The sequence below is a fragment of the Nocardioides sp. GCM10027114 genome, assembly GCF_042659625.1.
In the GTDB taxonomy this organism is placed as follows: Bacteria; Actinomycetota; Actinomycetes; order Propionibacteriales; family Nocardioidaceae; genus Nocardioides.
The window spans coordinates 153,942-264,685 of the sequence record NZ_JBHSSS010000019.1; the positions used below are offsets into that span (position 1 = coordinate 153,942).

Consider the following 110,744-nt stretch of genomic DNA (forward strand, 5'->3'; position numbering starts at 1 on the left):
CCGGCTGCCGCGGCACGGCGGCCGCGCCACCACGGTGGTGGTGACGATCGATCTCGACCAGCTCCGCGCCCGGCTCGGTGCGGCCGGGCTCGGGACCGGCGACCTCGTGTCCGCGGCCGAGGCGATGCGGCTGGCCTGCACCGCGGACCTGGTGCCGATGGTGCTCGGCGGCAGGGGCGAGGTCCTCCACCAGGGCCGCGCGAAGCGGCTGTTCACCGACGCCCAGCGGCTCGCGATGGCGGTGCGGGACAAGACCTGTCGCGCGGCCGGCTGCACCATCCCCGCGACCTGGTCCGAGGCGCACCACAAGCACGAGTGGGCCCTGGGCGGACGGACCGACCTCGACGACGGGGTCAGCCTCTGCTCGTGGCACCACCACCGCGCCCACGACCCGGCGTACACGGTCGAGTTCCACGCCTCCGGCGAGGTCCGGTTCCACCGACGCAGATAGGCCGACGTGGGGGGCCTAGGGTGCGGCCATGTCCTCGATCCCGCCTGCGTCCACCCACGACCCGGCCACGTTCACCTCTCCGCTTCGCGAGCAGCTGCTGGCGTTCGTCGACGAGCACCGCGCGATGCTCCGCGCCTGCCTCGACGACCTGACCGAGGACGAGGCACGTCGGCGACTGGTGCCGTCGAGGACGACGCTGCTGGGCCTGGTGAAGCACGCGACGTTCGTCGAGCAGGTGTGGTTCGACGAGGCGGTCACCGGTCGCAGCCGCGAGGAGATCGGCTGTGCCGCGGGACCGGACGAGTCGTTCGAGCTGCTGCAGGAGGACACCATCGAGACCGTCCGCGCCGCCTACGACGCGGTGTGCGCCCGATCCCGCGAGGCGACGGCCACCCTGGACCTCGACGACGTCGTCGAGGGCAACCGGCGCGGCCCGCTGCCGATGCGCTGGGTCCTGCTCCACGTGCTCCGCGAGCTCGCCCAGCACTGCGGCCACGCCGACATCCTGCGCGAGCAGGTCCTCGCCGGCCGTCAGCAGGAGACCGCTAGTCGCTGAGCAGAGCCGCGAGCGTCCCGCCGAGCTCGTACGCCGCCGCGCGCTGCTCGTCACCGACGTCGCCGAGGACCTCCAGCACCTCGGCGGCCTGGGTCCACGGCAGCGCCCCGATGATCGACTGCACCGAGCGGACCGCGCCGGTCGTGTCGTAGCGACCGTGCACCCACAGCCCGTACGGCTTCTTCCCGCCGGAGCCGGCTGCGGCGGAGCCGTCGTCGGACAGCGCTCCGCCGGCCTCGAGGAAGATCGAGTCGAAGAAGTGCTTCAGCGCGCCGGACATGTAGCCGAAGTTCGCCGGCGTCCCGAACAGGTAGCCGTCCGCCGCCAGCACGTCGTCCGCCGACGCCTCGAGCGCGGGTCGGGCGACCACCTCGACGCCGGTGATCTCGTCGTCGTGGGCGCCCGCCACGACCGCCTCCGTCAGGGAGCGCACGGTCTCGGTGGGTGAGTGGTGGACGATCAGCAGCCGGGCCATGGCAGGGACGCTAGCGCCCCGCAGCGCTCCGGCTCAGGCGAGCAGCGCGAGCAGCACCGCCATCATCGAGGCGAAGGAGCCGGCGGCCAGACCGGCGACCGGGACCCGGTCCCAGACGCCGTACCGCAGCCGGTGCTCCACCGCCAGACCGGCAGCGCCGGCCCCCACGACCAGGGGCACGCCCCACGCCCAGGTGGGCAGGGTCGCCACCGCGACGATGGCGAGCGCGGGCGCGCTGCGGGCCAGCCGTTCCTCGGAGCCGATGCACGCCCACAGCGCTGTTGCGCACACTGCAGCGAGGGCCAACAGCGCCAGGGCGGCGTACCACGGCTGGTAGCCGGGTCCCGCCAGCATCACGACGGCGTGCACGAGCAGGCCTACGGGTGCGAAGACGAGGAAACGGGCTGCGCCCACCACGGGTGCGCTGATGGTGGCGGCGTGGGTCATCGGACACCTCCGGACACGGTTCGACTGCTGTTCGGACCCCCGGCGGGTGGTCCCCGACCCCCCCCGCCTCAGTCACCGTATGGGCGGCCCCGGCGCGCCACAGGAGGTCAGGATCGCCTCCCCAAGATTGGGCATGCCATGACGAGGGGCTGAGCGAGGGGCTCAGCGAGGGGCTCAGCGGGGAGCCAGACTCCGGGTCGCGGGTCCCTCGAGCACCTCGCCGTCGGGCGCGAAGCGCGACCCGTGGAGCGGGCAGTCCCAGCTGCGCTCGACGTCGTTCCACCTCACCACGCCGCCGAGGTGGGGGCACACGGCCGAGACCCGCGACTCCACGCCGCCGACACGGCAGGTCGCGGTGGCCGGGCCGAACCGGTCCTGTCGTACGACGCCCGTGCCCTCCTCGATCTCCGCGCCCTCCCCGCCGCCGCGGCCGGGTCGGAGGAGGGGGCGCAGCCAGCCTTGCGCCAGCTCCAGCCCCACCTCGGTGTTGTTGCGGACGGAGTCGAGCAGCCCCGTCGCCTCGTGCCAGCGCCAGGGCTCCAGGGGCTTCGCCCACTCCATGTGGCCGCCGAGCATGCGTCCGGTCAGGGCCAGCGCGGCGGCCGGCCCGTTGGTCAGGCCCCACTTCGAGTAGCCGCCGGCGACGAGGACCGACTCCTGGCCGGGCAGCACCGGACCGACGAACGGCAGGCCGTGGTGGGTGACGTAGTCCTGGGCCGACCAGGCGTGCGTCTCCTCCGCGTCCGGGAAGTGCTCCAGCGTCCAGTCGCGCAGCGCGTCGAGCCGCTCCGCCTCCGACCCCGACGCACCGGTCCGGTGGCCGTGGCCGCCGACGAGCAGCAGCGCGCCGCCCTCCGTCGGGGCGTCCCGCAGCGACCGCGTGGGCTGGTCGGCGGAGAGGAACATGCCGGCCACGGTCGGCCCCGGGGTCCGGTAGGCAAGGCCGTACGAGCGGTGCGACCGAGCACGGGCGAAGAACCCGCCGCGGTCCAGCACGGGCAGGTTGGTGGCAACGACCACGCGGCCGGCGGACAGGTCGCCCACCGGCGTCACCACCCGCACCGGGTCCCGGTCCGTGACCCGCTGCACCCGGGCGCCCGCCACGATCTCGGCGCCGTGTCGCACCGCCTCCGCGGCCAGGGCGGAGAGGAGCTCCGTGGGGTCGAGCTGGAGCTGGTCGGCGAGGTGGACCGCGCCCCGCGTCGCGAAGGGCAGGGGCGGCTCATCGACCCAGGTCGCCGGCAGCCCGGCCGCGAGGGCCACCTCGAGCTCGCGCCGGGCGGCCCGCTCGCCGTGCTCGCTGGTCGCGAACGTGTAGGCGGCGCGGCGCTGGAACGGCACCTCGTGGTCCTCGCAGAACCGGGCGAGCCAGGCCTGACCCTCGAGGTTCGCGGTGACGTAGTCCCGGACCACGCCGGCCGGGTGGCGGCGTGCGACGCGGGACAGGTGGGTCCCCTGCAACACGCTGACCTTGGCGGTGCTGCGGCCCGTCGTGCCGGCGCCGACGTGCCGCGCCTCGAGCACGACCACCGAGCAGCCGGCCCGTGCCAGCAGCAGTGCCGTCGTCAGGCCGGTCACGCCTGCGCCGACGACCGCGACGTCGAACTGCCGCCCGGCGACGGATGCCATCGGGGAGGTCATCTCGGACGTCGGGGAGGGGGCCACGGTCGTGCCGAGGTCCGCCCACGGGGGTGTCGTCGTCATGCCCGGGACGTGCCCTCCCCGCGCAGGAACATGCCAACCCGGTCGTGCAGAGTTGAATGACCTGCTCGAATGGACCGGCTGCTCGCGGGGTACTGCAGGACATGCTGCTGCCCAAGCCCCGAGGGGCGTTCAGCCAGTCCCTCTTCTCCTCGCTGCGCGACCGGACCGGCCAGGCGGAGCGCGACCTGCCGGCGCTCGACCTGCCCGAGCCGGAGCACCACGACGATGCGGCCATCGCGCTGTGGGCGCTGCACGAGCTGGCCTACCGCGGCTTCGACGACGTCGACGACGCCCTCGAGTGGGACCCGGGCGTGCTCGCCGTGCGGCGTCGGCTCGAGGCGGACCTGGAGCGCCGGCTGCGTTCGCGCTTCGACGCCTACGGCGGCCGGGCGACGATTCCGGGCCGGGTGGGGTCGGACCTCGCCGAGGCGCTGTTCGCCTTCGTCGAGGCGCACGACGGCGCCTCCCTCGCGCGGCACGTCCACCGCGAGGCGAGCGAGGAGCAGGTGCTCGACCTGCTGCGCTGGCGGTCGGTCTACCACCTCAAGGAGGCGGACCCGACGACCTGGGTGGTGCCGCGATTGCCCACGGCGGCTAAGGCGGCCCTGGTGGAGCTGCAGTACGACGAGTACGGCGTCGGCGACCCCGACCGGCTGCACGCGGAGCTCTTCGCCCGCGGGCTGGAGGCATGCGGCCTGCGCTCCGAGTACGGCGGCTACGTGGACGAGGTCCCGGCCGAGCTCCTCGAGCAGAACAACGCGCTCTCGATGATCGGACTGCACCGGCGGCTGCGCGGCGCGGCGCTCGGCCACCTGGCGGCGTTCGAGGCGACCAGCTCGCTGCCGTCGCGACGGATGGCACAGGGCCTCGAGCGGCTGGGCCTCGCCCGGGAGATGGTCGACTACTACACCGAGCACGTCGAGGCCGACGCTGTGCACGAGCAGCTCGCGGTCCGCGCGATCCTCGTGCCGCTGCTCGAGGCGGAGCCGCACCTGCTGGAGGACGTCTTCCTCGGCGTCTTCACGTGCCTCGACCTCGAGGACCGCACCGCCCGGCGGGTGCTGGACCTGTGGGGGGTGGCGGCGTGAGCACCCAGGACGCGAACGGTCGGGGATGCCGTCCGGACATCGTGATCTGCCCGGAGGGACCGCTGCTGGTGCGCGGGGACGCCGTCGTCGAGGACGCGGACGGGGTGCGCCACCGGACCACCCGCCCCGTCACGGCGGTGTGCCGGTGCGGCAAGTCGGCCGTGCAGCCTTGGTGTGACGGCACCCACAAGCTGCTGCCGAAGCAGGCCCGGCCCTAGCCGACCGACCCGCAGCCGCACCGACCCCCGGTCAGGCCGGCCGGTCGAGCCGCAGCAGCACGCCTCGCTCCTCGACCCGCACCTCGCCGGGCACCAGGTCTCCCCGGACCGGGTCGGCGGCGAGCAGCTCCGCCTGCCGCTCGGTGCCGAGCTGGACCACCGTCGAGCCGCCCGGCCGCAGGTGGCGCGCCGCCAAGGCGACGCAGGCCCGCGCCACATCCAGACCGTCGTCGCCGCCGTCGATCGCGGTCAGCGGGTCCTCGGGGTAGCGGCCGGTCTCGTCGGTGGGCACCCACGGCGGGTCGGCGACCACGACCGCGAACCGCTCGTCGTCGGCGAGCGCCTCCTCGAGCCGGGCGTGCCGGACCTCGACGAGCTCGCCGAGCCCTGCGGCCGCCGCGTTGAGCCGTGTCAGCTCGACGGCGGCCGGCTCGGCGTCGACGCACACCAGCGAGCGGACCGGCCCCGGCTCGCGGACGGCGAGGGCCAGCATCAGCAGTCCGATGTGACCGGCGCCGGAGCACAGTTCGAGCACCGGCCCGTCGGGCGCGGTGCGCAGGAGCTCCGCCCCCCAGCGCGACTGCGCGGCCGTCCACGGTCGCGGCAGCAGCACCCGGTCGTCGTACCGGATCTGCAGCGGGCCGAAGTCCATCGACCGGAGCCCGGCGGGGTCCTGGAGGGTGTCAGGCAGGGGAGTCTCGGTCACGGAGGTCCTCTCGGAGCGGGTCAGCGGGGGAGTTGCGACAGCAGCCGCCGGGTGCGGTCGTGGAGCAGTGCCGCCCGTGCGGCGTTGTACCCGCAGGCGCCGTGCACCCCGCCGCCGGGGTGGGCGGACGCCGACGCGAGGTAGAGCCCGGCGATTCCGGTCTCCGCGCGGCCGAGCCCGGGCACGGGGCGGAAGACGAGCTGCTGGTGGAGCTGGGAGGAGCCGCCGCCGACTGCGCCGCCGACGAGGTTGGCGTTGCGCTCCTCGAGCTCGCGCGGGCCGAGCACCCGCCGGGCCAGCACCCTGCTGCCGAAGCCGGGTGCCCGCTCCTCGATCCGCTGCTGGACGCGGTCCGCGAACCGCTCGCGGTCATCGGCGTCCCACGTCCCACGCACGACGCCGGCGCCCTGCCCGGGCGTGCCGCCGGCGGCGTCGCCCCGGGTGCGCTGTGGCACGTGCGTGTAGGCCCACATCGACTCCGTGCCGGCGGGGGAGCGGGTGGGGTCGGCCGTCGTCATCTGCCCGGCGAGCAGGAACGGCCGCGCCGGCACCAGGCCGCTCGCGACCTGGGACAGCGCCTCTGTCATCTGCTCGACCGAGTCGGCGACGTGGACGGTGCCGGGCGCGTGGGGAGGCTCGTCCGCCCAGGGGACCGGCCCGGACAGGGCCCAGTCGACCTTGACGGTGCCGGGGTCCATCTCGAAGTCGCGCATCCCGCGCGCCACCCGGGCGGGGAGGTCGTCGGGTGCGACCAGTCCGCCGAACAGTCGCGGCGCCGCGACGTCGGCCAGCACCGCTCGGCGTACGCCGATCCGCTCGCCGTCGGCGAGGCGCACGCCGGTGGCGCGACCGCGCTCGACCTCGACGGCCACCACCTCGGCGTCGCACCGGATCTCGCCGCCGGCCGCGGTGAACCGCCGGGCCATCGCCTCGCTGAGCCGACCCGCGCCCCCCTCGGGGACCGGGAAGCCCGCGGTCTGGCCGACGAGCGTGAGGAGCAGTGCCACCACTCCGGACCCGGGCGCGTCGAGGGGGATGTCGCCGTGGCCGCCGTTGCCGGCGATGAGGATCCGCGGGGCGACGCCCCCGAACCGGGTGCGGCCGAGGTCGAGCGCGGGGGTGAGCAGGGTGCGGGCGAGCTCCAGCGCCCCGAGCCCGCGCAACCGCGCGAGGAGCCCTGCCCCGGCGCGAACCGGCGGGAAGGGCGAGAACAGGGCGGACACCACCGACTGGCCGACCCGGTCCCACTCCGAGCACAGCCGCAGCCAGGCCTCGCCGTCGCCGGCATGGGTGTCGTCCATGCGCCCCGCGGTGACCTCCCGGTCGCGGTGCAGCAGCGCCCAGCCGCCCTCGGGCAGCGGGTGGCCCAGGACCGCCGGGGCGTGGCGCCACCGCAGTCCGTGGTCCTCGAGTCCCAGCCATCGGATCGCCGGCGAGACGGCGGACAGAGGGTAGAACGCGCTGAAGGTGTCGTGCTCGAAGTCGGGGTGCACGTCGCGCGCGCTGCGCACGGCACCGCCGACGTCCGGCTGCGCCTCCAGCACCAGCACCGACCAGCCCCGGTCGGCGAGCAGGTTGGCGCCGACCAGGCCGTTGGGTCCGGCGCCGACCACGACCGCGTCGTACGTCACGGCCGGCTCCCTCCGTCGGGCCTCACGTGCGCCGCTCGGCGAGGAGTGCGAGCCGGGTGAGGGCTTCCTCGTTGCGCCAGCGAAGGCCGAGGTCGCGCACCGGCTTCGGCACCAGCGTGCCGGGTCCCTCGACGGCGTCCTCCTCGATCGTCACCTCCGTGGCCGACCCGACGGCCTCGAGTCGCAGCACGACCTCGGCCGCCCCGGACGGCCACGCGTGGGCGCGCAGCCGCAGCAGTGCGGGCGGACGAGACTCGAGGACCTCGGTCTCGTCGTCGAGGAGCGCCGGCCAGGCGCCGACCGAGTGGTGCAGCCGGGCGCCCTCGCCGGGCCAGTGGTCGTCCACCTCCCGCATCCGTGAGGCGCCCACGACCCACAGCGGGTAGAGCCAGCCGTCGGAGAGCACGTCCCAGACGCGTTCGGGGGTGGTGTCGACCAGGCGCGTCGTCGTGCTCATGGGTCCTGTCTACCCGAGGGGGCGTGGCGGAAACGGGTGCCGAGCCCGCGGACGGGCCGCCTGTCATCTGGACGAGCGCTGTCCTTCCCGGGTCCAGCGGTTAGGCTGTCCCCGTCATGACGCGACTCGAAGGGCTCCTTCGCTGCCGCAGCGAGGTCTGACCGCCGGACCCCTCGCTGCGGAGTGCGTGCTGTCCGACCGGCACCCAGCAGCTTCCCGATCGAGGACCCCATGACCCTCCAGAACTCCGGCTTCACGAACACCCAGCGCCCCAGTGGCATGCCCGTCCACCGCTACCGCGCCTTCCCACCGGTCGACATCCCCGACCGCACCTGGCCGGACAACCCGATCACCCGTGCCCCCCGGTGGCTCTCCACCGACCTGCGCGACGGCAACCAGGCGCTCATCGACCCGATGTCGCCGGCCCGCAAGATGATGATGTTCGACCTCCTCGTGAAGATGGGCTACAAGGAGATCGAGGTCGGCTTCCCGTCGGCGAGCGAGACCGACTTCAACTTCGTCCGCCAGCTCATCGAGCAGGACAAGGTCCCCGAGGACGTCACCATCTCGGTGCTCACGCAGGCCCGCGAGGACCTGATCGAGCGCACCGTGCAGAGCCTCGTCGGCGTCCACCACGCCAACATCCACCTCTACAACGCCCTGGCGCCGCTGTTCCGCCGCGTGGTGTTCCACGCCGGCCGCGACGAGGTCAAGGACATCGCCGTGCGCGGCACCCAGCTGGTGATGAAGCACGCCGAGAACATCCTCGACAAGACCGTGATCGGCTACGAGTACAGCCCCGAGATCTTCACCGGCACCGAGCTGCCCTTCTCGGTCGAGGTGTGCGAGGCGGTCTCGGACGTCTGGCAGCCCGACGACGGCCGCGAGATCATCCTCAACCTGCCGGCGACCGTCGAGATGGCGACGCCCAACGTGTACGCCGACCAGATCGAGTGGTTCTCCCGCCAGCTCACCCGGCGTGAGCACACCACGATCAGCCTGCACCCCCACAACGACCGCGGCACCGCCGTCGCCGCCACCGAGCTGGCGATGATGGCCGGTGCCGACCGGGTCGAGGGCTGCCTCTTCGGGCACGGCGAGCGGACCGGCAACGTCTGCCTTGTCACGCTCGGCATGAACCTCTTCAGCCAGGGCATCGACCCGCAGATCGACTTCTCCGACATCGACGAGATCCGCCGCACCGTCGAGTTCTGCACCCAGCTGCCCGTGCACCCGCGCCACCCGTACGCCGGCGACCTCGTCTACACGGCGTTCTCCGGCAGCCACCAGGACGCCATCAAGAAGGGCCTCGAGGACCTCGACCGCCAGGCCGCCGAGCAGGGCGTCCCGGTCGAGGAGGTCGCGTGGGAGGCGCCGTACCTGCCGATCGACCCGAAGGACGTCGGCCGCACCTACGAGGCGGTCATCCGGGTCAACAGCCAGTCGGGCAAGGGCGGCGTGGCCTACATCCTCAAGGCCGAGCACAAGCTCGACCTGCCGCGCCGCGCGCAGATCGAGTTCAGCCGGGTGATCCAGGAGCGGACCGACACCGAGGGCGGCGAGCTCGCCCCCACGGAGATCTGGAGCATGTTCGCCGGGGAGTACCTCGACCGCGAGACGCCGCTACGGCTGAACTCCGTGCACACCTCGTCGGCCGCCGGCGAGCGCGACCAGCTCACTGTCAACGTGTACGTCGACGGCGAGGCGCAAACGCTCTCCGGCGAGGGCAACGGCCCGATCGAGGCGTTCGTCAACGCGATCAACGCACTGCCGCAGGACTTCGACGTCCGGGTGCTCGACTACCACGAGCACGCGCTGTCGTCGGGCGGCGACGCCATCGCGGCGGCGTACGTCGAGTGCGCGGTCGGCGGTCAGGTGCTGTGGGGCGTCGGGCTCGACCCGAACATCGTCACGGCCTCGCTGAAGGCGGTCATCTCCGCGGTGAACCGGGCCTGACCAGGCGCCGGCGCGACCTCCGACACTTGGTGGCGCGGCTACCGTCGGCAGCATGCTGAGCGGACTCGTCGACACCGTCCTGGACCGGACCGTCGCGCCGGGGTACTCCCGCGTCGGCCTGGCCGTGCGCCGCCGCCTGCCCGACTGGCCGGCGGACCCGCCCCGGGACGCGCTCGTCGGCCGGCACGTGCTGGTCACGGGGGCGACCTCGGGCCTGGGGGAGGCGACGGCGTCGGGCGTGCTCACGCACGGCGGCCACGCCCACCTCGTGGTCCGCGACCTCGAGAAGGCCGGCCGCGTCCGCGACGAGCTGCTGGCCGAGCATCCCGATGCCGAGGTCACGGTCTGGCGGTGCGACCTCGGCGACCTCGAGGACGTGCGCCGGCTGGCGCGCGAGCTGCGCGACTCGGGGCTGCGGTTCCACTCGGTGGTGCACAACGCGGGCGTCATGCCGCCGGAGCGCACCGAGTCGCCGCAGGGCCACGAGCTGACCATGGCCGTGCACGTGCTCGGGCCGGTGCTGCTGACCGACCTGCTGCAGCCGGTGCTGGAGACCGGTGCGCGCGTCGTGCTGGTGACCTCCGGTGGGATGTACGCCCAGCCGCTGCGCGACGACGACCCGCAGTACCTCCGCGGCGAGTACTCCCCGACGACCGCCTACGCCCGCAGCAAGCGGGCCCAGGTCGAGCTGCTCGGCCTGCTCCAGGAGCGGTGGACCGGGGTCGACGTGCACGCCACCCACCCCGGCTGGGCCGACACCCCCGGCGTGCGCGACTCGCTGCCCGGCTTCCGGAGGATCACCGGACCGATCCTGCGCGACGCGGAGGGCGGCGCGGACACGACGGTCTGGCTCGTGGCGGTGCAGCCCGGGCCGCCCGGCGGCGGGCTCTGGCACGACCGTCGCCGCCGCCCCGCGAGCCTGCTGCCCCGGACCCGCCCCAGCGAGGAGCAGCGTCGCCGCACCCTCGAGTGGGTGCTGGCCCAGACCGATCTCGGCTAGAGAAGCCGGCGCAGCGCCTCGGTCGCGCCGCGCAGGTAGGCCGCCACCACCTCGCGCTGCTCGGGGGCGAGGCCGGCGTCGACCTCGTGCAGCCCCTGGAACATGGGGGACAGGTGACCGATCACCTCGGCCGCGCCCGACGGCGTGATCGTGACCGCCGTGCGCCGGCGGTCCGACGGGTGCGGGGTGCGCACGACGTGGCCGCGCTCGGTGAGCCGGTCGACGATGCCCGACGACGCGGCGGTGGTGACCCCGAGCCGGCGCGCGATCTCGGCGGGGCCGAGCGGCTCCCCGAAGAGCATCTCCAGCGTCGACATCTCCGAGTGGCTCAGCGCCGCCCGCCGCGCCACCGCGGGCCGGACCCGCGCGGCCACGTCGAGCAGCTCGCGCAGCGCGGTCAGCGTCCCGGTCTGCAGCCCGCCCTCGGGCAGGCCGGAGTGCTCCTCGGCCCGCCCGTGGCTCTCTGCACTGGGACCTCGGTGGCCGGGGCCGGTCCGGACCGGTTTGGGTGCGGGGATATCGTTCACTTGGTTAGCAATCTGGTGAGCAACCCGATAAGTAACTTGGTGAGGTAAGTCTAGATGAGCACCCCTCGAGCCCTCCGATCGCGAGGAGAGTCGCGCGGCCGGGACCCGTTCCGCCTGACACCGGCCCGCGCCGTGGCCGCCAGCCTCCTGGGCCTGCTGCTCGCCGGCATGCTGATCGGGGCCCTCGGCGAGGCCGAGCTGCGGCCGGACCCGACCGCGAACGCGCCGGCCGGGGCCGACAGCACCCGGGTGGTCGAGCTGCAGTCGCAGTTCGACGCAGGCGAGGACCCCACCGCCGTCGTGCTCTACACGGCCGACTCCGGGGAGCTGACGGGGGAGCAGCTCGACGCGCTGCAGCGCACCTTCGCGAACGTCACCGGCAGCCCCGTCCCGCTGCAGCCGAGCGAGGACGGCACAGCCGCGCTGGGCGTCACGCCGGTCGAGGGCGACGGCGCCCTCGCGGTCGCCGACTCGGTGCGGCAGCTCCGCGCGGACCTCGACGACGCCGTCCCCGACGGGGTCACCGCCCAGGTGACGGGCCCGGCGGCGATCCAGGCCGACCTCTCGGCCGTCTTCGAGGGCGCCGACACCCGGCTGCTGCTGGCCACCGCCACCGTCGTGGCGATCCTGCTCATCGTCACCTACCGCAGCCCCGTCCTCTGGCTCGTGCCGCTGGTCGTCGTCGGCGTCGCCGACCGGCTCGCCGCGGTGCTCGCCACCCAGGTGCTCGCCGTCGTGGAGGTCCCGTGGGACGAGTCCACTGTCGGCATCCTCTCCGTGCTGGTCTTCGGCGCCGGCACCGACTACGCCCTGCTGCTCATCTCCCGCTACCGCGACGAGCTCCGCCGTCACGACGACCGGTACGCCGCGATGCGGCTGGCCCGCCGTCGTACCGCCGAGGCCGTGCTCTCCAGCTCCGCGACCGTGGTCGTCGGCGTGCTGACGCTGCTGCTCGCCTCCTTCCCGGCCACCCGGGGGCTCGGCGTCGCCTGCGCCGTGGGCATCGTGGTCGCGGCCGTGATGGTGCTGGCCGTGCTGCCGCCGGCGCTGGTGCTGTTCGGCCGCTGGGTGTTCTGGCCGGTCGTGCCGCGGGTCGGCCAGCCGACCCTGGCCGAGTCCCGTTCCCTGTGGGCGCGCGTCGGCCGCGTGGTCGCCGCCGCGCCCGTCGCGCTGATGGTGTCCTCGCTCCTCCTCCTGGGCGCGCTGGCTGCCGGGCTCACCCAGGTCCAGGCGGGGCTCTCCACGTCCGAGCAGTTCCTCGAGGAGCCCGAGGCCATCCGGGCCGCGGACCGGCTCGCCGAGAGCTTCCCCGCCGGTGCCGCCGAGCCGACGGTCGTCGTCACCGCCGCCGACCCGCAGCAGGTGACCTCCGCGGTCGACGAGCTGCCCGGGGCGGCCGCCCGCGAGGTCGAGGAAGGGGCCGGGGGGTGGAGCCGGTTCACCGTGGTCCTGGACGCCAGGCCCGGCAGCGACGAGGCAGAGGAGTCCGTCCGCGACCTGCGGGAGGCGCTCGCCGGCTTCGACGAGACCTACGTCGGCGGCGCGGAGGCGGAGGCGCTCGACGAGGCCGACGCCGCGGCCCGCGACCGCCTCGTCGTCATCCCGCTGGTGCTCGCCCTCGTGCTCGTCGTGCTGATGGTGCTGCTGCGCTCGGTGGTCGCGCCGATCGTCCTGGTGGCGACCGTGGTCGCCACCTTCCTCGCCGCCCTGGGCGTCTCGTGGTGGTTGTTCAGCGGCCTGCTCGGCTTCGAGGCGATCGACGTGGGGATGCCGCTGCTGGCCTTCCTCTTCCTGGTCGCCCTGGGCGTCGACTACAACATCTTCCTCGTCACCCGCGCGGCCGAGGAGGCACGGGACCACGGCACCCGCACCGGGATGCTGCGCTCGCTGGCGGCGACGGGCGGCGTGATCACCAGCGCCGGCGTCCTGCTCGCGGCAGTCTTCGCCGTGCTCGGCGTGCTGCCGCTGGTGGTGCTGGCCCAGCTCGGCGTCGTCATCTGCATCGGCGTCCTGCTCGACACGCTGCTGGTCCGCACCGTGCTCGTGCCGGCCATCGCGGTCCGGCTCGGCGACCGGTTCTGGTGGCCCCGGCGGCTGGGTCCGGCCGAGGACGGCACGGACGGGTCGGCTGCCCCCGGGGGCGGCACGGACGTCACGTCGTCGACAGGGGCAGCCGCACGGTGAAGGTGGTCCCCGCGAGGTGGGCGGAGTCGACGTCGATCCGCCCACCGTGGGAGCTGACGATGCCGTTGACGATCGACAGGCCGAGCCCGGTGCCCTGGATGGCGCGGGCCTGGGCGGTCGAGGAGCGGAAGAACTTCTGGAACAGGCCCGCCTGCTCCTCCCGGGGGATGCCGATCCCGGTGTCCTCGACCACGAGCCAGGCCTCGCCGTCCCGCCGGCTGAGCCGGCAGCCCACCCGGCCGCCGTCCTCGGTGAACTTCACCGCGTTGCTGAGCAGGTTCAGGGTGGCCCTCTCGAGCTGGGCCCGGTCGCCCAGCACCCGCACCTCCTCGCCCGGGAGCACGAAGCTGACGTGGAGGTCGCGTCCGTTGACGAAGGGGCGCATCGACTCCTCCGTCTGCCGGAGGAGGGCGGTGAGGTCGACCGGGTCGCGTCCCCACCCGGCCGCGCCCGAGTCGATGCCGCCGAGCAGCAGCAGGTCGTTGCACAGGTTGATGAGCCGGTCGCCGTTGCGGGCGATGGTCTCCAGCATCGGTTGCGCCCGGTCGGGGTCGGCGATCATGCCCTCGCGCAGCATCTCGGTGTAGCCCACGATGCTGGTCACCGGCGTGCGCAGCTCGTGGCTCACCGTCGAGACGAACTCGTTCTTGGCAGCGTCCAGCGACTTGAGCCGCTCCACGGCGTGGCGCTCCTTCTCCAGCGCCGCGATTAGCATCTCCTGGCTGTGCCGCTGCTCGGTGACGTCGCGGCCCACGCAGAGGTAGCCGCGACGGGCGACGGTCGCGTCGGTGGTGACGCTGAGCGTCATCGAGATGGTGTGGCGGCTGCCGTCCGAGCCGATCCAGGTCCAGTCGCGTGGCCGGCTCTCGCCCTGTCCGCCGATGTCCGCGGTGAGTGCCTCGAACGTGCCGCGACGGGAGCCGGTGGCGCGCGCCGCGAGCTCGGCGGGGTCGAGCAGCTCCACGAACGGGCGTCCCACCACCGCGGCGGCCTCGTAGCCGAGCATCCGTTGCGCGCCCGAGTTGAAGAGCGTGATCCGGCCGTCGGCGTCGATCCCGATCAGGGCGGTCGTGATCGCCGCCTGGAGCAGGTGGGAGACCATCCCGGCCGCGTTGCGCTCGGCGGTGACGTCGATGCCCGTCATGACGACGTACGCCGGCCGGTCCTCGTCGTCGCGCACGATGCGGTTGTTCCACACCACCCGGAGCCGGCCGCCGTCCTTGCGGGCCACGTCCGCCTCACGGGTCTGCGGGACCCCGCGGCCGTCGGGCTCGGCCCAGTAGCCGGCGACGACCTCGCGCCGCTCCGGCGTGATGATGTGGGCCCACAGCGGTTCTCCGAGGAGCTCCTCGGGGTCGAACCCGGTGAGGACGCGGGTGGCCTCGTTGACGCGGACGAGGGTGCCGGCCAGGTCGCTGACGAGGATGATGCAGGCCGTGGTGTCCAGGGTGGCGCTCGTGAGCCGCTCGGCCGCCTCGATCCGCTGCCGCGCACGGTGCTCCACGGTGACGTCGAGCATCTGGGCCGCGAACCGGGGCCGCGTGCCGCCCGCCAGCTTCGACACCACGACCTCGACCTGGGTGGTGGGGTCGGCGGCGAGCGCGCGGCGTCCCCGCCAGCCGTCGAGCCCGCCCTCGAGGATGTCCTGCATCGCCCGGCGCACCTCGGAGGGGCGGTCGAGCAACCGGTCGAGGTAGCGGCCGACGACGGGCCCGCCGCTGTGGAGGAGCCTGACGGCCGTGTCGTTGGCGTCGACGATCTCGAGCCGGTCGCCGCGCGGCTCGAGCAGCAGCATCGCGTTGAGCGAGTCGGTGAAGTTGCGTCGGAAGAGCTCCTCGCGCTCGACGACGTCGCGCAGCAGCTGGGCCCGCTGCTCGAGCACCAGCGCCAGCGGCAGCAGCATCAGCGCTGCGGTGATCATCCAGATCTGCACCATGGTCCCGGCGGCGCTGGCGGAGACCGTGCCGCCGCCGACGCGAAGGGCGAACGGGCCGTGGCCGAGCGTGGTGAACGTCGTGCACAGGGCGCTGACGAGGACCAGCTGCCACGCCACGGTGCGGGCGTCGAAGCGCAACGCTGCCCAGACCAGCACCGCCATCGGTACGAAGGCGAGCGAGAGCTCCTGCGTGGGGGCGAAGACACCGAGCGTGACCGCCACGAGCAGCAGGGACTGGCCCAGCACCTCGATCGCCCGCGGGCGGACGAGACGCCCCGCCGTCAGGGCGAGGGGCACGATGACCAGCGTCGAGGCGAGGTGGGAGGGGAGCACGGTGCGGGTGGTGAGCCACCAGGGCGTGCCGGCGAGCAGCGCGAGGCCCGGCGCTGCCACGAGGGTGAACGCGGTGGCGCCGACAAGGGCGGCGCGGGCGAGGTGCAGGAAGTCGTCGAGGGTGCGCAGCACCGCCGTGCGTGAGCCGCGCGCGGTGAGCACGCTCGCGGCGAGGAGTGCCTCGGCGGCGTTGGCGAGGCAGAACATCAGCGCGACCGGGAGGTCCCGGCCCCCGGTCAGGTTGGCCGCGAACGTGGCCAGGGCGACGCCGGCGGTCAGCGCCGGCCAGTGGCGTCGGGGGCCGAGGGCGACCAGCGCGACCGCGAGGCCGGCCGCCGGCCACCACAGCGCGACGCCGCCCTCGAGCCGCAGGTGCACCGCGGCCACGGACACGACGTAGACGGCCACGAGGGTGGCGGTCGCGGCCAGGAGGCCGCGGCGTGGCTGTCCCGAGACGGTCATGGGCGAGATTCTCGTGCAACGAGGGCGCCGTCGCGCCCGGAATCGCCGGAGCGTGTCCGGACCGGGTCCAAGGTCCCGCCTGACGGAGCAGGAGCCGCTACTGTGCCCGCATGCTGGTCTCGGAGCGCATCGGTCAGTTCTTCCTGGAGGAGCACGGGTCGCGCGACCGGCTCGAGTACACCGAGTACGGCAGCGGCGACGCATGGGTCGTGCTGCTGCACGGACAGCTCATGCCACGCCGGATGCAGCAGCCGCTCGCCCGCGCGCTGGCCGCCGAGGGCCTGCACGTCGTCACCCTCGACCTGCTCGGCCACGGCCGCTCCGACCGCCCTGCGGACCCGCGTGTCTACTCGATGACGGCCTTCGGCGAGCAGGTGATCGCCCTGCTCGACCACCTCGGCGCCGACCAGGCCGTCGTGGGCGGCACGTCGCTCGGCGCCAACGTGTCGCTGGAGGTGGCGGCGCTGGCACCCGACCGGGTGCGCGGCATCGTCGCCGAGATGCCGGTGCTCGACAACGCCGTGGAGGCCGGCATCCTCGCGTTCGCCCCGCTGATGTTCACCGCCCGGTTCCTGCCGGCCGCGGTCTCGGCGATCCGCGCCGTGACGAGGCCGGTGCCGCGCGGGCTGGTGCCCTTCTGGGTCGGGATCGCGCTCGACACGCTCGACCAGCGGCCCGAGGCGATGGCCGCGGTGGTCCACGGACTCTTCTTCGGCCGCGTGGCGCCCTCGTCCCGGCACCGTCGACAGATCACCGCGCCGGCCCTCGTGGTCGGCCACGCCCGCGACCCGATCCACCCCGCCGCCGACGCGGCCATGCTGGCCGACGAGCTGCCGAACGCGACGTTCGTGCAGGCGCGCAGCATCCTGGAGTGGCGGAGCCACCCGGAGCGGCTCAACCAAGCGGCGATCGACTTCGCGCTGGGGTGCTGGGAGGACCGGCCGCGCCGGCGCCGCTCCGGCCGGGCGGGCAGGTCGGGCCACGACCGGCGTTCCGGCGCCTGAGCGCGCCGCCCGGAGGCGGTATCCCCGCCCGCCGGTGGCAGGGGCGACAATGGAGGGGTGCCGCTCTACCGCGACGAGGCGATCGTGCTGCGCACCCACAAGCTGGGTGAGGCAGACCGGATCATCACCCTGCTGACCCGCCACCACGGGCGGGTCCGTGCCGTCGCGCGCGGCGTGCGCCGTACCACCTCGCGGTGGGGCTCCCGGCTCGAGCCCTTCACCCACGTCGACCTGCAGCTCGCCGAGGGTCGCAACCTCGACACCATCACGCAGGCGGAGACCCTGACGCCGTTCTCCGGCGAGATCGGCCTCGACTACGACCGCTACACCGCGGGGACCGTGATGCTCGAGACGGCCGACCGGCTGGTCCCGGAGGAGCGGCAGCCGGCGCTCCAGCAGTTCCTCCTGCTCGTCGGCGGCCTGCGGGTGATGGCGTCCGGGCAGCGCGGCCCGCACCAGGTGCTCGACTCCTTCCTGCTGCGCTCGCTCGCCGTCGCCGGCTACGCCCCGTCGTTCGACCACTGCGTGCGCTGCGGCCTCGAGGGCCCCCACCGGTGGTTCAGCCCGGCGGCGGGTGGCGTGCTGTGCGCGACCTGCCGGGTGCCCGGGGCGGCCAACCCGTCACCCGAGGCGCTCGTCGCGCTCGGCGCCCTGCTCGCCGGCGACTGGCCGACGGTCGAGGTGACCGAGCCGCGCCACCTCCGCGAGGCCAGCGGCGTGGTGGCGGCCTACCTCGCCTGGCACCTCGAGCGCGGGCTGCGTTCGCTCGAGCACCTCGAGCGCTGATTCCTCAGGCGGACCCGTAGCGGCGGTCGCGCCGGGCGTACGTCTCGATCGCCCGCCACAGGTCGCGGCGGTCGACGTCGGGCCACAGCACGTCGCTGAAGACGAGCTCGGAGTACGCCGCCTGCCACAGCATGAAGTTGGACAGCCGCTGCTCGCCCGACGTCCGCCACACGAGGTCGGCGTCGGCGAGCTCGGGCACGTAGAGGTGGCGCGCGAACACCTTCTCGTCGACCTTGTCCGCCTTCAGCCGTCCCGCGGCGACCTGCTGCGCGATGGCGCGGGCGGTGTCGGCGATCTCCGCGCGACCGCCGTAGTTGACGCACATCGTCAGCGTGAGGACGTCGTTGTCGCGGGTGAGCTCCTCGGCGACCTGCAGCTCCCGGATCACCGACTTCCACAGCCGGGGTGTCCGCCCGGCCCAGCGGACGCGGACGCCGAGCTCGTGCATCTCGTCGCGGCGGCGGCGGATGACGTCGCGGTTGAAGCCCATGAGGAACTTCACCTCGTCGGGGGACCGCGACCAGTTCTCCGTCGAGAAGGCGTAGGCGGAGATCGCCTTCACCCCGATCTCGATGGCGCCCTCGACGACGTCGAACAGCGAGTGCTCGCCCTGCTCGTGGCCTGCCGTCCGGGGCAGGCCGCGCTCGGCGGCCCAGCGGCCGTTGCCGTCCATGACGACGGCGACGTGCCGGGGCACGAGCTCGCGCGGGACCGGCGGCGGAGTGGCTCCGGATGCATGGGGCGTGGGGGGCCGCACCGTTCGCTTCACAGCGGGCAGGATACGGGGCGTCGGTCCCCGGGCTCTGCCATGCTGGGCGCGGGGGACAACACAGGGGGACGCCGATGGGCACCAGGGACGCTCGCGCGCGCAGCATCTCGGCGGGCCGGATGCTGCTGCTCGGGGACGAGCTCCACCCGGGGGTGCCGCAGACGGCGTTCCTGGCGCTGTACGTCGTCGACACGGCGCTGCGGAGCTCCGGGATCGCGGGGCTGACCGGTCCCGCGGTGTGGTCGGGGCGCGGCGTCGGTGCGGTGCTCGTCGTCGCGCTGACAGCCGCTGCGTGGCTGCTCCCGTGGCGGCTGCTGCCGCCGTGGGCGGTCGGCGCGCTGCCCGTTCTCGACCTCGCGGCGATCGGCCTCGTCCGGCTGGACCAGGTCGGCGCCGCGTCCACCGCGCTGCTGGCGGCGGTGCCGGCGGTGTGGCTCGGCCGCCACGCCGGGCGTGGCGGCGCTGCGGTCGTCGGACTGACCACGTTTCTCCTCGTGGGTCTGCCGCCGGTCCTGCTGCTCGGGAGCGACGGGGAGCTGCTCGCGCGGATGGTGCTGCTGCCGGTGGTCGCCGCGTGGGCCGCGCTCGTGGTCGCGGTGGGGCTGGAGCGGGCGGGGATGGCGTTCGCGGAGATGGAGCGCCAGCGCGAGGAGCTCGGGCGCGCGATGGTCTCGGCCGACCACCACCGGCGCATCGCGGCCGCGATCCTCGACACCGTCGACGTGGGGCTGGTGCTGCTCGACGGGGACGGCGCCTACCAGACCATGAACCGCCGCCACCTCGACTTCATGCACCTCGCCTACCCCGACGGCCACGCCGGCCGCGCCGGACAGCTCGGGCTGGTCTTCGGCCCCGACGGGACCACGCGGCTGACTCGCGAGGAGATGCCCACGTGGCGCGCCAGCCGCGGCGAGGAGTTCGACGACTGCCGGATCTGGGTCGGGGAGGACCCGGCCACGCGCCGCGCCCTCTCGGTCTCGGCACGGGCCGTCCACGACCAGGCGGGCGCCTTCGCGGGAGCGGCGCTCGCCTACAAGGACGTCACCGACTTCATGCTCGCGCTGCGCAGCAAGGACGACTTCGTGGCGGCGGTCTCCCACGAGCTCCGCACCCCGTTGACGTCGGTCGTGGGGTACGTCGACCTGCTGCGGGAGGAGGGCTGGACCTCGGACGCTCCCGCCCAGCTCGACGTCGTCGCGCGCAACGCCGACCGGCTCGCCCGGCTGGTCTCGGACCTGCTGGAGTCGGCCAAGCTCGAGCAGGGTCCGATGCCGGTGTCCCGCGAGCCCGCGGACCTCGCCGTGGTCGTGCGTGAACGACTCGCCGCCGTCGCGCCGTCCGTGGCCGCCGCCGGGCTCGAGCTCGACGTGGACGTGCCCGACAGCCTGCCGGCCTCGGTCGACGTCCGCCGGATGGGTCAGGTCGTCGACAACCTGCTCTCGAACGCCGTGAAGTACACCCCGACGGGCGGGCGGGTGACCCTGACGCTCACCGAGACGGCAGAGGGGGCCGAGCTGGCCGTCGCCGACACCGGCATCGGCATCAGCGCCCTCGACCTCGAGCAGCTCTTCACGCGCTTCTACCGAGCCCGCGAGGCGGAGCGGCGGGCGATCCAGGGGATCGGGCTGGGACTCAGCATCGTCCGCGCGATCGTCGACGGGCACGGCGGGCGGATCGAGGTGGAGAGCGAGCCGGGGCGCGGCAGCGTCTTCCGGGTGGTGCTCCCCGCCCCGGAGCAGGCCCCGGAGCACGCGCCGCAGCTGCGGCTGGTCTGACCGGGCGCTGCTGGAGCCGGTCTTCAACCCTCGCGGCAAGCGCGGACCCAAGCACGGCGCGGGCCTGCGGAAGGGAATACCATCGCTGTTCTCACCTGTGGCGCGGCGGATTCGGGAGGGCTGGTACGGGTGGCTGAGCAGGTCCCTGTCGTGGGCAACATCTTGACGCTCATCGAGCGCCGTGACTGGGTACGCCTCGAGCGCTTCCTGGCTCCCGACGTGCACTGGACGACCGGCATCGAAGAGGAGCTGCGCGGTGCCGAAGAAGTGATTGCCACCCTCCGGGACGACCCGGTTCCCGGCCCCCCGGCGTTTCACGAAGTCGACGGCGACGGACGGCTCACACGCTGGATCGACAAGGTGGGCTGAGGGGCGTGCGGCGTCGGGGGGGACGGCCTCGTCAGCGGCAGGCGGGGCAGGTCCCGAAGATCTCCAGGGTGTGGCTGACGTCCTCGAAGCCGTGCTCGGCGGCGATCGTGTTCGTCCAGCGCTCCACGGCCGGGCCCTCGACCTCGACGGTCGACCCGCACGAGCGGCAGACGAGGTGGTGGTGGTGCGACGTCGAGCAGCGGCGGTAGGCCGCCTCGCCCTCCTCGGTGCGCAGCACGTCGATCTCGCCGGCCTCGGCCAGCCGCTGGAGGGTGCGGTAGACGGTGGCGAGGCCGACCCGCTCGCCCTGCCGGCCGAGCAGCTCGTGGATCTCCTGGGCAGAGCGGAAGTCGTCGAAGGTGCCGAGCACCTCCGCCACGGCCCGACGCTGGCGGGTCGGCCGGGCGCCCGCGAGGGCGGGTGCCGTCGCGTCGGTCGGTCGGTCGCTGCTCGTCATGTCGTCCTCGTCGCTCCTGGTGCCGCTGGGGGCCGCTGGTGGGCGGTCTCGGGTGAGGCTAGTGCTCGTCGTAGTGCTGGTCGTGGGGCGCGTGCCGGTGGCCGTCGTGCACGTAGTCCACGTGGTCGCCGTGAGGCACCGCGAGGTGGCCGCAGTCGGGACCGTGCTGGTGCGGGTGGTCACCGGTCGGATCGTGGCCCACCGGCTCGACCTCGGGGAAGGGTGCCCGCAGCCGGGCGCGGCGGCGCAGCGCGGCGCCGACGGGCCAGGCCACCACGAAGCCGACCAGCGCGAGCACCACGATCGTCGGACCGGGCGCCACGCGCCACTGGTACGACGCGAAGGCCGACAGCACCAGCCCACCGACCGACGCGGCGAGCCCCAGCGCCATCGCGAGACCGAGGGTGGTGCGGAAGCTCCGGGTCAGCTGCTGGGCGGTCGCGACGGGCACCACCATCAGTGCCGAGACCAGCAGCAGGCCGACGGTGCGCATCGCCACCGTGACGGTCACCGCCGCGAGGACGGCCACCAGCACGTTGTAGGCGCGGACCCGCAGCCCCGCGACCCGGGCGAACTCCTGGTCGTGGGCGACCGCGAACAGCTGGGGCATGAGGCCGACGGCCACCACCAGCACGATCGCCGCGAGGCCCATCGTGAACCACACGTCCGCCGGGGAGATCGTCGTGATCGACCCGAACAGGTAGGCGTGCAGCTGGCTGGCGCTCTGGTCGGCCAGGCCCGTGATCAGCACGCCGCCCGCGATGCCGCCGTAGAACAGCAGCGCCAGTGCGACGTCGCCGTTGGCGTGGCCGCGCTCGCGGATGACCTCGATCGTCACCGCGCCCAGCACGGCGACGACGACCGCGGTCCAGGTCGGGGAGGCACCGGTCAGCAGGCCCACGGCGACGCCGGTCACCGCGACGTGGCCGATGCCGTCGCCCATCAGCGCCATCCGCCGCTGCACGAGGTAGGTGCCCACCGCAGGGGCGGCGAGCCCCGTGAAGACGGCGGCCAGCAGGGCCCGCACCATGAAGGGGGCGGTCAGGATGTCCACGGGCGCTCCTCCCGTTCTGCGGGGGCGTCGAGGGGCGAGGCGACGTGTGGCGTGAAGGGGTGCTGCACCGACCGGCGGTGGTGCGCGTGGTCGCCGTCCAGCCCGGACCCGTGGACCTCGTCCTCGGCCAGCGGGGGACCGTCGTACGCCACCCGGCCGTCGCGCATGACGACGGCGCGGTCGACCAGGGCAGCGAGCGGCCCCAGCTCGTGGGCCACCAGCACCACGGTGGCCCCGCGCTGCTTCAGCACCGCGAGGGCGTCAGCGAGGGCCCGCTGGTTGGGGAGGTCCACCCCGGCCGTGGGCTCGTCGAGGAGGAACAGCTCGGCGTCACCGGCCAGCGCGCGGGCGATCAGCACCCGCTGCTGCTGGCCGCCTGACAGCGTCTCCACGGCGTCCCGTGCCCGGTCGGCGAGGCCCACCAGGTCGAGTGCGTCCTGGACGGCCGCCCGGTCGGCACGGCGGAGCGGCCGGAGCAGCTTGCGCCGGGTGAGCCGGCCTGCCGCCACGACCTCCCACACCGAGGCAGGGACACCGCTCACGGCGCTGGCCCGCTGCGGGACGAAGCCGATGCGGTGCCAGTCGCGGAAGTCGCCGACGGGGGTGTCGAACAGCTTCGCGGAGCCCTCGCTCAGCTCGCGCAGGCCGGTGAGCGCACGGACCAGGGTCGACTTGCCGGAGCCGTTGGCACCCATCAGCGCGACGAACTCGCCGGCCGGCACGGCCAGCGAGACGTGGCGCAGGACGGGGCGCCCCCCGATCGCGACGCCCGCGTCCCGGAGCTCGACGATGCTCAACAGCCGTTCGCCTCCCGGATCAGCTCGAGGTTGGCGCGCATGAGGGAAAGGTAGTCGTCGCCCTGGGTCTCCGTGGTCAGTCCCTCGACCGGGTCGAGGACCTCGACGTCGATGCCCAGGTCGCCGGCGAGGGCCTCGGCCGCCTGCGGGCTGTCGAGCCGCTCGGCGAACACCGTCGTGATGCCCTCGTCGCGGATGAGGCGCTGGAGCCGGGCAAGGTCCGCCGGGGTGGGCTCGGCGTCGGGGGAGAGACCGACAATGGGCTCGAGGTGCAGGCCGTACTCCGCGAGGTAGCCGAAGGCGTCGTGGTTAACGACCACCGTGTCGCGCTCGCAGGAGGCCAGCCCGTCGGCGTACTCGGTGTGGAGCGCCTCGAGGTCGGCGCGCAGCGCCGCAGCGTTCTGCGCGAACTCCTCGGCGTGGTCGGGGTCGAGGTCGGCGAGCCGGTCCGCCACCGCGTCGGCGACGTCCGCCATGCGCAGCGGGTCGAGCCAGAAGTGCGGGTCGGTGTCGCCGTGCTCGTGCTCGTGCTCCTCGTCGTCGGCGTGGTCCGCGTGCTCCTCGTCCGCGTGGCCCTCCTCGGAGTGGTCGGTCGCGGGACGCAGGTCGACGACGTCGGTCACGTCGAGGACGTCGCCCTCGACGTTCTGCTCGACCGCGTCGTCCACGGCGGGCTGGAAGCCCTGCTGGTGGATCACGAGGCCGGCGCCGGCGAGGCGGGCGGTCTCCTCGACGGTGAGCTCGAGGTCGTGCGGCTCGCCGCCCACGGCGGTCAGGTTGCTGACCGGCACGTGCTCGCCCGCCACCCGCTCGGCGACGAAGGCCAGCGGGTAGAACGCCGCGACCACGCCGCCCTCGGTCTCCCCGGCATCGCCGGTCAGCGCGCCGCAACCGGTCGCGACGAGGGGGAGGGTCAGGGCGAGCGCGGCCATGCGGCGGCCAGGGGTGGAGCGGAATAGCATGAGAACGATTCTCAGTCCAGTGAGAATGGTTGTCAAAATCTCAACCGCGACGGGCGAGGGGTGGGCGGCGCGGCGGGGTCTAGGCTCCACGGGTGCTCGTCGTCACCCGCTTCCGTGTCCCCGAGGCCGACGCCCCCGTCTTCCGCGCCGACGCCGAGCGCGCCCTTGCCGCGCTCGCAGCCCGCCCCGGGTACCTCGCCGGCCAGCTCGGTCGCAACGTCGACGACCCCGAGCTGTGGGCGCTCGTCACCACCTGGGAGCACGTCGGTGCCTACCGCCGTGCGCTGTCGTCGTACGACGTGAAGCTGCACGCCGTGCCGCTGCTCGGCCGCGCGCTCGACGAGCCCAGCGCCTACGAGCCCGCCGACCCGGGAGCCGACCTCAACGTGGCCGGCAGCCGCTCGTTAGGCTGAGGCACCGCACGCACACCACCACGGACGGTCCCCGACGGGACCCCGTCCTGCCCGCGTGGTCGACCACCACGAACCGACCGGCAGCCAGCCGGCCATTCCCAAGGAGCTCCAGTGGCCAAGCCTCCCGCCTCGACCCTCGACCACGTCGTCTCGCTGTGCAAGCGGCGCGGCTTCGTCTTCCCGTGCGGGGAGATCTACGGCGGCACCCGCTCCGCGTGGGACTACGGCCCGCTGGGCGTGGAGCTCAAGGAGAACATCAAGCGGCAGTGGTGGAAGTCCATGGTGACCGCGCGCGAGGACGTCGTCGGTCTCGACTCCAGCGTCATCCTGCCGACGCGCACCTGGGAGGCCAGCGGTCACCTGAGCACCTTCAGCGACCCGCTGACCGAGTGCCAGTCCTGCCACAAGCGGTTCCGTGAGGACCACCTGCAGGAGGACTTCGCGTCCAAGAAGGGGATCGAGGACCCCGACACGGTGGACATCAACGAGTCCGTGGCGTGCCCCAACTGCGGCACCCGCGGCGCGTGGACCGAGCCGCGCGAGTTCAACATGATGCTCAAGACCTACCTCGGGGTCATCGAGGACGCCTCCGGCATCCACTACCTGCGGCCCGAGACTGCGCAGGGCATCTTCCTGAACTTCCAGAACGTCGTGACCTCGAGCCGCAAGAAGCCGCCGTTCGGCATCGCCCAGATGGGCAAGTCGTTCCGCAACGAGATCACCCCCGGCAACTTCATCTTCCGGACCCGCGAGTTCGAGCAGATGGAGATGGAGTACTTCGTGAAGCCCGGCGAGGACGAGGAGCTCCACCAGTACTGGATCGACGAGCGGACCCGCTGGTACACCGACCTCGGCATCAGCCCCGACAACCTGCGGCACTACGAGCACCCCCAGGAGAAGCTCAGCCACTACTCCAAGCGGACCGTCGACATCGAGTTCCGCTTCGGGTTCTCGGGTCGCGACTTCGAGGAGCTCGAGGGCATCGCCAACCGCACCGACTTCGACCTCGCCCAGCACAGTCAGTTCTCCGGCCAGGACCTGTCGTACTTCGACCAGGCCACCAACGAGCGCTACACGCCGTACGTCATCGAGCCGGCGGCCGGCCTCACCCGCAGCCTGATGGCGTTCCTCATCGACGCCTACCAGGAGGACGAGGCGCCGAACACCAAGGGCGGCGTCGACAAGCGCACCGTCCTGCGCCTCGACCCGCGCCTGGCGCCGGTCAAGGTGGCCGTGCTGCCGCTGTCGCGCAACGCCGACCTCTCGCCGAAGGCGCGCGACCTCGCCACGGAGCTGCGCCGCAACTGGAACGTCGAGTTCGACGACTCCGGCGCGATCGGTCGCCGCTACCGCCGCCAGGACGAGATCGGCACGCCCTACTGCGTCACCGTCGACTTCGACACGCTCGACGACCACGCCGTCACCGTCCGCGAGCGGGACACGATGAAGCAGGAGCGGATCGGTCTCGACTCGATCACGTCCTACTTCGCCGAGCGTTTCGTCGGCTGCTGAGGGTTTCTCGTCGTGCACACTGCTCGCATGCTGCAGCCTGCCCGCACCCGCCGTGCGCTGACCGGCGCCGCACTCGCGGCGACGCTCGTCCTCGGCGCCTGCTCCGGAGGCGGTGACGAGCCGGAGGCCGCCGGCCCGGCCGACGCCTCGCCGTCGGCCGGGGAGACCTACCTTCCCGTGCCGGAGGAGGTGGAGCTGACCGCGCAGGGCAGCGAGCTCGAGGTCGGCGACACCGCGACGGTGGCCTGGCGACCCGACCAGCAGACCGTGGGCGCGCTCGACGTGAAGGTCACCCGGATGGAGCGGGCGAGCTTCAAGATGTTCGTCGGCTGGCAGATCACCGACGCGATCCGGGAGACCACGCCCTTCTTCGTGCACGCCGAGGTCACCAACGTCGGCGAGACCGACCTCGGGGGGCGCCGCGTGCCGCTCTACGGCGTCGACGGCGACAACCGGCTGCTCGAGGCGTCGACCTTCGCGAGCAGCTTCAAGGCGTGCGCGGGCGAGACCCTTCCCGGGAAGTTCCGCGCAGGCGCGTCGACGAAGGCCTGCCTCGTCTACCTCGCGCCCGACAACGGCGACCTGGTCGCGGCCAGCTTCCGGCCCACCGAGGACTTCGTGCCGATCACGTGGACCGGCGAGGTCACCAAGGCTGCCGGCGACTCCGCGAAGAAGAAGTCGGGCTCCGCGAAGGCGGCCGGCAAGTCCGACAAGAAGCCGGGCAAGAAGTCGGACGGCAAGCAGGGCTGACCCGGCGGGAGCCGCTGCGCGCCGCGGCTCCGTTTGGGAGCGGTGGGGTCTGTCGCCGACAATGGGGCGCATGCCCACCGCCCTGCCCACCTCGCTGACGCTCGGGTCGCTGCGCGTCGAGACGCCGGTCGTGCTCGCGCCGATGGCGGGGATCACGAACGCCGCCTACCGACGACTCTGTGCCGAGCAGGGCGCCGGGCTCTACGTCTGCGAGATGATCACCAGCCGCGGACTGGTGGAGCGCGACGAGACCACGCAGAAGATGCTGGTCTTCGACGACGCCGAGTCGGTCCGGTCGGTCCAGCTCTACGGCACCGACCCGACGTACGTCGGCAAGGCAACCGAGATCCTCTGCGGCGAGTACGGCGTCGCCCACGTGGACCTCAACTTCGGCTGCCCGGTCCCCAAGGTCACCCGCAAGGGCGGCGGCGGTGCCCTCCCGTGGAAGCGTGGGCTGCTCGCCGACATCCTCACCGCCGCGGTCTCGGCGGCCGCGCCGTACGACGTGCCGGTGACGATGAAGACCCGCAAGGGTCTCGACGACGACCACCTCACCTACCTGGACGCCGGCAGGATCGCCCAGGAGACCGGCGCCGCGGCCATCGCGCTGCACGGGCGCACCGTCGCGCAGGCCTACTCGGGCCAGGCCGACTGGGAGGCGATCGCCCGGCTGGTCGAGCACGTCGACATCCCCGTGCTCGGCAACGGCGACATCTGGGAGGCGGCCGACGCGGTGCGCATGGTCGAGCAGACCGGCGTCGCCGGCGTCGTGGTGGGGCGTGGCTGCCTCGGCCGGCCGTGGCTGTTCCGCGACCTCGCCGCCGCGTTCGCGGGCGAGGAGGTCGCGACCCTTCCCACGCTCGGGGAGGTGCGCACCATGATGCGCCGGCACGCCGAGCTGCTGAGCGAGCACATGGGGGAGGAGCGCGGCTGCAAGGAGTTCCGCAAACACGTCTCCTGGTACCTCAAGGGCTTCTCCGCCGGCGGCAAGCTGCGCCACTCGCTGGCCCTCGTCGACAGCCTCGCCGCGCTCGACGAGCTGCTCGCCGGTCTCGACGGCGACGAGCCGTTCCCGGTCGCCGAGCTCGGCACCCCGCGCGGCCGGCAGGGATCCCCGCGGCAGCGCGTCGTGCTGCCCGAGGGCTGGCTCGACGACACCGACGGCAGCGGCTGCCAGGTGCAGGAAGAGGCGCTGGAGATCACGGGCGGGTAACGGCCCGGTCACGAGCGGGTGACGGGAAACACCCCGCGTGGCGGCGGCCCGGATTTGCCCGCGGCGGGTGCCGGTGTGCTTTAGTCGTTGGCCGCGCGTCGGTTTGGGGGGACCGGGCGCTTCCCTTGTCAGCAACAGCAAAGGATCAGCGCTGTGGCCCACAACAGCCACAAGCGGGACACCGATGCCCGCCGTTTCCCCAAGGCCCAGTTCATCGCGGGCCCCCTCGCCTTCGTGGCGACGGCCTCCGCCGTCGGCCTCGGGGTCCTCGGGTCCGACTCCTCCGCCCAGGACGAGATCATCGCCAGCAACTCCGCCAGCGTCTACCAGACCGAGCGCGAGGAGCGGCAGGTCGTGACCCGGTCCGCCTCCCGCATGGACATGGCCGAGTACCGCGACATCCTCGACGAGTACATGGAGAAGGTCGCCACCAAGAAGGCGATCCGCAAGGCCGACACCAAGCTGTGGACGACCGCTCCGCTCAACCTCTGGAACGACCCGACCAAGAAGGCCAAGAAGGTCGGGCTCCTCGAGGAGGGCAAGAAGGTCCTCGTGACCGGTCGCCGCACCACCGACCGCGCCGAGGTCGTCGTCGACGGCAGGTCGCGCTGGGTCACCCTCGGCTACCTCTCGCAGGAGAAGCCGTCGGCGGAGGAGCCCGAGGAGGCCGAGCCCGCCGAGGTCGAGGCCGACGCGACCTGCACCAACGGGTCCTCCGTGCCGTCCGGCGTGAGCCCGAACGTCGTGGCCGTCCACCAGGCCGTCTGCGCCAACTTCCCCGAGCTCACCAGCTACGGCACCTTCCGCAGCGACGGTGAGCACTCGCAGGGCATCGCCATCGACATCATGGTCAGCGGCGAGCGTGGCTGGCAGGTCGCGGAGTTCATCAAGGCGAACTACCAGGAGCTCGGCGTCAGCTACCTCATCTACTCGCAGCAGATCTGGTCGGTCGACCGGGCCGGCGAGGGCTGGCGCTGGATGGAGGACCGTGGCTCCTCCACGGCCAACCACTACGACCACGTGCACGTGACCACGTACTGAGGAGCGAGCAGTGGCGGGTGAGGAACGAGCCCGCCGCGTCGCGAGCGAAGGTTGAGCAAGCCCGCGACCGAGGTCGCGAGGTCGCGCAAGGCGCGTCGAAACCCGGTGAGGTGCGCGCCCACAGTGAGTGGGGTTGTCGGGGGCGGCCAGTAAGGTCGCCCCCGATGACCATTCCGCCGGCCGCCCCCTCGGCCATCCCGCAGTACGCCGACGCGCAGCACCACGACGAGGCCTACGACCGGGCCGCGCGCGAGCGGATCGTCGCCGAGCCGCCCAAGCGGGTCGACGCGCCCGAGCGCACGCCGTTCGAGCGTGACCGGGCGCGGGTGGTCCACGCTGCGTCGTTCCGGCGGCTCGCGGCCAAGACCCAGGTCGTCGGGCCGCAGACCGACGACTTCGTGCGCAACCGGCTGACCCACAGCCTCGAGGTGGCCCAGGTCGGCCGCGACCTCGCCCGGGCGCTCGGCTGCCACCCCGACATCGTCGAGACCGCGGCGCTCGCCCACGACCTCGGCCACCCGCCGTTCGGGCACAACGGCGAGCGGGTGCTGGCCGAGCTGTCCGTCGACTGCGGCGGGTTCGAGGGCAACGCCCAGACGCTGCGGCTGCTGACCCGGCTGGAGTCCAAGACGGTCGACGACGAGGGCCGCTCGGTCGGACTCAACCTGACCCGGGCGACGCTCGACGCCTGCACCAAGTACCCCTGGTCCCACGACGAGGCCGAGGATCCCAACGGCGTCCACGCCGACGGGTCGCCGCGGGTGGTGCGCAAGTTCGGCGTCTACGGCGACGACCTGCGGGTCTTCCGGTGGCTGCGCGACGGCGTGCCCGGGCGGCGGCGCTGCCTCGAGGCGCAGGTGATGGATCTCGCCGACGACGTCGCCTACTCCGTCCACGACGTCGAGGACGGCATCGTCGCCGGCAGGATCGACCTGACCCGCCTCGACCGCGCGGCCGTGTGGCAGACCGTCCGCGACTGGTACCTCCCCGACGCCGCCGACGACCGGCTCGACGAGGTGCTCGAGGGGCTGCAGCAGCAGGGCAGCTGGCCGACCACGCCCTACGACCGCAGCCGGCGCAGCCTCGCGGCCCTGAAGAACCTCACCAGCGACCTCATCGGCCGGTTCTGCGGCGCGGTGCAGCACGCCACGTACGCGACGGGCGACGGGCCGTTCGTGCGGTATGCCGCCGACCTGGTCGTGCCGGAGACGACGAGGCTGGAGATGGCGGTGCTCAAGGGGATCGCCGCCCACTACGTGATGCGCGCCGACGACCGGGTCGCCGCGATGGTCCGCCAGCGCGAGCTGCTGGCCGAGCTCGTGGCGGCGCTGCTCGACCGCGGTCCGGACGGCCTCGACCGGCCGTTCGCCGACGACTGGGACGAGGCGGCGGACGACGCCGCCCGGCGCCGGGTCGTCATCGACCAGGTCGCCTCGCTCACCGACGCCAGCGCGGTCGCCCGGCACGCCCGGCTCGTCGGGGCCACGTCTTGATGGCGGCCCGGGGGACCGGCCCGGAAGCGGGGGAGCCGCTCGTCTGGCTGCCGTTCGACCCGGCCGACCTCGGCAGCCCGCCGGCCGGGCTGCGCTACGAGCAGGTCGACCCCACCCGCCACGTGCCCGACTCCTTCGCCGACGTCGCCTTCTACGTCACCCCCTACCTGCTCGGCCCCGAGGTGGCCGACGTGCTGCCCCGCATGCCGTCGCTGCGGGTGGTGCAGACGCTCACCGCGGGTGTCGACAACCTGCGCGGCCGCACTCCGGACGGGGTCGTGCTCTGCAGCGGCCGGGGCATCCACGACGCCTCCACCGCCGAGCTCGCGGTCACGCTGGTTCTTGCCTCGCTGCGCGGCGTCCCCGGCTTCGTCCGAGACCAGGACCGCGGCGTGTGGCGGCCGGGTTGGCACCCCGCGCTCGCCGACCGGCGGGTGCTGCTGGTCGGCCACGGTGCCGTGGGGGAGGCGATCGAGCGCCGGCTGGCGCCGTTCGAGGTCGAGGTGGTCCGGGTGGCGCGGACTGCCCGCGAGGGGGTGCACGCGCTCGACGAGCTCTCCGCGCTGCTGCCCGAGGTCGACGTGGTGGTGCTGGCGGTGCCGCTGACCGACGCGACGCGCGGCCTCGTCGATGCCGGCTTCCTGGCCGGGATGCGCGACGGTGCGCTGCTGGTCAACGTCGCCCGCGGCGCCGTCGTCGACACCGACGCCCTGCTGGCCGAGCTCCGGTCCGGCCGGATCAGCGCGGCCCTCGACGTCGTCGACCCGGAGCCGCTGCCGGCCGGCCACCCGCTGTGGGAGGCCCCCAACCTGCTGGTCTCGCCCCACGTGGGCGGCTCGAGCAGCGCGATGTGGCCGCGCGCCCACCGGCTGGTGCGCGAGCAGCTCGAGCGGTTCGCCGCCGGCGATCCGCTGCGCAACGTCGTCCCCGACCATCTCTGACGGCCGTCGACCGGCGCGGCCCCGCGAGTTGTGGAGCCCTCGCCCCGCGCTGGGTGCGCGGCCGTAGACTCCGCCGCGTGGCAGGCAGGATCCGCGATGACGACATCGCCGCAGTGCGCGACAAGGCGCGCATCGACGAGGTCGTCTCCTCCTACGTGACGCTGCGCAACGCCGGGGGCGGGTCGATGAAGGGCCTGTGCCCGTTCCACGACGAGAAGTCGCCGTCCTTCCACGTGACCCCGGCGCGCCAGTTCTACCACTGCCTGGCCGGGGAGACGCGCGTCCTGACCTGGGAGGGTGCTCGTCCGATCGCCGAGCTGGCCGGCGGGACGCACCGGATCCTGAACCACCAGGGACGCTGGGTGGAGGCGCCGTTCAAGTCCTACGGCGTCCAGCGCCTCCACAGGATCACCGTCACCCGGAACCGTCAGACGAAGGAGCTCTTCGCAACCGACGGTCACCGGTGGTTCGTTCGTTCGGGCAAGGACCATCGAAAGCGGCGGGAGGTCCTGACCACTGACCTCAAGGCGGGTGACCGTCTGGTCTCGCAGTTCGCCGCAAACCGGATCCAGCGCACGACACCTTCGCCCTTCGGCATCGCGCACGGATTCACCTACGGGGATGGGACGCGGTCCGGCACCGGGAGCCTGGCAAAGCTGTGCCCGCCCAAGGACATGGCGATGCTCAAGTGGTTCCCCAACAGCCACACGACGGAGACCGAGGGGAACCTCCTCGTCCACCACCTCCCGAGGTTCTTCAAGGAACTACCGCCGATCGACGAGTCGGTGTCCTACCTCTACGGATGGTTGGCGGGCTACTTCGCAGCCGACGGCTGCGTGGCCGCGGACGGAACCCTGATCCTCAACTCCGCCGATCGAGGGTCGCTCGAGTTCGTCCGAGACGTGTGCACGCGACTCGGCATCGCCACCTACGGCATCACGACGCAGTCACGAGTCGGCCTCGGCACGGAAGCCAGCGACCTGCACCGCGTCCACTTCGTGAACGAGGACCTCACCGAGGACTTCTTCCTGCTGGACAGGCACAGGGAGCGTTTCGTCGCGGCGGACAAGAAGTACTCGAGGCGCGGTTGGGTCGTGCGGTCCGTCGAGCCCTCCGAGCGAGTCGAGGAGGTCTACTGCGCCGAGGTGGAGGACGGTCACGCCTTCGCCCTGGAGGACAACATCCTCACGGGGAACTGCTTCGGCTGCGGGGAGGGCGGGGACGTCTTCACGTTCCTGATGAAGCTCGACGGCCTGTCGTTCGTCGAGGCCGTCGAGCGGCTGGCGGAGAAGTACGGCGTGCCGCTGCGCCGCGAGGACGGCGACGGCCGCGACGACCGGCCCAAGGGGCCGCAGCGGAGCCGCCTCGTGGAGGCCCACCGCGTCGCGCAGGAGTACTACGCCGACCGGCTCGGCGCGCCGGAGGCGCTCGAGGCGCGCAAGTTCCTCGCCGAGCGGGGCTTCGACCAGGCCGCCGCCGAGCACTTCGGGATCGGCTTCGCGCCGCGCGACGGTGACGCCCTCTTCAAGCACCTGCGCCAGAAGGGGTTCTCCCAGGAGGAGACGGTGGCCGGCGGGCTCGTCGCCATCGGCAGGTCGGCGTACGACCGGTTCCGCGGCCGGCTGCTGTGGCCGATCCGCGACGCCACCGGCGACACCATCGGCTTCGGCGCCCGGCGGATCTTCGACGACGACAAGATCGAGGCGAAGTACCTCAACACCCCCGAGACGCCGCTCTACAAGAAGAGCCAGGTGCTCTACGGCATCGACCTCGCGCGCCGTGACATGGCGCGCTCCTCGCAGGCCGTGGTCGTCGAGGGCTACACCGACGTGATGGCCTGCCACCTCGCCGGTGTCACCACCGCTGTCGCCACCTGCGGCACCGCCTTCGGCGACGACCACGCCCGCGTGCTGCGGCGCTTCCTCCACGACCACGAGGAGTTCCGCGGCGAAGTGATCTTCACCTTCGACGGCGACGCCGCGGGACAGAAGGCCGCGCTGCGCGCCTTCGAGGGGGACCAGAACTTCGTCTCGCAGACCTACGTCGCGGTCGAGCCGTCCGGGCTCGACCCGTGCGACCTGCGGATCCAGCAGGGCGACGCCGCCGTGCGCGAGCTGGTCGCCCGGCGGGTGCCGCTCTATCGCTTCGTGCTCGGCAACGTCATCGGCAAGTACGACCTCGACCGGGCCGACGGGCGCGTCGACGCGGTGCGCGAGGGTGCGCGCCTGGTGTCGAGCATCCGCGACAAGTCGAAGGTCGACGCCTTCGCCCGCGAGCTCGCCGGGATGGTCGGTGTCGACGTGGAGCAGGCCCGCAGCGAGGTGCGCCGGGCCGCGGCCCGGCCGGCCTCGACCCGCGGTGACCAGCGCGGTGACCAGCGCGGCGCCCGGCAGCCTGAGCCCGCCGCGCCGGCCGGCCAGCAGGCGCCCCGCCGACAGCTGCCCGACCTGCGCGACCCGCGGTTCCAGCTCGAGCGCGACGTCCTCAAGCTGGTCATCCAGCACCCCGGCGCCGCCTCGCGCGCGACCGGCGACGTCGGCCCCAACGACTTCACCCACCCCACCTACCGGGCGGTGTGGGAGCTCGTCGCCGCCGCGGGCGGTCCGGCCGCGGCCGCCGCGGACCCGGGCTGGGCCACGAAGCTCCGCGACGCCGCCGAGGACCCGGCCGTGTCGTCGGCGATCAGCGCCCTGGGTGTCGAGCCGCTGCGGACCTCGCGCGAGCCCGACCAGAGCTACGTCGCCGCCCACGTCTACCGGCTGCTCGAGCTCACCGCGATGCGACGGATTGCCGACCTCAAGTCCAAGCTGCAGCGCACCAACCCCGTGGAGCAGGCCGGCGACTACAACCGGATGTTCGGCGAGCTCGTCGCCCTCGAGCAGCACCGCCGCAACCTCCGCGAGCTCGCGGTGGGCGCCTCGTGAGGGCCGGGTGGCGCTCCCGCCGGACCGTGCCGGTCGCCCCGGGGGAGAAGGTCCTGGCGAGCGCCGAGACGGTCGACGGGCGGCTCGTCGCGGGGACCCGCGACGCGCTCTACCTGCCGCCGCCGGTCGCGGCGCCGTGCCCCGTCGAGGGTGCCTCGGGCCCGGCGCCGGTCCGGCTGCCGTGGGAGGAGGTGGAGTCCGCCGACTGGGACCAGGAAGCGTCCGTGCTGCGAGTCCGCGAGGTGGGCTCCTGGGGCGAGCACCGCGTCCAGCACGTCCTCGCGCTCGACCACTCCGGGCTCTTTCTGCAGCTCGTCCGCGAGCGGGTGACGGCGAGCGTCGTGCTCCAGCGGCACGTCCGCGTCGACGGCCGTCGCGGTCTGCGCGTGATCGCCCGGCGGGCGCCCCGCGGGGACCGGCCTATCGCCTGGTTCTACGAGTTCGACGAGGGCGTCGACCCCGCCGACCCCTTCGTCCGCCAGGTCGCCGAGGACGCGCTCACGGCCGCCCGCCAGGAGCTGGGCGAGCCCTGATGAGCCCGTGACGGGCACCGTGGCGCGGCCCGCTCGGGAGCGGGGACCTCGATTTTTACGTCGGCCCCTCGCTTGCTAAGGTTTCGCACGCGCGATCCCCTGTAGCTCAACTGGCAGAGCATTCGGCTGTTAACCGGAGGGTTGTTGGTTCGAGTCCAACCGGGGGAGCGATCGAGAGGCCCCGACCCGCACTGCGGGTCGGGGCCTCTTTGTTGTGTCGTGGGACGGGCTAGAAGGCCCCTCCGATGAGTCCGGACCGGTCGTACGGTCCTGACGTGTTGCCCGGGTGGTCCTTCCCGCAACGACGGCAGCGCAGGTAGGTCCTGCCGTCCTCGGTGCGCTCGGACCGCCAGGCGTGGTGGATGTTCAGGCGACATCCGAGCCGACGACCTGCCATGGCGGTCTCCATTCCTTCAGCAGCAGGATCCGCCCGTCAGGTCGTCGGCCGTCAGGCCTCTTTCGAAGCCTCAGCGGAGGCGGCAGTGGTTGACGGTGTCGGTGCCTTCGGCAGGCCGGCTGAGGGTGGCGCTGGCCGGCGGCCGGGCGCCGTCCTCGACCCACCGGGTCAGCTGCACGAACGCCGATCGGGCGCACGGCAGCAGCGGACGCACCCGGTCGCCGTACTCGGCGTACAGGCCGTCGACGTGGGTGCCGTCGGGGACCCGGTAGTAGCGGTGGAGCGCCGCCCGACCCCGCTCGCGGATCATCGGCCGGTAGACGTCGGAGTCGGTGCGGATCGGGAGCAGCGCGTCGAGGGTGCCGTGGAGGGTGAGCATCGGCCGGCGCACGTCGCCGGTGAGCGCGACCTTCGCCATCGCCTCCTGGGCGACCGGCCGGGACGCGTAGTCGTAGTCGGCGTCGCAGCTCGGGGTGCCGCTCTGGCAGAACGGCACGCCCGCCTCGAGCTCGCCGTCGTACGCCGGGTCGAACTCCTCGCGGTACAGCCGCTGCGTGAGGTCCCAGTAGACGCCGTAGTGGTACTCCCACGTGAACGCCGACTCCGGGTGGAAGCCTGCGTCGACCATCGCGTCGAAGGCCTCCTGGTCGCCGGTCGCGGCGTACGACGGGTAGTGGCGCAGGGCGTCGGGCAGGTAGGTGAGCAGGTTGGGGGCGTCGGCCTGGTAGAGCGTGCCCTCCCAGTCGATGCCGCCGTCGTAGAGCCGCGGCCGGTTCTCCAGCTGCCAGCGGACGAGGTAGCCGCCGTTGGAGATGCCCATCGCGTAGGTACGCCGCGGCTCGCGGCCGTAGCGCTGCGCCACGACCTGCTTCGTGGCGCGGGTCAGCTGGGTGACCCTGCGGTTCCACTCGGCGACGGCGTCGCCGGGCTGCTCGCCGTCCCGGTGGAAGCCGCTGCCGCTGTTGCCCTTGTCGGTCATCGCGTAGGCGTAGCCGCGGGCCAGCAGCCAGTCGCTGAAGAGGACGTCACCGGCGAACTGGGTGCGGGTCCCGGGTGCACCGCTGACCACGAGCCCGCGGTTCCAGTCGTCGGGGAGCCGGATCACGAACTGCGAGTCGTGGTTCCAGCCGAAGTGGGTGTTCGAGGTCGAGGTGTCCGGGAAGTACCCGTCGACCTGGATCCCCGGCACGTCGCTGGGGTTGCGGGTGCCCGGGGCGTGCAGCCCGGCCCAGTCGGCCGGGTCGGTGTGGCCGGTGGCGACCGTCGACGCGGTGGTGAGGTCGTCGAGGCAGGAGATCCGCTGCTGCGGGGCGCCCGGCACGTCGATCCGCCCCTGCCGGGCGCAGTGCCCGTCGTCGGACGCCTGGGCTGATGAGGGGGCCGGTGTGAGGGTGGACGAGAGGGCGGGCGAGGGGGCGGCGAGGAGCGTCGCGACCAGCGCCGAGATCGTGATCAGGACACGCATGCCGGCCATGCTCACCGGCTCCGGCCGGGAGGTCCATGTGGCCGAGCCCCACACCGGGTCGCTCGGTGTGGGGCTCGGCCACCTCGTGGGCGGATGCGCGGGCCGGTGCCTGAACCGTGAGCGTCAGGCGCGGGCAGCCTCGGGGGCGCCGTGGTGGCTGCCGAGGAGCTCCTCGATCTCGCGCACGGCGAGGTCGTCGGCGGTCTCCACCGCGATGACGTCGGCGATGGACGAGGCGCGGACCCGGTACGCCGGGTCGTCGAGCACCTCGCGCACCGCCGCGGCGATCTGCTCGGGCGCCGAGGCCGGGTCCAGCCGGACACCGGCGCCGCGGTGCACCACCCGGGCGGCGACGTCGTTCTGGTCGCGGCCCATCGGCAGGCAGACCAGCGGTATCCCGGCGGCCAGCGCCTTGATGGTCGTGCCGTGGCCGCAGTGGGTCACCACGACCGAGGCGTGCGGCAGCACCTCCCGGTGCGGTGCCAGCCGCAGCACCTGCACGTTCGCCGGCGCCGGCACCGACCCCGGGTCGACGGCGCGGCCGGTGGTCACCACGCCGCGCACGGGCAGTGTGCCCAGGGCGGCCGCGACGCGGGCGAGCGTGTCGGTCTGGTCCTGGAACTCGGTGCTCAGCGACACGAGCACCAGTGGCTCGTCACCGGGCTGCGGCGTCCAGCCGTCGGGCACCGCGTCGAGGTCGTCGAGCCGGGGCCCGACGTACCGCAGGAAGGGCGGGAGGGGGCCGGTGAAGTCGAAGGCGGAGCTCGTCAGCACCAGCACCCGGGCGGCGCTGCGGTACTGCTCGAGCACGTGCGCCAGCGGCGGCAGCCCCTGCTCCTCGCGGGCGCGGTTGAGGGCGGGAAGCGCCTCGTTCCAGGCGGCGGCACCCTGCTCGGCCACGGCCGCGTGGAGCTCCCGGTCCGCGTCGTCGACGGCCGGCAGGAAGCCCGGGCCGAACGGCGGCACGCCCTCGACCGGGAACATGTTGATCGTCGTGTTGAGCAGGGCCGCCGGGACCTCCGCGGCCTCGGCGGCGACGAGCGCCCCGAGCAGCAGGGTCTCGGCGAGCACGAGGTCCGGTGGCTCCCTCCAGATCTCCTCCCGCACGTCGGCGGCGAACGCGGCGGCCGGGCCGACGGCGAGGTTGTCGCGCATCCCGGCGAAGCCGTCCGGGCCGAGGTCGTCGATGAACCACGACGCCCGGTTGCGGTCGCGCCGGTGCGGGGCCCGGGTCCACGGCACGTGGCGTGCCCCGGCGGCGGTCGTCGCGCCGGCGAGCACGGGGTCGCCGATGACGCGGACGTCGTGACCGCGGCCGACGAGGGCGCGGGCGACGGACATCAGCGGGGGGACGCATCCCGCTCCGTCCCAGGCGGCGATCAGGATCTTGGAGCGCTTCATGGTGGTGCCTCTCTGGTGTGGTGGTGGGGTGAGGGGGGCGAGCAGCGCGAGCAGGTCCGGGAGGTGGTGTCGCATCGCGGCGGCTCATCGCAGGTGCAGCAGTCGTACGAGACGGCTCAGCGAGTCGGCGACCTCGGCGGGGCTCAGGTCCCGGTCGCGGCGCAGCAGCTTCCAGGCGTAGACGTCGGTCGCCACGACCAGCTGGCCGAGCCGCTGGTCCCGCTCGCGGCCTGACAGGCCCTCGAGCGCGTCGGCGAAGATCGTGGCCACCCAGCGCTCGTGCTCGCGCCGGCCCATCGCCAGCCACGGCTGGACGGTCGGCACGCGGTCCTCGACCGCGAGCATCCGGAGGGTCGCGTCACCGGTCGCCTCGTAGTCCTCGACGAGGACGGCGACCGCCTCGTCGACGTCGCCGGGGGAGACCTGGGCGCGACGCGAGTCGATGGCCGCGGTGAACCGGTCGAGCGCCGCGGCGCACAGGTCCTCCTTGGTCGCGAAGTGGTTGAGCACGGTCTGCTGGGAGACACCGGCCTCCGCGGCGATGCCGCGGATGGTCACGTCGTCGTACCACTGCGTCGTGAAGGCGTGCTCCGCGGCAGCGGCGATGCGCTCGCGGGTGGCGGCGGCGGCCGCGGCCCGCGTGTCCATTCGGTAGGGTCGTGTGCTAGTCATTAGGGCATTACTAAAACCAAATGTTGGTTCCTGGCACAAGAGGTTTGTCGGCACGAGCGCGGGTGGGCTGGACCGGCCGCCCCGGTCGGGCGGCTCTGGCAGGGTGGGGCCATGGACCGGCCGGAGCCGCGCGGGCGGGCCCCGCTGGGGCCGTGGACCGCGGGAGCGCTGGTGTTCGGCTCGTCCGGCGCCGTGCTCGTGGTGGAGCTCGCGTCGCTCCGCCTCCTCGCCCCCTACCTCGGTCTCACGCTGGAGACGAACACGCTCGTCATCGGCCTGGCGCTCACGGCCATCGCCGCGGGTGCCTGGTTCGGCGGGCGTGCCGCGGACCGGGTCTCCCCGCGGCGGACGCTGGGCCCCCTGCTCGCGGTCGCCGGAGGCGCCGTGGCGCTGATGCCGGGTGCCGTGCGGTCAGCGGGTGCGGCCGGCGACGGGTCGATGCTGCTGGGAGCCGCGACGCTCGCCATCGTGGTGCCGGCCTCGCTGCTGTCCGCGGTCACGCCGATGGTGATCAAGCTCCGGCTGGCCAGCCTCGACGAGACGGGCACCGTGGTGGGCCGGCTGTCCGGCATCGGCACGGTGGGCGCCATCGCCGGCACGGTGCTGACCGGGTTCGTGCTCATCTCGCTGGCTCCCGTGAGCACCATCCTGGTGGGCCTCGGCGTCCTGCTCGTCGCCTCGTCGGTGCTGGTCGACGTACGGGTGCGGGGCTGGCGCAGCCCGACGATCGCGGCCGGGGCGATCGCGGCCGGGGCGCTCGGGGCGGCGGCCGCTCCCGGTGGATGCGACATCGAGACCCGCTACCACTGCGCCGTGGTGCAGACCGACCCCGACCGGGAAACCGGTCGAGTGCTGGTCCTCGACGGGGTCCGGCACTCCTACGTCGACTTGGTCGACCCGACCCACCTCGACTTCGCCTACGTCCAGGCGATCGCCTCGCTCACCGACACGGCGTACGCCGAGGGTGCGGCGCTGCGCGCCTACCACCTCGGCGGCGGCGGGCTGACCCTCCCGCGCTACCTGCACGCAGTCCGCCCGGGGACCGACAGCCTGGTCTCCGAGATCGACCCGGGCGTGCTGGAGGCGGACGTCGAGCTGCTCGGGCTGGAGCAGGGGGACGGCCTCGAGGTGCGCGTCGAGGACGCCCGAACCGGGCTCCGTCGAGCCCCCTCGGCCAGCCGCGACCTGGTCGTCGGTGACGCCTTCGGCGGCGTCAGCATCCCCTTCCACCTCACGACGCGAGAGGCGCTGCAGGAGGTGCGGCGCGTGCTCACCGACGACGGGCTGTACGCCGCCAACCTCATCGACTACGGCCCGCTCGCGTTCGCGCGGGCCCAGGTCGCGACCCTGCGGGAGACCTTCGAGCACGTCGCGCTTGCGGCCCGGCCGGAGACCCTCTTCGGGGACCGCGGTGGGAACCTCGTCGCGGTCGCGGGTGCGCGGCCACTCGACACCGCGGCCTGGGCCGACCGGATGGCGGAGCGGGGGACCGGCTGGACGGTGATCGAGGGAGAGCGGCTCGACGACTGGGTGGAGGACGCGCCGGTGCTCCGCGACGACCACGCGCCGGTGGACCAGCTGCTCACGCCCTACCCCTGAGCGCCTTACCAGTGCGCGGCCGGGCCGAGCGTCTGCTACTCGCCCCAGCCCATGGGCAGCACCTCGAACGCCGCCGCCATGGGGACACCGAGCCGCTGGCCGGTCTGCCGCGCGAAGCCCTCGAGGAACTCGCGCGGGTCGAAGTCCTCCCAGCCGAGGCCCTCGATGTAGGCGGCATGGGCCCTCAGCGACTCCACGCCCGCCTCGAACGTGTCGGTCGTGTCGACCGCGTGCCCGGCCTGCGGGGAGCCGAACGCCCACACCGCCCGCACGCCGCCCCACGGCTCCAGCGGGCCGTCGAGCTGCTCGGGGAAGACCCAGCGGTTGCCGGCGTCGCGCACGGCGTCGAGCACGGCCCGGCCCACGGCGATGTGGTCCGCCTGGTTGAGGTTCCGGCCGCCCCAGGTGTCGCGGAAGTTGCCGGTCACGACGATGTCCGGACGGAAGCGCCGGACCACCTCGGCGAGCGTGCGGCGCAGCGGCACGCCGTACTCGAGGATGCCGTCGGGCAGCCCGAGGAACTCGACGTGGTCGACCCCGACGATGCGGGCCGACTCGACCTGCTCGGCCTCGCGCACGCGGCGGCACTCGTCGGGGTGCATGCCGTCGATGCCGGCCTCGCCGCTGGTCACCATGCAGTAGCCGACCTTCTTGCCCTGGCCGGTCCAGCGGGCGACGGCGGCGGCGGCGCCGAACTCCATGTCGTCGGGGTGCGCGACGATGCACAGCGCACGGGTCCAGTCCTCGGGCAGCGGGGTGAGGGGCTCGGGCTCCATCTCCCGAGCATGGCAGAAGCACCCGGCGCCCGGATGGGGCGGCGAAACCCGTTGCCGCGGCCGCCGCGGTCCGGTTGGGTGTGGCCATGGTCGAGATCGCGGGGGTCGACCCCTTCGACGAGCAGGCCCTGCGGGCCTGGTTCGACGCCGAGCAGGTCGCCTTCCACGCCGGGCGCCCGTATGCCTACTCCCGGACGTTCGAGGCGCTCGCCGCGGCGGTCCGCGACCCCGGCGAGTACGTGCGGCGTGACCTGGTCACGGCCCGCGACGGCGACGTCGTGGTCGGCACCGGCGAGCTCGAGCTGTCGCTGAACGACAACACGCACCTCGCCGAGGTGGCGGTCCACGTCGTGCCGGCGCGGCGCCGGGAAGGCATCGGCACCGCCCTGCTCGACCGGCTCGACGCGCTGCGACGCGAGGCGGGCAGGACCACGGTGATCGCCGAGCTCTTCGTCCCCGACGGCGCCGTGGGGCGGGCGGGTCTGGAGTTCGCGACGCGTGCGGGATTCGGCAGCGTCCACGTCGAGGACCACCTCGTGCTCGACCTTCCCGTGGCCGCCGACCGCCTGGCGGCGCGCCGGGCGGAGCTCGACGGTGCGGGTGCGGCGTACGAGGTCGTGACCTGGGGCGACCGCTGCCCGGCCGAGCTCAGGGCCGGCTACTGCCGCCTCAAGACCCAGATGGCCGACGACGTGCCGGTCGGCGAGCTGGACTGGGAGCCGATCGTCTACGACGAGTCCCGGCTGCGCTCCTTCGAGGAGCGGATGGTGAGGTCGTACCGCCAGGTCGTCGCCGCCGCCCGCGATGCAGATGGGGAGCTGGTGGGTCACAGCCAGGTGTTCCTGCCGCACGGCCAGCCCACGGCGATCCAGGGCGACACGCTGGTCATGCCCGCCCTCCGCGGCCACCGGCTCGGGACCCTGCTCAAGCTGGCGACGCTCGAGGTCGTGGCGCGCGAGCACCCGGACCGGACCGTGCTCCACACGTGGACCGACCCGGAGAACCACGCCATGCACCGCACCAACCTGCGCTTCGGCTACCGCGTCGTCGAGCAGATGCACGAGATGCAGCGGCGGGACTGACGTGCCGCACGCCGATCTGGGGGAGCGGCTGCCGAGCCGGACGCAGGAGTGGGCGAGCGCCGAGTGCGCCGCCGCGCTCGCCGAGTGGGTCGCCGGCGAGGTCGGCGACCTGGCCGTGCTGGAGCAGGTGAAGCTCCGTGTGTGGGCGTCGGTGTGGGCGGTGGAGACCGCGGACCGCCGGTTCTACCTCAAGCAGAACTGCGAGCTGCAGTCGTTCGAGGCCGCGCTCGTGCAGGCGCTGGGGGAGGTGGCGCCGGACCGGGTCGTGCCCGTGGCGGGCGCGGATCCGGACCGCGGGCTGCTGCTGACCCCCGACCAGGGGCAGGTCATGGCCGCCACCGTGGCGGACGACGACGTGGACGCGTGGTGCCGGGTCGCGGCCGCCGCGGCGGAGCTGCAGCGGGCGGTCGCGCCGCACCGGGACCGCCTCGAGTCGCTGGGCCTCACGACGCTGCCGCCCGCCGACGCCCCGGCGTACGTCGAGCGCCGGCTCGAGGAGCTCGTCGCGCTGCCGGCCGACGACCCGCGCCGGATGCCCCGCGAGCTGCACGACGCCGTGTGCGGGCGGCTGCTCGCCGTGCGCGACTGGGCGGAGCAGGTGGCCTCACTCGGGCTCCCGGTGACCCTCAACCACAACGACCTGCACGAGAACAACGTCTTCCACGTGGCCGACGAGCTGCGCTTCTTCGACTTCGCCGACTCGCTGCTCACCGAGCCGTTGGGCGTGCTGCTGATCCCGCTGAACGTGCTCGCGGGCCGGCTCGGGGCCGGTCCTGACGACCCGCGGCTGTGGCGGGTGGCAGATGCCGCGCTCGAGGTCTGGAGCGACCTCGCCCCCATGCCGGCGCTGCGCGCCGCGCTCCCGGCCGCCCTCCGCCTGGCCCGTCTGGGCAGGGTCGAGTGCTGGGCCCGCTGCTGCGCCTCGATGGACGACGCCGAGCTGGACGAGTGGGGCGGCGCGATCCCGCGCTGGCTCGCCGAGCTCGTGGCCGACTCGCCGGTCGGGTGACCGGGCCGAGGGGCCGGACCGTCAGTCGCGCTTGAGCTGTCCGCGGATCGCGCCCGCGGGGAAGGCCTCGTTGTGCACGTTGACGTAGTAGGCCTTCGGGTTCGCCTTGATGGCCGCGGCGAGCCCCGCGTCGATCGCCACGCAGTCCGAGACCGTGGCGCCGGAGCCGTCGCCCACGCTGAGGGGGATGACGACCGGGCCTGCCACGTGGCGCGGTGCCACGTGGACGTGTGCCGCCACGGCGGTGTCGATGCCTCGCCAGGACATCGAGTAGCAGAAGTCGGTGCCCGAGAGGCGGTAGCTGAAGAAGCCGTGCCCGTTGTTGTCACCGGGACCGGACTCCTGCGCCCCGGTCATGGGGATGGCCGGCGCGGCCGCCGCCGGTGCGGCGGCGAGGGTGAGCGAGAGCGCGGCAATGCCGCCGAGGGCGGCCAGGGACGTACGCATCGGAACCTCCAGTCGGACGTGACCCCTTTTCTGGTGTACCGCGGGTCGTGGGCCGGCGCCACGGTCGAAGGTCCGGGGACCCGGACCTTCGACCGGCGGGTCAGGGTCCGGTCTGGACGGGTCCCCCGGGGCCACCGACGATCCGGCGGTGCAGCTCCGTGGTGAGGACGTGGATCTCACGCGTCAGCTCGGTGTTGGTCCGCAGCTCGAGCTCGGACTCCTGGAAGTCGTGGTCGGCCTTGGCCTGCTGGAACGCCGCCTGTCTGTTCTGGCCGATCAGCACGAACGTCGACAGGAAGATCGCCTCCAGCGAGACCGCCAGCGTCAGCGTCGGCCATGGGCTCGCCTCCACCAGCAGCATCCACGTCGCGAACGCAACGGCGTGCAGGTAGACGAAGGTCATCGACCCCGCGAAGGCGGTGATGCGGTCGGCGAGCCGCAGTTGAAGATCTCCCGCGCGGTGCTCGAGCTGGGAGACGACGACCGGGTGGTGGCCCCGGGACTGTGTGGACATCGATGCCTCTCGATCCCCGGGGGTGGACGACACCGGGGTCCCACTGTCGCAGGACCTGGCCAGTGGAGGGGAGGGTTGAGCCGACTCGGGCGTTCGGTGGGGGACCCGTGACCCGGGACCACGAGTGACGGACAGGCTGCCCCGTCCGGACTGCCCCGTCGTGGTCAGGCGAGACCCCCGTCGTCGCGCGTAGCGTGGCTGGTGTCCACCTCCTCATCACAGGGATGTGTCATGAGCACCGAGACGCTGTCATGGGTCCGCGACTACCTCTCGAAAGTCGCCGCACACGACGTCGAGGGGGCGAGCAACTACCTCGCCGACGACCTCGTCGCGCACCTCCTCGGCAGGAGCAAGCTCGCAGGGGACTTCTCCCGGGACGGGCTGCAGGAGGTGATGCGCGAGATGTTCGGGTCGCTCGACGTGAAGATCGAGCCGATCGAGGTCATGGCTGGTGAGGACCACGCCGTCGCCGTGGTCCGGTCCACCGTCGACGTGGCCGGCACGACGTACGAGGGCTTGCGCACCGTGCTGTACCGCCTCTCGGACGGCCAGATCCACGAGATCTGGACGTTCGACGAGGACCAGCGCGCCTACGACGCCGCGGTCGACGCCGGACTCGGGTAGCACTCACCGGCCCTCGCCGCCGGCGCTCATCCGTTGGTAGGGCGGGTGGGGCTCGAACCCACGACCCAAGGATTATGAGTCCTCTGCTCTGACCGACTGAGCTACCGCCCCCGAACCGGGGCCGAGCCTAGCCGGGCTACGCCGTGACGCCCCCCCCGAGGGCCACGAGCGCCGCCGGGAGCCCGAGGGCGGCGGCGAGCAGGAGGCCCAGGGCCAGGTCGCTTCGTCCCGGCCGTGCCCCCGGCTGGCCGGAGAGAAGCGGCAGGGCCGCGACGGCCGCCGCAGTCGGGATCCACATCAGCCACCACGCGGCGGCGCCGATCCCGTCGAGGGCCCGCCAGGTCGCGCCCACGTTGAGCAGCGAGCCGAGGCCGACGGCGCAGCCCAGCGCCACGTGCACCGGGCCGCGGGGCTTCCCGTCGCCGCCGAGAAGTCCCCAGACCAGCAGCAGCGCCACTGTCGGGAGCAGGAGCGCCGCACTGACGAGTGCGGCGACGACGAGGGCCGTGGACACGGCGGCACCCTAGGGCTGACTCGTCGACGGTGCACCCGGATTGCGGAGAGGACCCGCGGGCGACGTCGGCGGTGGTCGTGACTCCGGGTCCGGTCCCTCGTTGCAGGGGCGGCTGGGGAGTCCAGCCTTCTCATCTCGGAGGAGAAACCCATGCGCGTGCGTCACACCGTCCTGGCGGCCCTGTCAGCAGTGGCCCTGACCATCCCGCTCTCGTCCTCGGCCACCGCCGTCGAGGAGGTCGCCGGCACACCCGAGGCGCCGCGCTTCGTCGAGCTCAGCGCCCCTCAGCCCGACTGGTACACCTCGCAGCTGCACGAGCGGGTCATGGCGGCGGCCGAGCGTGGCGAGTCCGTGCCGCTGCCGGAGGGCGTGGACTTCCCGACCAGCGGCCTCGCCTTCACGGGCATCCGCCCCGGCGCGTGGATCATCGCCCCGTCCGGTTGCACCACGAACTTCGTCTTCGGCAGCGCCAGCAACTACTTCATCGGCACCGCCGGCCACTGCACCGAGGTCGGCGACGAGGTCACGCTCGTCGCGGCGCCCGGGGTGCTGATGAACATCGGCACCACGGTGAAGAGCGTCGACCAGGGTGTCGGCAACGACTTCGCGCTCATCGACGTCCGCCCGGAGATGGAGCAGTACGTCAACCCGTCCATGGCCTACTTCGGCGGCCCGACCGGCGCCGGCTCCCCGCAGCCGGGCGCCGTCGTCGAGCACTCAGGCCACGGTCTCGTCGTCGGCACCGGGGGTACGCCGCGGGCCGGCGTGGTCGTCTACCGCGGCAAAGGCGACGGTGGTGACGCCTTCGCCTGGGCCGGCGCCGCCTCGCCGGGTGACTCCGGGTCCGCCGTCCGGCTCGCCAACGGCCAGGCGGCCGGTGACCTGACCCACCTCGTGGTCGGCGGCGAGTACCTCCCCGGCGACGTGGCCGGTACGACGATCGCCCGCATGCTGCAGATCGCCGGGAAGCCGCTGGCCACCGCGCCGAACCTGCCCGACCCGACCTCCTGAGCCCGAGCGGGTCGTCCTTTCGGCCGGTACGCCGGAGGCCGCGGGTCCCTACGCTGGTGGCGTGATGGGTCACCAGTTCCGCAGCGCACTGGGCGGCGCCCTCGCCATGCCCCGGGCGCCGTCGCCGCCCGCACGGGTGTGGCGGGACTGGCTGCTGGTCGCCGGTGCCGCGACCGCGGTGGTGCTGGAGGTGGCCCTCCGGGGCGACCTGCCGTTGCGGTGGCTCTCCCTGCTCCTCGGGCTGGCGCTGCTGCCCGCGACGCTGTGGCGGCGGACCCGGCCGCTGGCGGCGGTGGCCGTCGTCTTCGGCTCCGTCCTCCTCGTGGAGGTGGCGCTCGCGGTGACGGGCCGGCCGCCGCTGGGGCTGGTGTCGATGGTCTACGTGCTGGTGATGCCCTACGCCCTGGCGCGCTGGGGCACCGGCCGAGAAGTGGCAGCGGGGCTCGGCATCGTCCTCGCCGCCGCCGGGGTGGCCATGCTGGTCGACTGGACGGGTCTTGCCGACGCGGTGGGGGGCATGGCCGTGCTGACCACCGCTGTGGTGCTGGGCGCCCAGATGCGCGCGGTGTCGACGGCGCGCCGACGCCGGATCGAGCGGGTGAGGGCCGACGAACGCGTTCAGCTGGCCCGCGAGCTCCATGACACCGTCGCCCACCATGTGTCGGCGATGGCCATCCAGGCGCAGGCGGGGCGGGCCCTGGCCGACCGCGACCCGGGCTCCGCCGTCGAGGCGCTGCGCGTCATCGAGGAGGAGGCGTCGCGCACGCTGGACGAGATGCGGTCGATGGTGCGCGTGCTGCGCGGCCCGGGCCGCCGCGGCAGCCCAGCGCCTGCCGAGTACGCCCCGCAGCCCGGGGTCGCCGACCTGCACGGCCTGGCCACCTCCGCCGGCCGGGGGCCCGGGCCGGCCGTGGCCGTCGCGCTCTCGGGCGACCTCGACCGGCTGCCGGCGGCGCTGGACACGGCGCTCTACCGGATGGCGCAGGAGGCGGTCACCAACGCGCTGCGCCACGCGCGCGGCGCGGGCCGGGTCGACGTCGAGGTCCTCGGGAACGCCACGGCGGTCGAGCTGCGGGTGCGCGACGACGGCGAGCCCGCGCCACCGCGGGACCGCCGGCGCCCGGACGGTCTGCCCGGCGTCGACGGCTTCGGGCTGACCGGCATGGCCGAGCGGGCGGCGCTGCTGGGGGGCACCTTCGCCGCCGGGCCCGGACCGGACCGCGGCTGGCTCGTCGCTGTCCGGTTGCCGAGGGAGGTGCCGGCGTGACGATCCGCGTGCTCGTCGCCGACGACCAGGACCTGGTGCGCACCGGCCTCCGGCTGATCCTCGGCACCCTCGACGGCATCGAGGTGGTGGGCGAGGCCGCCGACGGCCGGGAGGCGGTGCGGCTGGCGCGCGAGCTGCGGCCCGACGTGTGCCTGATGGACATCCGGATGCCGGTGCTGGACGGGGTCGAGGCGACCCGGCTGCTGGCCGGCCCGGACGTGCCCGAGCCGGTCGCGGTCGTCGTCATCACGACCTTCGACCTCGACGAGTACGTCCACGGCGCGCTGCAGGCGGGAGCCAGTGGCTTCCTCCTCAAGGACGCCGGCCCCGACCTGCTCGGGGAGGCGATCCGGGCCGCGGCGCACGGCGACGCGCTGATCTCGCCGCGGATCACGCGGCGGCTCCTGGCCGGCCTGGCCGGCGCCGCCTCGCCGGTCGCGCAGCCGGTGGAGCCGCTCACGGACCGGGAGGAGGAGGTGCTGGCCACCGTGGCCCGCGGGCGCACGAACGCCGAGATCGCCGCCGACCTCCACATCAGCCTCAGCACCGTCAAGACGCACCTCGCCAGCCTGATGGCGAAACTGGGCGCCCGGAACCGCGTCGAGATCGCGATGTGGGCCTACGAGACCGGCCGGGTGCGGGACTGAGCCGGGGCCTCCGCCACCTCGAGCAGCCGCAGCGACGCGAAGAGGACGAGGGCTGCCGTCCCCGTTACGAAGCAGAGTCCGGCGAGCACCGCCACCGCCTGCCCCAGCGCCGCGTCGCGCACCCCGGAGGCGGCGTCGAGGACGAGCGCCAGCCCGAGGCCGAGCACCAGCGTCCCGACCGCTGTCGGCAGGAACCAGCGGGCCCGGCTCGACGGCGGCTCGGGCTCGCCTGTCGGCGGGGTGCCGAAGGCCACGACCGTGGCCGCGGCCGCAGCCGTCCACGCGCCGACAACGAGGAAAGCGGCCACCGAGTCGCTGGGCCGGTGCCAGCCGGCGAACAGCGTCGCCATGGCGGCGAGCACGGAGGCGACGCCGCCGGCGACCGCGACCGGGAGGCGCAGCCGGTGGGGGAGCACGAAGACCACCGCGGCCACTGCCGAGAAGGCGGCCGTGGTGTGGCCGCTGGGCAGGCTGTTGAGGGTGGCGGGGGTGTACTCCGTGAGGCCGAGGTCCGGGCGGGTGAGCAGGTGCTCCTTGAGGAGCCAGGTGGTGCCGTTGGCCCCGAACATCAGCCCGAGTGCGGCGAGGCCGGGGACGCGGGCCAGCCGAAGCAGCGCGATCGTGGCCACCACGGCGAGGGCGCCCAGCAGCATGGCGACCGAGACGACGTCGAGCACTGCGTCGACCGTGTCCGTCACGGCGGAGCGGGTGAGCAGCCCGCCGCGCAGCGCTGCATCACCGAACTCGCGGCCGTTGACGGTGCGGACGGCGACCCAGTAGACGAGGCCGAGCAGCACGGCGTACGCGAGGACCGCGCCGCTGAGCGCCGCGAGCCGGCGGCGCAGGCGCGGGTCGTCGGTCACGCGTCCATGGTGCCCGGCCCGGCTACTCCCCGTCGATGGGGTCGATGGGCAGGCCGCGCCCGGGCCCGGTGAACAGGAGCATGCGCAGCAGCCAGGTTCGGATCCCTCGGTTCATGCAGGCCACGGTTCCCCGCGGGGGTCCGCCCCACGCGCCGCCGGCCGCATGGTCCGCGTCACGTGCCGTTCCGGTGCAGGACGAGGGGATCACACGCGTCACGGCCGCCACCGGCGCGTCACTGGCGCTCGTCGGTCACTTCCGCCACAATGGCGGCATAACTACACATGGGTCACTTCCGACCGACCCGCTCCACGAGACCGCTGGGGAAGGCGTATCTCACGCTGGAGATGGAGGAGGTCACGGTGACCACACGCACTGCTGCTGCAACGAGAGGCGTCCTGTACGTCCACTCCGCGCCGTCCGCGCTGTGCCCGCACATCGAGTGGGCCGTGGGCGGCGTACTCGGCGTTGCCGTGAGCCTCGACTGGACGCCGCAGCCGGCCCAGGCGGGGACCTACCGTGCCGAGCTGTCCTGGACGGGCGGCGTCGGTGCGGCGGCCGCCATCGCCTCCGCGCTGCGCGGCTGGAACCACCTGCGCTTCGAGATCACCGAGGAGCCCACGGCCTCCTCGGAGGGTGCTCGCTACTCGTTCACGCCGGACCTCGGCGTCTTCCACGCCGTCACCGGCCTCCACGGCGACATCATGATCCCCGAGGACCGTCTCAAGGCCGCCGTGGTCAAGGCCGCGCTCGGCGACACGACGCTGCCGCTCGAGATCGACAAACTGCTCGGCAAGCCCTGGGACGACGAGCTCGAGACCTTCCGCCACGCCGGCGACGGCGCCCCGGTGCGCTGGCTGCACCAGGTGGTCTGAGGGTCGCCCCCCCCCGGCGGGGTCAGGCCAGCCGCATCCGGAACCAGCCCGGCTTCACCCAGCCGACGGTCTGGTCGTAGCCGTCGTACTGCGTGAGCTTGCCGCGGATTTTGAAGCGTCCGGGCTCGGTGTTCCACCGGCAGAAGCGGAAGGTGCTCGACCCGCGGCGCTTGTTGGTGGCGTTCTCGAACGCGTTGGACGCGATCACCTCGCCGCTGGGGTCGCGGAGGAAGGTCTCGAGGGACCAGTGCCGGGTCTCCGGCTTCACGCGGTACTGGTAGCGGTAGTCGTGGCAGCCGCGCTTCAGCACCTTGTCCTTGGCCCACAACCGGCCCAGGTCGCTGTTGCCGGCCGCGGCCGGGGCTGTGAGCCCCCCGAGGAGCAGGGCCGCGGTCGTGAGCACGGCCGCGGCCGTCCGAAGCAGCATCCGGAACATGGCGGAACCCCCTTGTCACGTCACAGGGGTCAACGGACGGGTGTGACGTGCGTTACGCCACACACGTCACCGTCGGGCCCGATCCGTGGCAGCGATCAGAGCGGGATGTTGCCGTGGCCGCCCCGGCGGACGCCCACGGTCTGCACGGCGTCGTCGATGGCCCGGGCGATGGCCGTCCGGGTGGCGGTCGGCTCGACGACCTCGTCGACCACGCCGATCTCGACAGCCTTGTCGACGCCGCCGGCGAGCTTCTCGTGCTCGGCGGCCAGCTCGGCCTCGACCTGGGGACGGATCTCGGGGGAGACCTCGGCCAGCTTGCGGCGGTGGAGGATCCGGATCGCGGCGACGGCCCCCATGACCGCCACCTCCGCGCCCGGCCAGGCGAAGACCCGGGTGGCGCCGAGGGAGCGGGCGTTCATGGCGATGTAGGCGCCGCCGTACGTCTTGCGGGTGACCAGCGTGACCCGGGGGACGACGCACTCGCCGAACGCGTGCAGCAGCTTGGCGCCGCGGCGCACCACGCCGTCCCACTCCTGGCCGACGCCCGGGAGGTAACCGGGGACGTCCACCACGACGATGAGCGGGACGCCGAAGGCGTCGCACATGCGCACGAACCGCGAGGCCTTCTCGGCCGACAGCGAGTCGAGGCAGCCACCGAGCCGCAGCGGGTTGTTGGCGACCACGCCGACGGTGCGCCCGCCGAAGCGCCCGAGCGCGGTGACGATGTTGGGTGCCCAGCGGGCGTGCAGCTCCTGGGCCGTGCCCTCGTCGAGGAGCGACTCGACCAGCGGGTGCACGTCGTAGGCGCGCTTCTTCGACTCCGGCAGCAGGTCGGCGAGGTCGCGGTCCTCGACCGTGGCCACGTCCAGGCTGCCCTGCGAGCCGAGCAGCGCGGCGACGCTGCGGGCGCGGTCGAGCGCCTCGCGCTCGGACTCGGTGAGGATGTGCACCACGCCGGAGCGACGGCCGTGGGGCTCGGGACCGCCGAGCCGCAGCATGTCGACGTCCTCGCCGGTGACGGAGCGGACGACGTCCGGGCCGGTCACGAAGATGCGGCCCTCCGGCCCGAGGATGACCACGTCGGTCAGCGCGGGGCCGTAGGCGGCGCCGCCGGCCGCGGGGCCGAGGACGACGGAGATCTGCGGGATCTTGCCGGACGCCTGGGTCATCACCTGGAAGATGCGGCCGACGGCGTGCAGCGAGAGCACTCCCTCGGCGAGCCGGGCGCCGCCGGAGTGCCAGAGCCCGATGATCGGGACCCCGTCCGTCATCGCCCGGTGGTAGGCGTCCACCACGACCCGGCAGCCCTGGTCGCCCATCGCGCCGCCCATGACGGTGGCGTCGGAGCAGAACGCGACGACGCGCGTGCCGTCGACGAGGCCGACCGCGGCGAGCATCCCCGAGTCGTCGTCAGGGGTGATGAGCTCGAGCGAGCCCTCGTCGAGCAGCGCCTTCAGCCGGGTGACCGGGTTGCGGGGGTCCTGCTCGCGCGGGAGCTTGGTCGGCCCCTTGGAAGCAGCAGGGGCGGCGGGGGCCGCGGTGGCGGGGGTCATCACGCGCTCCGGAAGGCCAGGGCGACGTTGTGGCCGCCGAACCCGAACGAGTTGTTGAGGGCGGCCACGTCGCCGGCAGGCAGGTCGCGCCGCTTGTCGGCGAGGTCGAGACCGACGTCCTCGGGGTCCTCGAGGTTGATGGTCGGCGGCACGGTCCGGTCGCGGATCGCGAGGATCGTGGCGACCGACTCGAGCGCGCCCGCCGCGCCGAGAAGGTGGCCGGTCATCGACTTGGTCGAGGTGACGACCACCCCGTCGGACGCGTCGCCGAGGGCGGCGCGGATCGCGCCCGCCTCCGCCACGTCGCCCTGCGGGGTCGAGGTCGCGTGGGCGTTGATGTGCCGGATGTCGGCGGCCTCGAGTCCCGCTTCGCGGAGCGCCATCCGCATGGCGCGGGTGGCGCCGAGCCCGGCCGGGTCGGGCTGGGCGATGTCGTGGGCGTCGGCGGTGATGCCGGCGCCGGCGGCCTCGGCGTACACCTTGGCACCGCGCGCCCTCGCGTGCTCCTCCGACTCCAGGACGACCACGGCCGCACCCTCGCCGAGCACGAACCCGTCACGACCCTTGTCCCACGGGCGGGAGGCCGCCTCCGGGTCGTCGTTGCGCTTCGACAGCGCCATCATCTGGCCGAACGCGGCCATGGGCAGCGCGTGGACCGCGGCCTCCGTGCCGCCGCAGACGACGACGTCCGCGCGGCCGAGGCGAATCAGGTCGATGCCGAGGGCGATCGCCTCGTTGCCGGAGGCGCAGGCCGACACCGGCGTGGACACCGGCCCCTTGGCGCCGATCGCCAGCCCGATGTGGGCGGCGGGGGAGTTGGGCATGAGCATCGGGATCGCCAGCGGCGAGACCCGGCGCGGCCCCTTCTCCTTGAGCGCGTCGTAGTTGCTGAGCAGGGTCTGCACCCCACCGATGCCCGAGGCCATCGCGACGGCGAGCCGCTCGGCCTCCACACCGCCGTCGGCGAGGCCGGCGTCTGCCCACGCCTCCTGCGCGGCGACCAGCGCCAGCTGGCCGGACCGGTCGAGGCGTCGGGCCTTGACCCGGTCGAGCACCTCGGTCGGGTCGACCGCGACCTCGGCCGCGATCCGGGCACCGAGGTCCTGGGCCCAGTCCTGGGTCAGGGCGGCGACGCCGGAGCGACCCTCGAGGAGGGCGGACCAGGTGGTCGGGACGTCGCCGCCGACGGGGGACGTGGCGCCCAGCCCGGTGACGAGGACTCGCGTGGCAGACATGGTGGTCACCTCTGTGTGGTGGGGATCGGTGGGGTGCAGCAGCCCGGGTCGGGCGTGCGCTCAGCCCTGTCGGTCAGTTCTGCGTTGTCAGTTCTGGGCGCGCTCGATGTAGGCGACGGCGTCACCCACGGTCTTGAGGTTCTTGACCTCGTCGTCGGGAATCGACACGCCGAACTTCTCCTCGGCGGCGACGACGACCTCGACCATGGACAGCGAGTCGACGTCGAGGTCGTCGACGAACGACTTGTCGAGCTGCACGTCGTCGGTGTCGACGCCCGCGACCTCGTTGACGATCTCGGCGAGGTCGGCGCGGATCTCTTCGGTGGTGGCCATCTGGCTTCCTTCTCTCGGTGGGTGTGTGGTGGTGCTGGTCTGGTGGTGGACGGGTGTCTGGTGGTGGACGGGTGCTGCCTGTGGTGGTGCAGGGGGTGGTGCGTCCGGGGGTACGCCGGGTCAGGGGACGGTGACGACCTGGGCGGCGTACGAGAGGCCGGCGCCGAAGGCGATCAGCAGGGCGAGGTCGCCGCTGCGCGCGTCGCCCTCCTCGACCATGCGGTCGAGGGCCAGCGGGATGGAGGCGGCGGAGGTGTTGCCCTGGTCGGCGATGTCGCGCGCGATACGCACCCGCTCGGGCAGCTTCATCGAGCGCGCCATTGCGTCGATGATCCGCATGTTCGCCTGATGGGGGATGAACAGGTCGAGCTCGTCGACGGTGACCCCGGCGAGGTCGAGGGCCTGCTGGCCGATCTTGGCCATCGCGAAGGAGGCCCAGCGGAAGACCGGGTTGCCCTGCATCACCAGGTGGGGCATGACACCGCTTCCGGGGACGGCGGGGGTGCCGACCACGTCGCGCCAGTCCTCCTTCTGGCGGATCAGGTCGAACTGCTCGCCGTCGGAGCCCCACACCACGGGCCCGACCCCCGGGGTGTCGCTCGGTCCCACCACGGCCGCGCCCGCGCCGTCGGCGAAGATGAACGCCGTCCCGCGGTCGTAGAGGTCGGTGATGTCGCTGAGCCGCTCGACGCCGATGACGAGCGCGTGACCCGCGCTCCCGGCGCGCACCATGTCGGAGGCCATGGCGATGCCGTGGCAGAACCCGGCGCAGGCGGCGGAGATGTCGAAGGCCGCAGCCTGGTTGGTGCCGAGCTCGTGGGCGATCGCGGTCGCGACCGCCGGCGTCTGCAGCATGTGGCTCACCGTGGCGACGATGACGCAGTCGATCTGCTCCGGCGAGATGCCGGCCCGCTCGATCGCGTCGCGGGAGGCGGCCACGCTCATCATCTGGATGGACTCGTCGGGCGCGGCCCACCGGCGGGTCTTGATGCCGGAGCGCTGCTGGATCCACTCGTCGCTGGAGTCGATGGCCTCGACGACCTCGGCGTTGGGGACCAGCCGGGACGGGCGGTAGGCGCCGACCCCGAGGATCCGGGTGTGGGCGGGGCCGGCGCTGGGCGTGATGGGCATCAGGAGACCACCTCCGGGTGGAGCCGGACCAGGGGCTGGCCCGGCGAGACCAGGTCGCCGTCCTCGACGAGCCACTCGACGACCTGCCCGCCGTGGTGGGCGACCACGCTGACCCGGTCGCGGAGACCGGCCACGTCGCCGATGGCCGAGCCGGCCGGGAGCCGGTCGGCGCCGGACGCCTCCTCGGCCACGTGGAAGGTGCCCTTGGCGGGGGAGACAACCATCCGCCACGTGGGCGTCGTGTCCATCTCCGCGAACTCGCCGTGCTTGTCGCAGAAGGCGCGGGCGTCGTCGAGCTGGTCGGGGGTCTTGAGGGCGAAGGTCTCCACGCCCTTCAGGGCGCGCTTCGCGATGCCGGTGAGGGTGCCCGCCGGCGGCATCTCGAGGATGCCGGTGACGCCGAGGTCGGCCATGGTGTCCATGCACAGGTCCCAGCGGACCGGGCTGGCGATCTGGCCGACGAGGCGGCGGAGCACCTCGCGGCCGTCGTGGACCACCTGGCCGTCCTTGTTGGAGATGACGCGGGTCCGCGGGTCGTGCGTCGACACCGATCGGGCCAGCGAGGCGAGGTGCCCGACAGCGGGGGCCATGTGCTCGGTGTGGAAGGCGCCGGCGACGCTGAGCGGGGTGAGCCGGGCCTCGGCCGGCGGGTCGGCCTTGAACGCCTCGAGCTGCTCGAGCGTCCCGGCGGCGACCACCTGGCCGGGGCCGTTGTCGTTGGCGGCGGTGAGCCCGTGGCGGGCGATCGCCGCGAGCACCTCGTCGCGGTCGCCGCCGAGCACGGCGGTCATGCCGGTGGGCGTGGCGGCCGCGGCGGCGGCCATCGCCTTGCCGCGCTCGCGCACGAGAACCATCGCCTGCTCCGCGGTGATCACCCGGGCGCCTGCGGCGGCCGTGAGCTCGCCGACGCTGTGGCCGGCGACGGCGCTGACCTTGCCGAACGCGTCGGTCGGGTGCGGGAAGATCCCGAGCGCCGCGACGAGGCCGGTCGCCACCAGCAGCGGCTGGGCGACCTGGGTGTCGCGGATGGTCTCGGCGTCGGCCTCGGTGCCGTAGTGGACCAGGTCGAGGCCGGCCACGGTGGACAGCCACTCGAAGCGCGCGGCGAAGGCGCTGTCCTCCAGCCAGGGCTGCAGGAATCCGGGAGTCTGGGCCCCTTGTCCGGGGGCGACGATGACGAGCACGAGTCCACTCTGACGGGTGGACGGGGTCCGGTTCGCCTCCGGCGCGCACGAATCTGGACGGTGAGTCCTTGTAGGGTTCCTACAAAGAGCTGGGTTCGGCGCGGCCGCTCTGCCGGCCGAGCACGAGCGCGATCTCGAGCGTGAACGCGTGCCGCGCGTCCGACGGGGACCACCCGGTGAGCTCGCTGACCTGCTTGAGCCGGTAGCGGACCGTGTTGGCGTGCACGAACAGCGCGCGCGCCGTCGCCTCGATCGAGGCGCCGTGGTGGAAGTAGGCGGTGAGGGTCTCGATCAGGGTCCCGCGGGCCGCGAGCAGCGGCAGGTAGACGTCGTCGACCAGGTGGCGCCGCGCGTGGCCGTCGCCCGCCAGCGCGCGCTCCGGGAGCAGCTCGTCGCTGCGGACCGGGCGGGGGGCGCCCGGCCAGCCGGGCGAGGCGCGGTGGGCGGCGAGGGCTGCCCGGGCGGAGACGTGCGCGTGACCGAGGTCGTCGGTCACCGGCCCGACCACCACCGTGCCCTCGCCGAAGACGTCGAGCACCGCCTCGGCCGCGGCCCGTGAGTCGGTCACGCCGCCCAGGACCACCACCAGCCGATCGCCCTGGGTGGCGCACAGCGCGTCCATGCCCGCGGCGCGGGCGAGCCGGCGTACCTCCTCGAAGAGGTCGGTCTCGGTACGCCGCTCGGGGACGGTCCCGAGCACCACGGCCACCTCGCCGCGCTCCGCCCAGCCGAGCGCGCTGGCGCGCGACAGCACGGCCTCGTCGGTCTCCGACCTCAGCACCGAGTCGACCACGAGGGCCTCGAGCCGGGCGTCCCAGGCGCCGCGGACCTCCGCGGCGCGTGCGTAGACCTCGGCCGTGGCGAAGGCGACCTCGCGCGCGTAGCGCAGCACGGACGCGTGGACGTCGGGAGCGTCGGCCGGGTCGAGGATGTCGTCGACGTTGCTCTCGACCACCTCGATGGACAACCGGACGAGGTCGACCGTCTGCTGCAGGTTGATGACGCCCGCCAGTGCCCGCGGCGCGGCGCCGAAGACGGACGAGGCGAGGGTGGTGGCGTCGGGGACCGGGTCGGCGCTGTGGCGGTACCAGTCGACGAAGCCGCGGATGCCGGCCTGCACGATCATGCCGACCCACGACCGGTCCTCGGCACTGAGCTCGCGGAACCACGGGAGGTCGGTCTCCATCCGTGCCGTGGCGTTGGTGCTCAGCTGGCCGGTCGCGCGCTGCAGCGCCGCCACCGCGCGGGTGCGGGAGCGCGAGCGAGCAGGAACGGACACGTATAGACAGTAGTGCTGGAACCGGCACCACGGGGTACATGACCCGCCAACCGCGGCACCGCAGGGATCGTCGCGACGGCAAAGGTCACGAAACCCCAACGAAATAAGGGTTTGCACGACCGGAACCGTGGTTTCGTCTGATTGAATCGAGGGCATACCCCACGTGACGCACGGGGGTAGCAACCAGGAGGGACCCGTGTCCGCAACGCGCCACGACGTCGAGTACGTCACGATCCACGGCCACCGTCGCGCGTTCGTGCGGGCCGGCAAGGGTCCGGTGCTCCTGCTGCTCCACGGCCTCGGCTGCGACCACACCACCTGGGAGCCGGTCATCGACTCCCTGGCCCGTCGCTACACGGTGATCGCCCCGGACCTGCTGGGTCACGGGCTCTCGGACAAGCCGCGCGCCGACTACAGCGTCGGTGGCTACGCCAACGGCATGCGCGACCTGCTCACGGTGCTCGGCATCGACAAGGTGACCGTCGTGGGCCACAGCTTCGGCGGCGGCGTCGCGATGCAGTTCGCCTACCAGTTCCCCGAGCGCACCGAGCGGATGGTCCTCGTCGCTCCCGGCGGGCTCGGCCCCGAGGTGACGCCGGCGATCCGCGCGATCACCACGCCGGGCTTCCACCAGGCGATGAGCGTGCTCACGCTCCCCGGGGTCCGCCACGCCGGGATGGCCGGCATGCGCGCGCTGTCGAAGATCCAGTGGTCCCCGACGCGCGACCTCGACGAGGTCGCCGACATCTACGACTCCTTCGCCGACCCCCGGGCCCGCCACGCCATCCGGCACGTCGTCAAGGCCGTCGTCGACTGGCGCGGCCAGATCGTCACGATGGCCGACCGTGCCTACCTCACCGACGCGATGCCGATGTGCGTGGTCTGGGGTCGCGACGACCAGGTCATCCCGGTCAAGCACGCCAGCAACGCCGCGCTCATGGCGCCGAAGGCGCGCGTCGAGGTGATTCCCAACGCCGGGCACTTCCCCCACAAGGACCACCCGCACCGGTTCGCCCGGATCGTCCACGAGTTCATCCGCTCGACCCAGCCCGCGACCTACTCGCGGTCCCGCTGGCGCTCCCTGCTCAAGGCGGGCGAGGCACCGGCCGTGACCGAGGCCCCGACGGCCACGGTCACCTCGATCACCAGCGCCTGAAACGCCGAGCTGCCACCAGTTCCCCGCGAGGGGGACAACTGGTGGCAGCTCGCCGTCGTGCTCAGGGCAACTGGTGGCAGCTCGGCCTCAGGCGTCGCCGCCCTCCTGCTTGCGGCCGGCGACGGCGGTCGGGTCGTCGATCCGGTAGCGGTCGAACGCCTCGACGACCTTGCTCCGGTCGACCTGGCCCGCGTCGGCGAGGGCCTGCAGCGCCTGCACGACGACCGACTCGGCGTCGACGTGGAAGTAGCGGCGGGCGGCCGGGCGGGTGTCGGCGAAGCCGAAGCCGTCCGCGCCGAGGACGCGGTAGTCGCCCGGCACCCAGCGCGCGATCTGCAGCGGGACGGCGCGCATGTAGTCGGACACGGCCACGAACGGGCCCTGCGCACCGGACAGCTTCTCGGTGACGTAGGGGGTGCGGGACTCGGCCCCGGGGTTGAGGAGGTTCCACTTCTCGACCTCGGCGCCGTCGCGGGCGAGCTCGTTCCACGAGGTGACCGACCAGGTGTCGGCCTGGACGCCCCACTCCTCGCGGAGGATACGGGCGGCCTCCTCGGCCCACGGGAACCCGACGCCCGACGCCATCAGCTGGACGCGGGGGCCGTCGCCCTCGGCGCTCGAGACGTGGTGGATGCCGCGCAGGATGCCCTCGACGTCGACGCCCTCGGGCTCCTTCGGCTGCACGACCGGCTCGTTGTAGACAGTGAGGTAGAAGATGACGTCCTCGCCGTTGCCCTCGGGCCCGCCGGTGCCGTACATCCGCTCCAGGCCCGACTGCATGATGTGGCTGACCTCGTAGGCGAACGCAGGGTCGTAGTGGACGACCGCCGGGTTCGTCGCCGCGATCAGCGGGGAGTGGCCGTCGGCGTGCTGCAGGCCCTCGCCGGTCAGCGTGGTCCGGCCGGCGGTCGCGCCGATGAGGAAGCCCCGCGCCAGCTGGTCGGCCATCGCCCAGATCGAGTCGCCGACCCGCTGGAAGCCGAACATCGAGTAGAAGATGTAGAACGGGATCATGTGCTCGCCGTGCGTGGAGTACGCCGAGCCCGCGGCGGTGGCGGAGGCCAGTGCGCCGGCCTCGGAGATGCCCTCGTGGAGCATCTGGCCCTGCTCCGACTCCTTGTAGGAGAGCAACAACTTCCGGTCGACCGACTCGTAGCGCTGGCCGCCCGGGTTGTAGACCTTCGCGCTCGGGAACATCGAGTCCATGCCGAAGGTGCGGTACTCGTCCGGAGCGATCGGGACGATGCGCTTGCCGATCTCCGGGTCCTTCATCCAGTCCTTGAGGAGCCGGACGACCGCCATCGTGGAGGCGATGGCGTTCTTGCCGGAGCCCTGCTTGAGCTCGGAGTAGACCTCGTCGCCGGGGAGCTTGAGGTTCTCCGCGCGGACGACGCGGCGCGGCAGCGACCCGCCGAGGGCCTTGCGACGCTCGAGCATGTACTGGATCTCGGGGGAGTCCGGGCCGGGGTGGAAGAACGGCGCCGCCCCGGTCTCCTCGTAGGACCGCTCGAGGTCGCGGTCGGAGATCGGCAGGTAGAGCCGGTCCCGGAACTTCTTGAGGTCGTCCGGGGTCAGCTTCTTCATCTGGTGGGTGGCGTTCTTGCCCTCGAGGGCGTCGATCGTCCAGCCCTTGATGGTCTTGGCCAGGATCACCGTCGGCTGGCCGACGTGCTTGGTGGCCGCGTCGAAGGCGGCGAACACCTTGCGGTAGTCGTGGCCGCCGCGCGGCAGCTTCACGATCTGGTCGTCGGTCATGTGCTCGACCATCGAGCGCAGGCGCGGGTCGACCCCGAAGAAGTGGTCGCGGATGTAGTCGCCGCTCTCGGTGGAGTAGGTCTGGAACTGCCCGTCAGGCGTGGTGTTCATCCGGTTGACGAGGACGCCGTCGACGTCGCGGGCGAGGAGGTCGTCCCACTCGCGGCCCCACACGACCTTGATGACGTTCCAGCCGGCGCCGCGGAAGTTGGACTCGAGCTCCTGGATGATCTTGCCGTTGCCGGTGACCGGGCCGTCGAGCTGCTGCAGGTTGCAGTTGACGACCCAGACCAGGTTGTCGAGCTCCTCGCGGGCGGCGATCCGGATCGCACCCAGCGACTCGGGCTCGGCCATCTCGCCGTCGCCGAGGAACGCCCAGACGCGCTGCTCGCTGGTGTCCTTGATGCCGCGGTTCTGGAGGTAGCGGTTGAAGCGGGCCTGGTAGATGGAGTTGATGCCGGTGAGGCCCATCGACACCGTCGGGAACTCCCAGAAGTCCGGCATCAGCCGGGGGTGGGGGTACGACGGCAGGCCCTTGCCCGGACCGTGCTGCACCTCCTGGCGGAAGTGGTAGAGCTGCTGCTCCTCGAGCCGGCCCTCGAGGAAGGCGCGGGCGTAGATGCCGGGGGAGCCGTGGCCCTGGATGTAGATCTGGTCGCCGCCGCCCGGGTGGTCCTTGCCGCGGAAGAAGTGGTTGAAGCCGACCTCGTACAGGCTCGCCGCGGACTGGTACGTCGCGATGTGGCCGCCGACCTCGAGGCCCTTGCGGTTGGCGCTGGACACCATCACCGCGGCGTTCCAGCGGATGAAGGCGCGGATCCGGCGCTCGACCTCCTCGTCGCCGGGGAACCACGGCTCGCGCTCGGGCGGGATGGTGTTGATGTAGTCGGTGCTGCGCAGGGCCGGCACGCCGACGTTCGCCTGCCGCGCGCGCTCGAGGAGGCGCAGCATGACGTAGCGGGCTCGCTCGCGACCGCGCTCCTCGACCATGCCGTCGAACGAGGCCAGCCAGTCCTGGGTCTCGTCCGGGTCGATGTCCGGGAGCTGGGTCGGCAGGCCCTCGTGGATGACCGAGGGAGTGCTGCCGCTGCGGGACTGGGAACTCGATGCTGCGTCGCTCACGCCGAACATCCTTCCACGCACCCGGAGCGGGCGAAATTTACCCGCGGGTAGCCTGACCAGCGGTCCCACGGACCGCGACACGAGGGCGACGACTGGTGGACAGGGTTGCGCCGCTGCGGTATCTCCGCTGGACTACTGCCCACCTGACCGCCCGGCCGGGGCGGTGGAAGAACGTTGGAGGAGTGGCGTGGGTTCGACCGCGGGAAGCGGTTCCGTGCAGAGTGCCGGACAGGACGACGGGCCTGCTGCCCGGCTGGGGTTCAAGGCCGGCATGGTGGTCCAGGAGCTGGGCTGGGACTCCGACACCGACGACGACCTGCGGGTCGCGATCGAGGACGCCATCGACGCCGACATGGTGGACGGCGACTACGGCAACGTGGTCGACGCCGTGCTGCTGTGGTGGCGTGCCGAGGACGGTGACCTCGTCGACGGCCTCGTGGACGCGCTGACCGATCTCGTGGGTGGGGGCGCCATCTGGCTGCTCACCCCGAAGGTCGGCCGCCCCAACGCCGTCGACGCCACCGACATCGCCGAGGCGGCCCCGATCGCCGGCCTCGCGCAGACGACCACCGCGGCGGTGAGCAAGGACTGGTCGGCCACCCGCCTGGTCACTCCCAAGACCCCCGCCTGACGCCCACAGACACGGAGGTCCCGTGAAGTCGACCCTGCTCACGCGCGCTGCCGCGACCGGGACCGCCGCCAGGGTGCTGGCGCGCTCCGGCGTCGTCCGTCCCTACTCGCCGGTGGCGCTGCTCCGGGTGCTGCGCGCCGTCCGGCAGTGGGGCACGGGGCCTGCTGGCGGCTTCGCCGCGCTGGCAGCCCGCTCGCCGGACCGGGTCGGCCTCGTCGACGAGCTGGGCTCGCTGACCTTCCTCGAGATCCACGAGCGCTCCAACGCGCTGGCCCACGCGCTCGCCGAGCGCGGCGTGCGGGAGGGCGACGCGGTCGCCGTCATGTGCCGCAACCACCGAGGGTTCGTCGACGCCACGGTCGCCGTCTCCAAGCTCGGTGCCGACCTCCTCTACCTCAACACGGCCTTCGCGGGCCCGCAGCTGGTCGACGTGCTCGAGCGCGAGCAGCCGGCGGCCGTCATCCACGACGAGGAGTTCACCGGCCTGCTGCGGGAGGCCGACGTCGCCCGGCGGCTGGTCGCCTGGACCGAGGGCGAGCCCGGGCCCGACAGCCTCGAGTCCCTCATTGCCGACGGCTCGACGGCCGACCTGGCCGCGCCCGGCCGCCACAGCCGGATCATCATCCTGACCTCCGGCACCACCGGGACCCCCAAGGGCGCCCCCCGCAACGAGGCCGGCATCGACGCCGCGGTGTCGCTGCTCTCCCGGATGCCGCTGCGGCACGGCTGGCGGACCCACATCGCGGCGCCGCTCTTCCACACCTGGGGCTTCGCCCACCTGGCCCTGGCCATGCTGCTCGGCTCGACCGTGGTGCTGCGCCGGCGGTTCGACCCCGAGGAGTGCCTGCGCGTCGTCGAGGACGAGCACTGCAACTCGCTGGTCGTCATCCCCGTCATGCTCCAGCGGATGCTGGCACTGCCCGACGACGACCTCGCCAAGCACGACGTGCCGGACCTGAAGGTCGTGGCGTGCTCGGGCTCGGCGCTGCCGGGGGACCTGGCGCTGGAGTGGATGGACCGGTTCGGCGACAACCTCTACAACATCTACGGCTCGACCGAGGTCGCCTACGCCTCGATCGCCGACCCCACCGACCTCCGCGAGGCGCCCTCGTCGGCTGGGCGGCCGCCATACGCCACCGTCGTGCGGATCCTCGACGAGCAGGGCCGGCCGGTCCCCGACGGCGAGCCCGGGCGCATCTTCGTCGGCAACGGCCTGCTCTTCGAGGGCTACACCGGCGGCGGCCACAAGGAGGTCGTCGACGGGCTGATGTCCTCGGGCGACGTCGGCCGGATCGGGGCGGACGGCCGGCTCTACGTCGAGGGCCGCGATGACGAGATGATCGTGTCCGGCGGCGAGAACGTCTTCCCCAAGGAGGTCGAGGACTGCCTCGCCCGCCACGAGGCGGTGGCCGAGGTCGCCGCGCTCGGCGTGGACGACCCCGACTACGGCAAGCGGCTGCGGGCGTACGTGGTGCTCCGCGAGGGCGCCCGCGCCACGGAGGACGACCTGCGCGACTGGGTCAAGCAGAACCTCGCCCGCTACAAGGTGCCGCGCGACGTGGTCTTCCTCGACGAGCTGCCGCGCAACGCCACGGGCAAGATCCTCAAGCGCGAACTAGCCCGGGACAACTGACCGCCGACCACCGGCACCGGGGCGACCGACGTCACGGCGGCCGGGGGAGACGTCGTTTGGCCCCGGTCTGGGCCGGGGTGCGAAGATGTGCGCACCATGAGCCCCTCCGCGACCCACGGCCTCGAGGTCGGCAAGCCGGCCCCCGACTTCACGCTGCGGGACCAGTTCGGCCAGGACATCTCCCTGTCCGGGTTCCGCGGCCGCAAGGCGGTGGCCCTCGTCTTCTACCCGTTCGCGTTCTCCGGTGTCTGCACCGGCGAGATGGCGGGCATCCGCGACCGCCTCGACGAGTTCATGACCTTCGACACCGAGGTCCTCGCGATCTCCTGCGACCCGGTGTACTCCCTGCGGACCTTCGCCGACACCGACGGCCTGAACTTCCCGCTGCTCAGTGACTTCTGGCCGCACGGCGAGGTCACCCGCGCGTACGACGTCTTCGACGAGGCCCGCGGCTGCCCGCGGCGCTCGTCGTTCGTCGTCGACAAGGAGGGCGTGATCCGCTGGGCCGTGCACAACCCTGCGCCCGAGAGCCGGGACCTCTCGGAGCACCTGCGGCAGCTCCAGGCGCTGGCCTGACGCGACCGCGTCGGCGCCCGTGCCGGCCCGCCTGCGACTGGTCTGGACCGCGGCGCAGACTTTGCGCCGATCGGCAGACATCGGCTTGAACGGCCCCGTAAAGTTCTTGATGTCGAGCCGCTGGTGACCCGAGACGCCAGCGGCTCGACTCTATTTCTCAGCAGGTCAGCCCTGGACGGGGACGCCGATCGGCCCGGCCCACGGCCCGACCAACGGCTGGGCGTAGTCTGTGCGCGCCGGTCAGCGGCGCCGCCCCGCGTGCCGGGCGTGCGGCGCCCGCGGTCCGGCGATTCGGGGCGTATAGCTCAGCGGTAGAGCACTGGTCTTACAAACCAGCGGTCGCAGGTTCGATCCCTGCTGCGCCCACCCCTCCGAATCCCGACGAAGGGTCCTTGCCAACCGGCTCCGGAGCCGATTGTGTTGAGGCACCGATCGGGAGGAGCGTGAGTTGGGCGCGCAGTCGGCTGGACAGGGGCGGATCGCCTCGCGACTCGACGGCACGCGCGTGCTGCTCACGGGCGCCACCGGCTTCGTGGGTGAGGCGCTGCTCCACCTGCTGCTCGACGAGGTCCCGGGCGTCCACGTGACGCTGCTGGTCAGGCCGCGCGGGTCGACCGGCGCCGATGCCCGGGTCCGCGCGCTGCTCGACAAGCCGGTGTTCGCCGACGTCGTCGAAGCGGCGGGCGGCGTCGACGCCCTGCTCGAGCGCCGCGTGCGCGTCCTCCCGGGCGACCTCGCCGACGCGCCGGAGCTCCCCGTGGACCTCGACGCCGTCGTCCACTGCGCCGGCGACGTCTCGTTCGACCCGCCCGTGGACGAGGGCTTCCGGACCAACGTCGTCGGCACCCGGGCGCTGCTCGACCGGGTCCGGGCGCTGGGACCGCACGTCCACTACGTGCACGTGTCGACGGCGTACGTCGCCGGCCGGCGGCGCGGAACCGTGCCGGAGGGCCCCGTGCCGCACGACGTCGACCTCGACGCGGAGACGGCCTGGGGGCTGGCGCAGCGCGCCGCCGTGGAGCACCGCTCCCGCTCGGCCGCGGTGCTGGGCGCGGAGCGGCGCAAGGCCGAGCGCCAGCACGGTCGCGCCGGGCTGCTGACCGCGGCCGGCGCCACCGAGGAGGCCCGGAAGCGGTGGGTCCGCGACGAGCTGGTCCGCATCGGCACCGAACGGGCACGCAGCCTCGGCTGGACCGACTGCTACACCTTCACCAAGGCGCTCGGCGAGCGCGTCGTCGAGGCCCACGCCGCCGACCACCGGGTCTCCGTGGTGCGGCCCAGCATCATCGAGTCGGCGCTCGAGCGGCCGTGGCCGGGCTGGATCGAGGGCTTCAAGATGGCCGAGCCGCTGATCCTCGCCTACGGCCGCGGCGAGCTCCCGGAGTTCCCGGCTGCCGCGGACACCATCGTCGACATCGTCCCGGTCGACCACGTGGTCGCCGCGCTCGTCGCGGTCCTGGCCCGCCCGCCCGAGCCCGGCCGGCCGGCGTACTTCCACGTCTCGTCGGGGGCCCGCAACCCGCTGCCCTTCCAGCGCCTCTACGGCGAGGTGCGGGCCTACTTCGACGCCCACCCCTTCGCCGCGGGGGACCGTGGCGCGGCCCGCCTGCCGGACTGGCGCTTCCCCGGGGCGCAGGCGGTCGAGCGGCTGCTGGTGACCAGCGAGCGCGCCTACAGGGTGGCCGACTTCGCGCTGGGCCACGTTCCGCGCAGCGACCGCACCCGCGACCTCGCGCGCAAGCTCGACCAGCAGGGCCGGCGGCTGGAGTTCCTGCGCCGCTACCTCGACCTCTACCGCGAGTACGCCCAGGCCGAGCTGCGGTTCGCCGACGACAACACCCTCGCCCTCCACGACTCGCTGCAGCCCGAGGACCGCGAGGTGTTCGCCTTCGACACCGCCGTCATCGACTGGACCCACTACCTGCGTGACGTGCACTGCCCGGCGGTCGCCGACCCCATCCGCGCCATGGACGAGGTGCGGGCGAAGCGGCGCCGCGCCGGGCGGCCGCGGATCAAGCCCCTGGCCGCGGCCCGGGCCGACGGCGCGGCCGACAATGCCGGCGACGTCGCGGCGTTCTTCGACATGGACGGCACGCTGCTGTCGTCCAACGTCATCGAGACCTACCTGTGGCTGCGGCTGCGCGAGCTCTCCGGCGGCCAGCGGCTCGCCGAGCTCGGCAGGGTGGCGGCCCGGGTGCCGGGCCTCGTCCGAGCCGAGCGGCGCGAGCGCAGCGCGTTCCTCCGGTCGGTCTACCGCGAGTACGCCGGCGCCACGCTCGCCGACCTCGACGCCGTCGCCGACGCCGAGCTGGGCGGCCACGTCCTGGCCCGTCTCGCCCCCGCCGCCGTACGCCGGATCCGCGAGCACCGCGCGGCGGGTCACCGCACCGTCCTCATCACCGGCGCGATCCGGCCGCTCACCCGGCCGCTGGCGCCGCTCTTCGACCACGTCGAGGCCGCCGAGCTCGCGGTCGACGAGCGCGGGGTCTGCACCGGCTTCCTGGAGTCGTCGCCGCTGGTGGGGGAGTCCCGGTCCGCGTGGATGCGGCAGTGGGCGCGTGAGCACGGCATCGACCTGTCGCGGTCCTACGGCTACGCCGACTCCCACTCCGACCTGCCGCTGCTGGAGGCGGTGGGCCACCCGGTCGCCGTCCGCCCCGACGTCCCGCTCTTCCGGCACGCCCGCCGCCACCACTGGCCGATCGTCGACTGGGCCAGCTCCACGGCGACGGGCCGCTCGCTCAACCCGGTGGGCAGCGCCGCCGGCAGCAGGGCAGGTGGTCGCCCGTGATGCTCGCGCTGGAGATGTTCCGATCGCTGCCCCGCCACGCGGCCGGCAAGGTGATGGGCAGCCGGATGCCGATGCTGCTGACCGGCTTCGCCGCCCCGCTCCGGCTGGTCACCATCGAGGAGCCCCGCGTGCAGCGGCCCGGGTGGGCCCGGCTGCGCACCCGGCTGTCCGGCATCTGCGGCTCCGACCTCGGGGCGCTCTCGGGGCGGACCAGCCTCTACTTCTCGGCCGTGGTCTCGATGCCGTTCGTGCCCGGCCACGAGGTCGTCGCCGACCTGCTCGACGACTGCGAGGACCTGCCCGCCGGTACCCGCGTCGTGGTCGACCCGGTGCTCGCGTGCGCCGCCCGCGGCGTCGACCCGTGCGACGCCTGCCGCGACGGGGCCACCAACCTCTGCTCCCGGGTGACCGTCGGCCACCTGGCACCGGGGCTGCAGACCGGGTTCTGCAAGGACACCGGGGGCGGCTGGGGTCAGGTGCTCGCCGCCCACCGCAGCCAGCTGCGGCCGGTCCCCGAGGGGTTCTCCGACGAGCAGGCGCTGCTGATCGAGCCGCTGGCCTGCGCCACCCACACCGCCCTCGCGGCTCGGGTCACCGCCAACGACCGGGTGCTCGTGAGCGGCGCCGGCCTCGTGGGCCTGCTGACGACGCTCGCGCTGCGCAACCTCACCCCGGCGGGCGAGATCACCGTGGTCGCCAAGCACGCCCACCAGCGCGAGCTGGCCCGCGACTTCGGCGCGACGGAGGTGGTGACGCCCGCCGAGGTGCTCCGCCGGGTGCGGCGCAGCACCGGCGCCTTCCAGCTCGAGCCGGAGATGTCCTCGCCGTACCTCCTGGGCGGTGTCGACGTGGCGGTCGACGCCGTCGGCAGCAAGCAGTCGCTCGAGACCGCGCTGCACGCGACCCGTGCCGGCGGCCGGGTGGTGCTGTCCGGCATGCCGGCCGCCGCGGACCTGTCGGCCGCGTGGTTCCGCGAGCTCGAGGTGGTCGGCTCCTACGCGTCCGCGGCCCGCGAGCCGGGCGCCGACGGCCGTGCCGCCTTCGACCTCGCGGTCGAGCTGGCGGCCGGCGACGCCGTCGCCGGGCTCGCCAAGACGGTGGCCACCTACCCGCTGCACCGGTGGCGGGAGGCGCTCGACCACGCCCACTCGGCCGGCCGGCTCGGCACGGTCAAGGTCGCGTTCGACCCCAGGGTGCGCTCGTGAGCCGCCCGCACGAGAGGAGCATCCGATGAGTCGCCCAGGCTTCGTCCTCGAGGTGGACGACCGCACGCCCCCGCTCGTCGTGCACGAGGGACAGGGCTTCCGCCTCGAGAGCTTCCCGCTCGGCACCCGCGTGGTCTACCCGCCGGAGTCGCTGCCCACCGTGCCGGACGTGGAGCAGGCGATCCGCGACGCGCTGCTGTACCCCGTCGACTCCGAACCGCTGCCTGCGCTGCTGCGGCCTGGCATGCGGCTGACCATCGCCTTCGACGACCTGTCGCTGCCGCTGCCGACGATGCAACGGCCCGACATCCGCCAGCGGATCATCGAGCAGGTCCTCACGATGGCGGCGGAGGCCGGCGTCGACGACGTCGCGCTGGTCGCCGCCAACGCGCTGCACCGACGGATGACCGACGCCGAGCTCAGGCACATCGTGGGCGAGCGGGTGTTCCGCTCCTTCCACCCCCAGGGACTGCTCACCAACCACGACGCCGAGGACCACGACAACCTGCTCCACGTCGGCCTCACCGACAAGGGCGAGGACGTCGAGATCAACCGCCGGGCCGCGGAGTCCGACCTGCTCGTCTACGTCAACGTCAACCTCGTCGCGATGGACGGCGGCCACAAGTCGGTCCCGATCGGGCTGGCGTCCTACCGGTCGCTGCGCCACCACCACACCGCCCGCACGATGGTCCGGTCCCACTCGTTCATGGACCACACGAAGTCCCACCTGCACCACTCGGCGTGGCGGATGGGCCGGCTCCTCAAGGAGCACCTGCGGATCTTCCAGATCGAGACCACCCTCGACAACCGGGTCTTCCCGCCGCCCTACGACTTCCTGATGAAGCGGGAGTGGGAGTGGTCGGTGCGCGACCAGGCGACGATGCTCGCCGTACGCCGTGGGCTCGCCGTGGCCCCCTCCCGGATGCGGCACCGGATGTTCCACGACCTGCGGGCGCCCTACGGACTCACGGGCATCAACGCGGGAGACACGGAGGCCGTCCACGAGCGCACCATCGACATGGTCCACCGCCAGCAGCTCGTCGAGGTGCAGGGGCAGTCCGACGTGCTCGTGATGGGGGTGCCCTACCTCGGGCCCTACAACGTCGGCTCGTCGATGAACCCGATCCTGGCCACCTGCATGGGGCTCGGCTACTACTTCAACTCCTACCGCGGCCAGCCCGTCGTCCGGCGAGGCGGCGCGGTGATCCTCTACCACCCGCTCAACGAGGGCTTCAACCAGCTCCACCACCCGTCGTACGTCGACTTCTACGAGGAGGTGCTGGCGGAGTCCACCGACCCGGCGGTCGTGGGGGAGAAGTACGAGCAGCAGTTCGCGACGGACCCGTGGTACATCCACCTCTACCGCACCTCGCACGCCTACCACGGCGTCCACCCGTTCTACATGTGGTACTGGGCGGCGCACGCGATGGACCACGTCGACGAGGTCATCTGGGTCGGCGCGGACCGGCGGGTGGCGTCGCGGCTCGGCTTCCGGGCCGCCACCACCCTGGCCGACGCGCTCGAGATGGCGTCGGGGACGGTCGGCAGCAACCCGTCGATCACCTACCTGCACAACCCGCCCCACCTGCTCGCGGACGTCCGGTGAGGGGAGGCCGCTGATGGGATTCGTGCACGACACCGTCGACGACGTCCGGACCGTGGCCCGCGGCTGGCGCTGGGGGCGCCGCGCCCAGGTGCCGCGCTCCGCCGAGCCGTGGGTCCCCGAGCCGACGTCGACGGTGTTCCCCACGGACTGGTCCCGCCGCCGCCCCGCGCGGGTCGCCCGGGAGGTGGCCCAGAAGGCGGGGCTCGAGCCGCTGTTCCGCTCCCAGGTGCGCACCCGGGTGGAGGGGCTGGACGTGCTGAGCCGCATCGAGGGGCCGGTCATCTTCGTGGCCAACCACGCCTCGCACCTCGACACCCCGCTGATCCTGCTGTCGCTGCCCGAGGAGTGGCGGCGGCGGACGGCGGTCGCTGCGGCGGCGGACTACTTCTTCGACACCTGGTGGCGTGCCGTGGGCTCCGCGCTGGTCTTCAACACCTTCCCGATCGACCGCCGCGGCGGGTCGCTGGCCGCGACCCCGGGCGAGGTGCTCGCGGACGGCTGGAGCCTGGTGATCTTCCCCGAGGGGACCCGCTCGCCGGACGGCTGGCTGCAGTCCTTCCGGATGGGCGCCGCCTGGCTCGCGGTCGAGCACGGCGTTCCCGTCGTGCCGATCGCCCACCGTGGCACCTTCGCCGCGATGCCCCGAGGGCAGGGCTGGCCGAGCCGCGGCCGGCGCCAGCTGACCATCCGCTTCGGCGAGCCGGTGTCGCCGGCTTCGGGGGAGTCCGCCCGCAGCTTCGCGCCGCGGGTGCGCGACGCGGTCGCGTCGCTGCTCGACGAGGACGCCACCACGTGGTGGGAGGCGCGGCGGCGCGCAGCCGCCGGCACCACCCCGGACCCGGGGGGTCCGGACGTCGCCCGCTGGCGGCGGGTCTGGGAGCAGTCCGCCTCGCCGGACCCCGAGCCCGGCGTGCGCCGGGTGACGGCCTGGCGTCGCTGAGGGCCGTGCCCGCCGACCGCGAGCTCGTCGCCGCCGTCCGCACCGCCCTCGTCGCCGCCGGCGACCCCGAACGGGCGGCGGGTCAGCAGGCGTACATGAAGTCCGCGATGCCCTTCCACGGCGTGACGTCCGCCGAGCTCACCCGGCTGCTCAAGCCCCTGCTCGCCGACTACGCTCCCGGCGACCGCGCGACGCACGAGGCCACCGTGCTGGCGCTGTGGGACGGCGCCACCCACCGCGAGGAGCGGTACGCCGCCCTCGCCCTGGCCCGCCACAGGGTGGCCCGTCCGTGGCTGGACCCGGCGGCGCTGGCGCTGCACCGCCACCTCGTCGTCACCGGCGCCTGGTGGGACCTCGTCGACGTCGTCGCCGCCCACCTCGTCGGCGCGGTGCTCCGCGGGCACCGGGCGGCCACCACGGCGGTGATGCGCGCGTGGGCCGTCGACGACGACCTGTGGGTGCGGCGTACGGCCGTGCTGTGCCAGCTCGCGCACAAGGGCGACACCGACACCGACCTGCTGCGGCACGCCGTCGAGGCGAACGCCGACGACACGTCGTTCTGGCTGCGGAAGGCCATCGGGTGGGCGCTGCGGGAGTACGCCAAGACCGACCCCGACTGGGTCCGGGCCGAGGTCGCGCGGCTCGACGACCGCCTCAGCGGGCTGTCGCGCCGCGAGGCGCTCAAGCACCTGGGCCTTCCCGACCCGCGACGCACTTCGTGAGAGTGGTCTCATCCCGGCCTCACGGGTGCTTCACTGGGGCGCGCCACCGTCGTCGGTGACCAACCGTTCGTCTCGGGAGTTCTCGGAAAGGAAGCACCATGAACGTGAAGCTCTTCTCCACCGGCACCATGGCCGTCGCCGGCCTGGTCGTCACCTCCACCCTGGCCTTCCCCTCGGCTCTGGCCTGGGGTGACGACGCGGTGAAGCGCGACGAGGACACGCCTGACGTGGTCATGGTGTCCGACGACGACGATGACGACACCGACGTCACCACCGGAGCCACCGACTCGGGCGCCACCACGGCCGGTGAGACCGGGACGAAGAACGAGACCCGGACCAACACCGGGAACACCGACACCAACACCGGAACCCACTCGGGCGACCAGAACGACCCCACCAACAGCCGGTTCACGGCGATGAGCCGCGACCGGGACCACAGCCGCGGCGACAAGACCCGGGACTGGACCAAGGACGGCGGCCACTTGACCCGCGACATGACGGCCGACCACACCAACGACAAGTCCCGCAACGACACGCGCGCCTGACCGCCTGCGACGACGGGGTGTGACGAATGGGAAAGCACGCGAGCTGGCACCTGTCCGAGGGTGAGCCGCTGACCGGGGAGCTCACCGCCATGCGGCTCCTTGGCGGAGGAAACGCCTACGAGGCCTACCTGGCCTTCGACGAGATCACCTACGCGCCCGTGGTGGTGAAGGTGCTCAGGCCGGACCAGGTAGAGGACGGGTCCAGCCTGCGTGGGCTGCGCCGCGAAGTCGCGACGCTGGAGCTCGTCAACCACCCCGTCGTCGTCAGGGCCCTGCGGCACGAGCTTGAGGGGCCGCGCCCGCATCTCGTGCTCGAGCACATCGACGGCCCCCGACTCTCCTCGCTCATCAGGAGGCACGGTCCGCTCCAGGAGCAGCAGTACCTCCCGCTCGCCATCGACATCGCCTCGGCGCTGCACTACCTGCGCCACGTGGCGGTGGTGCACCTGGACATCAAGCCGAGCAACGTCATCATGGGGGCCCCCGCCCGCCTGATCGACCTGTCCGTCGCCCGTGACCAGGACTCGGCGGCAGCTCTCACCGGTCAGATCGGGACCGACTTCTACATGGCGCCCGAGCAGGCCGACCCGGGCGGCGCCCACGGCGTCCCCGGCCCGGCGAGCGACGTGTGGGGCCTGGGGGCCACCCTCTTCCACGCCGTGGCGGGGTACCGCCCCTTCGACGAGGGAGCGCGCGACGGTGCGGAGCTGGAGGCCAGGTACCCACAGCTCGTGGAGGAGCCGTACGAGCTGCCGGCGCGCACCCCTGCGGAGGTCGCGAAGATCGTCTACGCCACCCTCGAGAAGGACCCCGCGAACCGGCCGCTGCCACGGGAGGTGTCGGACGCGCTCGAGCCGGTCCTGGCGCGGCAGCCCCGGGCGAAGCTCACCTACAAGGTCCGTGGCTAGCCCGGCGACCTGGCCGGCTCCTCAGCCACCGAAGCGGTAGCCCATGCCGCGGACGGTCGCGATCGTGTCGGTGCCGAACTTCCGCCGAAGGTAGCCGACGTACACGTCGACCACGTTCGAGCCGGGGTCGAAGTCGTAGCCCCAGACCTGGTCGAGCAGCTGCTCGCGGGACAGCACCTGTCCGGGGTTGCGCAGGAACATCTCCGCCAGTGCGTACTCGCGTGACGACAGCTCCACCTCCCGGCCGCCGACGGTGGCGCGCCGGGTACGTACGTCGAGCCTGACGCCCCCGGCCTCGAGCTGGTCGCCGCCGGCGGGCCGGGGATCGCCCTGGCGCAGCCTCAGCCGCACGCGGGCGAGCAGCTCGGCGAACCGGAACGGCTTGGCCATGTAGTCGTCCGCCCCGCTCTCGAGCGCGGAGACGGTGTCGGTCACGGAGTCACGGGCGGTGAGGACGATGACCGGCACTCGCGACCCCTGGGACCGCAGCTGCTCCAGGACGCCGAAGCCGTCGAGCGTGGGCAGCCCGATGTCGAGAACCACCAGGTCGACGTCGCCGCGGAGGGCGACGTCGAGGCCCTCACGCCCGTCGGCGCACACGGTGGTCCGGTAGCCATCGGCACGAAGACCCTTGGCGACGAACGAGGCGATGCGCTGCTCGTCCTCGATGATCAGGATGTGGGCCACGAGTCCTCCTCCCCGAGCGGAACCGTCATCACGAAGCGGGCGCCGGGAGGGGAGGGCTCCTCGTAGCGCACCGTGCCGCCGTGTGCCTCGGCGATGGCACTGACGATCGAGAGCCCCAGTCCGAATCCCTCGTCGCCCTCCGGGACGCGACTGCGCCCGAAGCGGCGGAACACGTGGTCCCGGTCCGAAGCAGCCACGCCGTCACCGACATCGCGCACCCAGACTCGCAGGTGGTCGCCCTCGACCGCGGTACCGACCGCGATCGTGTCCCCGGCGCAGGTGTGCTTGACGGCGTTGTCGGCCAGCTGGAGGACGGCCTGGGTGATTCGCTGCTCATCGAGCCGGGCCTCGACCTCGGCTGTCCTGTCGACCTGCCAGTCGCGGTCGCCGAGGACACGTGCCTTGGAGAGCAGGGTCCCGGTCAGGCGGGAGACATCGACCGCACGTAGCTCCAGGAAGTCAGGGCGGCGGGACTTCGCGAGCAGGATCAGGTCGCCGACCAGGCGTGACATCCGGTCCACCTCCTCCAGCAGCAGCTCCCTGGTCTGCTCGACGTCCGGCGGGTTGTCCGGGTCCACGAGCTCGAGGTGTCCCCGCAGGACGGTGAGCGGGGTCCTCAGCTCGTGGCCGACGTCGTCGAGGAACTCACGCTGACCCTCGAACGCCGTCTCGAGCCGGGCCAGCATCCCGTTGACGGTGCGGGTCAGCGCAGTGATGTCGTCGTTGCCGGTCTCCGGTATCCGGCGCGAGAGGTCGGTCCCGCTGATCTCCTCCGCCGTGAGCCCGAGCGTGCGCAACGGCGCCAGCAGGCGGCCGGAGAGCCACAGGGCCATCAGCGTCACCAGCAGCAGCGCCAGCGCTGCGACCACGGCGTAGGTGCGCATGGTCTCCTGCAGCCCGGCGCGGGAGGTGTCGAGGCTGACCACGACCACCAGAGCCCCGGTGGTGCCACCGACCACCCGCTGGGCGGAGACCTGCAGCTCCCCGTGGCCCTCGACGTCGATGCGCACGTCGCCGTTGGTCGCCACCACGCCACGCGCGGCTGCCACGAAGGCGTCGTCGCTGGTCAGCGTGGAGGCGGGTGACTGGACCTGTGGTCCGTCGTCCCACCAGCCGATCAGCAGCTCGTTGTCGGCGGGCACGTTGCGCTGCAGGAAGGTCCGCAGCACCGACCTGACGTTCCTGAACGGCTGGCCGGTCTCGGCATCGACGCCCTCGGCCTGGAGCTTCACGAACTCCGCGAACTCCTGGTCGATCTCGGCGACCACCTGCTCCTCGATGCGCTGCAGCTCGATGACGTAGACGGTCGCGCCTGCCCCGACGAGGGCGATGGCGAGCAGCGCGGACACGACCAGGGTGATCCGGGCGCGCACCGACAGGCCCGACCCTGACGGCCGGGCCCTGGGCTCGTCGGGTGAGGGGTCAGTCGTCGCGGTCCTCCCGGTTGCGGTTGTCGTCGCTGCCGGAGCCGCTGCTGCCGGAGCCGCTGCTGCCGGGGCCGCTGCTGCCGCTGCCCGGGCCGCTGTTGTCGTCCTCGCCGTCACGCGTGTCGGTGTCGTCGCCGCCGCCGGGGCCGCTGTTGTCGTCCCGGGTTTCCTGACCGGTGTCGTCCACCGTGTCCGGCTCGGGACGGATCACCGTCACGTCCCGGGACCCGGCGGTGTCGCGCCCGTCGTCGGTGACGACCGTGTCGTCGGCGTCGTCCTCGGGGTCGTCGTCCGGCGTCTCCTCGTCGTCGACACCGGCCTTCTGGCCGCCCTGCCGCGCCTCGTCGTTGCGGCGTGGAGCCTGCGACTCCTCGTCCGGGGAGCTCGGGCCGTCCTGGATCACGATGGTCTCGCGAGGCTCGGGCTGTGACGCGGTCGCCACCACGGCGCCCGCGATGAAGGCCGCCAGCGGAAGCACCAGCGCCATCATCAGGAGGCCCTTCAGCGTCGTTGCCATCACAGCACCATCATCCACCCGGGTGGGCAGGGGGTGAGAGACCGATGAGAAGGCTCTCATCGGACCGCTCGTCGCGCGGCGGTGACGGTTCGTCGCACGGCGGCCCACGCGGGCCGGCGCACCCGACGGCCGTGGCTACAGTGACGGAGGTCACCCCAGCCGGCCCGAGGAGCAGCCCATGTTCGTCCCGCTCAGCATCGCCGACTTCATCGATCGCGCGGTCACGGTCTACGGCCAGCGAACCGGTGTGGTCGACGAGCCCGACCAGCCGGCTCCGGGCCTCGGTGAGCTGACGTACGCCGAGTTGGCGGCGCTCGCACGGCGGCAGGCAGCGAGGCTCGACGACCTCGGCATCGGCGTGGGGGACCGGGTGGCGATCGTCAGCCACAACAGCGCCCGGCTGCTGACGTCGTTCTTCGGGGTGGCCGGGCACGGGCGGGTGCTGGTCCCGGTGAACTTCCGGCTGCGGCCCGACGAGGTCGCCTACATCGTCGAGCACTCCGGGGCGCGCGTGCTGCTGGTGGACCCGGAGCTCGACGAGGCGCTCGCCGGCGTCACCGCCGAGCACCGCTTCGTCCTCGGTCGCGACGAGGACCTCTACGCCCCCGCGGGCGCGGAGCCGAAGGCGTGGGAGCCGGACGAGAACGCAACCGCCTGCATCAACTACACCTCCGGCACGACCGCCCGGCCCAAGGGCGTCCAGATCACCCACCGCAACATCTGGGTCAATGCCGTCACCTTCGGCCTGCACGCCGGCGTCACCGACCGCGACGTCTACCTCCACACGCTGCCGATGTTCCACGCCAACGGCTGGGGCATGCCGTTCACGATGACCGGGCTGGGCGTGAAGCAGGTCGTGCTGCGCAAGGTCGACGGCGCGGAGATCCTCCGACGGGTCGAGGAGCACGGTGTCACCGTGATGTGCGCAGCCCCGGCGGTCGCCAACGCCGTGCTCGAGGCGGCCCGGGACTGGGACGGCGAGATCCCCGGCCGCGACCGGGTGCGGATCATCATGGCCGGTGCCCCGCCGCCGACGCAGACGGTCGTGCGCGTCGAGGAGGAGCTCGGCTGGGAGTTCATCCAGATCTACGGGCTCACCGAGACCTCGCCCCTCCTCACGATCAACCGCACCCTGCAGGAGTGGGACGACCTGCCCGCCGATGAGCGGGCGGGCAGGCTGGTCCGCGCCGGCGCCCCGGCGCTCGGGGTCCGGCTGACGACCGACCGCGAGGGCGAGGTACTGGCCCGGTCCAACGTGGTGCTCGAGGGCTACTGGGAGCAGCCGGAGGAGTCGGCCCGTGCGCTGGCGGGCGGCTGGTTCCACACCGGCGACGGGGGAGTCCTCGGCGACGACGGCTACCTCACGATCTCCGACCGCAAGAAGGACGTGATCATCACCGGCGGCGAGAACGTCAGCTCGATCGAGGTCGAGGACGTGCTGTTCTCCCACCCGGCCGTGGCCGAGGTGGCGGTGATCGGGGTGCCCTCGGAGAAGTGGGGCGAGACCATCAAGGCCCTCGTCGTGCTCGCCGACGAGGAGCAGGCGAGCGAGGCGGAGCTGATCGCCTGGTGCAAGGAGAAGGCCGCCGGCTACAAGGCGCCCACCTCGATCGAGTTCCGCGACGAGCTGGCCCGCACCGCCACCGGCAAGCTCCAGAAGTTCAAGCTGCGGGCGCCGTACTGGGAGGGCTACGACCGGCAGGTCCACTGACCCGCGGGAGCGCTGGCCTCGCGCCCACCTCGCCGAGCTGCCATCAGTTCACGCGTGCGGTGGCAACTGGTGGCAGGTCGGGGCCGTAGGGGTGACAACTGGTGGCAGCTCGGCAGCTCGGCGGCTGGCGGAGGACCCACGGCCCACTAGCCTGAGCGCCATGTCTGCCACGGCCGAGCGCACGCTGCAGGACCTCGTCGACCTGGTCCATGGGTGGTACCCGCCCGGCACCGCGGACTCGTGGGACGCGGTCGGGCTCGTGCACGGCGACCCGGCGCAGCCGGTGCGCCGGGTCATGTTCGCCGTCGACCCGACTCCCGAGGTGGCGCGGGAGGCCGCCGCGTGGGACGCCGACCTGCTGGTCGTGCACCACCCGCTGTTCCTCAAGCCGGTCCACGGGTTCGCCGCCACCACCCCGAAGGGCCGCACGCTGGCCACGCTCGCGGCCGCCGGCTGCGCGCTGCTCACCGCCCACACCAACGCCGACCAGGCGGTCGGCGGGGTGTCCGAGGCGATGGCGACGGCGCTCGGGCTGACCGACCTCGCGCCCGTGCTGCCGCGCGGCGCCGGGGGGATCGACAAGCTCACCGTGTTCGTTCCGCCCGCCGACGCCGACCGGGTGCGCGCGGCCCTCGCCGAAGCAGGTGCCGGCCGGATCGGCGACTACGACCACGCCTCGTTCTCGACGCCGGGCCGGGGCCGGTTCCGTCCGCTGGAGGGGGCGAACCCCACCATCGGCGCCGTCGGCGACCTCGAGGAGGTCGAGGAGGAGCGCGTCGAGGTGGTCCTCGACCGCCGGCTGCGGCGGCGGGTGGTGGACGCCCTGGTGGCCGCCCACCCCTACGAGGAGCCGGCGTACGACGTCGTCGAGCTCGCCCCGACCGGCCAGTCCGGTCCCGCCCCCACCGGTGCCGGGCGGATCGGGTCGGTCGAGCCGCAGTCGCTGCGGGCGTTCGCCGACCGCGTCGCCGCCGCGCTGCCGGCCACCGCGCACGGCGTCCGGGTGGCCGGCGACCCCGAGCGGGAGGTCCGCCGGGTGGCGGTCTGCGGCGGGGCGGGGGACTTCATGCTCGACGACGTCCTGGCCTCCGGGGCCGACGTCTACGTCACCAGCGACCTGCGGCACCACCCCGCCGCGGAGTTCCTCGAGAAGGCCCGCTTCCACGGGGACGGCGGGCCGGCGCTCGTCGACGTGGCGCACTGGGCCGCGGAGTGGACGTGGCTGCCGGTGGTCCGGGCGAAGGTGGCGGAGGCGGTGGGCGATACGGTGGAGACCCGCGTGAGCACTCTGTGCACCGATCCCTGGCACTTCCGCCTCTAGCAAGGAGCCGACGCTGAAAGCCGACCCGTCCGCCCAACTGAAGCTGCTCGACGTCCAGGAGCTCGACTCCCGGGCCGCCCAGCTGAGGCACCAGAAGGCGAACCTGCCCGAGCTGGCGGAGATCGCCGAGCTGTCGACCAAGCGGCTGGCGCTGGTCGACCAGGTCCGCGACGCGCAGATCGCGGTCGACGACCTGACGACGGAGCAGCAGAAGGTCGACGCCGACGTCGAGCAGGTCAAGGCGCGTCGCACGCGTGACCGCGACCGGATGGACAAGGGCCTGGTCACCAGCCCGAAGGACCTCGAGCGGCTCCAGAGCGAGCTCGTCTCCCTGGAGCGCCGCATCACCTCTCTCGAGGACGACGAGCTCGAGGTGATGGCCCGGCTCGAGGACGCCCAGAAGACCCTCGACTCGCTGGCCGAGCAGGTCCGGGCCGCCGACGAGCGGCTCGCCGCGCTGACGACCGCCCGCGACGAGAAGGTCGCCGCGATCGACGCCGACCTCGAGGCCGTCGCCCGCGACCGCGAGCCCGCCGCAGCGGACCTGCCCGAGGACCTGGTGAAGCTCTACGAGCGGATCCGCGAGCAGAAGAGCGGGGTCGGCGCGGCCGCGCTGCGCGCCCGCGAGTGCGGCGGCTGCCGGCTGACCATCGACGCCGCCGAGCTCGCCGTGATCCGCAAGGCGCCGAGCGACGAGGTGATCCGCTGCGAGGAGTGCCAGCGGATCCTGGTCCGCACCCCCGAGTCCGGGCTGTGAGCGAGGGCGACACCCCGCGTCGAGTCGTCATCGAGGCCGACGGCGGGTCGCGCGGCAACCCCGGCCCCGCGGCGTACGGCGCGGTGCTCAAGGACGCCGACACCGGCGAGGTCATCGCCGAGGACGGCTCGACGATCGGTGTCGCCACCAACAACGTCGCCGAGTACAGCGGCCTGATCGCCGGGCTGAAGCTGGTCGAGGAGTTCGCGCCCGGCGCCGAGGTCGAGGTCCGGATGGACTCCAAGCTCGTGGTCGAGCAGATGTCGGGCCGCTGGAAGATCAAGCACCCCGACATGCGGCCGCTGGCCATGGAGGCCACCCGGCTCGCGCCGGCCGGGACGACGTACACCTGGGTGCCGCGCGACCAGAACGCCCACGCCGACCGGCTGGCCAACGAGGCGCTCGACGGCAAGCGGGACGGGGTGACCGCCCGCGGCCCGCTCGCCGAGACCGAGCCCGAGTCGCTGATCGAGGAGATCGAGGACCCCGACACCGACATGCGGGGCGCCCCGGCTCGCGGCTGGTCGCCGCCCGGCGGGCCGCCGACGACGCTGGTGCTGGTGCGCCACGGCGTCACCAACCACACGGTCGAGAAGCGGTTCTCGGGCGGCCTGGCCAGCGCCAACCCCGGCCTGAGCGACGAGGGCCGCGACCAGGTGCGCGCCACTGCCGACTGGCTGGCGCCGCTGGCCGGCGAGGTCGCAGCCGTCGTCGCCTCGCCCGTACGCCGCACCCTCGAGTCGGCGGAGATCCTCGCCGATCGCCTCGGCCTCGACGTCGCCGTCGAGCCGGGCTTCGCCGAGATGGAGTTCGGCGAGTGGGACGGGCTCACCTTCGACGAGGTGGCCCAGCGCCATCCGGAGGCGCTCGACGCCTGGCTGGGCTCCCTCGACCAGGCCCCCGGCGGCGACGGCGAGTCGTTCCGCGCCGTCGAGGAGAGGGTGCTCGCCGGCCTGGAGCGGGTGCTCGAGACCCACGCCGGCCGCACGGTCGTGGTGGTGAGCCACGTGACGCCGATCAAGACGCTCGTGGCGCACGCGGTGGAGGCGCCGCTGGAGGCGGTGTTCCGGATGGAGCTGAGCCCGGCGTCGGTGTCGGTGCTGTCGTTCTACACGGCGGGCCCGGACGGGCGCGGGCCGCGCGCGTCGATGCGGCTGTTCAACGCGCTGCCGCCCGGAAATGAGGTGCTGACGGGCGCTCCGCGCTGGTAGACACCGGGCCGTGCTGTCCCGTCACCACCAGATCGCGCTCGTCGACGAGCCCGGCGGGCGCGTGCTCGTCGTCCCGACCCCTGACGGACCGCGGCTGCCGCGGTTCCCCGGCCGCTGGCCCGACCACCGCGACCTCGTCGCCGCGGTCGCGGCCCCCGCCGCCTTCATCGGAGCTCCGCCGTGGCGCGAGGACGACGGCACCGTCACCAACCTGCTCCTCGGCGACACCTCGCACCTCGAGGGGGCCGGGTGGCACCCGCTCACGGCGCTGGACGAGCTCGGCCTGTCCGACGGGTCGTGCGACGGCATCCGGCGGGCGCTCGCGGAGCGCCGGGACGGGCCGCCCCGGGACGGACGCGCCGCCTGGTTCCTGCCCGGCTGGCGGCAGGCGGTCGACGCCTGGGTCGACGAGCAGCTGCCGGGCCTGGGTCTCGAGCACGACGGGCCGGCCGAGGTCGTCAAGGTCTGGAGCCTCTCGGCGGTGCTGCGCTACCCGGTGCTCCGCGGCGGGGAGAAGCACGAGGTGTGGTTCAAGGCCACGTGCGACGGGTTCCACTCCGAGCCGGCGCTGACCGAGGCGATCCGCAGGTTGGCGCCCGACGTCGCGCCGCGGGTGCTCGCGGTCGACGGGGACCGCGCATGGCTGCTGATGGAGCCGATCCCCAACGCCGACGACGAGAGCCACGGGCCGCAGGCGCCCGCGATCGCCCGCGCGCTGGCCGAGCTGCAGCTCGGCACCCTCGGCACCCTCGGCACCCTCGGCGCCCACGACGCGCTGCGAGCGGCCGGGGCTCCCGACCGTGGTCGCGACGCCACGGCCGCGTGGATCCGCACCGTGGTCCGGGAGACCGTCGAGCAGCAGTACATGACCGAGGCGCAGCGCGCCGGAGCGCTCGGGATGGAGGAGTGGCTGGTCGATTCGGTCGAGGCGCTGTGGGCCTTCGGGCTCCCGGACGTGCTGACCCACGGTGACCTGCACCTCGGCAACGTCGCCTGGACCGGGGACGGCCCGCTGTTCTTCGACTGGACCGACGCCTGCCTCAGCCACCCGATGCTCGACGTCCGGCACCTCGCCGAGAGCGCCGTGGACTACCTGAAGGTGGAGGGCGACGCTGCGCGGGCCGTGGAGCGGGAGGTGCTGGAGGCGTGGGCCGAGCCATGGCGCGCGGCCTTCCCCGACGTCGACCTCGACGGGGCCTGGCGCGCGAGCGAGGTCGTCGAGCACGTCTTCCAGGCGATCTCCTACGAGCAGATCTACCGGGCGCAGCCGGAGTCGCAGCGCTGGGAGCTCGCGACGATCGTCGTGGAGACCCTCGACAAGCTGGCGGCCCTGCGGCCGGCGGCTGATGTGCGGGAGGTCGCTACAGGTCGCTGACGACGACGTCGAGGCGGGTGCTTGCCTTGCCGGAGGCGTCCTCCTCGACCTTCCAGCCGAGGTCGCACAGCGCGTCCGCGAGCGCGGCGGGGGTGCGCGGGTTTGCGCCGTCCTCGAGCAGGGCACGCACGATCCGGCCCTTGGTCGCCTTGTTGAAGTGGCTGACCACCTTGCGGGTGCCGCCGGACTCGTGCAGCACCCGGACGGTGGCCACCCGCGGCGCCAGCGTCGCCGGCGGCTTCCAGAACGCGGCGTACGCCGTCGAGCGGAGGTCGACCAGCAGGCCGCCGCCGAGCGCGTCCTCGACCGCGGGGCCGAGCGCGTCGCGCCAGACGCCGGCGACCGGGCCGAGGCCGGGCAGGGCGGCGTCGCCGGACAGTCGGTAGGCCGGGATCCGGTCGGCCGGGCGCACCACGCCGAACAGCGCTGAGGTCACCGCGACCCGGGTCGCCGCGCGGCGGCGGGCGGCGGGGGAGAGGCTGCCGGCGTCGAGGGCGTCGTACAGGACTCCGGTGTAGATCGCGTCCGCGCGGGCGGTCGGCGCCTCGGGGAGCACGGCGTTGGCGGCGACGAGGTCCTGCTGGGTGGAACCGAGGCCCAGGGTCGCGGCGGCTCCGGCGGCGTCCGAGCTGCAGAGGTCGACGAGGGCGTCGAGGACGCGGCAGCGGGCATCGGTGAGCGACGGGAACGCGAGGGTGTCGAGGTCGAGCGGCCGGCCGCGCCGGGGCGTGGCCTTGCCCTCGCTCGGAGGCAGCAGGATCAGCACGCGCCAACGCTAGTGTGCTGGCCATGACGACCCAGCGAGTGGTCCGAGTCCGGCGCGACGGCGAGGGCGTGGCCGCCGCACGCCTGCGCGAGGGGGTGGCGCGGATCCAGGAGGAGCTCGAGGTCACGCCGGTGTTCCCGCCGGAGGTCGAGCAGGCGGCCGCGAAGGCGGCCGCTGCGCCGCGGCTGCCGGACCTCGACCGCACCGAGCTGCCATTCGTCACCATCGACCCGCCCGGGTCCATGGACCTCGACCAGGCGCTGCACCTCGAGCGCGACGGCGCCGGGTACGTCGTGCACTACGCGATCGCCGACGTCGCCGCCTTCGTCACACCCGGCGACCCGGTCGACGAGGAGTCGCACCGGCGCGGGGAGACGCTCTACGGCGCGGACTCGACCGTGCCGCTGCACCCGCGGGCGCTGTCCGAGGACGGCGCCTCGCTGCTGCCGGACCGGGTGCGGCCGGCGCTGCTGTGGACCATGCGGGTCGACGAGACCGGCGAGGGCACCGACGTGCACGTCGAGCGGGCGCTCGTCCGCTCGACCGCCCAGCTCGACTACGAGGCCGCGCAGCGCGCCATCCACGAGGGCGACGGGCCCGAGTCGCTGCGGCTGCTCCGCGAGGTCGGAGAGCTGCGCCTCGCCCGCGAGGCCGCGCGCGGCGGGGTGTCGCTGCCGCTGCCCGAGCAGGAGGTCGACGTCGACGGCGACCACTGGCACCTCGGCTTCCGGCACCTGCTCCCCGTCGAGCGGTGGAACGCCCAGATCTCGCTGCTGACCGGCTTCGCCGCGGCCTCGCTGATGGTCTACGCCCGGGTCGGGCTGCTGCGCACGCTGCCGGCCCCCGACCCCCACGACGTGCAGCGGCTGCACCGCACCGCGCGGGCGCTCGGCATCGAGTGGCCGGCCGAGCAGCTCTACCCCGACTTCATCCGCTCGCTCGACCCCGACGACGGGCGGCACGCCGCGATGATCGTGGCCTCGACGCGGCTGCTCCGCGGCAGCGGGTACGTCGGCTTCGACGGCGAGGTGCCGGCCGAGCCGCAGCACGCCGCGCTGGCCTCGGAGTACGCCCACGTCACCGCGCCGCTGCGGCGGCTGGGGGACCGGTACGCCGGCGAGGTCTGCCTGGCCCTCTGCGCCGGCACCGAGGTGCCGGACTGGGTGCTGGCCCGGCTCGGCGACCTGCCCGGCACGCTGGCCGCGTCCGCACAGCGGGCCCGCCGCTACGAGAAGGCGATCCTCGACCTCGTCGAGGCGGGGGTGCTGCACGGCCGGGAGGGCGAGCGCTTCGAGGCGGTCGTCGTCGACGTGGACAAGGACCCGCGGCGCGGCACGGTCACGCTGCGCGAGGACGGCGTCGAGGCCCCGGTCGAGGCGGACTCCGAGCTCCCGCTCGGCGCCGAGGTGACGGTGACCCTGGCGAGGGCTTCCATCGACGACCGGCAGGTGGAGTTCCGGCTGGCCCCCTGACCCTGGCCTCCTGGTCACCGAGGTGATGACCCGGGAGAGCCATTCCCGCCGGATCGGCGGTCGGCGCGGCGAGCCGCGCCCTACCCTCGGCCTGAGGTTCAGGTGGGGGAGGGGGATGGGGGATGACGCTGGGACGAGGCGCCCGGAAGCCGGTGGGCGCCGCCGTCTGGGCCGCGCTGCTGGTGCTGACCCTGGGTGCGTGCGAGCTCGCGGCGCCGAGCACCGCGTCGGACGCCTCGGACCCGCCGTCGACCGGCGAGGTCTCCGACGGCCCGGCCGGCGAGAAGTCGAAGCCGCGGGCGAAGGACCACAAGGGCGACGACGGGCAGTCGCGTGACGGCGGCCGTCGGGGAGACCGGGGCGGCAGCGACGGTGCCGGCGGGGGCGGCGGCAGCGCCGGGTCCGGGGGCAAGACGCGCCGCGGTACGACGGCGGTGGTGGTCCGGGTCGTCGACGGCGACACCGTCGAGCTCGGCAACGGCGAGACCGTACGGATCGTGGGCATCGACACCCCCGAGGTCGGCGAGTGCGGCTTCGACCGGGCCTCCCAGCGGATGGCGGCCCTGGTCCTCGGCAAGCAGGTGCGCCTCACCAGGTCCGACGAGGACCGCGACCACTACGGCCGCCTGCTGCGGTACATCGACGTCGGCGCGGTCGACGTGGGTCTGCGGCTCATCAAGGAGGGCCTCGCCATCGCGCGCTACGACTCCCGCGACGGCTACGGCTTCCACCCGCGCGAGCCGCGGTACGTCGCCGCCGACAAGCGCTCGAAGCCTCTCTGTCCCGTCAGGGCCGCCCAGCCGGCCACGCGGGGTGGTCGCGGGTCGACGGGCGACTCGGTGGGCGCGGGCTGTGCTCCGGGCTACGCGCCGTGCGTGCCGGCGTTCCCGCCGGACCTGGACTGCGCCGACGTCAACGGTCCCGTCACGGTCACCGGGAGCGACCCGCACCGGCTGGACGGCGACGGCGACGGCGTCGCGTGCGAGTGGGGCTGAGCCGTGTCGCGTCAGCCGGACATCAGCGTCGTGTGGCTGGGCGAGCACAACACCTGTGCCGGGAGCGTGCAGGGCCGGGTGTGGACGGCGATCTGCGCGCGCGACGACTGGGCCGCCTGGCTCGACGAGCACGTCGACCCCGACCTCCTCGTGGTCGTCGAGTTCAGTGAGCGGGACCGTGAGCGCCTGACCCTTCGCGGAGACACGCTCTCCTACCTCGTCCCGGACGCCTACGTTCGTGCGGCCTACGAGGCCCGCACACTGCCGGACTTCATGGCCGAGCTCTTCCACGACCTGTACGCCGCGTACGCGCAGCGTCGCCGGCTGCCCGCGCCGCCGGGCGTCCGTGGCACGACGGTGCCGTCGAGGCTGCCGTAGCCGGGTCGTGGGGTGACCGCCGACCTACGATGCCCGTATGCACCGGATCTTCACGACGAGCTTCGCCTCGGTCTATCCGCACTACGTGACGAAGGCGGAGCGGAAGGGCCGGTCGAAGGCGGAGGTCGACGAGGTGATCCACTGGCTGACCGGCTTCGACGACGCCTCCCTGCAGCGCCACCTCGACGACGGCACGACGTTCGAGGAGTTCTTCGACGACGCCACGCTCAACCCCCACGCCTCGCTGATCACCGGGGTGGTGTGCGGCGTCCGCGTCGAGGACGTAGAGGACCCGCTGATGCGGCAGATCCGCTACCTCGACAAGCTCGTCGACGAGCTCGCCAGGGGCAAGGCCATGGAGAAGGTGCTGCGCGGCTGAGCGCGGGGGCGTGACGTTCGGGAGCCGGCCTCCCGATGGGTGCGGACGGGCTGGCCTGTAGGCCGGGTGATGGCCCCGCGTGATCGGGCTGCGGTGGCCAACGTTGGTAAACGCGCCCTGACCTGCGAAAACGCAACTCTAGCCGTTGAGCGGCGATGGTCGTTGTTGGGAATCTTGCGGACCGCCTGCGGACCACAAGTGAGGCAACTGGCCGCCCCAGGCCGCTACGTCACCAGCCTGCTACTCCTGCCCGTACCTCTCGAGCGCATCCCGCGCGACCTCGGGGCGGTGGCGGACAGCAGCCCGGAGTTGCCGCTCTTCGAAGTCATCGCGATGCCGCTGGACCACGGCCTCCCACCCGGCACGCGGTTCAACGAGCCGCTCGGCCACAAGGAAATCGATCAGATCCTCGGCAGTGGGCCTATACCTTCGACCTCCCGAGGGAAGGTGCAGCTTGTTGAGAGGCCGGGGATCGGGACTGTCCTGCAACACCGATTCCCAACTCGGCGAGGTTGCATAGACCTGAAGGTGGGCTTCCGGGTATCCCGCCCCCTTGTTGCGCTCGTAATCCGCATGGAACAGGCCCTGTTTGCCATCAGCGTCGAGACACAGTCCCAACGTCGAACTCAGGACCATCGCGAATTCGCCGTAGTCGTCCGGAACGAGCGTGTATGACATGACCGCGTACAAGGGCACCTTGGACCGGCAGTTGGCTAGCGGCAGGGGACTTGCTGACAGGATCTGTTTTCCGACGCCGTAGCCGACCACGGCGCGATGGCCCGTCTCCTTCGAGGTCCATGCCACCGCAGCGATCGGCGGGCCGTTACAGACCGTGCCATTGAACAACTCCGACAGGCGATCGGCGAACGATTGCGCCTCTGCCCTAAGTCCGTGGAGTTCCACGCTGGATCAAGTGAGGCTCAGGGCCTCAGGCCCTGAATGGCGCTCCACGCGAGACGCGCTTGCGGAGTCTCGAACGTGTCGGTTCGAGACTGCTCCTCGAGTTCTGGATAGGAGTAGCCGCAGCGGGCGAGCGTGGCGCGAACAGCGTCCAGCACCTCGGTGTCTCGCTCAATCAGTTGGGCGATGACGTTCATGGCTTCCTCCCGTGTCCCCGTTGTCATTCACTGTAGCGACACCATGCCACCGACCGCCGACAATGGCCCTCCGGCGAGGCTGTCCAAGACAACAAGCACGACCCCCGTGCTCGGACGACGCCCGACCAGCAGCGGGCAAGCACGAGGGTCGCTGGTCGCGGCACGGCACGCCGGAGACGCAGGCAGCGAAGCGTGCCGTGCCGCGAGTCTGTGGGACTACGCGGCGGTGAGGTCCAGCCGCGCGATGCCCGCCGGGCGCTTGACCGCCAGGTTCACCCGCGTCTCACACCGGGCGATCACGGTGTTGCGGCTGAACCCGGTGGCGCTGTTCCACTCCACGCGCACCTGCCCGTCGGTGACGACCTCGACGGCGGCGGGGTCCACCAGCCAGCCGGTGCCCGCGTCCACGCCGGGGGCGAGGACGACGCGCTGGCCCCAGAGCCGCCGCTCGGCGGCGTTCACGGGGGCACCCTGCCGGGCCATCACGTACTCGCCGCTGGTCAGGCTGGCGGTCTCGATGGCCTCCCAGTCCGCGATGCCGAACACGAAGAACGGCTCCCCGCCCTCGTTGGTCGCGCCCAGCGCCATCAGGGCGCTGATCGCGGACCGGGCGGTGCGGATCGGGTCGGTGTTGAACGCCTGCGACACGATGCCGCTGGTGTTGGCCAGGCCCCGCATGTTGGGGTCCACGCCGTCACCGGAGACGATCTGCTCCTCCAGTGCGGTGGCGAGGCCGTAGCGCAGTTCGGAGTCGAGGAACTGCTGCAGCTTGGCGTCGTCCTCCAGCCAGTAGCGGGGAATCTCCTCGCTCAGGTGGGCCACGACGCGCAGGTCGTCCTTGACCTCGGTGAGGCCGTAGCTGCTGACGGGCTTCTCGGTGCCGGGCGCGACCGGGGCGGCATTGTTGGTCCGCTGGCTCTGGCGGAGGTAGGAGAACTCCGCGCCGCCGGTGATGGTGCGGGCGGGCAGCGCGGCCAGCAGGGAGGGGATGGGCTTGCCGATGGGCACCGGGTCGGTGATGACGCTGGTGGAGCCGACGACGGTCCCGGCGGGGATCAGCGCCTTCGTGCCGAGCTGGTGGCTCTGCTTGCCCTTGGCGGCGACCTGCCCGGCCAGACCGCGGAAGGACAGGTGCCCGAAGGGGCCGGGGGTGGCGGGCTGGTCGGTGACACCGCCGAGGGCCTTGGAGACCTGGCGGTGCATCTCCTGGTCCTCGGCGATCCGCTTCTGAGTGGCGGCGCTCTTCAGGTCGGCGCTGATCCGGTCCACCTCATCGAGGGCGTCACGGACGCTGACGCGCTCGTCGGGCGTGAGCGCGCGACCGGCGTTCTTTGCCCGGTCCATGGTGGCCTTGGCGGTGGCGAGGAGGGTCTTGCGGTTGTCCATGTCGATCTGCTCCTGTGCGCGCCGAAACGGCGCAGAGGTACGGGTGGGAGCAGTGGCGGACCGGGGCTGGCTGTGACACAGCGGACCTCGCCGGCTGGCCTCTGGCCTCAAGTTCGTCGTCGCGTCCGGTTCGTCGGCCTTCACCCCGAGGGGTTCATCGACCTTCACCTACGACTTCACCATCGACGCCTCGACTTTACATTAGAAGATGCTGTGTACAGCACCGCCCGGACTGCGTGTCGGCGGCAACGCCTACGGTCGGCCCATGGACATCGTTTACAGCTTGGGTGGACGTCCCTTCAGAGTTGATGGCGATCGAGTCTGGGACCGCAACGGCCGCTATGTCGGGCGCATCGTGGACGGCATGGTCTTCAATCCCGAGGGGACGTACTTGGGCGAATTCAGAAGCGACCGCCTGGCCTACAAGCACTCCCACGCCCACAGGCGCAAAAGCAGCCACATGCCGCGCATGGACCGGTCAGGAACCTCGCGCGGTGACAGGATGTCCCGCATGACTCCTGCTGGGTGGGAGGAGTTTCACGGCTGAGCCACTTTGTGAACATGTGAACACAGGACGGCATACCCGCGCGGCTCCACGCGCCGCTACCTGCCTGGTGGCCTGGATGAGCGCGCCCGTGATTGCCACGCCCCCTCAGCTCAACATTGCCGCTTGAGGTCGGAGGCCGCAGTTAGCGTGTCGCCCGTGACCAATGACTGGCGACCGCTATTCACTCGCGATTCGAACGAGCGGTCCGATTTCGACGTCTTGCACGAGGGCGTGCCGACCTGGTTGGAAGGTTCCCTCTGGCGATGGCTCATGGATCGAGCGGCCGTAGGCGGTCCAGAGATCATCGGTCGGCTCGAGCGTCGACTCCGAACCCCCCTCACTACCGACCGCGACCGTCCCTTGGGGCAGCAGCACGCGACTCCGCAGAAGGTGCTGGACCGTTATTGGAAGGGGGGTGATGACAACTCGCGACTGACGCTCTTGGACGCGCTCCTCGCTGACTCTCAAGAACAAGGCGCGATTGCTCTGTCGGCTGATGACCAGGTGACCGTCCGTCACCACGTGGAGGCGGCACGGACGCTCGACCGGCTCCTGACCGACGGTGGGTCGGCGTGGAGGGTTGACCAGTCGGCTGACGGCTGGCTCCTGATCCGCCGGGTTGGAGAAGCCACCACGGAACTTGTCGAGGCAGCTACGGCCCCACAAACCGACGCAGCCCGAAAGATCAAGTCCGCCTGGTCTTACTGCTACCGCCGCGAGCCGAACTATGACCTGGCCTACCGCGATGCGGTCCTGGCGGTCGAGTCCCTCGTCATTCCCATGACCGTTCCGGATTCTCCGCGGGCTTCGCTAGGGACGGCACTGGCACACGTGCGCGAGACGGTCTCTCGGTGGTCGGTCGGTGGCTTGGATTCGAAGGAGATCGCCTCCTGTCAAACATTGCTCGACATGCTGAAGACGTTGTGGCATGGCCAGCAGCGACACGCGGAGCGCGACGGGACGATTCGCGATGTCTCGCGAATCGAGGCCGAGGCTGCGGTTTCCCTATCCGTGATCCTCGTCCACTGGTTTGGGTCAGGCCTGGTCAAGAAGGGCCAACAACACGGCGATTCGGAGCGAGGGGCTGAGGGTAACCCTGGGGATTCGACCACCTGATCCTGCATGTCGTGCCTAGAGTGCCGAGGTGCATTTCGACTGGACCTACGACGAAGTGGTGCTCGCCGCCGACTTGGTGGCGCGCAACGACTTCAAGGGGCTGCGTGCGCATCACGAGCCGGTCATCGAACTGTCCGGCCTGCTCCGCGCAGCGCCGATCCATCCCGTCGCGGAACGCGAGGACAACTTTCGCAGCCCTTCGAGTGTGCAGCGCAAGACCTTCGACATCGCCACGCAGCACGAGGAGTACGAGGGAGCGCCGACCAAGGGCGGTCGATACGACGCCCAGGTGCTGGGCGAGTTCGTCAAGGACCCGGCACGCATGCGCGCCGTCGCCGACGCGATCCGGTCCACCATCTTGGAGGGCGAGGTCGCCTCGATTCCCAACGAGGAGATCGACGCGGAGGAGATCAGCGCCGACGAGGGTCGCCTGCTCGTGGCAAAGCACCTGCGAAGGGAACGCAGCCCGAAACTCCGGCGCGCCAAGATCGCGAAGGTGAAGGCCGACGGTCTACCCGTGGCGTGCGAGGTGTGCACGTTCGACTTCGCGGCCAGCTACGGGGAGCTGGGGCAGGACTACATCGAGGTGCACCACGTGCTGCCCCTACATGCCTCGGGTCAGAGACAGACTCGACTGCACGACCTGGCGCTGTTGTGCGCGAACTGCCACAGAATGATCCATCGATCCACGCCGTGGCTTACACCCGACCAGCTTCGCACCCTTCTGCAGCCGCACTAGGTCGGGCGCTCAGCCCAGCGCAGCAGGCGGCGCAGCCAGCCGGGGCGGTCGTCGTCGGGGTCCGGCACCCGGTCGGGGCTGGTGGGCGCGGCGGGTCTGTCGCTCCACTGGCTGTCGTCCCACTGCCAGTCGCTGGGCCTGGGGCGCTGCTGGCTAGTCATGCCGCGTCACCACCGTCAGGGTGGTCGCTGGCGATGCGGAGCAGCGCGGCCTCGATCTGCTGCTCGGCGTCGTCGGGGGCCACGTGGAGCGCCAGGTCGGCGCTGATGGTGGTCAGGGCAAACACGAGGCCCGGCGTGCCCACCGGGTCGTGCATGGCGTCGGTGAGGGCGTGGTGGATGGCGAGCCGGTCGCCGCGCAGCCAGCCGAGCAGCAGCCGTCCGGCACGGGCATGGTCGAGGGGGCGCAGGTTGGCGTAGGCCACGTGCTCGCTCACCAGCCCTCGCCGTCGCAAGAGCCCTCGTCCTCGGTCCACGGGCACGCGTCGTCTTCGAGGAAGTCGGCTACGGCGTCGCGCTCCGCGTCATTCAGTGCGCCCCACAGGTCGCCGGCCTGATGGCCCGGCAGGATGCTCAGCGCGTGCAGCTTGTCCAACGCGGCCAGCCGGTCGGCATCGTGGGGGGCGGTCTGCTGCCGCATCCGGTTGAGTTCGTTCGACAGGTACATCAGTAGTTCTCCTCCGCGTCGTCGGTCTGCTGCTGCTCGTGCTCGTAGGCGGCCCACGCGTCGGCGTGGGCGGCCGAATTGATGTTCCGGCGGTAGATGTCGTCGGCCAGGGCGTTCACGTTGTCGGGCTCTTCCGTGATCGGGCCGAATCGCTGGAAGATCACGGAAGCCAGGTCGAGCGCGATCGTCACACCCTTCGGGTCGGCGGCGTGGAGTCCCTTCCACACCTCGTCGGGGGCCGCGTTCAAGTACGGCCGGGATCCGGGCCGGCCCATCGCGAGGTGCCTGGCGGCGTGCCACTGGGGCGCGTGGAAGTTGTTGCCAGGGTCGTGCCGCGCCGCCTGGTCGCATCGCTCGCAGGCCAAAGTGTCGTCTTTGGTCCATGTCCAGCCCGACTCGCGGTGGGGACAGGCAGCCCCGCCTCCGTCGAAGGGAAGGCTGGTGAGGACGCTCGAGTCGATCTCGACGAGCCACCCGTCCTCAGTCCGCTGCGGGCGGCGAGCAGCCGGAGCGGTAGCGGAGGCTGCCGCGCCCGCCGCCCTCCCCGTCCCTCCGCTATCGCTACGGGTCGGGTCGGGTCGGGTCGGGGGCGTGTTACTCACGCCGTCGGTAACGGCGTTACCGCGGCCGCCACGTCGCGCCTGGATGTACCAGCACCTCTCGCAAAGCGAGTGATCGTTGTTCTGATGGCGTCGGAACCGCTCCTGCCTGATCCTGTTCTGCTCGCGCATCTTCTGCACCTCGTCGGCGGGCAGCACGTGGTCCGCCCACGGAACGATGAGGTAGCCCGCCTCCGTGCCCTGCCACAGCCCCGCTTCCAACAGCGTCGAGATGGCTCCATCCAGATCGGCCACCGGGTAGAGGTGTCGCGTGGCGCGGCGCGGGAGTTGGCCGTCGCTGAGCCGGCGTGAGACGTAGGCGAGGGCCGACAGGTGGACCGCGACGACATCGCCGCCGAGCTGCTCGATGCGGTCGTCCTCAAACCAGTCGTCAGAGATTCGTACCCAGGTCATGACTGGCCCACCCGGTCGGGCTGGCGAGCCGTGAGGGCGAGGGTGGTTACGCTGAGCATGCGAAGTTCCTTCCTTGGAGCAGCACGCGGCCCCAGCTGACAGGCGGGGCCGCGTCGTGTTTCTGGGCAGCACGTTGTGCTTCGTTGTCTCCCCATTAGCCGGGGGGTCCGGCGGGCGGTGGTGCTGCGCTGGTCACGAGGTGGCTGACGCATCCAGCCCAGACTTCGCGCGCTCGACGTAGGCCTCAACGTCGGCGCGGGCGTAGAGCACGCGGCGCCCGACCTTGAAGGCGCGAGGTCCCTTGCCGAGGTGTCGCCAGTAGCGCACGGTCTCGGGCGAGGTGCGCAGCCACTCGGCCAACTCCTCCGTGGTGAGGTTGTCGTTCACGGGGCCATTCCTTCCGGTGAATGGTTGCTGTACGGGTAGGAATCAGGCTGGTACGGTTTGGGCAGCCGTGGCAAGCCAAAACGGCGACAGGATATTTCGCTTTGGCAGGAGACCTGATGCCTAGACCGAACCCCACTCGGCCCATCGGACGTGAGGTGGTACTCGCTCGCCGGATCGCGTACGAGCGGGAGGCTCGTGGGTGGACCTACGAGAACCTGGCGGCTCACATGTCCCGCGCGGGCTGTCCCATCAACCCGTCGGCCCTCTACAAGATCGAGAAGAACGATCCTCCTCGGCGCATCACCGTGGACGAGTTCTTCGCCCTCTCGCGCGTGTTCGGCGTGTCGCTCACCTCGCTGGCTCGCCCACCTGAGGAGGTGGCGAGCAAGGAGTTCGAGCGACTTCTGGAGGAGGCCAGCAGGAGCCTGGAAGCGATGAACAACGCCATGGATGACCACTACGCCGCAGTCCGGGAGGGCGTGCTGTTCCTCGACAAGCACCGAGAGCTGATCGAGGACACGTCCTTGGCAGCGCAACTCGGATGGCTCGAGGCGGCATGGAGCGCCCTTGTTCCCGACAAGAGGATGCACAGCTACTTCGAAGAGCGGCTAGTTGATCGCGCGAGAGGAAAGATGTGATGGCGAGCATCGCGAGGTTCACCAGAACCCGTACTGACAAGGCGGGCAGGCAGGTCGTCACCGAGCGGTGGCGTGCCCGCTACCGGGACGCCTCCGGGCGCGAGCATGCCCGCCACTTCGTCAAGAAGGCCGACGCGCAGCGGTGGCTGAACGAGGTGACGGCCAGCGTGGTCACCGGACAGTACGTGGATCCGAAGGCGGGCCGGATGCCGTTCCGCGACTACGCCGAGCAGTGGCGCAAGATGCAGGCCCACCGGCCCTCCAGTCAGGCCCACACCGAGACCATGCTGCGCCGCCATGCCTACCCGACGCTGGGGGACCGGCCTCTCAACTCGGTTCTTCCCTCCGAGGTGCAGGCCTGGGTGAAGCGCCTCGGCACCGAGGACAAGGCGTCGAAGCGCAAGGCGCTCTCGCCGTCCACCATCGGCGTGGTGCACAGCATCGTGTCCTCCGTCATGAAGGCGGCGGTGCGCGATCGCCGGATCATGGCAAACCCGTGCGAGGGCACGAAGCTGCCGAAGCCGGAGAAGAAGCAAGTGGTGCCGCCGACCACCGAGCAGGTAGACGTGTTGCGGAAGGCGATGCCTGACCGGCTGGGGGCGCTCGTCACCATAACTGCGGGCACCGGCATGCGGCAGGGAGAGGTGCTGGGACTGACGGTGGACCGGCTGGACATGCTGCGCCGCGAGGTGAGGGTGGACCGCCAGTTGGTCACGATGGCCAAGGACACGCCGAAGTTCGGCCCGGTGAAGACGGACGCGAGCGTGCGCACTATCCCGCTGCCGGTGGTGGTGGTGGACGCGCTGGCTGCGCACTTGGCGGCGTACCCGGCGGGGCCTGACGGACTGGTTTTCACGCAGAGCAACGGCGACCCGTGGACCCGGCAGAGGTTCGGCCACGTGTGGCGACCGGCAGCCAGGGCGGCGGGCCTGCCGGTCGGGAGCGGGCTGCACGGGTTGCGCCACTACTACGCCAGCTTGCTGATCCGCTTTGGGGAGTCGGTCAAGACCGTGCAGGCGCGGCTCGGCCATGCGACGGCAGCAGAGACGCTGGACACCTATAGCCACCTGTGGCCGGACTCCGACGACCGGACGCGCGACGCGATCGACGCGGTGATGGGCGGGTCCGCGCAGGCTGCCGCCCTTGCGGACCCTGTGCGGACCGCACACCGCCGCTGACTGCGTTTCTGCAGGCCAGCGAGGGTGGGGCGGACGGGCTGGCCTGTAGGCCGGGTTCTGTCCCGCCGGCTTGCGCCGGCGGGGGCGACCATCCATCTACGACGACCGTTGCCGGCCGCCTCCAGCGATCTACCCGCGCACTCGGGCGGGCCGCCCTCAGTCGTGCGCGCGCCCCGCACCCGAAGGTGCGGGACTTCTTGACCTTGCTCCGGGTGGGGTTTGCCTAGCTGCGCCGGTCACCCGGCGCACTGGTGGTCTCTTGCACCACCGTTTCACCCTTGCCGCACCGGCCGGAGCCGGTGAGGCGGTCTGTTCTCTGTGGCACTTTCCCGCGGGTCACCCCGGGTGGCTGTTAGCCACCACCCTGCCCTGTGGAGCCCGGACCTTCCTCGGGGAGTCTCCTCCACGCGGTCGCCCGGCCAGCCCATCCGCGTCGTACAGGATAGCCACCCGTCGACCGCGTACGCTGGCGGGACGACGAGTCGAGGTCCTGAGGAGGAGCGCATGAGCGAGGAGCCCGATCTTCCCGACCTGCAGGCTCCGCCGGTCCTCTTCCCCGGCCAGGGACCCGAGAACGCCTACCGCACCGCCCACGACCTGCTGTCGCGCCGCGCGCCGCAGGAGGCGCTGGCGGTGCTCGAGCCCGCACTCGAGAGGGAGCCGAACAACACCGGGCTGCGGTCGCTGCGGGCCTGGGCCTACCTGCTGCGCGCGCAGCTGCAGAAGGCCGAGGAGGAGCTCGCCGCGCTCGTCGAGGAGCGTCCCGACGACGACTGGGCGCGCCACGCGCTCGGCCGCAGCCTCGAGCGGCAGGGCCGACTCAGCGAGGCGCTGCCGCACCTGCGGCTGGCCGCCGCGATGACCGACGACCCCGACCACGAGGTGGCCGTGCTGCGGGTCGAGCGCCGGCTCGCGGAGACGGGCCAGACGTCGTTCGACGACCTGGTGTAGGTCGCGATGGGCTCGACCTGCGTGGGGTGCCGCCCGCGCCCTGCTGACTTGTGCGCAACCGCAGGTCCAGGTGGGCCTTCAGGCTGCGGTTGCGCACGCGCACACCACGAATCCCCGGATAGCCGGGGATCGCGACGGGCGCCCCGAGCGCGCCCTGGCCCCCGGGTCAGGGGTGGGTGAGCACCTCGGCGCCGGTGGCGGTCACCACGAGGGTGTGCTCGAACTGAGCGCTGCGGCGGCGGTCCTTGGTGACGACGGTCCAGTTGTCGTCCCACATCTCCCACTCGTGGGTGCCGAGGTTGAGCATGGGCTCGATGGTGAAGGTCATCCCGACCTCCATCACGTCGTCGTACATCGGCTCGTCGTAGTGGGGGATGATCAGCCCGGAGTGGAACGCCGTACCGATGCCGTGGCCGGTGAAGTCGCGGACGACGCCGTAGCCGAAGCGCTTGGCGTAGGACTCGATGACCCGGCCGATGACGTTGACCCGGCGGCCCGGCTTGACGGCCTTGATGCCGCGCTCCAGGGCCTCCCTGGTCCGCTCGACCAGCAGCCGCGACTCCTCGTCGACGTCGCCGGCGAGGAAGGTGGCGTTGGTGTCGCCGTGCACGCCGTCGATGTAGGCGGTGATGTCGATGTTGACGATGTCGCCGTCCTCGATGCGGCGGCTGTCCGGGATGCCGTGGCAGATCACCTCGTTGACGCTGGAGCACAGCGACTTCGGGAAGCCGCGGTAGCCGAGCGTGGAGGGGTAGGCGCCGTGGTCGCAGAGGAACTCGTGGCCGATGCGGTCCAGCTCGTCGGTCGTCACCCCGGGCGCGACGTGCGAGCCGACCAGCTCGCGGGCCTGGGCGGCGAGGCGGCCGGCGACCCGCATCTTCTCGATCGTCTCGGCGTCCTTGACCTCGCTGCCGTTGAAGCGCTCGGGCGCGGGCTTGTCGACGTACTCCGGCCGGACGATGTGGGACGGGACCTCGCGGCGCGGCGAGATCGTGGCGGCTGCAACGGGATTCACGCGGCCGAGTGTAGTTTCCGCTGGTATGAGCAAGTTCTGGTATTGCGTGAAGCACCACCGGGTCGAGGACGAGGTGCTGTGCCCGCCCGTGGACCGGCTCGGGCCCTACGAGACCCGCGAGGAGGCCGAGCGGGCCCTCGAGAAGGCGCAGGAGCGCAACGAGGAGTGGGAGAACGACCCCCGCTGGAACGACGACCTCGAGGACTGAGGCGTGACCGGCACCCGCACTCCCGAGCGCGTCTCGCCGTGGCCCTTCGTGGGCATGGGCGGGATGGCGTGCGCCTTCTTCCTGTACGCCGCCAGCGGCCTGATCGCCCCGTGGTGGGCGGTGGTCGTGCTGCTCGTGGTCTGGATGCTGATGCTGTTCGTGGCGACGGTCTGGTGGTCGCGCCACCCCACGTGGGTGCCGTGGCTGGCGGTCTTCGCGTTCGTGCTGTGGTTCGTGGCGATGAACGCCGGCGGTGCCTGGCTCGGCTGGACCGCCTGAAGCCCGCAGGTCGGTCCGGCCGCTCCGGGTCAGCGGGCGCTGACCCGGAGCACCTTGTCCCCGCCGCCGTTGCTGGTGGTGAGCAGCAGGTCGCCGTTGCGGGCGTTGGTGATCGAGCGGAGCCGGCCGTCCTGCTGCAGCGCCTTGGGCGCCCGGGTCCACCTGAGCTTCCCGGCCCGGTCGAACTTCATGAAGATCACCTTGCTGCCCTGCAGGCAGGCGACGGCGAGCGTGCCGTTGAGCCGGCCCCACTGCTTGCCCTTCACCCAGGCCATCCCGGAGGTGGCCGGGGTCGGCCCGGAGCTCCAGCGGGCGTCGACCTGCCGGCCGGGGAGGGAGTGGTCGGTCATCGGCACGTTCTCGTCGTACCCGGGGCCGGGCTGCCAGCCGTAGTCGCCGCCGTTCACCAGCTTGTTGACCTCGTCCTCGATCGAGGGGCCGTGCTCGGCGTTCCACAGCGAGCCGTCACGGCGCTGGGCGAGGCCCTGGATGTTGCGGTGGCCGAAGGTGTGCACGAAGCGCTTCTTGCGGTTGCGCGCGTCGATGAACGGGTTGGTGGGCCACGGCTTGCCGGTGCGGGGGTCGAGGCGCAGCGTCTTGCCGCCCAGGGACTTCAGGTCGCGGGGGGTCGCGGAGGACGCCGCGTCGCCGGTGCCGACGAGCAGGGCGCCGTTGCGCAGGACCAGTAGCCGGCAGCCGCCGTGGCGGCCGCTTGTCGTGGGGAAGCCCGCCACCAGCGGCTCGACCAGTCGCGCGCGGGTGCCGGCGTCGTTGAGCCGCCAGGCGATCACGCGGACGTCGTGACGGCCCTTCTTCTTCTCCCAGCCCGAGCACGTGTAGAACCGGCCGTTGCGTGCGAACGCCGGGTCGACCTCCAGGGACATCAGCCCGGTCTCGCCGGAGGTCCAGATCCGCTCGCTCGGGAACTGCACCTCGCGGGTCTCGCCCTTCTCCCACAGCAGCAGTCGGGCCGAGTCGCGCTCGGTGACGAGCAGCCGGCGTCCACCGAGCGGCTGGACGTCCCAGGGGGTCGTGAGCCCCGTCATCGGCCGCCGGACCTTCAGCGAGGGCATGGCCGCGCGGTCGGTGGGCCGCTCCGCGGCGGCCGCGACCTGCGGTGGGGCCGACCAGGTGGTGGCCGTCCCTGGCGACGCGAGGGCGGGAGCGGCGGGGACGAGCGGGGCGGCGAGGGCGAGGGCAAGGCCTCCGAGAAGGGCGCGCATGCTGAACGGTAACCCCTTCCACGGACGGTCGTTGTGCGCTGCGACACCAGGACCGACCCACTCGGGAGGCGTGAATGGCCACGAGGCCGAGCAGCACCAGGCCCAGCAAGCTCAGCAGGACGCTCGTCGGGGCAGCAGCCGGGGCGGGGGTGCTGGCGCTCTCGACCGTCGGTATCGCGCCCGCCGGTGCCCACGGGGGCGGTGACCTGCCGACCAACACCCGCGGCCTCGAGGTCGCGACCGACGGTCAGGGCCAGCGGATGTCCTTCGTCGCCAACCTGCAGTACGACGACACCGGCGCGGCCCAGAACGGCTCGGACATCGAGTTCATGCGGCTGGGCAAGAAGAAGTACGCGCTCGCCGGCACGCTGCGCGGCGGCATGCAGATCATCGACATCACCCGACCGCGGCAGCCCGAGAAGGTCGCGGTCTACGACTGCGCCATCAGCCAGGGCGACATCCAGGTCTTCAACGCAGGAGACCGGGTGCTGGCCAGCTACACCGCCGACGGCACGTTCGGTGCCGCGGGCGCGGCCTCGCAGTGCGGCCGCGACCTGAACCTCGACTCCGGCGCCTCCGGCACGGTCCTCGTCGACCTGACCCGGCCCGACCAGCCGCAGACCGTCAGCTACCTCGCCGTGCCGCGGGGCTCGCACAACATGACCATCCACCCCAGCGGGCGCTACCTCTACAACTCCAACTCCGACCTCGCCACGAGCACCAGCCCGACGGTGACGATCTACGACGTCTCCAAGCCCGAGGCGCCGAAGAGGGTCCAGGACTACCCGCTGCCGTACGTGCCGACCTCGCTCGGCTCGGAGTCCCACGACATCACGTTCAACGAGTCCGGCACCCGTGCGTACGTCGCCGCACTGTCGCAGACCCTGGTGCTCGACACCACCGACCCGGAGAACCCGAAGCAGGTCGGCCAGATCATCGACCCGAGCATCAACGTCGTGCACCAGTCGGACCCGGTCACGCTGACCCGTCCCGACGGCACCCAGCGCGACCTGCTGGTGATCACCGACGAGCGCGCCGGCGCGGCCGCGAGTGCGGAGTGCCCCGGTGGCGGCCTGCACGTCTACGACATCACCGGCGACAAGGAGAAGTCGCCGGAGAAGGTCGGCGCCTGGTTCATCCCCGTCACCAAGGTCCAGGACGGCGCGACCTGCACCTCGCACGTCCTCCGGATCTACCCGGAGCAGCAGATGGCGACGATCGCCTGGTACGCCCAGGGCGTCCGGGTCCTCGACATCTCCGGCCTCGCCACCGCCGAGGGCGGCCCCACCGCGATCGCGTTCGGTGACGGCATCGGCATCCGCGAGGTCGGCCACTACGTGCTGCCCGACTCCGACACCTGGTCCTTCAAGACCGACCGGATCAAGCGGGACGGCTCGTTCTACGGCTACGGCAACGACCTGGTCCGCGGCTTCGACGTCTACCACTTCGACGGCCTCACCGACCGGACCGTGAAGCCGCTGCGGGCGGAGAACGTCGCCCCGCGCGCCAGGTCGGGCTCCAACAAGGCGCTGCTGCCGTTCGCGGTCGTGGTCCCGGCGCTCTTCGGCGCCGCGCTGCTGCGCCGGCGTACCCGCTCCGCCTGACAACCGGGCCGGACGTCATACGAACCGGTCGCTATGACGCACGGTTCGTATGACGTCCGCCCGGCCGGGCGCCGGTCAGAAGGTGTGCTCGGAGCCCGGGAAGGTGCCGGCGCGCACGTCGTCCGCGTAGCGGCGGGCGGCGTCGAGGAGTACGCCGTGGACGTCGGCGTACTGCCGGACGAAGCGCGGCATCCGCCCCTGGCGCAGGCCGAAGGCGTCCTGCCAGACGAGGACCTGGCCGTCGCAGTCGGGGCCGGCGCCGATGCCGATGGTGGGGATGGTGAGCTCGCGGGTGACCTGCGCGGCCACCTCGCCGGGCACCATCTCCATGACCACCGCGAACGCGCCCGCGGCCTCGACCGCCTTGGCGTCGTCGAGCACCCGCTGCGAGGCCTCGCCGCGCCCCTGCACGCGGTAGCCACCGAGGGCGTGCTCGCTCTGCGGGGTGAAGCCGATGTGCGCCATGACGGGGACGCCACCGCGGGTGAGCAGCTCGATCTGCGGCACCATCTCGCGGCCGCCCTCGAGCTTCACGCAGTGGGCGCCGCCCTCCTTCATGAAGCGCACGGCCGTGTCGTAGGCCTGCTCGGGGGAGCGCTGGTACGAGCCGAACGGCAGGTCACCCACGACCAGCGCGCGCTTCACGGAGCGCGAGACCGCACGGGTCAGCGGGAGCAGCTCGTCGACGGTCACGGGCAGCGAGGTGTCGTTGCCGTAGACGTTGTTGCTGGCCGAGTCACCGACGAGCAGCACCTCGATGCCGGCCTCGTCGAACGTCTGCGCGGCGTACTGCTCGTAGGCGGTGAGCATCGCGAACCGCTCGCCGCGCTGCTTCATCTCGCGCAGGTGGTGGGTGCGGATCCGCTTCACCGGGCTGGCGGGGGCGCCGCTGCCCGCTCCCGTGCCGTACGGCGCGGTCTCCTCCGGACCGGAGGCGTGGGTGCTCATGAGAGCTCCTTCGGGGTCGTCTCGCGGCTCCCTGGTGGAGTCCACGGATTCGCCTTCAGGCTAGTGCGCGGGTCGGTACGCCGCGCTGTGGCGCCGCTCACGGACGGGGCCCCGGGCGGGCATGCCGGGCGGGCATGCAGGGCGGGCATGCAGGGGCGCCGGCGCCCCGGGTGGGCACCGGCGCCCCGGCCGGCTCCTAGGGGGCGAGCCTGATCCAGTTGTGGGCCACCCAGCCGCCGCCGCAGTCGTCCCGGTCGACGTCCACGGCCAGGTTCTGCCTGCTCACGTCCTTGGTCCGCGCGTCGGCCAGGACCAGCCGGTCCCCGGCCGCACACGTCTCGGACTGCGACGAGCTGACCAGGGTGAGCTCGGGGCGCTGGCCCTCCAGCGTCCAGGTCCCCGCGTCCACGACCTCGGCCGTCTCGTCGGCCACCGAGTAGTCGCCCGTCCCGGACAGCGTCACGAGGAAGCCGCCGCCGTCGACGAACCAGGTCCCGGGCAGCTGCGACTCCTCCACGGCGGGCCAGTTGTTGCCCTTCCAGAAGAGGTTCAACGAGGCGAGGCCGGGCTTGGTCGGGAGCACCTGCTCCAGGACCCACGTCTCGCCGGGCCCCGCGAGGCACTGGGTCGCACCGGCGTCGACCGTCACGACGTGCATGAGTCCCTGCTCCTGGACGGAGGCACGAATGGCCATCTCGTCGCCCGCGCACTCGCCGGCGCCGGCCACGCTGATCGAGATGCGGTCTCCCTCGATCCCGTACGTGCCGGAGATGGCGCGGTCGTCCGAGTACAGCCGACCGTCGTTGTCGATCCAGATCGTCCCGTCGGGCAGGAACCGGAGGAGCACCTCCGCGTTGTCCAGCCGCCACACGCCCTCGACGACCTCGGGGGTGGGGACCGCCCCGGTGAGGAAGTCGGCGTGCGGGTCGGTGTCCGGCGAGGGGACGGGGTTGGCGGGGGCGGGCTGGTCCGCCCCGTCGTAGGAGCTCACGACGGCGATCCCGACGGCCACGGCGACGGCCGCGGCGGCTCCGGTGGCGAGGGCGAGCCGGCGTCCTCGCCGGTGGTCGCGCTCGATGCGTTCGTCCACCTCTGCGCGGGCCTCGCGCAGGTGCGACTGGGTCACGACGACACGTCCTGTGACAGCCGCGATGTCCCGCACGAGCCTCTCCTCGATCCCGCTCATGGGGTCACCTCGATCCTCTTCTGGAGTGCCCGGAGTCCACGGTGGGTGTGGGCCTTGACCGACCCCACGCCGATGCCGAGCAGCTGGGCTGTCTCACCGACCGAGAGCTCGAGGACGTAGCGACAGGCGAGCACGTCCCGCTGACGCCGGGGGAGCGCCCGCATCGCGGCCACCACGGAGCCTGCTTCGTCGCGGGCGACCGTGGCGTCCTCGGGACTGGTCGGTCCCTCGGGCACGAGGCGCAGCGGGCGAGCCGACCGCTGGGTCACCTGCCGGCGTACCCACGACCGACTCCGGTTGAGGACCGTCGAGCGCAGGTACGCCTCGGCCGCCTCGGGGTCGCGCAGGTGCGTCCAGTTCCGGTGCAGGGACACGAACGCGTCCTGCACCACGTCCTCGGCGGCCTCGCGGTCGCCCAGCATGACGACGGCCAGACGGAGCAGAGGGGCGTAGTGGCGTCGGAACAGCACGTCGAGCAGCTCGGCGCGACCCGGTACGGGGACCGGGTCGTCGCGGCCGTCGGCACGCGCTGCCACACGCATGGAGAGCGCCTCCTCCGGGACGGCATTCGTCATGCCCGAGAGTCGCTCGTCCTCCTGAAATGTTGACACAAGGGACGGGTGTGCTGGACCAGGTCGAAGGCCCCCTTTGCCGCAGCCGCTCCGACGACCGGACTGCAGGCGCAGCGGCGGGCCTCCTAGAGTGGCGACGTGGACTTCTACTCCGCCTACGACCAGGGGTTCGCGCGCGTGGCGGCGTGCACGATCCCCCTCTCGATCGCCGACCCGGCGGCGAACGCGGCGAAGGTGCTCGAGCAGGCCCGCGCCTGCCACGACGAGGGCGTCGCGGTCGCGGTGTTCCCCGAGCTCTGCCTCTCGGGCTACGCCATCGACGACCTGTTCCTGCAGGACGTGCTGCTCGAGTCCGTCGACGCCGCCCTCGCCACGCTGGTGGAGGCCTCCGCCGAGCTGCGGCCGGTCCTCGTCGTCGGCGCGCCGCTGGTCCACGGCAACCGGGTCCTCAACTGCGCGGTCGTCATCCAGGGCGGCCGGGTGCTGGGAGTGGCCCCCAAGTCCTACCTGCCGACCTACCGCGAGTTCTACGAGCGCCGCTGGTTCGCGCCGGGCGACGACCGCCGCGGCGCCACCGTGACCGTCGCCGGTGCGGAGGCGCCGCTGGGTCCCGACCTGGTCTTCGAGGCGACCGACGTGCCGCACCTGCGGCTCCACGTCGAGGTCTGTGAGGACATGTGGGTGCCGATCCCGCCGAGCAGCGAGGCGGCGCTGGCCGGCGCGACCGTGCTCGCCAACCTCTCCGGCAGCCCGATCACGGTCGCCCGTGCCGAGGACCGCCGGCTGATGGTCCGCAGTGCGAGCGCCCGCTGCAGCGCGGCGTACGTGTACGCCGCCGCGGGGCAGGGCGAGTCGACGACGGACCTGGGCTGGGACGGCCAGACGATGGTCTACGAGTGCGGCGAGCTGCTCGCCGAGGGCGAGCGGTTCCCGGAGCAGGCGGTCCGCACCGTCACCGACGTGGACCTCGACCGGATCCGGCAGGAGCGGCTGCGGCAGGGCACGGTCGACGACAACCGCCGCACCCACGACGCCCGGGTGCGCGAGTTCCGCACCGTCGGGTTCGAGCTGCGCCCCCCGAAGGGCGACATCGGGCTGCGCCGCAAGGTCGACCGCTACCCGTTCGTGCCCGACGACGCCGAGCGGCTGGCCCTCGACTGCTACGAGGCCTACAACATCCAGGTCTCCGGCCTCGAGCAGCGGCTGCACGCCATCGGCCACCCCAAGGTCGTCATCGGCGTCAGCGGCGGCCTCGACTCCACGCACGCGCTGATCGTCGCGGCCAAGGCGATGGACCGGCTCGGGCGCGCCCGCTCCGACATCCACGCCTTCACGATGCCGGGCTTCGCGACCGGCGACACCACGAAGTCCTACGCGACGCGGCTGTCGAAGTCGTTGGGCGTGACCTTCGAGGAGATCGACATCCGGCCCGCCGCACGGCAGATGCTCGAGGACATGGGCCACCCGTTCGCCGAGGGCGAGGAGGTCTACGACGTCACGTTCGAGAACGTGCAGGCCGGCCTCCGCACCGACTACCTCTTCCGGCTCGCCAACCACCGTGGCGGCATCGTGCTCGGCACCGGCGACCTGTCGGAGCTGGCGCTCGGCTGGTGCACCTACGGCGTCGGCGACCAGATGTCGCACTACACCGTGAACTCCGGCGTCCCGAAGACCCTGATCCAGCACCTCATCCGCTGGGTGATCGACTCCGGGCAGTTCGAGTCCGACACCAACGAGGTGCTGCAGGAGATCCTCGACCAGGAGATCACCCCCGAGCTGGTGCCGCAGGGGGAGGACGAGGCGGTGCAGGCGACCGAGGACGTCGTGGGTCCCTACGCGCTGCAGGACTTCACGCTCTTCCACGTGCTGCGCCACGGGATGCGCCCGAGCCGGATCGCCTTCCTCGCCTGGCACGCGTGGCGCGACGCCGACGCGGGGGAGTGGCCACCGGGCTTCCCGGCCGAGAAGCGTCAGGCCTACGACCTCGCGACCGTACGCCGCTGGCTCGTCGTCTTCGTGAAGCGCTTCTTCGCCAGCCAGTTCAAGCGCTCGGCGCTGCCCAACGGCCCGAAGGTGAGCGCCGGCGGCACGATGTCGCCGCGCGGTGACTGGCGGATGCCCTCCGACGCGGGGCCGGCAGCCTGGCTGGCCGACATCGAGGCCCACGTCCCGGAGGACCGGGCGGACTAGGGGGTTTCCGGCGGGACGGGTGGGGGAGCATCGTCTGCGTGAACGAGCGTCAACTGCCTCGGGACTACCCGCCGTTCCTCTACATCCCTGCCTCGAGCACGTCACCGACGGTGCGTAGGTTCGATGAGATCGGCGACCGGGTGGGCGGCGTCGTGGACGGAGTGGGCGATGTCTTCGACTCGATCTTCTGAGGCGCCGATGCACCACGTGCCGGGCGGACGCGTGGGGGCGTGGGTCGCAATCGTGATCATCACGGTGGTCGGCGTCGCGATCCTGGGGGCGGGCATCGCCATTCCCGAGCAGCGCGCGACCGGACTCCTGCTGGGTGCGTTCCTGCTCTCCGTGTCCTGCTTCATGGTGCTCGGCGCGGCCCGACGGGCGGCGCCGGGATGGTCGCTCACCACCCTCGACGGCCGGCCCGCCTGGGCGTTGCGGATCGGAGGCACCGGCGCGGCTGCGATGCTCGTGGTTCCGGGCCTGCTCGCGACCGTCCTCCTGGTGGCCGCCAGCCGGGCCCCCCGCGCCGCGGCCGTCGTCGCCGGTGCGATCGCGCTCTTCCTGCTCGTGCTCGCGGCCGAGGGGCTGCGGCTGGTGCTGCGTCGCCCCGAGCTGCGTCTGGGGGTCGACCGGATCGAGCTCCGGGGCCCGGGCATCGACAGCACGCTCGCCTGGGACGACGTTGCCGCGGTCACCCACCACCACCTCGGCACCAGGTGGGGGGCCGTGGTGGCCGAGGCGGCGACCGACGCGACGACGTACGACCATGAGCTCAGCCGCTGGCTGCTGCCGACCGACCGGGTGCCGGACCCGCCCGGTGTCTGCGTCCGCGTCGGACTGGTGCCGGACGTGCCCCGCCTGACCCGGCTGATGCGCGCGATGCACGTGGCCGACCGCGCCGGGCGCGAGGCGATGATCTCGCGAGGGCTGCCGGAGCAGTCGGGTTTCTGAGCGGGCACCCGCCCGGGCTCGGCCCCGGACGTGCGCCATCAGGTTGGTCGCGAGCTTCTGGCCCATCCGGTGACGGGTCGTCCCGGTGTGGCGACGTACCGGGACGACCCTCGACCACCCGCGGAGGTCCGCCCCCGTCAGCCCCGTCAACCCTCCGTGTGGTGGTAGGCGCGCGACATCCGGGCCATCGCCAGGCAGCAGATCGCCAGGCCGATGGTGGCCATCGCGATCCAGGCGATGTCGCCGACCGCGAACAGGTTGACCGCCTGCAGCACGAGGTACAGCGCCAGCAGGTCCCCGCCGATGCGCGGCATCATGGCCACCAGGGCGAAGAGCACCAGCTCGATGATGCCGAACGTGATCACGGCGCCGCCGGCACCGCCGGGCAGGACGTCGTTGACCCAGCTGGCGACGTAGGGCTCCCAGCTCGCGTTCATCACGGTCACGAACCGGTCGAGCCCGAACAGCAGCGGGACCGCCAGGAACGTGGCCCACAGGGCCAGGTAGGCCTGCCGTACGGCGTCCACCTTGGTGATGGAGCCGAGGTCGCGCATCTCGTCGCGGAAGTCGTGGACGAGATCGTGCCAGGCGTGTGTGAGTGCCATGGCGTGGTTCCTTTCAGGAGCTCTCTTGTAAGAGAGGTTGATATTGACGTTAGACCTGTCAGACTGTTTCGACAAGCAACGTCTCTGTTAGAAAAGCAGCCATGAACGACGACAGCTTCTCGCGGCGCGTCACGAGGCTGGGAGCGCTGGCGGACCCCGTACGCCGTGCCCTCTACCGGTTCGTCGCCTCGCAGGCCGACGCGGTCAGCCGCGACCAGGCGGCCACGGGGGTCGACGTCCCCCGCCACACGGCGAAGCACCACCTCGACCGGCTCGTCGACGAGGGGCTGCTGGTCACCGAGTTCCGACGGCTCACCGGCCGCACCGGACCCGGCGCCGGCCGCCCGGCCAAGCTCTACCGCCGCGCCCACCACGAGGTGGCGGTCAGCCTGCCGCAGCGCCGCTACGACCTCGCCGCGCACGTGCTCGCCGACGCCGTGGAGCGGTCCCTCGTCGGTGTCCCCATGGACGAGGCGGTCCGGGAGGCGGCCGCGGCCGCTGCCCGGGTTGCGGTCGCCGAGCACCTGCCCACCGTCGGCCCGGACGCGGACGAGCTGGCCCAGGTCGCCGACACGCTGGCGCCGTTCGGCTACGAGCCGCACGTCGACGAGGACCCGGCGGTCGGCCTCACCCTCGGCAACTGCCCGTTCGACCGGCTCGTCGGCGACCACCGCGCGCTGGTGTGTGGCATGAACCTCGGCTTCGTGGAGGAGGTGGTGGCGGGCCTGGGGTGCGGCGCAGTCGCCGCCGAGCCGGCTCCCGAAGGGCGGTGCTGCGTCCGGGTGCGGCGCGCCTCAGCCGAGGTGCCGCAACAGGTTGTGGGAGAAGCGGTGGCCCATCGCGTCGATGACGGCCTGCATGACGCGGTTGACGGCCGGCGCGGCGAGCCGGGGCAGCGCCAGGTCGACGCCGAGCTCCAGCTCGATCCGTAGCCGCGTGCCGCCCTCGACGTCCTCGAGGTCGTAGTGGCCCTCAGCCCCGGCGTGCTCGCGCCGGCCGGCAGGCGGGTCGTGGGTGAACTCGATCCGGCGTCCCTCGACGAAGGTCATCCGCTCGGTGAAGGACGGCGCGATCGAGACGTGCAGCACCGGCAGGTGGCTCATCTCCCAGCGCCAGTGGTCGCCGTGCACCTCGATGTGGTCGAGGTACGGCGTGAGCCGGGGCAGCATGGCGGGGTCCGTGAGGGTCTCCCAGATCCGCTGCCGGTCCACCTCCACGACGGCGTCGCTGCGGGTGGTGGCGGTGAAGCGGGCCACGGGCACTCCCTCTCGATCGGCGGTCCGGGCGCGGCGTACCCCGGGAAACCCGGATGCAACCCTCCCGGCCACACCCCGTCAAGGTGGCAGACGTCAGTTGAGCCACCAGATGCCGGCGTTCAGCGCGGCAGCGAAGGTGACCCACGCCAGGTACGGCAGCAGGAGCACGGCCGCCAGCCGGCTGCGGCGACGGAAGGCCACCGCCGTCGCGGCGATCGCCACCCACAGCGCGGCGATCTCCGCGAGGGCCCAGCCGTACTCCCGGAGGCCGAAGAAGAGCGGCGTCCAGGCCATGTTGAGGACGAGCTGGACCGCCCAGAGGGTGAGCGCGCGGTCCCAGCCGTGGGACCGCCACACCAGCCAGCCGGCCACCGCGATCATCACGTAGAGCACCGTCCAGACCGGCCCGAAGAGCCACGCGGGTGGCGCGAAGACCGGCTGCTCGAGGTTCCGGTAGGTCTCCGCGGCCGAGCCCGACGCCAGGCCGCCGACGCCGGCCGCGACGACGGCCGCGGCCAGGAACGGCAGCAGTGCAGCCCCGGACCTCGACTGGTGGGTGCGGGCGGCAGCGTCGGTGGCCATGCGTCCCAGTCTGCCCACGCGTCGGTGTCGATCGCCGTCCCGGGAGAATGGCGGCATGTCACCGACCTTCACCCGCTTCGTGGCACTCGGCGACTCCTTCACCGAGGGGGTGGGGGACCACGAGCCGGACCGCCCCAACGGCGTCCGCGGCTGGGCCGACCGGGTGGCCGAGGTCCTCGCCGGTCGGGACGCGGACTTCCGCTACGCCAACCTCGCCATCCGGGGCCGCAAGCTCGACCAGGTGCTGGCAGAGCAGGTCGAGCCCGCGCTCGCGCTGCGGCCCGACCTCGTCACGGTCTACGCCGGCGGCAACGACATCCTGCGTCCCAAGGTCGACATCGACGGCCTGGTCGCGCGGTACGGCGAGGCAGTCGGCCGGCTCGCCGCCAGCGGTGCGCGGGTCGTCCTCTTCACGGGCTTCGACCTCGGCTTCGCGCCGGTCTTCCGTCACCTGCGCGGCCGGGTGGCGACGTACAACGAGCTGGTGCGCGAGGTCGCCGACGAGCACGGCGCGACCCTGGTCGACTACTGGCGGCTGCGCGAGTTCCGCGACCCGCGGCTCTGGGACGTGGACCGGTTGCACATGTCGACCGCCGGGCACCAGCGGATGGCGATCGCCGTGCTCGACACGCTCGGCGTCCCGCACGACCTGGAGGAGCCGCGCCTCGAGCCGCTCCCCGAGATGGACCGGCGCCAGCAGCGGGCCGCCCACCTCGCCTGGGCCAGGACGCACGCCGCGCCGTGGGTCCGGCGCCGGCTCACCGGCACCTCCTCCGGGGACGGGCTGGTGCCGCGCCGCCCGACGCTCGAGCCGGTCGACGTCATGGCGCGCCGCGGCCACTAGGCTTCCCGCATGGGCAAGCAGGAAGACTTCGTGCTTCGGGCGCTCGAGGAGCGCGACGTCCGGTTCGTCCGACTCTGGTTCACCGACGTGCTCGGGTTCCTCAAGTCGGTGGCGGTCGCCCCGGCGGAGCTCGAGGGCGCCTTCACCGAGGGCATCGGCTTCGACGGCTCCGCGATCGAGGGGTTCGCCCGGGTCTACGAGGCCGACATGCTGGCGAAGCCCGACCCGTCGACGTTCCAGATCCTGCCGTGGCGCGGTGAGGGGCCGTCGACGGCGCGGATGTTCTGCGACATCGTCATGCCCGACGGGTCGCCGTCGTACGCCGACCCGCGCTACGTCCTCAAGCGGACCCTCGCCGCGGCCGCCGACAAGGGCTTCACCTTCTACACCCACCCCGAGATCGAGTTCTACCTCTTCAAGAACACCCCGGAGGCGGGGGAGGAGCCGGTCCCGGTCGACCGCAGCGGCTTCTTCGACCACACCGCGCAGTCGATGGGCGCCGACTTCCGTCGTGAGGCGATCACGATGCTGGAGTCGATGGGGATCTCGGTGGAGTTCTCCCACCACGAGGGCGGCCCGGGGCAGCAGGAGATCGACCTGCGCTACGCCGACGCGCTCTCCACGGCCGACAACATCATGACCTTCCGCACCGTCATCCGGGAGGTGGCGCTCAGCCAGGGCATCTGGGCCTCGTTCATGCCGAAGCCCTTCACGACCCACCCCGGCTCGGGCATGCACACCCACGTCTCGCTCTTCGAGGGCGACCGCAACGCGTTCTTCGAGGCCGGCGCCGAGTACCAGCTCTCCAAGACCGGCCGCCAGTTCATCGCCGGCATCCTCCACCACGCCAGCGAGATCTCCGTGGTGACCAACCAGTGGGTCAACAGTTACAAGCGGCTGCAGGGCGGCGGCGAGGCGCCGCCGTACATCTGCTGGGGCCACAACAACCGCTCCGCGATGGTGCGGGTGCCGATGTACAAGCCCAACAAGGGCCAGTCCACGCGCATCGAGCTGCGCACACTCGACGCCGCCTGCAACCCCTACCTCGCGTTCGCGGTGATCCTCGCCGCCGGCATGAAGGGCATCGACGAGGGCTACGACCTGCCGCGCGAGGCCGAGGACGACATGTGGTCGCTGACCGAGCGCGAGCGCAAGAGCCTCGGCATCCAGCCGCTGCCCAAGAGCCTCTACGAGGCCATCGGCGTCGCCGAGTCCAGCGAGCTGCTCGCCGAGGCGCTCGGCGAGCACGTCTTCGACTTCTTCCTGCGCAACAAGCGCGCCGAGTGGGACGAGTACCGCGTCCAGGTCTCCGCCTTCGAGCGCGACCGGATGCTGCCGGTCGTCTGAGGTGACGATGAAGGAGGTCGCCGTCTACAGCCCCGCCCGCGCCCGCCAGCTGCGGGTGCTGCTGTGGGCCGCGGTGGTGGTCGGTGCCGTGCTCACCGCCCTGATGGCCTTCGTGCTCGTGGCCGGCGACGCGGCGCGCTACGCCCTCGTGGTCGGTGTGCCGTCGCTGCTGCTCGTCGCGGGCGCGGCGAACGGGCTGCGGGCGATGGCCGAGCGGGGCTTCGCGGCCCGGCGCTGGTCGGTCCTGACGGGCGCCGTGCTGGTGGTGCTCGGCCTCTTCCTGACGTCGGTCGCCCTGGGTGTGCTGCCCTCGATCCTGGGCGTGCTGCTGCTCCTGATGGCGCTGCTTCCGGACGTCGGCGACCAGGGCGGGAAGTAGGGGCCGGCCGTGACCGAT

112 protein-coding genes, 3 tRNA genes, 1 other RNA gene and 1 pseudogene (1 of these 117 only partly in view) are annotated in these 110,744 nt (G+C 72.6%); 66 read left to right on the forward strand and 51 right to left on the reverse strand.

All coding sequences use genetic code 11. From position 1 onward, the window contains the following. Both ACFP2E_RS09055 and ACFP2E_RS09060 read left to right on the forward strand, forming a co-directional pair. A partial coding sequence (locus tag ACFP2E_RS09055) for a DUF222 domain-containing protein (RefSeq protein ID WP_378539318.1) occupies positions 1-451 on the forward strand: 451 nt, incomplete at its 5' end. Positions 452-479: 28 nt separating this feature from the next. Beyond that, positions 480-1,007 carry a DinB family protein gene (locus tag ACFP2E_RS09060; RefSeq protein ID WP_378523305.1) on the forward strand — a complete coding sequence of 176 codons (528 nt, stop codon included), beginning with the start codon at positions 480-482 and terminating at the stop codon, positions 1,005-1,007. Here ACFP2E_RS09060 and ACFP2E_RS09065 read toward each other — a convergent pair. The 3 genes from ACFP2E_RS09065 to ACFP2E_RS09075 form a co-directional block, all read right to left on the reverse strand. Continuing rightward, positions 997-1,482, reverse strand: coding sequence for a flavodoxin family protein (locus ACFP2E_RS09065; RefSeq protein ID WP_378523306.1), 486 nt, complete (start codon positions 1,480-1,482; stop codon positions 997-999). The two genes, ACFP2E_RS09060 and ACFP2E_RS09065, sit on opposite strands and share 11 nt — an antisense overlap. Positions 1,483-1,515: 33 nt before the next feature. Continuing rightward, positions 1,516-1,929 (reverse strand): hypothetical protein, encoded by a 414-nt coding sequence (locus ACFP2E_RS09070; RefSeq protein WP_378523307.1) that lies wholly within the window; start codon positions 1,927-1,929, stop codon positions 1,516-1,518. Positions 1,930-2,103: 174 nt separating this feature from the next. Further along, a complete protein-coding gene (locus ACFP2E_RS09075) occupies positions 2,104-3,633 on the reverse strand; it encodes an FAD-dependent oxidoreductase (protein ID WP_378523308.1) in 1,530 nt (509 codons plus the stop codon). A 101-nt stretch (positions 3,634-3,734) separates the two neighbouring features. On the opposite strand from ACFP2E_RS09075, the gene ACFP2E_RS09080 reads away from it, so the two are divergent. Together ACFP2E_RS09080 and ACFP2E_RS09085 are read left to right on the forward strand one after the other, a co-directional pair. Continuing rightward, complete coding sequence (locus tag ACFP2E_RS09080; RefSeq protein WP_378523309.1) at positions 3,735-4,721, forward strand: iron-containing redox enzyme family protein; 987 nt, start codon at positions 3,735-3,737, stop codon at positions 4,719-4,721. Next, positions 4,718-4,939, forward strand: coding sequence for a CDGSH iron-sulfur domain-containing protein (locus tag ACFP2E_RS09085; RefSeq protein ID WP_378523310.1), 222 nt, complete (start codon positions 4,718-4,720; stop codon positions 4,937-4,939). The genes ACFP2E_RS09080 and ACFP2E_RS09085 overlap by 4 nt, the downstream gene beginning before the upstream one ends. Positions 4,940-4,970: 31 nt before the next feature. Here ACFP2E_RS09085 and ACFP2E_RS09090 read toward each other — a convergent pair whose 3' ends face one another. From ACFP2E_RS09090 to ACFP2E_RS09100, 3 genes are read right to left on the reverse strand one after another with little or no spacing between them, the layout of a single operon-like run. Next, entirely contained in the window at positions 4,971-5,645 is a 675-nt protein-coding gene (locus ACFP2E_RS09090; RefSeq protein ID WP_378523311.1) for a methyltransferase, read from the reverse strand. A gap of 20 nt (positions 5,646-5,665) precedes the next feature. Further along, positions 5,666-7,276: a phytoene desaturase family protein gene (locus ACFP2E_RS09095; RefSeq protein ID WP_378523312.1), complete on the reverse strand. Its 1,611-nt coding sequence runs from the start codon at positions 7,274-7,276 to the stop codon at positions 5,666-5,668. 22 nt (positions 7,277-7,298) lie between these two features. Continuing rightward, a complete protein-coding gene (locus ACFP2E_RS09100) occupies positions 7,299-7,733 on the reverse strand; it encodes an SRPBCC family protein (protein WP_378523313.1) in 435 nt (144 codons plus the stop codon). A 231-nt stretch (positions 7,734-7,964) separates the two neighbouring features. Between ACFP2E_RS09100 and leuA the strand changes: the two genes are divergently transcribed. Further along, a complete protein-coding gene (leuA, locus tag ACFP2E_RS09105; RefSeq protein WP_378523314.1) occupies positions 7,965-9,689 on the forward strand; it encodes a 2-isopropylmalate synthase in 1,725 nt (574 codons plus the stop codon). Between the two features lie 52 nt (positions 9,690-9,741). After that, complete coding sequence (locus ACFP2E_RS09110; RefSeq protein WP_378523315.1) at positions 9,742-10,689, forward strand: SDR family NAD(P)-dependent oxidoreductase; 948 nt, start codon at positions 9,742-9,744, stop codon at positions 10,687-10,689. On the opposite strand, the gene ACFP2E_RS09115 is transcribed toward ACFP2E_RS09110, so the two are convergent. Further along, complete coding sequence (locus tag ACFP2E_RS09115; RefSeq protein ID WP_378523316.1) at positions 10,686-11,216, reverse strand: MarR family winged helix-turn-helix transcriptional regulator; 531 nt, start codon at positions 11,214-11,216, stop codon at positions 10,686-10,688. The two genes, ACFP2E_RS09110 and ACFP2E_RS09115, sit on opposite strands and share 4 nt — an antisense overlap. Positions 11,217-11,270: 54 nt before the next feature. On the opposite strand from ACFP2E_RS09115, the gene ACFP2E_RS09120 reads away from it, so the two are divergent. Continuing rightward, positions 11,271-13,400, forward strand: a complete 2,130-nt coding sequence (locus ACFP2E_RS09120) for an MMPL family transporter (RefSeq protein WP_378523317.1) — start codon at positions 11,271-11,273, stop codon at positions 13,398-13,400. On the opposite strand, the gene ACFP2E_RS09125 is transcribed toward ACFP2E_RS09120, so the two are convergent. Continuing rightward, entirely contained in the window at positions 13,369-16,131 is a 2,763-nt protein-coding gene (locus tag ACFP2E_RS09125) for a PAS domain S-box protein (RefSeq protein WP_378523318.1), read from the reverse strand. The genes ACFP2E_RS09120 and ACFP2E_RS09125 overlap by 32 nt on opposite strands. A 110-nt stretch (positions 16,132-16,241) precedes the next feature. Between ACFP2E_RS09125 and ACFP2E_RS09130 the strand changes: the two genes are divergently transcribed. Together ACFP2E_RS09130 and recO are read left to right on the forward strand one after the other, a co-directional pair. Further along, on the forward strand, positions 16,242-17,135 hold the full coding sequence (locus ACFP2E_RS09130; RefSeq protein WP_378523319.1) for an alpha/beta fold hydrolase: 894 nt from the start codon (positions 16,242-16,244) through the stop codon (positions 17,133-17,135). Positions 17,136-17,192: 57 nt separating this feature from the next. Further along, positions 17,193-17,921, forward strand: coding sequence for a DNA repair protein RecO (recO, locus tag ACFP2E_RS09135; RefSeq protein WP_378523320.1), 729 nt, complete (start codon positions 17,193-17,195; stop codon positions 17,919-17,921). A gap of 4 nt (positions 17,922-17,925) precedes the next feature. Here the strand turns inward: recO and ACFP2E_RS09140 are convergent, their stop codons facing one another. Further along, positions 17,926-18,690 (reverse strand): isoprenyl transferase, encoded by a 765-nt coding sequence (locus ACFP2E_RS09140; RefSeq protein ID WP_378523321.1) that lies wholly within the window; start codon positions 18,688-18,690, stop codon positions 17,926-17,928. Between the two features lie 74 nt (positions 18,691-18,764). Here ACFP2E_RS09140 and ACFP2E_RS09145 point away from each other — a divergent pair, with 74 nt between their 5' ends. Both ACFP2E_RS09145 and ACFP2E_RS09150 read left to right on the forward strand, forming a co-directional pair. Then, entirely contained in the window at positions 18,765-20,465 is a 1,701-nt protein-coding gene (locus tag ACFP2E_RS09145) for a sensor histidine kinase (RefSeq protein WP_378523322.1), read from the forward strand. A 129-nt stretch (positions 20,466-20,594) separates the two neighbouring features. Then, complete coding sequence (locus ACFP2E_RS09150) at positions 20,595-20,834, forward strand: hypothetical protein (protein WP_378523323.1); 240 nt, start codon at positions 20,595-20,597, stop codon at positions 20,832-20,834. 31 nt (positions 20,835-20,865) lie between these two features. Here the strand turns inward: ACFP2E_RS09150 and ACFP2E_RS09155 are convergent, their stop codons facing one another. Genes ACFP2E_RS09155 through ACFP2E_RS09170 form a run of 4 tightly spaced genes read right to left on the reverse strand, consistent with a single transcriptional unit; the run spans position 20,866 to position 24,104 of the window. After that, positions 20,866-21,291 carry a Fur family transcriptional regulator gene (locus ACFP2E_RS09155; RefSeq protein ID WP_378523324.1) on the reverse strand — a complete coding sequence of 142 codons (426 nt, stop codon included), beginning with the start codon at positions 21,289-21,291 and terminating at the stop codon, positions 20,866-20,868. A gap of 58 nt (positions 21,292-21,349) precedes the next feature. Beyond that, positions 21,350-22,345: a metal ABC transporter permease gene (locus ACFP2E_RS09160; RefSeq protein WP_378523325.1), complete on the reverse strand. Its 996-nt coding sequence runs from the start codon at positions 22,343-22,345 to the stop codon at positions 21,350-21,352. Next, positions 22,333-23,142 (reverse strand): metal ABC transporter ATP-binding protein, encoded by an 810-nt coding sequence (locus ACFP2E_RS09165; protein ID WP_378523326.1) that lies wholly within the window; start codon positions 23,140-23,142, stop codon positions 22,333-22,335. Before ACFP2E_RS09165 ends, ACFP2E_RS09160 begins: the two co-directional genes overlap by 13 nt. Continuing rightward, positions 23,139-24,104, reverse strand: coding sequence for a metal ABC transporter substrate-binding protein (locus tag ACFP2E_RS09170; protein ID WP_378523327.1), 966 nt, complete (start codon positions 24,102-24,104; stop codon positions 23,139-23,141). Before ACFP2E_RS09170 ends, ACFP2E_RS09165 begins: the two co-directional genes overlap by 4 nt. Before the next feature lie 92 nt (positions 24,105-24,196). On the opposite strand from ACFP2E_RS09170, the gene ACFP2E_RS09175 reads away from it, so the two are divergent. The 10 genes from ACFP2E_RS09175 to ACFP2E_RS09220 all read left to right on the forward strand — a co-directional run bounded on the left by ACFP2E_RS09175 (position 24,197) and on the right by ACFP2E_RS09220 (position 35,092). Next, complete coding sequence (locus ACFP2E_RS09175) at positions 24,197-24,517, forward strand: antibiotic biosynthesis monooxygenase family protein (RefSeq protein ID WP_378523329.1); 321 nt, start codon at positions 24,197-24,199, stop codon at positions 24,515-24,517. 111 nt (positions 24,518-24,628) lie between these two features. After that, a complete protein-coding gene (locus ACFP2E_RS09180; protein WP_378523330.1) occupies positions 24,629-26,029 on the forward strand; it encodes a glycine--tRNA ligase in 1,401 nt (466 codons plus the stop codon). A gap of 27 nt (positions 26,030-26,056) precedes the next feature. Then, positions 26,057-26,779 (forward strand): hypothetical protein, encoded by a 723-nt coding sequence (locus tag ACFP2E_RS09185; protein WP_378523331.1) that lies wholly within the window; start codon positions 26,057-26,059, stop codon positions 26,777-26,779. A gap of 61 nt (positions 26,780-26,840) precedes the next feature. After that, positions 26,841-27,992, forward strand: coding sequence for a tRNA dihydrouridine synthase DusB (dusB, locus tag ACFP2E_RS09190; protein WP_378523332.1), 1,152 nt, complete (start codon positions 26,841-26,843; stop codon positions 27,990-27,992). Between the two features lie 153 nt (positions 27,993-28,145). Further along, positions 28,146-29,033 (forward strand): hypothetical protein, encoded by an 888-nt coding sequence (locus ACFP2E_RS09195; RefSeq protein ID WP_378523333.1) that lies wholly within the window; start codon positions 28,146-28,148, stop codon positions 29,031-29,033. A 164-nt stretch (positions 29,034-29,197) separates the two neighbouring features. Beyond that, on the forward strand, positions 29,198-30,526 hold the full coding sequence (locus ACFP2E_RS09200) for a deoxyguanosinetriphosphate triphosphohydrolase (RefSeq protein ID WP_378523334.1): 1,329 nt from the start codon (positions 29,198-29,200) through the stop codon (positions 30,524-30,526). After that, entirely contained in the window at positions 30,526-31,467 is a 942-nt protein-coding gene (locus tag ACFP2E_RS09205) for a 2-hydroxyacid dehydrogenase (RefSeq protein ID WP_378523335.1), read from the forward strand. Before ACFP2E_RS09200 ends, ACFP2E_RS09205 begins: the two co-directional genes overlap by 1 nt. 77 nt (positions 31,468-31,544) lie before the next feature. After that, positions 31,545-34,391, forward strand: a complete 2,847-nt coding sequence (dnaG, locus tag ACFP2E_RS09210) for a DNA primase (RefSeq protein WP_378523336.1) — start codon at positions 31,545-31,547, stop codon at positions 34,389-34,391. Positions 34,392-34,417: 26 nt separating this feature from the next. After that, entirely contained in the window at positions 34,418-34,924 is a 507-nt protein-coding gene (locus tag ACFP2E_RS09215) for a hypothetical protein (protein ID WP_378523337.1), read from the forward strand. Between the two features lie 95 nt (positions 34,925-35,019). Continuing rightward, positions 35,020-35,092 (forward strand) — tRNA-Asn (locus ACFP2E_RS09220). Between the two features lie 299 nt (positions 35,093-35,391). Here ACFP2E_RS09220 and ACFP2E_RS09225 read toward each other — a convergent pair. The 3 genes from ACFP2E_RS09225 to ACFP2E_RS09235 form a co-directional block, all read right to left on the reverse strand. Then, positions 35,392-36,786 carry a tannase/feruloyl esterase family alpha/beta hydrolase gene (locus ACFP2E_RS09225; protein WP_378523339.1) on the reverse strand — a complete coding sequence of 465 codons (1,395 nt, stop codon included), beginning with the start codon at positions 36,784-36,786 and terminating at the stop codon, positions 35,392-35,394. A 123-nt stretch (positions 36,787-36,909) separates the two neighbouring features. After that, positions 36,910-38,262, reverse strand: a complete 1,353-nt coding sequence (locus tag ACFP2E_RS09230) for a nucleotide disphospho-sugar-binding domain-containing protein (protein WP_378523340.1) — start codon at positions 38,260-38,262, stop codon at positions 36,910-36,912. 9 nt (positions 38,263-38,271) lie between these two features. Next, the gene (locus ACFP2E_RS09235) at positions 38,272-38,835 is read right to left on the reverse strand and encodes a TetR/AcrR family transcriptional regulator (protein ID WP_378523341.1); all 564 of its coding nucleotides are present in this window, start codon (positions 38,833-38,835) and stop codon (positions 38,272-38,274) included. Positions 38,836-38,970: 135 nt separating this feature from the next. On the opposite strand from ACFP2E_RS09235, the gene ACFP2E_RS09240 reads away from it, so the two are divergent. Further along, the gene (locus tag ACFP2E_RS09240) at positions 38,971-40,458 is read left to right on the forward strand and encodes a fused MFS/spermidine synthase (protein ID WP_378523342.1); all 1,488 of its coding nucleotides are present in this window, start codon (positions 38,971-38,973) and stop codon (positions 40,456-40,458) included. A gap of 35 nt (positions 40,459-40,493) precedes the next feature. Here the strand turns inward: ACFP2E_RS09240 and ACFP2E_RS09245 are convergent, their stop codons facing one another. Further along, the gene (locus ACFP2E_RS09245) at positions 40,494-41,234 is read right to left on the reverse strand and encodes a PIG-L deacetylase family protein (protein ID WP_378523343.1); all 741 of its coding nucleotides are present in this window, start codon (positions 41,232-41,234) and stop codon (positions 40,494-40,496) included. An 86-nt stretch (positions 41,235-41,320) separates the two neighbouring features. Here ACFP2E_RS09245 and ACFP2E_RS09250 point away from each other — a divergent pair, with 86 nt between their 5' ends. Next, on the forward strand, positions 41,321-42,316 hold the full coding sequence (locus tag ACFP2E_RS09250; protein WP_378523344.1) for a GNAT family N-acetyltransferase: 996 nt from the start codon (positions 41,321-41,323) through the stop codon (positions 42,314-42,316). Position 42,317: 1 nt separating this feature from the next. Next, positions 42,318-43,325 carry a hypothetical protein gene (locus ACFP2E_RS09255; RefSeq protein ID WP_378523345.1) on the forward strand — a complete coding sequence of 336 codons (1,008 nt, stop codon included), beginning with the start codon at positions 42,318-42,320 and terminating at the stop codon, positions 43,323-43,325. Between the two features lie 21 nt (positions 43,326-43,346). On the opposite strand, the gene ACFP2E_RS09260 is transcribed toward ACFP2E_RS09255, so the two are convergent. Continuing rightward, positions 43,347-43,772 (reverse strand): CHRD domain-containing protein, encoded by a 426-nt coding sequence (locus ACFP2E_RS09260; protein WP_378523346.1) that lies wholly within the window; start codon positions 43,770-43,772, stop codon positions 43,347-43,349. Positions 43,773-43,872: 100 nt separating this feature from the next. Beyond that, the gene (locus tag ACFP2E_RS09265) at positions 43,873-44,286 is read right to left on the reverse strand and encodes a DUF1003 domain-containing protein (protein ID WP_378523347.1); all 414 of its coding nucleotides are present in this window, start codon (positions 44,284-44,286) and stop codon (positions 43,873-43,875) included. 231 nt (positions 44,287-44,517) lie between these two features. Here ACFP2E_RS09265 and ACFP2E_RS09270 point away from each other — a divergent pair, with 231 nt between their 5' ends. Then, complete coding sequence (locus tag ACFP2E_RS09270) at positions 44,518-44,910, forward strand: nuclear transport factor 2 family protein (RefSeq protein ID WP_378523348.1); 393 nt, start codon at positions 44,518-44,520, stop codon at positions 44,908-44,910. Positions 44,911-44,944: 34 nt separating this feature from the next. Here ACFP2E_RS09270 and ACFP2E_RS09275 read toward each other — a convergent pair. After that, positions 44,945-45,021: transfer RNA gene (locus tag ACFP2E_RS09275), tRNA-Ile, on the reverse strand. Positions 45,022-45,046: 25 nt separating this feature from the next. Next, entirely contained in the window at positions 45,047-45,424 is a 378-nt protein-coding gene (locus ACFP2E_RS09280) for a hypothetical protein (RefSeq protein ID WP_378523349.1), read from the reverse strand. Positions 45,425-45,574: 150 nt separating this feature from the next. Here ACFP2E_RS09280 and ACFP2E_RS09285 point away from each other — a divergent pair, with 150 nt between their 5' ends. From ACFP2E_RS09285 to ACFP2E_RS09295, 3 genes are all read left to right on the forward strand, one after another. Next, entirely contained in the window at positions 45,575-46,435 is an 861-nt protein-coding gene (locus tag ACFP2E_RS09285; protein WP_378523350.1) for a hypothetical protein, read from the forward strand. A 64-nt stretch (positions 46,436-46,499) separates the two neighbouring features. Next, positions 46,500-47,702 (forward strand): sensor histidine kinase, encoded by a 1,203-nt coding sequence (locus ACFP2E_RS09290; protein WP_378523439.1) that lies wholly within the window; start codon positions 46,500-46,502, stop codon positions 47,700-47,702. Beyond that, positions 47,699-48,349, forward strand: a complete 651-nt coding sequence (locus tag ACFP2E_RS09295) for a response regulator (RefSeq protein WP_378523351.1) — start codon at positions 47,699-47,701, stop codon at positions 48,347-48,349. Before ACFP2E_RS09290 ends, ACFP2E_RS09295 begins: the two co-directional genes overlap by 4 nt. Here ACFP2E_RS09295 and ACFP2E_RS09300 read toward each other — a convergent pair. Next, positions 48,322-49,212, reverse strand: a complete 891-nt coding sequence (locus tag ACFP2E_RS09300; protein ID WP_378523352.1) for a phosphatase PAP2 family protein — start codon at positions 49,210-49,212, stop codon at positions 48,322-48,324. The genes ACFP2E_RS09295 and ACFP2E_RS09300 overlap by 28 nt on opposite strands. A gap of 345 nt (positions 49,213-49,557) precedes the next feature. Here ACFP2E_RS09300 and ACFP2E_RS09305 point away from each other — a divergent pair, with 345 nt between their 5' ends. Then, complete coding sequence (locus ACFP2E_RS09305; RefSeq protein ID WP_378523440.1) at positions 49,558-50,085, forward strand: DUF3145 domain-containing protein; 528 nt, start codon at positions 49,558-49,560, stop codon at positions 50,083-50,085. Between the two features lie 22 nt (positions 50,086-50,107). Here ACFP2E_RS09305 and ACFP2E_RS09310 read toward each other — a convergent pair whose 3' ends face one another. From ACFP2E_RS09310 to ACFP2E_RS09340, 7 genes are all read right to left on the reverse strand, one after another. After that, positions 50,108-50,521, reverse strand: a complete 414-nt coding sequence (locus ACFP2E_RS09310; protein ID WP_378539320.1) for a hypothetical protein — start codon at positions 50,519-50,521, stop codon at positions 50,108-50,110. A gap of 95 nt (positions 50,522-50,616) precedes the next feature. Further along, positions 50,617-52,074 (reverse strand): acyl-CoA carboxylase subunit beta, encoded by a 1,458-nt coding sequence (locus ACFP2E_RS09315; protein WP_378523354.1) that lies wholly within the window; start codon positions 52,072-52,074, stop codon positions 50,617-50,619. Beyond that, positions 52,074-53,309: a beta-ketoacyl-ACP synthase II gene (gene fabF / locus ACFP2E_RS09320; protein ID WP_378523355.1), complete on the reverse strand. Its 1,236-nt coding sequence runs from the start codon at positions 53,307-53,309 to the stop codon at positions 52,074-52,076. Before fabF ends, ACFP2E_RS09315 begins: the two co-directional genes overlap by 1 nt. An 87-nt stretch (positions 53,310-53,396) precedes the next feature. Then, positions 53,397-53,642, reverse strand: coding sequence for an acyl carrier protein (locus ACFP2E_RS09325; RefSeq protein ID WP_378523356.1), 246 nt, complete (start codon positions 53,640-53,642; stop codon positions 53,397-53,399). A gap of 120 nt (positions 53,643-53,762) precedes the next feature. After that, entirely contained in the window at positions 53,763-54,773 is a 1,011-nt protein-coding gene (locus ACFP2E_RS09330) for a beta-ketoacyl-ACP synthase III (protein WP_378523357.1), read from the reverse strand. Continuing rightward, a complete protein-coding gene (locus tag ACFP2E_RS09335; protein ID WP_378523358.1) occupies positions 54,773-55,957 on the reverse strand; it encodes an acyltransferase domain-containing protein in 1,185 nt (394 codons plus the stop codon). The genes ACFP2E_RS09330 and ACFP2E_RS09335 overlap by 1 nt, the downstream gene beginning before the upstream one ends. A 79-nt stretch (positions 55,958-56,036) precedes the next feature. Further along, positions 56,037-57,236, reverse strand: a complete 1,200-nt coding sequence (locus ACFP2E_RS09340; RefSeq protein WP_378523359.1) for a PucR family transcriptional regulator — start codon at positions 57,234-57,236, stop codon at positions 56,037-56,039. Positions 57,237-57,432: 196 nt separating this feature from the next. On the opposite strand from ACFP2E_RS09340, the gene ACFP2E_RS09345 reads away from it, so the two are divergent. Next, a complete protein-coding gene (locus ACFP2E_RS09345; protein ID WP_378523360.1) occupies positions 57,433-58,392 on the forward strand; it encodes an alpha/beta fold hydrolase in 960 nt (319 codons plus the stop codon). A gap of 87 nt (positions 58,393-58,479) precedes the next feature. On the opposite strand, the gene aceE is transcribed toward ACFP2E_RS09345, so the two are convergent. Beyond that, complete coding sequence (gene aceE, locus ACFP2E_RS09350; RefSeq protein ID WP_378523361.1) at positions 58,480-61,269, reverse strand: pyruvate dehydrogenase (acetyl-transferring), homodimeric type; 2,790 nt, start codon at positions 61,267-61,269, stop codon at positions 58,480-58,482. A gap of 214 nt (positions 61,270-61,483) precedes the next feature. Here aceE and ACFP2E_RS09355 point away from each other — a divergent pair, with 214 nt between their 5' ends. The 11 genes from ACFP2E_RS09355 to ACFP2E_RS09405 all read left to right on the forward strand — a co-directional run bounded on the left by ACFP2E_RS09355 (position 61,484) and on the right by ACFP2E_RS09405 (position 72,826). After that, positions 61,484-61,900, forward strand: a complete 417-nt coding sequence (locus ACFP2E_RS09355; protein WP_378523362.1) for a DUF3052 domain-containing protein — start codon at positions 61,484-61,486, stop codon at positions 61,898-61,900. A 22-nt stretch (positions 61,901-61,922) separates the two neighbouring features. After that, positions 61,923-63,533, forward strand: coding sequence for an AMP-binding protein (locus ACFP2E_RS09360; protein ID WP_378523363.1), 1,611 nt, complete (start codon positions 61,923-61,925; stop codon positions 63,531-63,533). A gap of 96 nt (positions 63,534-63,629) precedes the next feature. Then, positions 63,630-64,109: a peroxiredoxin gene (locus tag ACFP2E_RS09365; RefSeq protein WP_378523364.1), complete on the forward strand. Its 480-nt coding sequence runs from the start codon at positions 63,630-63,632 to the stop codon at positions 64,107-64,109. Positions 64,110-64,403: 294 nt separating this feature from the next. Then, positions 64,404-64,475: transfer RNA gene (locus ACFP2E_RS09370), tRNA-Val, on the forward strand. 82 nt (positions 64,476-64,557) lie between these two features. Then, positions 64,558-66,900: an HAD-IB family hydrolase gene (locus ACFP2E_RS09375; RefSeq protein ID WP_378523365.1), complete on the forward strand. Its 2,343-nt coding sequence runs from the start codon at positions 64,558-64,560 to the stop codon at positions 66,898-66,900. Further along, complete coding sequence (locus ACFP2E_RS09380; RefSeq protein ID WP_378523441.1) at positions 66,900-68,105, forward strand: zinc-binding dehydrogenase; 1,206 nt, start codon at positions 66,900-66,902, stop codon at positions 68,103-68,105. Before ACFP2E_RS09375 ends, ACFP2E_RS09380 begins: the two co-directional genes overlap by 1 nt. 25 nt (positions 68,106-68,130) lie before the next feature. Further along, positions 68,131-69,711 (forward strand): lactate racemase domain-containing protein, encoded by a 1,581-nt coding sequence (locus tag ACFP2E_RS09385; RefSeq protein ID WP_378523366.1) that lies wholly within the window; start codon positions 68,131-68,133, stop codon positions 69,709-69,711. Positions 69,712-69,724: 13 nt separating this feature from the next. Next, the gene (locus ACFP2E_RS09390) at positions 69,725-70,651 is read left to right on the forward strand and encodes a lysophospholipid acyltransferase family protein (protein WP_378523367.1); all 927 of its coding nucleotides are present in this window, start codon (positions 69,725-69,727) and stop codon (positions 70,649-70,651) included. Positions 70,652-70,656: 5 nt separating this feature from the next. Then, a complete protein-coding gene (locus ACFP2E_RS09395) occupies positions 70,657-71,373 on the forward strand; it encodes a DNA alkylation repair protein (protein ID WP_378523368.1) in 717 nt (238 codons plus the stop codon). Between the two features lie 98 nt (positions 71,374-71,471). Continuing rightward, positions 71,472-71,918 (forward strand): hypothetical protein, encoded by a 447-nt coding sequence (locus ACFP2E_RS09400; RefSeq protein ID WP_378523369.1) that lies wholly within the window; start codon positions 71,472-71,474, stop codon positions 71,916-71,918. A 26-nt stretch (positions 71,919-71,944) separates the two neighbouring features. After that, positions 71,945-72,826, forward strand: coding sequence for a serine/threonine-protein kinase (locus ACFP2E_RS09405; RefSeq protein ID WP_378523370.1), 882 nt, complete (start codon positions 71,945-71,947; stop codon positions 72,824-72,826). A gap of 21 nt (positions 72,827-72,847) precedes the next feature. Here ACFP2E_RS09405 and ACFP2E_RS09410 read toward each other — a convergent pair whose 3' ends face one another. The 3 genes from ACFP2E_RS09410 to ACFP2E_RS09420 are packed head-to-tail and all read right to left on the reverse strand — an operon-like array spanning position 72,848 to position 75,457. Next, entirely contained in the window at positions 72,848-73,513 is a 666-nt protein-coding gene (locus ACFP2E_RS09410; protein WP_378523371.1) for a response regulator transcription factor, read from the reverse strand. Further along, positions 73,498-74,886, reverse strand: coding sequence for an ATP-binding protein (locus tag ACFP2E_RS09415; RefSeq protein WP_378523372.1), 1,389 nt, complete (start codon positions 74,884-74,886; stop codon positions 73,498-73,500). Before ACFP2E_RS09415 ends, ACFP2E_RS09410 begins: the two co-directional genes overlap by 16 nt. A 49-nt stretch (positions 74,887-74,935) precedes the next feature. Then, on the reverse strand, positions 74,936-75,457 hold the full coding sequence (locus tag ACFP2E_RS09420) for a hypothetical protein (protein ID WP_378523373.1): 522 nt from the start codon (positions 75,455-75,457) through the stop codon (positions 74,936-74,938). A gap of 178 nt (positions 75,458-75,635) precedes the next feature. On the opposite strand from ACFP2E_RS09420, the gene ACFP2E_RS09425 reads away from it, so the two are divergent. The 5 genes from ACFP2E_RS09425 to ACFP2E_RS09445 all read left to right on the forward strand — a co-directional run bounded on the left by ACFP2E_RS09425 (position 75,636) and on the right by ACFP2E_RS09445 (position 81,832). After that, positions 75,636-77,168, forward strand: coding sequence for an AMP-binding protein (locus tag ACFP2E_RS09425; RefSeq protein WP_378523374.1), 1,533 nt, complete (start codon positions 75,636-75,638; stop codon positions 77,166-77,168). A gap of 160 nt (positions 77,169-77,328) precedes the next feature. After that, entirely contained in the window at positions 77,329-78,489 is a 1,161-nt protein-coding gene (locus ACFP2E_RS09430; RefSeq protein WP_378523375.1) for a Nif3-like dinuclear metal center hexameric protein, read from the forward strand. Positions 78,490-78,757: 268 nt separating this feature from the next. Beyond that, positions 78,758-79,246 carry a zinc ribbon domain-containing protein gene (locus ACFP2E_RS09435; protein ID WP_378523376.1) on the forward strand — a complete coding sequence of 163 codons (489 nt, stop codon included), beginning with the start codon at positions 78,758-78,760 and terminating at the stop codon, positions 79,244-79,246. Then, positions 79,243-80,457, forward strand: coding sequence for a bifunctional RNase H/acid phosphatase (locus ACFP2E_RS09440; protein WP_378523377.1), 1,215 nt, complete (start codon positions 79,243-79,245; stop codon positions 80,455-80,457). Before ACFP2E_RS09435 ends, ACFP2E_RS09440 begins: the two co-directional genes overlap by 4 nt. 10 nt (positions 80,458-80,467) lie before the next feature. After that, complete coding sequence (locus ACFP2E_RS09445; protein ID WP_378523378.1) at positions 80,468-81,832, forward strand: aminoglycoside phosphotransferase family protein; 1,365 nt, start codon at positions 80,468-80,470, stop codon at positions 81,830-81,832. On the opposite strand, the gene yaaA is transcribed toward ACFP2E_RS09445, so the two are convergent. Beyond that, complete coding sequence (gene yaaA, locus ACFP2E_RS09450) at positions 81,819-82,598, reverse strand: peroxide stress protein YaaA (protein WP_378523379.1); 780 nt, start codon at positions 82,596-82,598, stop codon at positions 81,819-81,821. The genes ACFP2E_RS09445 and yaaA overlap by 14 nt on opposite strands. Before the next feature lie 23 nt (positions 82,599-82,621). On the opposite strand from yaaA, the gene ACFP2E_RS09455 reads away from it, so the two are divergent. The 4 genes from ACFP2E_RS09455 (at position 82,622) to ACFP2E_RS09470 (ending at position 85,822) form a co-directional block, all read left to right on the forward strand. Next, the gene (locus ACFP2E_RS09455; RefSeq protein ID WP_378523380.1) at positions 82,622-84,070 is read left to right on the forward strand and encodes an RNB domain-containing ribonuclease; all 1,449 of its coding nucleotides are present in this window, start codon (positions 82,622-82,624) and stop codon (positions 84,068-84,070) included. A 122-nt stretch (positions 84,071-84,192) separates the two neighbouring features. After that, the gene (locus tag ACFP2E_RS09460) at positions 84,193-85,065 is read left to right on the forward strand and encodes a thermonuclease family protein (RefSeq protein WP_378523381.1); all 873 of its coding nucleotides are present in this window, start codon (positions 84,193-84,195) and stop codon (positions 85,063-85,065) included. A 3-nt stretch (positions 85,066-85,068) separates the two neighbouring features. After that, positions 85,069-85,443 (forward strand): hypothetical protein, encoded by a 375-nt coding sequence (locus ACFP2E_RS09465; protein WP_378523382.1) that lies wholly within the window; start codon positions 85,069-85,071, stop codon positions 85,441-85,443. Between the two features lie 37 nt (positions 85,444-85,480). After that, entirely contained in the window at positions 85,481-85,822 is a 342-nt protein-coding gene (locus tag ACFP2E_RS09470; RefSeq protein ID WP_378523383.1) for a DUF2200 domain-containing protein, read from the forward strand. Positions 85,823-86,062: 240 nt separating this feature from the next. On the opposite strand, the gene ACFP2E_RS09475 is transcribed toward ACFP2E_RS09470, so the two are convergent. The 3 genes from ACFP2E_RS09475 to ACFP2E_RS09485 form a co-directional block, all read right to left on the reverse strand. Next, positions 86,063-86,725, reverse strand: a complete 663-nt coding sequence (locus ACFP2E_RS09475) for a hypothetical protein (protein ID WP_378523384.1) — start codon at positions 86,723-86,725, stop codon at positions 86,063-86,065. Between the two features lie 17 nt (positions 86,726-86,742). Further along, positions 86,743-86,919 carry a hypothetical protein gene (locus ACFP2E_RS09480; RefSeq protein WP_378523385.1) on the reverse strand — a complete coding sequence of 59 codons (177 nt, stop codon included), beginning with the start codon at positions 86,917-86,919 and terminating at the stop codon, positions 86,743-86,745. A 216-nt stretch (positions 86,920-87,135) separates the two neighbouring features. Next, positions 87,136-88,305: a phage major capsid protein gene (locus ACFP2E_RS09485; protein WP_378523386.1), complete on the reverse strand. Its 1,170-nt coding sequence runs from the start codon at positions 88,303-88,305 to the stop codon at positions 87,136-87,138. 265 nt (positions 88,306-88,570) lie between these two features. Here ACFP2E_RS09485 and ACFP2E_RS09490 point away from each other — a divergent pair, with 265 nt between their 5' ends. From ACFP2E_RS09490 to ACFP2E_RS09500, 3 genes are all read left to right on the forward strand, one after another. Beyond that, positions 88,571-88,852 (forward strand): hypothetical protein, encoded by a 282-nt coding sequence (locus ACFP2E_RS09490; RefSeq protein WP_378523387.1) that lies wholly within the window; start codon positions 88,571-88,573, stop codon positions 88,850-88,852. Between the two features lie 156 nt (positions 88,853-89,008). Beyond that, positions 89,009-89,968 (forward strand): hypothetical protein, encoded by a 960-nt coding sequence (locus ACFP2E_RS09495; protein WP_378523388.1) that lies wholly within the window; start codon positions 89,009-89,011, stop codon positions 89,966-89,968. Between the two features lie 28 nt (positions 89,969-89,996). Further along, positions 89,997-90,707, forward strand: a complete 711-nt coding sequence (locus ACFP2E_RS09500) for an HNH endonuclease (RefSeq protein ID WP_378523389.1) — start codon at positions 89,997-89,999, stop codon at positions 90,705-90,707. Here the strand turns inward: ACFP2E_RS09500 and ACFP2E_RS09505 are convergent. From ACFP2E_RS09505 to ACFP2E_RS09525, 5 genes are all read right to left on the reverse strand, one after another. Beyond that, positions 90,704-90,868, reverse strand: coding sequence for a hypothetical protein (locus ACFP2E_RS09505; RefSeq protein WP_378523390.1), 165 nt, complete (start codon positions 90,866-90,868; stop codon positions 90,704-90,706). The two genes, ACFP2E_RS09500 and ACFP2E_RS09505, sit on opposite strands and share 4 nt — an antisense overlap. Continuing rightward, the gene (locus ACFP2E_RS09510) at positions 90,865-91,143 is read right to left on the reverse strand and encodes a hypothetical protein (RefSeq protein WP_378523391.1); all 279 of its coding nucleotides are present in this window, start codon (positions 91,141-91,143) and stop codon (positions 90,865-90,867) included. The genes ACFP2E_RS09505 and ACFP2E_RS09510 overlap by 4 nt, the downstream gene beginning before the upstream one ends. Further along, on the reverse strand, positions 91,140-91,373 hold the full coding sequence (locus ACFP2E_RS09515; RefSeq protein ID WP_378523392.1) for a hypothetical protein: 234 nt from the start codon (positions 91,371-91,373) through the stop codon (positions 91,140-91,142). Before ACFP2E_RS09515 ends, ACFP2E_RS09510 begins: the two co-directional genes overlap by 4 nt. Next, the gene (locus ACFP2E_RS09520) at positions 91,373-92,386 is read right to left on the reverse strand and encodes a hypothetical protein (protein WP_378523393.1); all 1,014 of its coding nucleotides are present in this window, start codon (positions 92,384-92,386) and stop codon (positions 91,373-91,375) included. The genes ACFP2E_RS09515 and ACFP2E_RS09520 overlap by 1 nt, the downstream gene beginning before the upstream one ends. A gap of 192 nt (positions 92,387-92,578) precedes the next feature. After that, positions 92,579-92,773: a helix-turn-helix domain-containing protein gene (locus tag ACFP2E_RS09525; protein WP_378523394.1), complete on the reverse strand. Its 195-nt coding sequence runs from the start codon at positions 92,771-92,773 to the stop codon at positions 92,579-92,581. Positions 92,774-92,889: 116 nt separating this feature from the next. Here ACFP2E_RS09525 and ACFP2E_RS09530 point away from each other — a divergent pair, with 116 nt between their 5' ends. Together ACFP2E_RS09530 and ACFP2E_RS09535 are read left to right on the forward strand one after the other, a co-directional pair. After that, complete coding sequence (locus ACFP2E_RS09530; RefSeq protein ID WP_378523395.1) at positions 92,890-93,411, forward strand: helix-turn-helix domain-containing protein; 522 nt, start codon at positions 92,890-92,892, stop codon at positions 93,409-93,411. Beyond that, positions 93,411-94,589, forward strand: a complete 1,179-nt coding sequence (locus ACFP2E_RS09535) for a tyrosine-type recombinase/integrase (protein WP_378523396.1) — start codon at positions 93,411-93,413, stop codon at positions 94,587-94,589. The genes ACFP2E_RS09530 and ACFP2E_RS09535 overlap by 1 nt, the downstream gene beginning before the upstream one ends. A 30-nt stretch (positions 94,590-94,619) precedes the next feature. Here ACFP2E_RS09535 and rnpB read toward each other — a convergent pair. Continuing rightward, an RNA gene (rnpB, locus tag ACFP2E_RS09540) (RNase P RNA component class A) lies at positions 94,620-95,016 on the reverse strand. Positions 95,017-95,093: 77 nt separating this feature from the next. On the opposite strand from rnpB, the gene ACFP2E_RS09545 reads away from it, so the two are divergent. Further along, on the forward strand, positions 95,094-95,540 hold the full coding sequence (locus tag ACFP2E_RS09545; protein ID WP_378523397.1) for a tetratricopeptide repeat protein: 447 nt from the start codon (positions 95,094-95,096) through the stop codon (positions 95,538-95,540). A gap of 166 nt (positions 95,541-95,706) precedes the next feature. Here ACFP2E_RS09545 and map read toward each other — a convergent pair whose 3' ends face one another. After that, positions 95,707-96,555, reverse strand: a complete 849-nt coding sequence (gene map / locus ACFP2E_RS09550) for a type I methionyl aminopeptidase (RefSeq protein WP_378523398.1) — start codon at positions 96,553-96,555, stop codon at positions 95,707-95,709. A gap of 25 nt (positions 96,556-96,580) precedes the next feature. Between map and ACFP2E_RS09555 the strand changes: the two genes are divergently transcribed. Then, positions 96,581-96,763 (forward strand): SPOR domain-containing protein, encoded by a 183-nt coding sequence (locus tag ACFP2E_RS09555; RefSeq protein WP_378523399.1) that lies wholly within the window; start codon positions 96,581-96,583, stop codon positions 96,761-96,763. Positions 96,764-96,766: 3 nt separating this feature from the next. Then, a complete protein-coding gene (locus tag ACFP2E_RS09560; RefSeq protein WP_378523400.1) occupies positions 96,767-97,042 on the forward strand; it encodes a hypothetical protein in 276 nt (91 codons plus the stop codon). Positions 97,043-97,071: 29 nt separating this feature from the next. On the opposite strand, the gene ACFP2E_RS09565 is transcribed toward ACFP2E_RS09560, so the two are convergent. Continuing rightward, positions 97,072-98,265: a PQQ-dependent sugar dehydrogenase gene (locus ACFP2E_RS09565; protein WP_378523401.1), complete on the reverse strand. Its 1,194-nt coding sequence runs from the start codon at positions 98,263-98,265 to the stop codon at positions 97,072-97,074. A gap of 74 nt (positions 98,266-98,339) precedes the next feature. Here ACFP2E_RS09565 and ACFP2E_RS09570 point away from each other — a divergent pair, with 74 nt between their 5' ends. Continuing rightward, positions 98,340-99,869: an LVIVD repeat-containing protein gene (locus ACFP2E_RS09570; protein WP_378523402.1), complete on the forward strand. Its 1,530-nt coding sequence runs from the start codon at positions 98,340-98,342 to the stop codon at positions 99,867-99,869. A 75-nt stretch (positions 99,870-99,944) separates the two neighbouring features. Here ACFP2E_RS09570 and panB read toward each other — a convergent pair whose 3' ends face one another. From panB to ACFP2E_RS09585, 3 genes are all read right to left on the reverse strand, one after another. Continuing rightward, on the reverse strand, positions 99,945-100,817 hold the full coding sequence (gene panB / locus ACFP2E_RS09575; RefSeq protein WP_378523403.1) for a 3-methyl-2-oxobutanoate hydroxymethyltransferase: 873 nt from the start codon (positions 100,815-100,817) through the stop codon (positions 99,945-99,947). Positions 100,818-101,013: 196 nt separating this feature from the next. Then, complete coding sequence (locus ACFP2E_RS09580) at positions 101,014-102,003, reverse strand: hypothetical protein (protein ID WP_378523404.1); 990 nt, start codon at positions 102,001-102,003, stop codon at positions 101,014-101,016. Continuing rightward, a complete protein-coding gene (locus tag ACFP2E_RS09585; protein ID WP_378523405.1) occupies positions 102,000-102,578 on the reverse strand; it encodes an RNA polymerase sigma factor in 579 nt (192 codons plus the stop codon). Before ACFP2E_RS09585 ends, ACFP2E_RS09580 begins: the two co-directional genes overlap by 4 nt. Positions 102,579-102,713: 135 nt before the next feature. On the opposite strand from ACFP2E_RS09585, the gene ACFP2E_RS09590 reads away from it, so the two are divergent. Together ACFP2E_RS09590 and ACFP2E_RS09595 are read left to right on the forward strand one after the other, a co-directional pair. Further along, the gene (locus ACFP2E_RS09590; RefSeq protein ID WP_378523406.1) at positions 102,714-104,765 is read left to right on the forward strand and encodes an NAD(+) synthase; all 2,052 of its coding nucleotides are present in this window, start codon (positions 102,714-102,716) and stop codon (positions 104,763-104,765) included. 243 nt (positions 104,766-105,008) lie between these two features. After that, a complete protein-coding gene (locus ACFP2E_RS09595) occupies positions 105,009-105,713 on the forward strand; it encodes a hypothetical protein (RefSeq protein WP_378523407.1) in 705 nt (234 codons plus the stop codon). Between the two features lie 146 nt (positions 105,714-105,859). Here ACFP2E_RS09595 and ACFP2E_RS09600 read toward each other — a convergent pair whose 3' ends face one another. Continuing rightward, the gene (locus tag ACFP2E_RS09600; protein ID WP_378523408.1) at positions 105,860-106,318 is read right to left on the reverse strand and encodes a hypothetical protein; all 459 of its coding nucleotides are present in this window, start codon (positions 106,316-106,318) and stop codon (positions 105,860-105,862) included. Between the two features lie 101 nt (positions 106,319-106,419). On the opposite strand from ACFP2E_RS09600, the pseudogene ACFP2E_RS09605 reads away from it, so the two are divergent. Then, positions 106,420-106,605 (forward strand): annotated as a pseudogene (locus ACFP2E_RS09605) (helix-turn-helix domain-containing protein); the annotation flags it as partial. Positions 106,606-107,112: 507 nt separating this feature from the next. Here the strand turns inward: ACFP2E_RS09605 and ACFP2E_RS09610 are convergent. Further along, positions 107,113-107,574 (reverse strand): CoxG family protein, encoded by a 462-nt coding sequence (locus tag ACFP2E_RS09610; protein ID WP_378523409.1) that lies wholly within the window; start codon positions 107,572-107,574, stop codon positions 107,113-107,115. A gap of 93 nt (positions 107,575-107,667) precedes the next feature. Then, positions 107,668-108,156, reverse strand: coding sequence for a TspO/MBR family protein (locus ACFP2E_RS09615; RefSeq protein WP_378523410.1), 489 nt, complete (start codon positions 108,154-108,156; stop codon positions 107,668-107,670). 55 nt (positions 108,157-108,211) lie between these two features. Here ACFP2E_RS09615 and ACFP2E_RS09620 point away from each other — a divergent pair, with 55 nt between their 5' ends. The 4 genes in view from ACFP2E_RS09620 to ACFP2E_RS09635 are tightly spaced (at most 9 nt apart) and all read left to right on the forward strand, a layout consistent with a single transcriptional unit that may run on beyond the window. After that, a complete protein-coding gene (locus ACFP2E_RS09620) occupies positions 108,212-109,000 on the forward strand; it encodes an SGNH/GDSL hydrolase family protein (RefSeq protein WP_378523411.1) in 789 nt (262 codons plus the stop codon). 9 nt (positions 109,001-109,009) lie between these two features. After that, positions 109,010-110,347 carry a type I glutamate--ammonia ligase gene (gene glnA / locus ACFP2E_RS09625; protein WP_378523412.1) on the forward strand — a complete coding sequence of 446 codons (1,338 nt, stop codon included), beginning with the start codon at positions 109,010-109,012 and terminating at the stop codon, positions 110,345-110,347. A gap of 7 nt (positions 110,348-110,354) precedes the next feature. Next, on the forward strand, positions 110,355-110,726 hold the full coding sequence (locus tag ACFP2E_RS09630; RefSeq protein ID WP_378523413.1) for a hypothetical protein: 372 nt from the start codon (positions 110,355-110,357) through the stop codon (positions 110,724-110,726). A gap of 9 nt (positions 110,727-110,735) precedes the next feature. Beyond that, a protein-coding gene (locus ACFP2E_RS09635) for a type 1 glutamine amidotransferase (protein ID WP_378523414.1) crosses the window boundary here: on the forward strand, positions 110,736-110,744 show its 5' end (the start). The gene runs 720 nt beyond the window's last position; only the first 9 of its 729 coding nucleotides appear in the window; the start codon lies at positions 110,736-110,738; its stop codon lies off the right edge, out of view.

Coding starts and splice junctions, on each gene's coding strand:
- ACFP2E_RS09120 (WP_378523317.1), top strand. CDS start 11,271: ATGAGCACCCCTCGAGCCCTCCGATCGCGAGGAGAGTCGCGCGGCCGG.
- ACFP2E_RS09520 (WP_378523393.1), bottom strand. CDS start 92,386: ATGACCTGGGTACGAATCTCTGACGACTGGTTTGAGGACGACCGCATC.
- ACFP2E_RS09515 (WP_378523392.1), bottom strand. CDS start 91,373: ATGTACCTGTCGAACGAACTCAACCGGATGCGGCAGCAGACCGCCCCC.
- ACFP2E_RS09600 (WP_378523408.1), bottom strand. CDS start 106,318: ATGGCACTCACACACGCCTGGCACGATCTCGTCCACGACTTCCGCGAC.
- ACFP2E_RS09080 (WP_378523309.1), top strand. CDS start 3,735: ATGCTGCTGCCCAAGCCCCGAGGGGCGTTCAGCCAGTCCCTCTTCTCC.
- ACFP2E_RS09250 (WP_378523344.1), top strand. CDS start 41,321: ATGGTCGAGATCGCGGGGGTCGACCCCTTCGACGAGCAGGCCCTGCGG.
- ACFP2E_RS09385 (WP_378523366.1), top strand. CDS start 68,131: ATGAGTCGCCCAGGCTTCGTCCTCGAGGTGGACGACCGCACGCCCCCG.
- ACFP2E_RS09170 (WP_378523327.1), bottom strand. CDS start 24,104: ATGCTATTCCGCTCCACCCCTGGCCGCCGCATGGCCGCGCTCGCCCTG.
- ACFP2E_RS09065 (WP_378523306.1), bottom strand. CDS start 1,482: ATGGCCCGGCTGCTGATCGTCCACCACTCACCCACCGAGACCGTGCGC.
- ACFP2E_RS09460 (WP_378523381.1), top strand. CDS start 84,193: ATGACGCTGGGACGAGGCGCCCGGAAGCCGGTGGGCGCCGCCGTCTGG.
- ACFP2E_RS09285 (WP_378523350.1), top strand. CDS start 45,575: ATGCGCGTGCGTCACACCGTCCTGGCGGCCCTGTCAGCAGTGGCCCTG.
- ACFP2E_RS09240 (WP_378523342.1), top strand. CDS start 38,971: ATGGACCGGCCGGAGCCGCGCGGGCGGGCCCCGCTGGGGCCGTGGACC.
- ACFP2E_RS09490 (WP_378523387.1), top strand. CDS start 88,571: ATGGACATCGTTTACAGCTTGGGTGGACGTCCCTTCAGAGTTGATGGC.
- ACFP2E_RS09265 (WP_378523347.1), bottom strand. CDS start 44,286: ATGTCCACACAGTCCCGGGGCCACCACCCGGTCGTCGTCTCCCAGCTC.
- ACFP2E_RS09225 (WP_378523339.1), bottom strand. CDS start 36,786: ATGCGTGTCCTGATCACGATCTCGGCGCTGGTCGCGACGCTCCTCGCC.
- panB (WP_378523403.1), bottom strand. CDS start 100,817: ATGAGCACCCACGCCTCCGGTCCGGAGGAGACCGCGCCGTACGGCACG.
- ACFP2E_RS09270 (WP_378523348.1), top strand. CDS start 44,518: ATGAGCACCGAGACGCTGTCATGGGTCCGCGACTACCTCTCGAAAGTC.
- glnA (WP_378523412.1), top strand. CDS start 109,010: ATGGGCAAGCAGGAAGACTTCGTGCTTCGGGCGCTCGAGGAGCGCGAC.
- ACFP2E_RS09290 (WP_378523439.1), top strand. CDS start 46,500: ATGGGTCACCAGTTCCGCAGCGCACTGGGCGGCGCCCTCGCCATGCCC.
- ACFP2E_RS09325 (WP_378523356.1), bottom strand. CDS start 53,642: ATGGCCACCACCGAAGAGATCCGCGCCGACCTCGCCGAGATCGTCAAC.
- ACFP2E_RS09205 (WP_378523335.1), top strand. CDS start 30,526: ATGGCGGCCCGGGGGACCGGCCCGGAAGCGGGGGAGCCGCTCGTCTGG.
- ACFP2E_RS09100 (WP_378523313.1), bottom strand. CDS start 7,733: ATGAGCACGACGACGCGCCTGGTCGACACCACCCCCGAACGCGTCTGG.
- ACFP2E_RS09485 (WP_378523386.1), bottom strand. CDS start 88,305: ATGGACAACCGCAAGACCCTCCTCGCCACCGCCAAGGCCACCATGGAC.
- ACFP2E_RS09430 (WP_378523375.1), top strand. CDS start 77,329: ATGTCTGCCACGGCCGAGCGCACGCTGCAGGACCTCGTCGACCTGGTC.
- dusB (WP_378523332.1), top strand. CDS start 26,841: ATGGGGCGCATGCCCACCGCCCTGCCCACCTCGCTGACGCTCGGGTCG.
- ACFP2E_RS09425 (WP_378523374.1), top strand. CDS start 75,636: ATGTTCGTCCCGCTCAGCATCGCCGACTTCATCGATCGCGCGGTCACG.
- ACFP2E_RS09580 (WP_378523404.1), bottom strand. CDS start 102,003: ATGAGCGGGATCGAGGAGAGGCTCGTGCGGGACATCGCGGCTGTCACA.
- ACFP2E_RS09330 (WP_378523357.1), bottom strand. CDS start 54,773: ATGCCCATCACGCCCAGCGCCGGCCCCGCCCACACCCGGATCCTCGGG.
- ACFP2E_RS09615 (WP_378523410.1), bottom strand. CDS start 108,156: ATGGCCACCGACGCTGCCGCCCGCACCCACCAGTCGAGGTCCGGGGCT.
- ACFP2E_RS09505 (WP_378523390.1), bottom strand. CDS start 90,868: ATGACTAGCCAGCAGCGCCCCAGGCCCAGCGACTGGCAGTGGGACGAC.
- ACFP2E_RS09315 (WP_378523354.1), bottom strand. CDS start 52,074: ATGACCCCCGCCACCGCGGCCCCCGCCGCCCCTGCTGCTTCCAAGGGG.
- ACFP2E_RS09585 (WP_378523405.1), bottom strand. CDS start 102,578: ATGACGAATGCCGTCCCGGAGGAGGCGCTCTCCATGCGTGTGGCAGCG.
- ACFP2E_RS09070 (WP_378523307.1), bottom strand. CDS start 1,929: ATGACCCACGCCGCCACCATCAGCGCACCCGTGGTGGGCGCAGCCCGT.
- ACFP2E_RS09125 (WP_378523318.1), bottom strand. CDS start 16,131: ATGACCGTCTCGGGACAGCCACGCCGCGGCCTCCTGGCCGCGACCGCC.
- leuA (WP_378523314.1), top strand. CDS start 7,965: ATGACCCTCCAGAACTCCGGCTTCACGAACACCCAGCGCCCCAGTGGC.
- ACFP2E_RS09620 (WP_378523411.1), top strand. CDS start 108,212: ATGTCACCGACCTTCACCCGCTTCGTGGCACTCGGCGACTCCTTCACC.
- ACFP2E_RS09455 (WP_378523380.1), top strand. CDS start 82,622: ATGACGACCCAGCGAGTGGTCCGAGTCCGGCGCGACGGCGAGGGCGTG.
- ACFP2E_RS09380 (WP_378523441.1), top strand. CDS start 66,900: ATGCTCGCGCTGGAGATGTTCCGATCGCTGCCCCGCCACGCGGCCGGC.
- ACFP2E_RS09565 (WP_378523401.1), bottom strand. CDS start 98,265: ATGCGCGCCCTTCTCGGAGGCCTTGCCCTCGCCCTCGCCGCCCCGCTC.
- ACFP2E_RS09570 (WP_378523402.1), top strand. CDS start 98,340: ATGGCCACGAGGCCGAGCAGCACCAGGCCCAGCAAGCTCAGCAGGACG.
- ACFP2E_RS09305 (WP_378523440.1), top strand. CDS start 49,558: ATGGAGGAGGTCACGGTGACCACACGCACTGCTGCTGCAACGAGAGGC.
- ACFP2E_RS09145 (WP_378523322.1), top strand. CDS start 18,765: ATGGGCACCAGGGACGCTCGCGCGCGCAGCATCTCGGCGGGCCGGATG.
- ACFP2E_RS09155 (WP_378523324.1), bottom strand. CDS start 21,291: ATGACGAGCAGCGACCGACCGACCGACGCGACGGCACCCGCCCTCGCG.
- fabF (WP_378523355.1), bottom strand. CDS start 53,309: ATGTCTGCCACGCGAGTCCTCGTCACCGGGCTGGGCGCCACGTCCCCC.
- ACFP2E_RS09530 (WP_378523395.1), top strand. CDS start 92,890: ATGCCTAGACCGAACCCCACTCGGCCCATCGGACGTGAGGTGGTACTC.
- ACFP2E_RS09545 (WP_378523397.1), top strand. CDS start 95,094: ATGAGCGAGGAGCCCGATCTTCCCGACCTGCAGGCTCCGCCGGTCCTC.
- ACFP2E_RS09310 (WP_378539320.1), bottom strand. CDS start 50,521: ATGTTCCGGATGCTGCTTCGGACGGCCGCGGCCGTGCTCACGACCGCG.
- ACFP2E_RS09230 (WP_378523340.1), bottom strand. CDS start 38,262: ATGCGACACCACCTCCCGGACCTGCTCGCGCTGCTCGCCCCCCTCACC.
- ACFP2E_RS09075 (WP_378523308.1), bottom strand. CDS start 3,633: ATGACGACGACACCCCCGTGGGCGGACCTCGGCACGACCGTGGCCCCC.
- ACFP2E_RS09555 (WP_378523399.1), top strand. CDS start 96,581: ATGAGCAAGTTCTGGTATTGCGTGAAGCACCACCGGGTCGAGGACGAG.
- ACFP2E_RS09110 (WP_378523315.1), top strand. CDS start 9,742: ATGCTGAGCGGACTCGTCGACACCGTCCTGGACCGGACCGTCGCGCCG.
- ACFP2E_RS09470 (WP_378523383.1), top strand. CDS start 85,481: ATGCACCGGATCTTCACGACGAGCTTCGCCTCGGTCTATCCGCACTAC.
- ACFP2E_RS09130 (WP_378523319.1), top strand. CDS start 16,242: ATGCTGGTCTCGGAGCGCATCGGTCAGTTCTTCCTGGAGGAGCACGGG.
- ACFP2E_RS09535 (WP_378523396.1), top strand. CDS start 93,411: ATGGCGAGCATCGCGAGGTTCACCAGAACCCGTACTGACAAGGCGGGC.
- ACFP2E_RS09260 (WP_378523346.1), bottom strand. CDS start 43,772: ATGCGTACGTCCCTGGCCGCCCTCGGCGGCATTGCCGCGCTCTCGCTC.
- ACFP2E_RS09060 (WP_378523305.1), top strand. CDS start 480: ATGTCCTCGATCCCGCCTGCGTCCACCCACGACCCGGCCACGTTCACC.
- ACFP2E_RS09405 (WP_378523370.1), top strand. CDS start 71,945: ATGGGAAAGCACGCGAGCTGGCACCTGTCCGAGGGTGAGCCGCTGACC.
- ACFP2E_RS09235 (WP_378523341.1), bottom strand. CDS start 38,835: ATGGACACGCGGGCCGCGGCCGCCGCCGCCACCCGCGAGCGCATCGCC.
- ACFP2E_RS09365 (WP_378523364.1), top strand. CDS start 63,630: ATGAGCCCCTCCGCGACCCACGGCCTCGAGGTCGGCAAGCCGGCCCCC.
- ACFP2E_RS09630 (WP_378523413.1), top strand. CDS start 110,355: ATGAAGGAGGTCGCCGTCTACAGCCCCGCCCGCGCCCGCCAGCTGCGG.
- ACFP2E_RS09390 (WP_378523367.1), top strand. CDS start 69,725: ATGGGATTCGTGCACGACACCGTCGACGACGTCCGGACCGTGGCCCGC.
- ACFP2E_RS09435 (WP_378523376.1), top strand. CDS start 78,758: ATGGACAAGGGCCTGGTCACCAGCCCGAAGGACCTCGAGCGGCTCCAG.
- ACFP2E_RS09185 (WP_378523331.1), top strand. CDS start 26,057: ATGCTGCAGCCTGCCCGCACCCGCCGTGCGCTGACCGGCGCCGCACTC.
- ACFP2E_RS09480 (WP_378523385.1), bottom strand. CDS start 86,919: ATGAACGTCATCGCCCAACTGATTGAGCGAGACACCGAGGTGCTGGAC.
- ACFP2E_RS09245 (WP_378523343.1), bottom strand. CDS start 41,234: ATGGAGCCCGAGCCCCTCACCCCGCTGCCCGAGGACTGGACCCGTGCG.
- ACFP2E_RS09420 (WP_378523373.1), bottom strand. CDS start 75,457: ATGGCAACGACGCTGAAGGGCCTCCTGATGATGGCGCTGGTGCTTCCG.
- ACFP2E_RS09200 (WP_378523334.1), top strand. CDS start 29,198: ATGACCATTCCGCCGGCCGCCCCCTCGGCCATCCCGCAGTACGCCGAC.
- ACFP2E_RS09400 (WP_378523369.1), top strand. CDS start 71,472: ATGAACGTGAAGCTCTTCTCCACCGGCACCATGGCCGTCGCCGGCCTG.